This is a genomic window from Pseudomonas sp. GW822-FHT04C11, assembly GCF_058800905.1.
In genome coordinates this window covers 1-110,910 of sequence record NZ_JBXAMS010000015.1, presented here as the reverse complement: position 1 = coordinate 110,910, position 110,910 = coordinate 1, and the positions used below count along the sequence as shown (strand labels likewise).

Genomic DNA, 110,910 nt, shown 5'->3' with positions numbered 1-110,910 from the left:
GTGGTCGACAGCTTTGCGCCGGGGAGTGGGGCGGCGTTCAGCTTGCTGCCGCCTGACAACGCAACCGGAAACTTTGTCCGTGTCGTGCAGCGGGTTCCGGTCAAGATCCGGCTGGCCGACAATCCGCTGCCGGGGCGCATCGTGCCAGGTCTGTCCGCGCGGGTGGAGGTGACGCAAGGGGGCGGCTCATGAACACCTTTGCCAGCGCAACGCCGAGCGGCGCCAAGGCTACGACTGGCGTCCTGCTCATCGTGGGCGTCGTGCTGGCCACACTGACGGAAGCGATCGCCGGCACCGTTCTATCAATCGGGCGCGGCGATATCATCGGCGACACCTATGCAACACCTGATGAAATCGCCTGGCTGGATGTCGGCTACACCACGCTCAAGCTGATCGGGTTCATCATGGCCGCATGGCTGATGCAGCGTTTTTCTGCGCGTAACCTGATCATCGGCTCAACCCTGGCCATGGGCCTGGCGTGCTGCATGGCCGCCATCATCGCTCGACTGGACCTGCTGATCGCGCTTCGGATCATTCAAGGCTTCGCCGGTGGCACCCTGCTGGTGGCGGGCCAGGCGATGATTTTTCGTGCCTGGCCGCGAGCCTTTCAGCCGATACTTCAAGCCCTGTTTGCCATGGGCTCGGTGGTTGCGCCCGCGACTATTGCCCCGGCCCTTCAAGGGTGGTTGATCGACAGTCAGTCCTGGACCTGGATTTTCTTCAGCGTGGTACCGCTGGCCCTGGCGGCGACGGGTCTTTTGCTCATTGCAGACGGCCCATCGCCTGCCCAAGTCCGGCAGCGCCCCTTCGACTGGCTCGGCTTCTCCCTGATCTCGGCCACCTTGTTCTGTTTCACCTACGTGCTCAGCCAAGGCAGTCGATGGGACTGGTTCGAGGAACCTCGGATCCTGATGCTGACAATGATCGGCACCGCCGCGCTGCTGGCATTTTTCGGCCAACAAGCGTTGGCCAAAGGCCTGGGGGTATTCGATTTCACGGTGTTCAAATCGAGTGATTTTACCTTTGCCTTTATCGTCAGCTTTGTCGCTGGCGCCGCCTTGTTCGGCAGCGCATTTCTGATTCCGGCATTCGCCCTGTCGGTGCTGGCGTTCACCCCGACCGACGCCGGCTTGCTCCTGCTGCCCAGTGGCGGTTTGTTTGTCGGCTCGCTGCTCATCGCTGCCTTTTTTATCAAAGTGCGCCGCGTTCCACCGGTTGCGACAGTGCCCTTCGGCATCCTGCTGATCATGGGGGCGATGTGGATGCTGTCCGGCTCCACCAGCGACAGCGGCGCCGGTGACATGATGGCGGCTATCCTGTTGCGGGGCCTGGGCCTTGGCTTCCTGTTTCTGTCAATTACGCTGATCGCCTTCAGCGACCTCAACAGCCGCAACCTCGCTTTCGGCATCGGGCTGTTCAATACCGGGCGTCAATTGGGTGGCTTAATGGGCGTCGCCGGGATCCAGACCCTGATTGACCATCACATCGTCATCAATGTCGCGGCTCTCGGCGCCAACGTCACCCCGGGGGGAAACGCGCTCATCGAACGACTGACGGCCACCACGGCGATGTTGGCAGGAAAGGGGATGGATCAAGTGGCCGCTGGCAGGGCAGCGACGAGCCTCTTGGGCAAGGTCGTGTCAGGTCAGGCCACGGTGATTGCCTTCGACACCGCGTTCTACGCCGTGGCCCTGCTGTTTGTCGTCGCCGCGCCCATACTGATCGGCATCAAGATCGGCCTGGTGCGATACGCGAAAGCGCGAGCTGTCGCGTGAGACAGCCCACACCAACCGAGCCCCTGAAACGTCAGCAACAGATACTGTCTGCCAATCTCCTGGCCTGCTGAGTCGCGGCCTCACGCGCGCTGCGATCAACGTCTTCGCCCAGGATGGTTTTCTCCACAATCACTGAATGCACATCCGTCACGCCGACAAACTTCAGCCAGGCTTCAACATAGGGCTTCTGAAAGTCGAAGCGCGTTGCCGGCGTGCTCGACCGCGCCGAAAAATCCAGGCCACGGGCGTACATCACCACGGCGGTTTTGTTGAGCAACATGCCTTCCAGGCCGCGCTCCGCGTCAACGCTGAACAGGATGTCTTTCTGCGACACCAGGTCGATGAAGTGCTTGAGCTTGTACGGAATGCTGAAGTTCCACAGCGGTACAGACATCACCAGCACATCCGAGCGGTGCAGGTGACTTGCCAGCTCTTTCAGGGTATTCCAGGCGTCTTGTTGCGCCGGGGTCAAAGGCGTGCCATTGAGCCCGGCGTATTTGGCCTCCATGGCCAGATCATCGAATTCCGGTAACGCCATGTTCCAAAGGTCGAGCGTGATGATTTCGGTGTCTGGGGCGTGTTCTTGGTAACGCGCAATGAAGCTGCGGGCGACTTCAAGGGAGGCCGAGCGCTGCTTGCGCGGAGAACATTCAATGTGCAGAAGAGTCGTCATGGTTCGCCTCGAGTGGTGGGGGGTAGGGCAGTGGGCGCATTGCAACATAGTTGGATTTGAAATATAAATCGTAAATACCAACACAATTGATCACGAATAAAACTATGTTCGATACACTGCTGCTCAAGACATTTGTCACTGTCGTCGATGAACAAGGCTTCAGCCGTGCCGCCCAGAAGCTGCACCTCACTCAGTCTGCGGTCAGTGGCCACATGCGGCGATTGGAAGAGCAGATTGGTAAACCGCTGTTGACGCGCACCACCCGCTCCCAGCAATTGACTCCCGATGGCGAACGCCTGGTCTCTTATGCGCGCACGATCCTTGTGCTGAACCGTGATGCCTGGGCAGAACTGACGCGCACGCCGTTTCACGGACGGCTGCGGATCGGGGTGTCTGAGGATTTTGTCGAATCGCGGTTATTGCGCACTTTTCAGGATTTCGCGGCGCAGTACCCGGGCCTGGAAATCGACGTGCAGGTGGGCATTCCTGGCACGTTGCTGAACCTGATGAAGCAAGGCCATCTGGAACTGGTCATCGGTTCTCTATGCGAAACCAGCGAAGCGGGGCTACTGCTGTGGCAAGAACCGCTGGTGTGGGCCTGGTCGGCGCAACCCGTCGCTCGGTTACCGACGCCATTGCCGTTGGCCCTGTTCCCCGAGCCGTGCCCTTATCGAGAGACAGCGCTGACACGGCTGGCCCAGGCGGGGATCGCCCAACGCACGGCGATGTTATGCAGCAGCGCCGCCGGGTTGCGGACGGCGGCGCTTGCAGGCTTCGCGGTCGCGCCCATGCCTCTCAGCCAGTTGGGGCAAGGACTGGTGGCTCTTGGGGCCGAACAAGGGTTACCGGATTTACCGGATGTGCAATTTCGGTTGTTCACCTCTCCTGAAGCGGATCAGGCGATTGTGGCGGCGGTTACTCAGCTCATTGTGGCGTATTGCTCTACGCGCAGGGCTTGAGCGTCTTTATGAAGGGGCGTTTTCGACTCAAAGCGGTCACCTCCGCGTTCCAGTATTACTATGCCGATGCTCAGACTGTTTATAGGTAGGTTGATCTATGGCCAGAAGCGTTAGGCTTCAAAAAAAACTTCATACACGGCATCTGATGGAGACAGCTGAAGAGGTGGTACTTGATGATTGCCTTGTTGGAAAACTATGGGCGCTCAACCAAGGTGACAGATTACAGTTGAATTCAGCCTCCTTCGGTTCTGGAGCTGTTCAAAAGTACCGCTTGGAATACGTGATAACGAGAGGCCCTGTTTCTGGACACTGGCTGTACAAAAAATTTGACCCAGAAGAACTTGTATTATTTTTTACGGCAAAAGACTTTGACGGCATTTGCCATGGCTGGACTCTGTTTGACGAGTGACAACCTCAGTTTTGGCTCTCTGAGAGGCAGCTTTGGGTTTGCTGCCCATCGCCATGGGTAGCAATCGGCCAAAAGCGGTCTGTCGACGTCCTGCATGTCATTGGCGAAGACCGGCAGCAGTGCCTCGTTGAAGTAAACATTGGCCATCGACAAGCTGCACAGTAAGGCAATGCCCGCCAGAATCAGCGGCGTGAAGTGTGTGTTGAGTGACATCAGGCATGGCTCCAAAGCGACTTTCAGGTATCCGATGAGAGACGGGCGACATCGGGCGCGGATTCGGCGCCGACCTCGTTTTGACGTCCCAGGAATAGAAAGACCACGGCGGCAGTGAACAGCGTGAACATCGCCAGCAGTTGCAACAAGGTGTTGAATCCTGCGGTATAGGCCGAGCGCAGCATCGTCAACGGGATTTGGCTGGCGTCGGTGCTCGCGTGCTGGATATCACCCATCACCAGGCGTTGCGCGATAGTTGAATAGTCAACAGCGGACAGTTTGACCGAGTCACTGATGCTCAGATGGTGTGCGACCAGGGCTGTCAGCACCGCAACAGTGATTGCCAGGGCGACACCTTCGCTGGCCACCCGCGTCGTGTTGAAAATACCAGCGGCCATCCCCGCCCGTTCCTTGGGGATCACGCTGATCGACAAACCATCCATCAAACCCCAGGGCAGGCCTGTACCGATACCGGTCAGCAGCATGGCCGCGATGATCTGCGCGTGCGTGCCGGCCGGGATCGTACTCAGCCAGTAGAGCCCGGCCGCTGCGATCACGAAGCCGATTGCGCAGAGTACGCCCGCCGACAACCAGCGAGTTAGCGACGCGGCAATGATCGGGACAATCAGCATCGGGGCAGAGAGTGCCAACATCATCAGCCCCGCTTCAAAGGCGCTGGCCCCGTCCACGCCGATAAACCGAAACGGCAGCAATACGATCAAGACGATGTAGCAATAGCAGGTGCCGATCGGCAGGATCTGTACACCGACAAAGCGCGGAAACAGAAATAGCCCCAGATCCAGCATCGGATGTTTCGCCCGATTTTCAACAATGATAAACAGCAGCAAAAAGACCACCGACGCGCCAAGCAGCGCATGGATGACCGGCGAGCCCCAGCCTTGCTCAGGTGCCAGGATCACCGCCGTGGTAAACATGATCAGCAGGCCGGAAAACGTCAGCACGCCGGGCGTATCCAGACGCTGTGCTTGCGGGTCGCGGCTTTCGCGCATTTTCGGCAGGGCAAATATCAAGGAAAGGATGGCGAGCAGGGCCGTGAAAAGGAAAATTGCACGCCAGCCCAAGTACTCGATCAGCAACCCCGATAACAACGGACCGAAGGCCAGGCCAACCCCGAAAGTGGTGCCCAGAAGGCTGAAAGCACGAGTTCTGGCATGCCCATCAAACTCCTGCGCCAGTGCCGCCGAACCGCTGGCCAGGGCTGCCGCCGCGGCAATGCCTTGCACGCCACGCAACAGGTCCAGCCAGAAAATATCGGGGACCGCCGCCAACAGGATCGACACCAGTGCAAACAACGCCATGCCGCACATGAATAGTCGCTTGCGCCCGTAGAGGTCAGCGAGGGTGCCGGCGGCCATCAGCAGGCTGCCGAAGCTAAGCATGAAAGCATTGGTGATCCAGGCCAGTTCCGTGGGATGGGCATCAAAGGTTTGACCAATGAACGGCGTGGCCACTGCCCCGCCGGTAAAGCTCATGGGCAATACCAAGGCGGCGAGGCAAATTGCAGCCAATATGGAGTGCCGGCCATGGGCCGGCAGCGGTTCGGTAGCTGAGTTCATTAGGTGATTCCCTGCATATCTATGAAGTATCAGTGCTGTCCAGGCCGAGGCGCGCGATCGTTCGTACACTCTAGTTAGGATACAATCGAAGATAAACGGGCTTTTATTCCGCTTATAGTGAACCAAAAGGATGTAATCGAGTTGTGGACAGTCTTAGTGGGGTGATCTCATTCGTAAAAACCGCCGAGGCGCTCAGTTTCATCAGCGCCGCCAGGGTGTTGGGGATTTCTGCCTCGGCCGTGGGCAAAAACGTCGCCAAACTTGAGGCTTCGCTGAATGTGCGGTTATTGCACCGCAGCACCCGCAAAGTCAGCCTGACAGCGGAGGGACAGTTGTTCTATGAACGCTGCCGAAAGATCCTCGACGATCTTCAAGATGCCCGGGCGATGCTTTCCCATGCCACACAGGAACCCCGTGGAAAGTTACGCGTCAGCTTGCCCACCATCGGTTATCGCTTTCTTTTTCCCCATTTGGCGCGGTTCCGCAAAACCTATCCGGAGATTGAGCTGGAACTGGACTTCAACGACCAGTTGGTGGATGTGATCGATGAAGGCTTTGACGTAGTGATTCGCAGCGGCGGCCAGGCCGACTCCAAGCTGATGGCCCGAAAGTTGGGGCCTTTTAAGTTTGTCCTGTGCGCATCACCTGACTATCTGCAGCGTAAGGGACGGCCTGTCACTATCAGTGACCTCGAGCATCACGAGTGCTTGCGTTATCGATTTGTCACGACGGGTAAAATAATGGACTGGAGTATGTCTTCGGCCCCCCAGTTCACGCAGTTGCGCCTGCCAACCGCTCTGACATTGAACAATATGGAAGCCATGCTGATGGCCGTGGTGGATGGGCACGGTATCGCATTTGTCCCGGACTTCCTGGCGCGCGAAGCTATCGCCCAAGGGCGCCTGGAAACGCTGCTCGACGGTCACAGCGAAGATCAAGGGCAGTTCTGGGCATTGTGGCCGTCCAGTCGCCATCTTTCACCGAAAATCCGCGTATTCGTGGACTTTGCCGCCGAGCATCTGTTTGCCATCCCTCCCGTCGACAGCCCAGCTGCAACTCGCTCATGAAGCACAGTCGCCACCGCGCCGTCCTTACAGGTTGTTGCCTCTGTGCCGATAATCGCTGACCGTCCGCTGGAACGAAAAGGTAACGAACAGGGGACGGATTTATTTATGGATGTTGTCCCGTCCTGAATAAGGTTTACAGCTGTTTCAGGACTAGACATTTCGAATATATTTTTTTGGAGAAGACATGTTCAGTCACATTCAGATTGGCGCTCGTGACCTCGCTACCATGATCACTTTCTACGATGCGGTTCTCACGACCTTGGGGTTGGTGCGTATGCCTGATGAAGATGACGATGGCCCTGCTGGAGCAGGCTGGCGGCTCCCAGGAAGAAAATGGCCACAATTTTTCGTTCAGTTGCCCTTTAACGGATTACCGGCTACGTGGGGGAACGGCACACAAGTCAGCTTTGCAGCCCACTCACAAAAACAGGTGCAAGCTGCCTGGGAAGCCGCGATGGCGATGGGCGGCAAGGACGAAGGAGCGCCGGGCTTACGGCCACAGTATTCGGAAGACTACTTTGGCGCGTATTGCCGCGATCCCGAGGGTAACAAACTGTGCTTTGTCCATGCAGACGATATGGTGTGATACACCAACGCCCTAAGCGCTGGATCAACAAGACGTATTGCCCGGAAGGGGCGAACGTTTCGCCCGCGCAGCGGAGGCAGGAAGAGTTTCCCCGGCCGTGATTACCAGCATCATTGCGTTGGTCCTGCTGGTTTGGGCAACCTATGCTTCGGCGGGCCCCTTCGTGTGGGTCGGCACTGAACCGAAAATGGGCGTCCCCTTTTTGCTATTTGGCGAGCATTCTCGCCTAAATGGGTGTCCGGTTTCATTAGACCACTACAATTCGCCTCCTTAATGCGTCGACATCACTGCCGGCCTGACCGGAAGCTCGGAGTATTGTGGGTGCTGTTTCACGAAGGTTCGAACCGACTGTTCCTGCCTGTCCGCCACACACACGGCAATGCTGGGGTGGTCGACCGTACAGGTTGCTAGTGCAAGAATGCCGCAGTTCTTGACGCCATAGATGGCTGCTGGGTGCGCAGCGAGTGGGCAGCCGTACGTCATCTCGCCCAAGTAATTGAGTTGGCCATTCGTCACGGTAAAGCGCAGGGGTTTTGAGTAGGGCCCCATGAGGCCGCGACGCGAGCCAAGGTCACTCACCTCATAGGTGCCTGCGGGCAGCCATGCCGAGTAATAATCCTTAGGGGCCCAGCCGTAGGTTTTGCCGGTATTCACGTCGCGAAAGCTGATCCAGGTGCCATAGGGGCCGCCCTCGATCAGTGCACCCAGGACGAGGCCTGCGTTTTCTGCGGAATAGACTTTTGAGTCCAGGGCCATTTCGGGCGGCAATGCCGAGCAGGCACCCACTAAGGCTGTGACTCCAATCACAAACAGCTGACTTATCTTGTGCATTCAATCCTCGGTCCATCGAAACAAAATGTGGCTTTCCTATTATGATGCAGTACTTCTCAACTCAAGCGTTAAGGATGACACCCCTCTATGAGTAGTTTTTTTACGGGCCGTGTATTGGGTGCCGTGGCTTTCGCATTGATCTTGAGCGGCTGCAGTGTATCGGGCAGTTACCCGGACGCAACCGAGCTAGACGCCGCCAAGCTACGTTTTATCAGCGACATGAGTAGTGCCACTTTGAGCGTGCTCGATGAGCAGCACTGCGGTGGGCAAACCACGGGCATCCTCAATAACTTGTTCCTCGCCAATACTCGCAGGCGAGTGGACATGTCGATGCCACCGGTCTCTGATAAAACGCCTTATCTGGAAATCCGGCTGTCCCCGAATAAAGAGCTGCTGCTGCATTTGAATACCCAAGGGACAGGCTCGGTGTGTGGCATGGCCTTCACCTTCACGCCGCAAAGTGGCGCTGAATACGAGTTGACGTTCAATCGCGCCGGCAGTCAGTGCATGACAATGCTTAAACGTCTGCACCAGGTGCAGGGCCAAGTGGCGCGCTCACCAGTCCCGCTGGTGAATAAAGGAATACCAAGCTGCATGGGCGCTAACGCCCTGTTCCCTGTGCCCGCAAAAGGCCTGCCGGCCACCCCGGAACGTGACGGATTGATTGAGCAGATTGTCTCGCAGAGTATCATCACGGAGATGAAACCCGGGGCCACTTCTCTAAGCGAGAGCGCCCAGGTCGAGGCCGTCGATCTGGTGGTCAACAAGCGCAAACAGCAGATGAACCTTGATCTGCCGGATGCCTATTGGGTCCAATATCGACAGAACGTCGCGACTTACCTGGTTCAAACGCAAGGGATAAAGGCCAACGCGTTTGATCAGTACAAAGTTGAGTACCGCACGCGCCTCTCCCGATTGGATACACCCTCCATCAAGGCGCTGGTGCCTGATACCCAAGCAACTGACGTCACCCAGGCGCTGGCCACTAACGGTGCCATGTTGCAGTACTACCACCGGCTCAATGAACAGCTGCAAAAGGAGGTGATGGCGAATAACTGGGCGCGCATGGCCGAATTGGACAAGCGTTATGGAGTGTGCGAACGATACGCACAGTGCTGGCAGAATTGATGATTGAAAGTGGAATGGAATATCTATGGCGAACGCATGTAAATCCGTCACGCCCTTGTCTTGATCCACCTGGCCGCCGTGTTGCTGTTTTGGCAATACGCGACGCCAGTTGAACACGCGTATGAGCGTGGACGGTGACGTAGTTGACCAGTGAGTAGTGATTCAAGGACGCCACGGATGCACATACCCCCCCGCCCTTCAGAGCAGCAGGTAGGTTCTTGCGAAGCTCCTCGCGGGTATCAGACTTGGCTGAATTGATATCGTTCTTCCCCTTCACACGCTCGATCACCCCCCTCAGTTTGAGAGGAGGATCAGTTCGGCAGTCGGTGTCGGTTTGGGTGTCATCCATTTTTTTTGGGGGGGGGGGGGGGGATGGTTCAGATGTGGGATGGGTTTGCCTGGTCCTTGGCAAACTGCGATTCAAGAATGCACGAAAAGGGGGTTGGGCAGTGAAGATTCGTCGATCTCTTGAAAAAAGGATGAAAGCTATAGAGACCTCAGGTCGAGGGCGCTTTCATGAGGGTGCTGAAGAGGGGGAGGTATTACTTTCTACTAATCTAGAAGATGGCAGGCTAGATGTATATGTGGATGGTTTTTCCTTTGGGAAAAATGAAATCGTGGATAAAATATTGTTTGCTGACATTTCTAGCATTAACAGCCACCTGAAGGTAGAGTTGTTTTTGAACGCTGGGCGCTCAGGGGATTTGGATTTTTATGTTCCTTTAGATATAGAATATGGCTCATCTCATTTGTCGCTTTCTCTACCGTTCTTGACTTACTCTAATGTTATGAATATTTTGGTTGGGCTTAGAGAGGACTGGATGAAACAATCCTCTTCTAATGGATAGTTGCTGCAAAAAGGTCGTGTGATCGGGGCTGTAGATGATATTCCGGCAGTATCACCACTTGCTCGGGATGGTTTGCGCGAAGACTTAGCGGCACGAACTGGTATTCCTCAAGATCTAGACATTAAAAGGGGAAGGATTTATTTATTGATAAACGATTTAGTCGTTGAAAATAAATCTGTCCGCTTTTTGGTCCGTTTTTTTTGTGTTTTTTTAGATGGTGGAGAGCTTGATGCGTAATGCTGAATCCAAAGCATTGAAGTCGTTATACGATTTGGCCAGTCCGGGCAAACGCCTGGCCGGATATTTTATTGATCTGTCTATTGTGTTTGTTCTGATGTTTTTGAAAGGATTGATTGGTTATAAACTCATGGCGAGTAGCTCCTACAGCGTCGCGCTTTTTTACAGCGTGATCAATAATATTCTGCTGGTTCTCGCGATCAGCTATTTTCTGTTTTGTGATGCTCTACCGAACGGCCAGAGTGTGGGTAAACGGTTGTTGAAGATGTCCGTAGTAGGATTTCCTGTGAATACGAAGTGCACGATTTTTCAGTCGCTTTTACGAAACGTTCCGAAAGTGATGTTTAGTATTTTAGACGCAGTCTTTGTGTTTTTCGGGTTTAGGCGACGTCTCGGCGATATGCTTGCCATGACCATGGTGGTCAATGTCAAATAAATTGATTTCGGTATGGCTATGATGAGAGAAGGGGGCGGATTTATTTATGGATAACCGAGTTTTGTCTGTCCAGTCCTGAAATAGGTTTACACCTGTTTTCACTTCAACGTCCGGTTGCAGCTCTTCCTGTTTCTGCCACTCTGGCGAAGTCACCCCGGATGATGACTGCTGAAGTGGCAAACGTTGCGCAGCCTCTGCGGTCGACTTATCGATAGATGGCGTAGTCATTTGATCGTAACAACGACCTTGCCCTTGGCTCGTCCCTGCTCGACGTACTTCAATGCCTCTGCCGTAGATTCAAAGGGGAAGGAGCGGTCAACTACAGGTTTGATGATTCCGGCCTCAATGAGCGCGGTGATTTGTTGCAGCTGGGTGCCATTTGAGCGCATGAACACGAACGCGTAGCTGACGTCCTGCTTGCGTGCCTTGCGCCGAATACCGAGGCTCAGCAGGCGCATGACTTGCTGCAATGGCCAGGACAACCCTTGCTCCTGCGCGAACTGCGCAGTGGGTGGCCCTGAGATGGAAATGAGCTGGCCACCGGGCTTGAGGACCTTGAGTGACTTCTCCAGTACGTCTGCGCCGAGGCTGTTCAACACCACGTCGTAGTCGTGCAAGACACTGTCGAAATTCTGCTGTGTGTAGTCGATCACCAGGTCGGCCCCCAGCGCCTTCACCCATTCGACATTCGCGGTGCTGGTGGTGGTCGCGACAAAGGCGCCGAGGTGTTTGGCAAGTTGGATGGCGAGGGTACCGACACCACCGGAGCCAGCGTGGATCAGCACTTTCTGGCCACTTTTCAGTTGGGCGGTTTCGACCAGCACCTGCCAGGCGGTCAGCGCGACCAAGGGGATGGACGCGGCTTGTGCCATGTTGGTATTGGCAGGTTTCAGGGCGATCGCGTTTTCGTTCACGGCGATCAATTGAGCGAACGTCCCGATCCGCGCTTCGGGCGGGCGAGCGTAGACTTCATCTCCCGGTTTGAAGCGTTTCACGTGCGAGCCAACCTCAACCACGATGCCCGCCAGGTCATTGCCCAGTACCAGCGGAAATGAATAGGGCAAGATCAGTTTGAATTCGCCTTTGCGGATCTTCGAATCCAACTGGTTGACGCTGCTGGCGTGTACCTCAATCAAGACGTCGCGGGCGCCCACCGCGGGGGCGGGCACTTCGCCAATGCGCCCGGTGTTCTTGCCATAGCGATCAATTAAAAATGCCTTCATCGTTGTGCGGCTCTTGTCGGTTGGAATGAGGGTGGGCGGAGCGTTTGCGGCGTTGCTGCGCCGTGTTATCAGGCATCAAGGAACGCCAGTACCTTGGTCACAAAGTCAACGTAGTGCTGGAAAATGCCGCCGTGCCCGGCATCTTCATAAATGACCAGCTGTGCGTTGGGAATGCAGTTGGCAAGCGCAATCGAGTTAACGCTGGGCACCATGATGTCGTTGTCGCCGTTGACGATCAGCGTCGGCATCCACAAGCGCCCGAGGTTTTGGGGCGCCTGTTTGCCCCACGCGGTGATGGCTTTCAACTGCCGTAGGAAAGCGCTGGGCGTCGGGCCTTTGTCACGATTTTTTTTGCGCTCTTTCAAGCGCTGCAAATACTGCGATGCGGCTCGATTGCCATTGGGCGTCGAAGTAAAGAACAGGTAGACCTTGGGATCTCGCAAGGTCAGCAAGCCCTTGATCATCAATGGCCACGTCACCGAACCGACCTTGTCGATACCGGTGCCGCCGGCCGGCCCGGTTCCGCTGAGAATCAATCGGCGTACCAATTCGGGTGCCTTCAGGGCGATGTCCTGAGCGACGAAGCCTCCGAGTGAAAAACCGAGCACGTCGACGGTCTCGAAACCCAGCGCACGTATCAGCTGGATGGCATCGTCAGCCATTTCGCCGACCGTCAGTGGCGCGGTTCCACCAGAGCCGCCGATGCCGCGATAGTCGGTGGCAATGACGCGCCGTGTTTGTGCCAGGCCATCGATTATCGCGGGGTCGAAGTTGTCCAGCACCGCGCCCCAATGGTTAAACAGTACGAGTGGCACACCGGTTGTGGGGCCGGTGTCGCGATAGGCGAAGGGAATGCCGTTGACCGTAATCGACTGGTTCGCCGCGTCGACGAACGACGTCTGCGAGCCAGCGGGGGTATTTGTCTTCGTTGGATTCATTTCTACTCCGAACAGCGGGCCGGATTCGATGCAGCGTCTGGCACGCCTGCATCGAATCCGGCGCGAATGCTCGCTACCAAAAGATCACTGTTGAGTGTGGTAGCGCTGGGCAACCGCAGACTGGCGGATTTGCCCCAGCAGACCCTGACGTGCGATTTGCAGGTCATCCCAGCGTTCAGCTTCTTGCAGCGGCGGGATCGTCACCGGTTCGCGACGATCGAAACCGACCAGTGCTGCATCCACCAGATCGTCCACTTCCATGATTTCGTTCAAGGTGTTGATGTCGACGCCGGAGCGATCCCAGATTTCCGTGCGGGTGGCCGCCGGCAGCACGGCCTGCACGTACACGCCCTGAGGTGAAAGTTCCAAACTCAGGCCTTGGGAAAGGAACAGCACAAACGCCTTGGTCGCACCGTAGACCGACATGCCGAACTCCGGCGCAAGACCCACCACCGAACCGATGTTGATGATCGTGCCGTCGCCTGCTTTGGCCAGGCGTGGGGCGATGGCGCTGGCCAGGCGCACCAGCGCCGTGGTGTTGAGGGCGACCAGTTGCGCAACGCTGTCGGTGCTTTGGTCGATGAAGTTGCCGGACAGAGCGGCGCCGGCGTTATTGACGAGGATGCCGATACGGGCGTCGTCGCGCAGGCGGGACTCAACGGTTGTCAGATCGCTGAGTTGGGTCAGATCCGCCGGAATTACATCGACGGCGACGCCGTGTTCGCTGCGCAATCGGGCTGCAAGTGCGTCCAGGCGTGCCTGGTCGCGGGCGACTATTACCAGGTCGTGACCGCGTTGAGCGAAGCGTTCGGCGTAGACGGCGCCAATGCCGGTGGAGGCGCCAGTGATGAGAACAGTAGGGCGAGTGCTCATGGGATCATCTCTCTTTCAGGGTGTGTGAAAACAGAAAACGCGGTCATTGATTGCTCAGCTTGCGGTGGAGCTCGATTCAGCCAACGTCGGGTAGTCGATGTAACCTGCCGAGCCGCCGCCATAGAGGGTGGCGGGATTGAAAGCGGACAACGGCGCGCCACGCTTGAGGCGCTCCACCAGATCCGGGTTGCCAATGAACGGGCGACCGAACGCGATCAGATCGGCCTGGTCTTCGGCGAGCCGCGAAGTCGCCAGGTCCAGGTCATAGCCGTTGTTGGCGATGTAGGTGTTTTTGAAGCGCTGGCGCAGGGCGCCGAAATCGAATGGCGCCACGTCACGCGGGCCACCGGTCGCGCCTTCGACCACGTGCAGATAAACGACGCCGAGGGCGTCGAGTTGATCAACGACGTAATCGAATTGCGCCTGCGGATCGCTGCTGGAAACGCCATTGGCCGGCGACACCGGCGACAAGCGCACACCGGTGCGATCCACGCCGATTTCATTGACGACGGCTGCCGTCACGTCGAGCAACAGACGCGCACGATTTTCAATCGAACCGCCGTAAGCATCGGTGCGCACGTTGGCGCTGTCCTTGAGGAATTGATCCAGCAAATAGCCGTTTGCGCCGTGAATCTCCACGCCATCGAACCCGGCGGCGATAGCGTTTGCTGCGGCCCGGCGGAAATCGGCGACGATCCCCGGTAGTTCGCTGATGTTCAGTGCGCGCGGCTCGGAGACGTCTTCAAAGCGGTTGTTGACGAATACTTTTGTCGCGGCTCGCAACGCAGAAGGGGCTACGGGTGCGGCGCCGTTTTCTTGCAGATCAACGTGCGATACGCGGCCGACATGCCACAGTTGCAGGAAGATTTTTCCGCCCTTGGCGTGGACGGCATCGGTCACTTTGCGCCAGCCATCAATCTGCGCCTGCGTATAGATCCCGGGGGTGTCCTGATAGCCCTGACCCTGTTGGGAAATCTGCGTGGCTTCGCTGATCAGCAAGCCTGCGCTTGCGCGTTGGCTGTAATAGGTGGCCGCGAACTCGCTTGGCACAAAGCCTTCGCCTGCGCGGTTGCGTGTCAGTGGCGCGAGGACGACACGGTTCGACAGCGTGAGGGCGCCAAGCGTGTAAGGGGTAAACAGATTCTGGTCGGTCATTTGGTATTTCTTCCGTGCCCGTTGATGAAGATCGTTGTGCGTGCAATTAGGATGATGATCGAAATCTAAACTGTCAACGATTTTGATTATGACCAACATCTATGTATCATTGGGCGCATGATTTCCCAGTGGACATGAGGTATTGCACGTGAGAGTGACCAAGGCCCAGGCGCAGGCCAATCGGGAGCACATCGTTGAAACGGCCTCTGAGCTGTTCCGTGAGCGCGGCTTCGACGGCGTCGGTGTATCGGATCTCATGGCGGCTGCCGGTTTCACCCACGGAGGTTTCTACAAGCATTTCGGTTCGAAGGCCGACCTGATGGCCGAAGCCTCTGCCTGCAGTCTTTCCAAATCGCTGGTGGGCGCGGAAGCGCTCGATGTTCCGGGCTTCATCGACGTCTATGTGACGAGGGAGCATCGGGACGGACGTGGCAGCGGTTGCACCATGGCCGCGTTGTGTGGCGACGCGGCGCGTCAATCGGACGATGTGAAAGCGACGTTTGCCGAAGGGATCGAGCACATCCTGCAAACACTGGGGGACAAATATCCGACCAGGCCGGATGCCGCTCCGGGTGAGGACAGAAAGAAAATGATCGACCTGCTGTCTCGTGCTGTCGGTGCGATTATTTTGTCGCGTGCCTGCCCGGATGATTCCGCGCTGGCGGATGAGATCCTTGAGGTGTGCCGCGCTGAAATGTTTGCTTCGTTACCGGTCAATGAAGCGGAAGCGGGGTAGAGGGGCGGCTCATTCAAAGCATGATTTTCGGTAGAACTTCGATTTTGATGCGCGGACCTGAAAGTCAACTTTTGGGTGTGGATTCAACCGTCTATGCTTTGGCGGGCCCCTTTGTGTGGGGCGGCACTGGACGAAGCAATCGGTTCATCGTGATCAGTTCAGCACTTGGAGTACCGATGACGGTGCGAGTGAGATAAGTCCGCCTGGGGGGAGGGGAGACTCACCCCGCGTCAGCATTCCGCAACAAAGCCGTATATGTCTGGACATATTTTGCGGGTGCCAGACCGACCATCCGGGTGAAGTCCCTGATGAAGTGTGCCTGATCAAAATAACCCAGCTTGAGCGCGAGATCCGTCCCCGGCCTGGCTTCGCCGCTCTGCAGCAGGGTCAGTGCTTCATGTAGCCGGTATCGGGCAATCACCCACTTCGGACTTACGCCAACGTAATGGGCAAAGAGGCGTTGTAACTGCCGCTCGCTAACTCTGGACAACTCACTGAGTTGTGCCACTGTTGTCAGTCTGTTGTCTGACGCGATTTGGGCGATGAGGTCATTGAGCAGTTCTACACGCTCATCGGGTTGCGGCAAGCAGGGACTCAGCAACGCTTCTGATTGCTCGCACAGGCTCGCCATCCCCGGACATTCGATTTGCTCGGCCAACCTGTCGACCGCCGCCCCAAAAACTTCAGAGGCCAGGATCGATCGGTTGGCCAACCGACTGACAGGTCCGCCCAGAAATGGCTGGAATGCAGCGGGACGAAACTTGATTCCAAACGCCCAACTGTTGCCGGACAGCGTCTTGCTGAAGCGGGAGCGACGGGGTCCCCACACATGGACCTGACCCCTTTCCACAACGAGATGCACATTGGGGTGAGGCAGGGTTTCCTGTTGCTGTGCAGGCTGATCGCTGAGATTCCAGCTGACATACCAATAATGCTCAACCCAGGGTGTCAACTGGACTGAGGGGGCCTCGCGAACGTGAGTGAACTGCGGGCTCGTCAATCGCTGATTAAGGACGCCTCGTGCGGGCTGCAGGATAACAATAGAGGCTGGTCGTGTTTTTCCAATCATCTTCGGTCGCCATCTGCTCCAATACAAATCAGGGATAGGTCCGACTGTGTGGACCGCTCAAATAAGCCGCTGATCTCGGCATAGGCGGACTGTAAACAGTCGAGGGATTAGCGTCGACAACAACTGCGTCAGGTATAGACCTTACGGCATTACCTGGATTTTTAATGGAGATGACAGCATGCAAGCCAAGGGAACATTCGACGTCCAACTCCCCGTCCATCCTGTTGCGACCGGTACCGAGGCCGCTCAACTGAGCAGAAAGGCCATACACAAGACGTTTCAGGGAGACTTGGTGGCCAATAGTCTGGGAGAGATGCTTGCCTCCCTCTCGACGGTCCCGGGATCTGCCGGCTATGTGGCGATGGAGCGGGTTGAGGGTAATCTGGCGGGAAGGGCAGGCAGCTTTGTGTTGATGCATTTTGGAACGATGGACAGAGGCCAGCGAACACTGACCATTCAGGTCGTGCCCGACTCGGGTACCGGCGAATTGGAGGGACTCAGCGGCACGATGGAAATAGATATCCGTGATGGGCAGCATTTCTATCTGTTCAACTATCAACTCATGCCACGCGCTGAACAGTGATGAAGCTCAAACGCATCATCCTGATATCGGCCATCACCGTATTGACGTTACCAGCCGCCGTGCTGGCTTTCGTGAAACCGCTCCGAGTCGTTGCCCCCATGCTCGTTCCGGAAGTAACTTGCCCACTTGCGAATATCTGCACAGACAGCGTGGCGCAATTGGACGACGCGCAACAACTGTACGCTGCGGGATATGCAACGGCAGTGGCATGCCGGCCTGGGTGCACGAGACATCTGGGATGCAGCGCGCAGTGTGAATTGAAAAACTGGAGAGACTGTGAATGGACGTTATTCAGATGCTGCGAGTGGATTGGCTCGATACACAAATGGACAAGTGCGATGTTATGGCCGAATGGCTTTATCGGGAATTCAGTTATGAATTTGCGCAGCAATCTCTTTCAAGTTGGCAACAAGAGTTCTCCGATGGACAGCGTGATGGCCGTTGGAAGTGCCTGATCGCAACGGAACGAGACCAGTTGCTGGGCGGCGCTACACTTGCCAGTAACGACCTTTCTGACCGGCCGGATCTGGGCCCGTGGCTTGCGTGTGTGTTCATCACACCTGACGCTCGAAGGAGAGGGCTCGCAGCGCAGTTAATCGCAGGCATCTGTGACCATGCAAGAGACACTGGATTCACGACCTTGTACTTGCACACCCACAACCAGAGCAATTATTACACCACGCTTGGCTGGGAAGTGTTGGAGCGCTTTGAGGCTTGGGGGAAAGAGCAATACCTTATGTCACGGAGTTTATAGTCAACGCCGACTTCACATTTCCGCTGCGTGTTTTTTATAAGCAGCAAAACTCTGATAGGACGCCTGCGTTTTCACACAGCCTGGCCCACAGCAGTCATCGAAAAGAGACCGATAGGGATACGCTAAAGTTATGCAGGTCGTCGATCAATGGTGATCGACTGTGCGCGCTGCGTCCGTCCCTGGAGGACCCAATGCCGCCTATCACCACGTGCCTGGTGGCGCTGTTTGTTCTTTGCCTGACTCTTGCAGTGCCAGCCCAGGCCAAACCCTGCCCAGCTGGCGAGAAGCAAGTGTGCCTGGACGGCTGCATCTGCCTGCCGGATCTGGGGCCGATGCCTGATGGCATCGACCAGATCGCGGCACCTGCCCTGGCGTTGTGGCTGACCCAAGCGCGCGCTGAAGCAGCCAACGGCGGCGTCCAGCCCATTCCGCCGCACATCCGGGAGCAGTTGCTGCGCTGGTACGACTCCAGTGTCCTCGATGCCGCGCGCTACACAGTTAGCGACAACGGCCAATTCAGTTCCGCCACTGCCATGCTGCAAAACCCCGATGTCGGTGCCGTGACGCTGATCGATATCATCCTCTTCCGGGACGTTCAAACCGCAGAGCAGGACATCGCACTCTGGGCTCACGAACTCAAGCACGTGCAGCAGTATCAGGAATGGGGGGTAGAAGGATTTGCCCAGCGCTATACACAAGACTTCAATGCTGTGGAGGCGCCGGCTTATGCCATACAGGCTGAAGTCAGACGGTCGGTGCGGGAAGGGACTCACTGAAGATTATCCGCAAGCTGGAGCCTATGCAGCGGGAACTTCAGGGTACTCGCCAGGTCAGTTGGGAGCTGTTTTACGGCAGTGCCGTCCGAGATCAGTCGAGTCCACCCCCTGATGCCAACCAAGAATTTTCTGCCGGGTCTTATCCTGGTGTTCTGCGCCGTCGCGTCGCTTGGTTCGGTGGCTGCCGAGCGGAGAGCGCCCTCGCAAAGTAACAGCGCATCAACCACCCTGATCGAAACGGCCTCGCGGCAGTACGGCGATGGCCAGTTGGACCAGGCCGCTGCCACGCTGGAGCGTGCCCTGCATATCCAGCCGAACAATCCCGCGACTCTGCATTACCTCGGTGTATTGCGTCTTCAGCAGGGGCAGTACCAGCAGGCTGAAACGTTGGCGGTGCGCTCGAACATGCGGGTGGGTGGCAACGTCGCGTTACGCAACCGCAACTTCCAATTGATCCAGGCGGCGCAGCAGGCCCAGGCTTCGAATACCCCACCCAACGCCAAAGCGGACCAGGTCGCCGTACAGCAGGGGCTGGAAGAGGAGACCCAACGGCGCCGCGAAGCAGAAATGGCCGTTGCTGAACAATCCACTCGGGATGCTGGGCGCGACGCTGGTAACTTCGCTTACGCAAAGGCAGATGGGGTATCGGATTCACCGACGGCTGGCAGACCTCGGCCCGAAGGACAAATGCAAATGACTTCCGTCGAGCCAGAGCCAGAGTACGAGTATGACGAGGTCGAGATTCCCCGCGGCCATTGGCCGCCTCCAGGTAAATGCCGAATCTGGTTTCCTGATCGCCCGCCAGGGCATCAACCCGCACCCGGCAGCTGCAAGAAGCTGCGACATCGGGTGCCGTTAGGGGCTTACCTGGTGCGCGGTTGAGTTTCTGAGTGCCAGTCGCCGTAATTCGCTGACATCGGCGAACCACTCATGGGATTGAAGTGTGTCGAATGCGTCATGTGTCCCATATCCCCAGGCAACCGCGCCAAAGGCGATACCGGCAGTCGCTGCGGCTTCACCATCCGTAGGTTGGTCGCCGATGTAGATCACGTCCTCTCGCGCCACGCCGAATTTGCGCATGACACGACGCAAGCGAGACGCCTTGCCGAAAATCGAGGCACCGCACTCGAAGGCCTGGATATGTCGACAGCTGGAGCCCAGAATTTGCGTGACATTTTCTCGGGAATTAGAAGACACCACGGCCAGAATCAGTCCCTTTTCGTCAAGATGGGTCAGGGCATTGGCGATGTTTTCAAAGAGCAGGATCGAGCTTCGATGTTTCTTCATCAAGCCCATGAAGGTTCGCGCTACCAGAGGCAACTTCCAGCGGGGCATTCCGATATGCGTCATGATCTCCCGAGCTCCCTGCTTGCGCAGAGAGTCCAACTCTTGCGAGTGAATCCGACGGAATGCGTGCTTGTCAGCGACCTGGTTGAACACCGTAACAAAGAACGGAAATGAATCAGCGAGCGTGCCATCAAAGTCGAAAATGACAAGTCGGTATGACATGTAAAAGCTCCTCCCTGGAGTGTGCTAGCCGAATACAGACGGCTGCTTGTGCAGGGCGATCAAGTCGCCCGATTAACTGGGAGGGCGCATTATCCCTGCTCCGGAATCGGTACGGAAGGAGGGCGAGGTTAACGTTTGTAGAGGGGCTGCTTCTGGATCTGAGTGTGTAAAAACGCTGGCACGTTGAAGCTCATTTCTGCGCCTGCTCCAGTAAGCCTTCGGATCAGGAAGTGCGTCGCATCCCTCTATTGTTTGAGGAGGCCGTCAGCTATTTATGCAGTGGCATGCTAGAACTTTTCCCTATTTACCGGTCTATGTGGATACGCACATAAAGCTCGGTAAGCGCGACCCGAAGGTTTCCCGCAGCCAAATGGCGACATGTCCAATTGTCAATCAGAGGTTGTCTTCGCCCATGAAATCTTATGTCCCACGGATGGTGCTTCTCAGCCTGTTCGCGTTTGCGGCAGTGGGCTCGGCATCAGCATCACAGATGAAGACCTCAAACCCTGTTTTCGCAACTGAAGTCGCAGCCGTTCAGGCTCCGGTCCAGGCTGCCGGAAACCCTTGGCCGAGCTTGGCCAGTATGGCCGGCAAGCAGCCAGGGCCGTTGCTTGCCCATGACGACCGATACTGGCGTGACGGCCGTTGGCACGATCGTAGAGAAGACTGGCGCCGAGACGAATGGCGTAGAAACGAGTGGCGCAGAGAACAAGAGCGCCGGGAAGCCGAACGCCGTCGTGATTGGGAGCGCCATCATGAGCACCGCTACGATGACGATCACCGCTACTATCGTCGCTAATACGTAGCCACGGGATAAGTCCGCCGAAAGCACTGCCTGCTGATTTGTAAATCCAGGTGGTGCTTAAGCGATACAGATCAGCTCTCGGAAGAAGTGATTGAGTCGAGAGTGGATTCAGCCGCCAGCTTCAATCGGTCGGCTTTGCAAATGTATTTAGACTTGCTTTTCGGTGCCAATTTGGCACTGGCCTTTTTGGCGTTAGCCTTTAATAACTGATTTATTTTTTTACGACGATTCATCTTTTCTACTCGGTTTGTACGTTTTCGAATGATATCAGCTTAAATATTGGGCCAGAGCCTTGTGGTATGCACTTGAGCACTTTTGGCCGTTATCTGCCCGATTCGCTCGACTATCGGTCCAGCAAAGGTGCCAGCAGGGCACACATGCCACGCCAGTGCGAACCCTCCCAGTAAATTCGTTGGCAGGCGTCGCAGCGCAGGAAGTGCGAATAGAGGGCACCAACGCGTGGCGGCACCAGTGGCCGGGCCAGTTCCGGGCTGATCTCGTGCAGCGGCAGGTTGCAATGCAGGCACAGGCTGAAGGGCCGCGCGCTACGCGCCAGGTCGAGGCGCTCGTACACTTCGCGCAGTTGCAGCGACGGTTTCAGGGCATGCACGTAACAGCCGTGGCTGATGATCCGCCGCTTGAGCAGTTCGCGGTCGCGGGTTAGCACGATGCGCCCTTGCTGCGCCGCGATCTCGGCGATCTCGCTATCTTCGAAGCGATTGTCGTAGAGCGTGTCGAAGCCGCTCATGCGCAGCAGGTTGGCCAGCCCGCCAAGGTGCGCATCAGCGACGAAGCGCAGCACCCGTAAAGGTTGCGCACGAACCTTTAGCAGCGGGCTGATGTCCAGCGTTTCGAACTTGGGATACACCGCCAACCGGTCACCGTCGAAGATTACCCGCTCGAGGCCCACCGACTCGCCGTTGAGCAGCACCAGCTCGACCTCGGTGTGCGGTATGCCGAGCGCCTCGATCATGTGCTTGACCGTCGCCCCGCGCGCGCACTCGCAGGTAAAGGACTGCCTCCGCCGTTCGGCCGGCAGGAAATCGTTGAGCTCCTCGTAGAAGCGGAAGGTTGCACGGGTCATGCTCAACAGTATGGCAGGGCTGCGGGATGGGCGAGTCCAGATCCGGAGATCTACTCCGGCAGGTCCCATCCACCCACCGTTCGTCCGCCAGGTTCGGTAACCCTTATTGACAGAAAAATGCATCAGGAGAATACTCGGCCAATATTCATATATATGACTAGATAACAAGGTGAATAAAGTCGATGAATTCCCTGTCCAGTGATGTCCGCCTACCGCTTTATCAACGCCTGCGTGATCAGTTGGCCGAACAGATTGCCAACAATCGCTGGCGTCCGGGGGAGGCCATTCCCACTGAAGCTGCGCTTTCAGCGGAGTACAAACTGTCCACTGGCACCGTGCGCAAGGCGGTCGACGCGCTGGTCAGTGAGGGCATCCTGGAGCGTCAGCAAGGTCGAGGTACCTTCGTTCGTCGGCCTCAGTTTCAATCTTCGCTTTTCCGCTTCTTCCGCTTCCAGACTGCTGCGGGTGAACGCCAGGTCCCGGAGAGTCGCATCCTGTCTATCGAACCGGTGGCTGCACCCTCGGCAGTGGCCCAGGCGTTAGGGCTGCCAATCGATGCGCCGGTCATTCGCATTGTCCGCGTTCGTCTTCTGGATGTTCAGCCGGTACTTGCCGAAGAAATCTGGCTGCCTCGCAGCCGGTTTCAGCCGCTACTGGAGATCGACCTGAATCGAAAAGGGCCATTGCTTTACCCGATTTACGAAGAGCTCTGCGGTCAGGTCGTCGCCTCTGCCGAAGAAGCACTCACCGCCGAGTCGGTAAATGACGTGCATGCGCGGTTATTGAAAATACCGGTCAACAGTCCCGTGGTGGTGATCGAGCGTCTGGCGCGTGACTACGCCGGTACGCCTCTGGAGTGGCGGCGCTCCCGTGGGCATGCCGAGCATTTCCGTTACAGCGTGGATATTCGCTAGCGCATTGCCCGGATAGCAGATCGCTCACCGGCGAATCGATCGCTGGCGGATTCATCGTTTTGTTTGCCATGACTGGCCTCGTAGCGGCGCGGTTCGCTCTCGGCTGCCTCATGTTCCACCTATAAGGATAAGAAATCATGTTCAGCTGGTATCGCCAAGTCACTCCTCGGGAGCGCAAAACGTTTTGGGCCTGCTTCGGTGGATGGTCGCTGGACGCACTGGAAGTACAAATGTTCGGCTTGGCGATTCCGGCGTTAATTGCCGTCTTCGCGCTGACCAAGGGCGATGCCGGGCTCATCAGCGGCGTTACGCTAGTCACTTCGGCCATTGGCGGGTGGGTAGGGGGGACGTTGTCCGACCGTTACGGCCGGGTGCGTACGTTGCAGTGGATGATTTTGTGGTTCTCCTTCTTCACCTTTCTGTCCGCCTTCGTCACCGGGTTCCAGCAGTTGCTGATGGTCAAGGCGCTGCAAGGCTTCGGCATTGGCGGTGAGTGGGCGGCCGGCGCAGTACTGATGGCCGAAACCATCAACCCGAAATACCGCGGCAAAGTGATGGGCACCGTACAAAGTGCCTGGGCCGTAGGTTGGGGTGTGGCGGTCGGGGTTTTTGCGTTGATTTATTCGTTCGTACCGCAAGACATGGCCTGGCGTGTGATGTTCATCGTTGGCTTGTTGCCGGCGCTCCTGATCATCTGGGTTCGGCGCAATGTCGAGGAGCCCGACAGCTTCCAGCGTCTGCAAAAAGAACACGTTATCCCACAAAGTTTTTTCAAATCCCTGGCCGGTATTTTCCGCCCTGAACTGATCCGCGTGACACTGTTCGGCGGGCTGTTGGGCCTGGGCGCACACGGCGGGTACCACGCGGTGATGACGTGGCTGCCGACCTTCCTCAAGACCGAACGCAACCTGTCGGTGCTGAACTCTGGCGGCTACCTTGCCGTGATCATCCTTGCCTTCTGGTGTGGCTGCGTCGTCAGCGGATTCTTGATCGACCGTATTGGCCGCCGCAAAAACATCGTGCTGTTCGCCCTGTGCTGCGTGGTTACCGTGCAGTGCTACGTGTTCCTGCCCCTGACCAATACCCAAATGCTCTTCCTCGGTTTTCCGCTCGGCTTCTTCGCAGCGGGTATTCCGGCCAGCCTCGGTGCACTGTTCAACGAGCTGTACCCGGCGGACGTGCGCGGCGCTGGCGTGGGTTTTTGCTACAACTTCGGCCGAGTGCTCTCGGCGGTATTCCCGTTTCTGGTCGGCCACATGAGCGATTCCATGTCACTGGGCTCGGCCATTGGCATCGACGCCGGGATCGCTTACGGCGTGGCCGTTATCGCGGCCCTTTGCCTGCCGGAAACCCGTGGTCGCAGTCTCGACGCTGCAATCCCGTCCGTCTCGGTGAACGGCCGCGAAAGCGCCCGAGCGTGATGATCATTACTTGCGATAGATGAAACCCATGCCTGATACCTGTTCAACATCGATCACTGGCATCGATTCCCATGCTCATGTCTTTAGCCGGGGGCTGAAGCTGGCCGCTACACGGCGCTACGCCCCTGACTACGATGCCACGCTTGCGGAGTATCTGAATCACCTGGGTGCCCATGGCTTGAGTCACGGCGTATTGGTGCAGCCGAGCTTTCTGGGCACCGACAATAGCTACCTGCTGGCGGCGCTGAGGCAAGTGCCGGAGCGGTTGCGAGGAGTGGTCGTGCTGGAGCCGGGCGTTAGTCGTGCCCTGTTGAATGACATGGCCCGCATCGGCGTGGTCGGCGTTCGCTTGAACCTGATGGACAAGGCGTTACCTGATTTTCGCAGTCGCGCCTGGAGAGCATTTTTCAGCCACATCGCTGACCTTGACTGGCATGTCGAATTGCATCGGGAGGTAAAGGATCTGCCGGCACTGATCCAGCAATTGACGCCGATCGGTTTGAAGCTGGTGATTGATCACTTCGGACGGCCGGATGCCCGTTTGGGAATTGATCAGCCAGGGTTTTCCGAGTTGCTCGAATTGGGATCGAGAGGGTCGATCTGGATGAAGGTATCGGGAATTTATCGTTTGGGAGGTACGCCGCAACAAAACCTCAATTTCGCCCGATCGGCATTACCGCTGTTGGAGCAAAGTTTCGGCCTCCACCAACTGGTATGGGGCAGTGACTGGCCACACACGCAGCATGAGAAAAGCATCGGTTTCGGCACAGTGATCGATCAGCGGCAAGCCCTGGAGTGTTCGATGCAGCTGAGTCATTCGTTGCTCGTGCACGCACCTCAACGGTTATTCGGTTTTGCACAACGCGAAGGCTGAAGCTCACCCAAGAGCAGCCTATTACAATTACAAGAGAGCGGTTTCCATGAACAAGCCATCCACTACTGAAATTGAAAAATCGACCATGCGCAAGTTGGGGATTCGCCTGATCCCCTTTCTCGTACTGTGTTATTTCATCGCCTATGTTGACCGGGTCAATATCGGCTTCGCTGCACTAACCATGAACCAGGACATCGGCCTGACGGCCAGTGCCTTCGGATTCGGCGCCACGCTGTTTTTCGTCGCTTATGTCCTGTGCGAAATGCCCAGCAACATGGCCATGGAGCGTTTCGGTGCCCGCCGGTGGATCGCGCGCATCATGATCACCTGGGGCATCGTCGGTTTCTGTTCGGCATTTGCGGTCGGGCCGATATCCTATTCGATTTCCCGATTCCTCTTGGGGGCAGCCGAAGCCGGCTTCTTTCCCGGCGTCATTCTTTACCTCACGCAATGCATCCCCAAAGCGTACATGGCTCGAATCGTTGCGCTATTCATGGTGGCGATACCACTCTCCAACTTTCTCGGTTCACCGGTGTCGGCACTGCTGTTGCAATTGGACGGTCTGGCCGGATTCAAGGGATGGCAGTGGTTACTGATGCTTGAAGCCATTCCCGCCATCACCCTGGGATTGCTCGCGCTGAAAGTGTTGCCCAATCGCCCAAGCGAAGCGAAATGGTTGACTCAGCAGGAACAGGATTGGCTAGGCGAGCAACTGACTAACGATAAGGCCGCACGCGAAAGTGGTATTCCTCAGCACGCTCACAGCATCAGCGGCACCCTCAAGGCCGTGTTTACCAACAAATATGTATGGGTGCTTTCGATTATCTACATGGGCAGTTCGGCAACCAGCAACACGCTGTCGTTGTGGATGCCGCAGATCCTGAAATCCTTCCATCTGACCAACATGCAAACAGGTCTGATGAACATGATTCCGTTCGGCATGGCCGCAGCGTTCATGATTTACTGGGGACTGCGTGCAGACAAGAGCGGGGAGCGGATCAAGAGCACTGCTATTCCGCTGGCTATTACTGCGGTGAGCTTCGCTGCCACGCTGTTCACGGACTCCCTGACCATTACGCTGGTACTGCTGACGCTCGTATTGATGGGTAACTATGCGATCAAGGGGCCGTTCTGGGCACTTTGCTCCGAATCCCTGCCGCCGGCGACTTTGGCCACCGGGATTGCAGCGATCAATACTTTTGCTCACTTGGGTACGGGCGCCATGAGTTCGGTAATCGGTGTACTGCGTGATCAGACCGGGAGCTTTCCAATTGCACTGATGCCACTCTGCATAGTGACCGCTATCGGCTCGCTATTGGTGTTTCTGATTGGCAAACAGAACGCTCGTGCGAAGCAAGTCGCTACGGTCGGCAGCTGACCCATTGCTTCTGAGGAGGCTCGAAGTGGGCGAGCCTCCTCGTTGTGTATGTTCCAGTTTAAGGCCAGTAACATAACGGCCACCCCTTTTCCGGTACCAACGCTTGAACCGGCAGAATACCGATGAATCGTTCTTCAAGGAGATATCCATGACAACAGGGCAGTGTCTTTGCGGGGCTGTACGCTTTTCCCTCGGGGTTGAACCACGATTTTTTTATCGATGCCATTGCAGCCTGTGCCGCAAGCAAACCGGGGTCGGCCATAATCTCGCCACAGTGGTCAAAGCTCGCGACTTTCGATGGGAAGAAGGGCTAGGTGCGGTCACCAGTTGGCGCAAATCCAGCGGGTACAGAAATGACTTTTGCTCACGATGTGGCTCGACCGTGCCTAATGCTCTTCGCGAGACGCCTTACTTCTGGATTCCGCTTGGACTTCTCGATGGCGAACTGAGCATGGAGTGTATTGGAGATTTCTGCACCGATGACGCTATGCCATGGGATGAACAACGCTCGGGAAAAAGTCATTGCTCAACCCCGGACTCACTTGGGTTTCTTCTGCAGGAGCTCCAGGTCGACAATGATTGATTCAGGAGCCTGGTCGGCATAGGGACGAAGGTAGCCTGGCCCAAACTCGGTTCACCACCGTTCGCTATTGGTTGTGGATTCAATCTGTTGCATTGACCGGTTGAATCCACAACCCGTACCGGCCTGTTTGGGGGGAATTATGACGTAGCATGGCTACATGATAATCAGCTTCCGATTTTATCGGGAATGGCAGTCGGGCCACTGAAAGGAATAATGTTTGGCTACCACATCACCTGCTCACACTCTGCGTGCACTCTCCGATCTTGATTACTATGACAACAGGTCGGTTCCGCTCGCTGTTGAAATCACTACTCTTGACGCCTGGAACATCATGACGGCCGAACCGGGACTGCTCATGCGGCTAGCTTTCCGAACGAGGGACGCAATTTCCTCGTTGTTCGGCGTGAAGCGGATCGGCGGGTTCTCCGACGCCAGGCGAGAGATGGTACACGCTGGCGAACAGCTGGATTTCTTTCTGGTGGAGCATAGTGCCCCCGACATGCTGGTTCTGACCGAACGTGACCGGCATCTGGATGTCATGATTTGCCTTTCGATAACAGATCGTGTGTTCACGATCACCTCATCTGTCGTAACGCATAACGTCTTTGGGCGCATCTACATGTTGCCGGTAGGTCTAGCCCATAAGCTGATCGTCAATAGTGATCTCAGGCGACTGAAACGAAAGCTTGAAGAGAAGTAGATTTTGGTTGTTTCAGCTTTGTCCCAGCGACCGCTCCTGGCCATTTACCGTTACTCGGGATCGGCAACCCGTCCGGATGGCTGCGCTGTTTCGTCGACCCGATCAGCTGTGAAAATACCTGGTCTAGCGCCAGGCTTTTCTACTGTGTGCAGTGCTCGGATGGAATGAGTGCGACCAGATCCGTATCACCTATGTCGACACCCGCTTGTGAAAGCAAGGTCGTCACTTGTCCGCGGTGATGCGTCTGATGGTTGAAGAAATGCATGACCAAACCATAAAAGTTCCTGTCAGCGGGTATTCCCTTCATGCTTGTGTAATGGAGGGTGTGATCCAGATCCGGCTCTGCAATGGAGCGAGACCACTCGACAATGTTCTGGTCGAGCCACACTCGATGTGCCGAAAGTTCTCGGATATTCGAGAACAGCAACTGGTCGAGGCTTTTGAGCGCCGGAAGCTGCTGAATCGGTTCCAGCGCCAAGTAGTTAGCTGGGTGCTTGGCGAATCGCTTTAGCCAGACCGTGTCGCCGGCCACCAGGTGGTTCAACGTCCCGAGAATTGAACCAAAGAATGCTTTCCTGTCCACGGAGAGTTCTTCATCTGGCAGGCTACTGGCGGCCTCATAAATCTTTGCGTTCATCCACTGGTTATAGGTCGCCATCAGGCAGATATGACCGGTTCGGTTCATCATGCTCATCCTTTCAATGAATACTTGATAAGCGATCCGCGCTCATCTTGAATCCCGGTCCAGTGCTGGGCTTTGTTGTTTTGGGGGCAGCAGGGGGAGGGGCGCTCTTGTTTGATGCTTGTATGTGGCTCGGCGAATGTCTTCATTTGGCTGTGGATTCAACCGGTTGAATTCACACCCCAAAGCCGCCTATTACATTCATTGACCAATGAAGAGTGGTGGTTACTTGATCTGAAAGATTCCAGCAATTGCATTCAAGGCTTTCCTGCCGTCAGATTCATAAAGACCATGTAGCAACCTCTGCTCGCTGAGACGATGCAGACGGAAGTGGTTGTAGAAAGCCTGACCCAATCTCTGGTTCTCGAATGCACCGCTGTCCCAAAGCGCTAAGAACTCATCATAGGCCGCTCTCTCAATTTCCGGTCTTATTCTACTTTTCAATGCGGGCCTCAATTGATGGTGAGCGCTGGCAGGATTCTACAAAGCCGGAACTGACGTTGACAGACCTGAGGGCCTACATCGCGAGCATCTCGGGTTAATGGAGTGACGTGATTACCATAAGATGGGGTATGCCGTTACACTGCGGCCCCCGAAATTTAAGCAAGGAAGCTTTGGATGCGTTCGCTCGTCAACGGTGTGCTCCTCTCCATGGTCTTGGTAGCCCCGGTCGTGGCCGCACCACTGTCATTTGCGGTAAATGACCCCAGTGGCAAGTACCTGGTGGAAGTGCTGTTCCCGGAGCCACCGGAAGACCCGCATCAACTGGCGCGAGCGCTCATCACTTTGCGCGACAAAAACACGCTCGAAACCCTGCAGCAATTGCAGACCCAGGCCGGTAACGTGCCTGCAAACCACAATGACAAAGCCGACGCGTGGTTGCTCGGGCCCTACGGTTTGTTGTACTTCGCCGATTTCGACTTCGATGGTCGTCAGGATCTGGCAATTCGCAACGGCACGGATCCCAAGGTGGATGGCCAGGCGCATTTCGATGTCTATTTGCAAGACCCGCTGCAAACCCGATGGGTCCTCAACGGTGCATTGACGGACCTGGCGAAGGAGAGCAACGGGATGTTTTCGGTCAGCCCAACTGGCGGCATTCTGTATTCGCAAACTGACCGCGGCTGCTGCTGGATGCGCACTAGCCAATGGAAAATGCGCGACGGCGAGTTGGTCCGGCTTCACTCGTACACCCAGGAAGAAGTCCCTCCGACCGAGTTTGGCGAAAATTCCAGCATGCCCCGCGGCTATATGCTGCGCACCACCGGCGACTGGAAAGATGGTCAGTGGCACGAACAACCCAGCCTGGAAGGACCGGTCATCGAAGATTCTCAGAGTCTCGTCGGAACCCTCAACGGCAAAATCCCGGTAGAGATCTGGTACCAGGATCAGGGGGCGGTCCTCATTGGTGAGGTGCGGTACACCAAGGGTGGCAGCGGTGAGCCGATCAAACTGGTGGGTTCTCGGGAAGCCTACGGCGACGATAGTTTTGTCTACCTTCACGAATATGCTGACGATGGTCGTCGGACGGGTATCTGGCGGATAACGCGGCAAACCATCGAACCCCACAACTACACCGGCACATGGGTCAGCGGCGCCAAGGGTGACGACCGCGAACTGGCGATCCTGCTACACGATGAATACCGTGAACCGGACTACGACAAACTCAACGAAGTCGACCGTGACCAGCGCAGCGGCCATTACCAGATGCGCCGGGACTTTCTGGGGCGCGACGGAGATCTGGACTTGAAGATCCTGCCTGACCGCGATGCCGAGGGGAGAGAAGTGGCGGAGTTCACCGTGACATTGAAGGACGCTGTGACCTTGAAAGACATCGTGACCGAGCATCACATCGTGCCCATGGAAACCGAAAACCTGATCATTGTGCGTGAGCCGCAAGCGTCCAAGATAAATGGCCCGTATCACATACAGCTGGTGAAAAACTTCGCGGTCATCAACTACAACGCTGAGCCGGATTCTCAGAAGATGCTGACGGGGATGTACCGGAAGCAGCCTTGAGTAAAACCTGTCTAGTCCTGAAACAGCTGTAGACCTTATTCAGGACGGGACACACTCTTGAACCCCAGGCACTGGGCTAACGCTAAAGGCGCGAATCGACTGCCGGGATGGCGAAAGTCCGCCTCTACTCAAGGCAGATTTCAGGCGTTGCGGGCAAGCTATCGAGAAATGCGGCAATCTGCCGGTTACCGCGCAAGTGCACCGTAGGAATATTCGGTCCTATGGACAGGCGCACCTTCTCGATACCTGAGCGGTAACCGCGATCGAAATTCCACACGAAATTCAGGAAGGTCAGGAACGCTCGGTCGAGCTTCTCTTTACAGCCTGTTGGCAGGTCAGGGCGAGGGCGGTTCATGACGCTGCGCAGGATCACTCGGGCGAAACAGGTAAGCCGCGAAGTATCGAGCCAGATGATCAGGTCGGTACGGGGCAGGCGAAGGTCAAAGGTTCGCCGCGCGTAGTTGCCTTCACAAACCCAGGCATCCGCTGCGATTGCTTCGCGGACCCGTGCGCGGAATTGTTCGGCGTCGGGTTCGACCCAGCCAGGCTCCCAGAACAGCGTGTCCAGATGGACCACGGGCAGGTTCAGGCGCTTGCCGAGGGCGCGGGCTAGGGTAGATTTGCCGCTACCGGCATTGCCCAGAATGACAATCCGTTGCATGGGGACTTCCTGTCGCGAAAAAGCCGGCGATTGTGCAGGTTTTGAACGTCCAGTTAAAGGCTGGTGGGAGGGGGCGACCGTACCGCGGGAACGGGTGTTGTGTTGCATCGACCGGTTGAATCCACAGCCGATTTCTGCCTATCTTCGACTTCAGCTCTGAGCGTTCAGAAACAGTGAGAACAGCTCGGACTGAGATTTAATGCCGAGTTTGCTGTACATGTGCTTGCGGTGGACCTTCACAGTCTCGGCGGAAATCCCCAACTTGCGCGCGATCTCCTTGTTTGAGCAGCCGCTGAGCATTAGCCGGCCGACTTCCAGTTCGCGGGCGGAGAGCGGGGTATCCAACTGCTGGTCAGTGGAGTCCAGCCAGCTCTGCCAGTTTGGCGTCGCCGACGCGTTCTGTTCCAGCACCTCCCGCTCGAATGCCATGCGCTGACGCATCAGGGCGGCAACCCAGGACTGGATGAGTGTGAGCAGGGCTATCTGCTCTGGACTGAAGCGGCCCTCACTTCCCAGCGACAGACTGAGGGTGCGTTCCGCGTCGAGTTGGACGTTGATATGCACTTCGTCGGCAACGACATTGAGGCGGAAGTAGCGTTGGTAGTAGTCGGTTTGTTCGAAGCACTCCGGCGCCACATCGGCTAGCCACAACAAGCCGTTCTGCGGTGTCTCTCGGTTGGCCAGGTAAAAGGGGTCGAGTAGATACAGGCCTTTGAGGTAATCCTGAAAGAGCGGGTCCGGCCCGCCATCCTTGCCAGGGCTTTCTGCGAGCACCCGCGGCCGGCCATTGCTGAAAATCAGCACGACCCAACTGTCCACCGGTATGTATCTATCCAGCAGACGCACCAAGGCCAGCCAGAAATCAGGACGGTCGAGTGCCTCAATCAGCCTGCCAATTGCCTGGTGCCAGGCCATATCCTGCAATGTAATGCTCACGTTTCTACCCATACGGGGTTACCCCATCGATGTGATTACTTTCCGTTTTATGGCTCTCCATACTCCATCCAGCCCTGGCGAGTGCTGTTCAGTTTGGCGATTGCGAGCCCACATACACGTGAAAGGATCACCGATGAAGATTGAACTCGTACAACTTACCGGTCGCGATGGCGATACCGCTTATAACCTAGAGCGTACCTTGCAGGCTATCGCTACCTGCACAGCGGATACCGATCTGCTGATATTTCCAGAGACCCAGTTGATGGGATTCGCCAGCGCGCAACAGCTCGCCGAAGTTGCCGAGCCCCTGAACGGGCCAAGTGTGCAGGCCGTGCAGCGCGCTGCACGCGAACGGAACGTCTCGGTGGTGGTTGGCATGGCTGAGAACGACTCCGGCACCTTCTACAACACCTCCCTGCTGGTAACCCCACAAGGGATCGCCTTGAGCTATCGCAAGACTCACCTTTGGCCGTCGGAACGCGGCCTGTTCCAGCCGGGAGACCGCTATGCCACTGCGATCTGGAAGGGAGTCCGTGTCGGCATCCTGATTTGCTACGACATTGAGTTGCCGGAAAGCGCTCGAGCCCTCGGCCAACTCGGCGTCGAGCTTATCCTGGTCACTAACGGCAACATGGATCCCTACGGCCCTGTCCACCGCACCGCGATCATGGCTCGCGCTCAGGAAAACCAGGCATTCACGGTGATGGTGAATCGAGTCGGCGACGGCGATGAAGGCCTCGTTTTTGCCGGTGGAAGTGCAGCGATCGATCCCTTCGGGCGCACGCTCTTCGAAGCGGGGCGGGCAGAGTGCCGTCAGGTTGTCGAGCTGGACCTCGATCTGCTGCGCTCCGCCCGCCGAGACTATGACTACCTCAATGACCGCCGCCTGTTCCTGACTGGCGAACAGATTGAACACGCTGATGGTCGCCGTGAACTACTGATCCCCTGTGCCCTGCGCGAGGGGGCGTCTCGCACGAAAACAGTTCTTCAACCTTGATGCTGATTTCAGCCCTGCCATAACAATAATTCACACACTAGCAGGAGCGGCGCGCGCGTCCACGGACTCGCCGTTAACGCTCTGGAGCACCCCGATGAAATCGACTCGTTATATGCAATTCGCGTTGGCCTCGCTTCTCAGTGTCGGCCTGGTCGGCGCCAGGGCCGACCAGCCCGCCACCCCCACCGTGCACATCTACAACTGGTATGACTACATCGCCCCGGACACGGTGAAAAACTTCCAGAAAGAAGCAGGCGTCAGCGCTGTGTACGATGTGTTCGACAACAGCGACGTCATGCAAAGCAAGCTGATGGCCGGCCGAAGTGGCTATGACGTGGTGGTCGCCACGGGTGACCTACTACCGAACCTGATCAAAGCAGGTGTGCTCAAGAAACTGGATCGCAGCAAGTTGCCGAACTGGTCTCACCTCGACCCGGACATCCTCGCCAAGGTGCAGAGCAACGATCCCGGAAACAGCTATGCGGCCCCTTATCTGTGGGGTACGACTGGCATCGGCTATGACGCGGACAAGGTTAAATCGATACTCGGCCCAGATGCGCCAGTTAATTCTTGGGACCTGATTTTCAAGGAAGAAAATCTGGCCAAACTGAGTCAATGCGGTGTGGCCATGCTGGACGCCCCTAGCGAGATCATTCCCATCGCGTTGCACTACCTTGGACTGCCCTACAACAGCCAGAACCCGGAGGATTACAAAAAAGCCCAGGATCTGCTGCTGAAACTGCGTCCCCATATCGTCTACTTCGATTCTTCCAAGTTCATCTCTGATCTGGCCAATGGCAACATCTGCGTCGTGCTGGGCTGGGCTGGTGGTGTCGCCGATGCGCAAAAGGCTTCCGAGCTGGCTGGCAACCATCGCAACCTCGTCTACAGCATTCCACGCGAAGGTGCCCCGGTGTGGGTGGAGAGCCTGGTGCAGCTCAACGATGCGCCGAACCCGGAGCAAGGGTTAGCCTTCATCAACTACATGCTGCGCCCCGAAGTCATCGCTGAGTCATCCAACTACCTGAGCTATCCAAACGCCAACAAAGATGCCACCGCGCTTGTCGAGAAGAAAGTCCGCGACAACCCCGGGGTGTATCCGTCCAAGCAAGTCCTTGACACGCTATTTCCGCTAGAACCACTCCCGCTGAAGATAGAGCGCGTGCGCACCCGCGCGTGGAACACGGTCAAGACCGGCGCTTGATTGGCAGACTCGGCTCTGCTGATGACTAGCCAAGCCCCTTCATGCAACAAATGAAACAAGAGAGAGACCATGAAAGAGACGATGAAGCCACGTGCCCGCGACCTGAACATTCAGTTCGGCCAACTGCAACCCGGCCCCCTCAATGCCATCACCGATGTGCCCGGCGTACGGGTCGGCCACAGTAATGTGCGAGGACGCACCGCCAATGGCCGCGACATCCTGACCGGTGTCACCCTGATCGAGCCTCGTGCCGGTTCCACCAGCCAGCAACCGTGCTTTGCCGGCGTCCATGTGTTGAACGGCAACGGCGACGCCACCGGTCTGGAATGGATTCGCGAGGCAGGTCTTTTGACCAGTCCCATCGCCTTCACCAACACCCACAGCCTGGGCGTGGTGCGCGATGCGCTGGTTGTGCTGGACCGTGAACAACAGCCTGATGACGGGCGCCTCTACTGGAACATGCCGGTGGTGCTGGAGACTTTCGACGGCCTGCTCAACGACATCAACGGCTTCCATGTGAAGATTGAACATGTGGCCGAGGCCCTGCGTTCGGCCAAGAGCGGGCCGGTAACGGAAGGCTCCGTCGGGGGCGGTAGCGGCATGATCTGTCATGAATTCAAGGGCGGCATCGGCACCGCATCACGGCGTCTGAGCAGTGCTCAGGGCGGCTGGACCGTTGGGGCCATCGTCCAGGCCAACCACGGCATCCGTAACGAATTGCGCGTCGACGGTTACCCGGTCGGACGCTACATGGAACAGGTCGACTCGCCGTTCCTCAAGGCGTCGCTGCCGCACCCGGGCATGGGCTCGATAGTCGTTTGCCTGGCCACCGACGCGCCGTTGCTGCCGCACCAATGCACGCGTCTGGCGCAACGTGCCAGCCTCGGCCTCGCCCGCACCGGCGGCGGCAATGAAGACCACAGCGGTGACATCTTCATCGCCTTCGCCACCGGTAATCAGCATGTGCCGCCGGCCGCTTACGAGAGTAAGCGTGCGCCGACTACCGACAACCTGAGCATGGTCAACAACGACCACATCAGCGAGTTGTTCCTGGCCGCCACCGAAGCGGTGGAAGAAGCCATCATCAATGCCTTGCTGGCCGCCGACACCGCTGAAGGCAACGGCCATGCCGTGCCGGGCCTGGATTCCGAGACGCTGCTCAAAGCCTTGCATCGGGCCGGCTGGCGGGGAGCGGCGAATGACTAACTGATCTCGCGGTATTGAGGTGGTGTGATTGTTTCGCGTTCATGCCACCTCGAGCACATTGATTGCATCGTCAGGTTCCAGGGAAGACGTCGTGACCCAGGGCTCACACGACGTTTAAGTGAGAGCTGTCGGGCAGACCCGCGCCATAAATCGTACGTTGCCGCACAGGCAACCGCCGATGAATCGTTCCTTGCAGTGTCTCGTCTGAAATCAAGCGGCCGGAGTGTCGACCGGGTAACCCGCGAGTGCCGCTTCGATTGCCGCGATGTCTATCTTGGTCATTGTCATCATGGCGTCGAAAGCGCGCTTGGCCGCCGCTCGATCGGGGTTGGATATCGCGGCGCTCAGGACACGGGGCGTGATCTGCCACGACAGGCCCCATTTGTCCTTGCACCAGCCACATACGCTTTCCTGGCCGCCGTTTGCGACAATCGCGTTCCACAAACGGTCAGTTTCGGCCTGGTCGTCGGTCGCCACCTGGAATGAAAAAGCCTCGTTGTGCTTGATCCCCGGCCCCCCGTTCAACCCGAGGCAAGGGATGCCCATCACCGTGAACTCGACCGTTATCACATCGCCTTGCTTGCCCGCCGGATAGTCGCCAGGCGCGTGATGGACGGCGACGACCGCGCTGTCCGGGAATGTCTGGGCGTAGAACTCTGCAGCCTCCTGCGCAGTGCCGTCGTACCAGAGGCAAATCGTGTTTTTGCTGACCATTTTGCTTCTCCAGAATCAGGTCTGATACGTTCACTCCAGCCGCGTAGTCAGCTGCGCTGAACGTTGGCAAATCAACAGGCAAACCCCAAGTATTGTTCAAAGCGCTGATTTTTCAAAAATCGGCCAAAGGAGATCTTGATGGCCACGGCACATGTTTTCGTTGCCACCAGTTTGGATGGTTTCATCGCCCGACCTGATGGCGACATCGACTGGCTGTTGCAGCGCGATGATCCGACTGAGGATCATGGCTACTCAGCCTTCATCGCCGATAAGGATGTGATTGTGATGGGGCGGGGAAGCTATGAGAAGGCGCTGACCTTCGACACGTGGTTCTACGACCGGCCCGTCGTGGTGCTGTCTGAACAGCTGGCCGATTCGGCGGTGCCCGAGGCACTGACGGGCAAGTTGCGTTTCTCCAACCTCAAACCCAGGGACTTGATGGAAGAAATGGCGAGGCAAGGCGTGCGTCGGGTCTATGTCGATGGCGGGCAGTTGGTGCAATCATTCCTGCGCGAAGGGTTAATCGCCGATATGGTGATCACCACTGTTCCTGTGCTGATCGGGGCGGGAAGGCCATTATTCGGGGGCCTTGAGCAGGACATTGATTTGAAACTGGTATCCAGCCGCTGCTTTCCTTCGGGGTTGGTGCAGTCCACTTATCGGTTGAACCCATGACCCGTCCGTGTGGATGTCCGATCCAAGGCTAGGGGGCGCGTGAAAAAAGGGAGACCCATTAGGTGGTATCAAATCAAGGCTAATGGGTGTCCCTATTTATTTCTTGATTCGTTACAGGTAATTCACGATGAACGTCACTTCGGTATTCGCGGTGCCGGATTCCAGTTTGCTGTCGGCCAGACGGTAGTAAGCGGCGGACAGCGGGATGGTGAAGTCGGTGCCTGTGGTGTTGAAAGCGCTGAAGGGGTACGCGGTATCCAGGGCGATGGGCGTCCCTGCCTCATTCATCAGTTGCAGGCCAATGCCTTTGGCCGTCGAGCCAGCGTTCAGTGCCACGATGCCCTTTTGCGCGTCGATGACCTGGGTGGTGGCCTTAAGTGAATAGGTCACCTTCTGGATGCCGTGCTGGCATTGGTTCAAGGCGAGGTTGAATTTGATCGTCCGAGAGGTATCGCCGCTCTTGGTGAACTCCGCCAGGCGATAGTCGTCGCCCATTTGAACCGACACTGCCGGGGTCTGACAGGAGACCGTATTCAGGGTGATGGGGTTGATCAGATTAAATTTGTTATAAATTGCTGCACCGGCTTGGAATTGGCCAAGATAACCGGCGGGAACACTGTTTTCCGATGCCAATTCACTTGACTTGATGATTTCAAGTCGGAAGGTTGTAGCGTCAAAAGAATAAATCGCAGGACGCCCAGTAAGTCTAAACAGCTTTGGTAAGTATCCATTTTTTGTGTTGGATGGTTTTGTTGTAGAAGCTATTCGAAATGAAAGCCCTGTTTTACCCAGCGGAAAGGTAGTGTCGCTGGTCGCGCTGCCTAGTGCCGGGTTCAAGGCAAAGCCATAGAGTTCGCCTGCATAGCATTCAGCCGCTGTAAACGGCGCGTTAAAACTGTCCTGGTAAATGACAGCGCCAATGGGGGCATCCATAGGGACTGTCAGGCTTTCCGTCAGATTGCTTCCGAAGTTTACGGTGAGTGTTTTTCTGTTGTTGGTGAGTTGGCACGTCTCAGCCATTGCTCCCGACGAAAATACAATCGCCATCGCGGCGGCGATGCTCAGCAGCGGGCGCAGTTGGCTCTGCGTTCTTGAAGTTTTCATATTGATGTCGATACAGGATGGCGAAGTGGCGGCCACTCTGGGGGTTGCTAAAGGCCGCGAACATAAGGCACTCCTTAAAACGTCGGTGACCTCTTGACAGACAATGCGCCGATTCGAGCTGTTTGGAGGGAGAGGCCGTCGGTTCAGTCCTAGGAAACGACTACAGATATCGGGCGCTCAAGCGAATTCTCCGACAACTTTTCAAGGTTGCCGGGTGGGAAGGTGAATGGATAACCTCCGGGTGTCGCTGCCAATTCAGCGACCGGGCCTGGAAACCTGAGGAGCAATAGGGCACAACAGCCCCCCTCATGACATACTGCAGCGCTTTTTTACGCCAGCAGTTCTACGTTATGGCGGCTGTGTGCGGGAGACCTTCGGGTCTGCCGGGTTTGCCTTTTGCCTCGGTTTTCCAGCCCGCGCACAGCTGCCACCCTTTCGCCTGGAAACGAAAGTGGTAGCTCCAATCTGCAAAGAGGAGCTTCACCATGCACAAGGTCACTCCAAACCCACCAGAAACCCCAAGCACTTCCCCTTACGCCACCACCGACTCAAAAAAACTCCACGACGCCGCCGAGCGGGCGCTGGATCATTACCTCAAGCCGCCGTTCGACAAGGGCAACCTGCCCGACAAGCGTCCCTCCAACATCTTCGCAGTCATCCCCGATCTGGATAACGAAACCCTGCTGGCCCACGCCTCGGAAACCCTGGCGTCGCTGAATGTACTGGCCAGCGATCTGGCGTTCGAGCTGGAAGGCACGCGTCGGCATGTGGCGTTGGCGATTCAGCAGATGATTTCGTTGGGGGAGTTGTTGGTGAATCGGGCGCTGGATAATTACGATCAGCCAGAGGCGCCGTAGTACCGCGTTGTAGCGAGGCGGCTTGCCTCGTCGGCCGGTCTGCGTTGGCTCGCGACCGGTCGGTGGGTTCAGTGCCGGCGCGGTTGCCGGCGTTGCGCCGTGGTGCTTATTTCACGGCGTAAAACTTGCGGACATACCGGGTGCTTTGCCAGGCGCACGGTGCGCCTTGCGGTACGAACACGGTGTCGCCGGTGTTGACTGTCAGGCTCGTACCATCGGCTGCTCGCAGGGTGACGCTGCCTTCGATCAGGTGCATCAGCTCGTTGAGTTTATGCGGCCGGCCATGGCGTTCGTAGGGTGTCGAATCCCAGACGCCGACGCGCAGGTCGGTGCTGCTGTCTTCGAAGGCATTGCGTGAGCGGCACTGCGGGGTGGGCCCGATCAGTATTTGCGGTTCCGGTGCGGCCGAAGGGGAGAGCATCGCTAAGCGGTCCAGCGCTGTCAGCCCTGGTGTCGGTTCAGTGTTGGGGCTGATGACGGCGCAGAATGCCCAGCACGTCTCGGCTTGCGCCTCGATTCGCAGCGTGGTCCCACGACCGATGACCGCGCTGGCACCGATCGCCAGCTCCAGTGTCTGGCCTTGGGATTTCAACACAACGTGGCCGGCGTGGACCACGATCACTTCGGTGTGCGGGAAATCATTGATATCGAGTGATTCGCTTGTGTTCACGGTCCCGGCGCAGATGCCATCGAGCCCGGTGTAGGCGACTTGACGGTGTTCCTTGAAGGGGTCGGCAGCGCTCAAGGACGTTGCATTGAAAGACGTGGCGACACGGCTGCCGTCGGCGCGAGCCAACAGCAGAACGGTAGGTTGAGACATGCGGGTGACGCTCCATGCAAATGGGGGGTGGAGGATGTTGGAGAGCGGCGGCTGCTTTGCGCGCGGTTGTCAGCCAATGGCCTGGGTGACGAGCGCAAACTGTCGGACGCCGTTGACCGCTTGCGGCGGCGTGCCCCGTGCCATTTGCGCCACGGTATCGACCTGCTTGAGGCCGACCGTTGCGAGCCAATCGCTCAAGCCACTGTCCGCCGGAATGTCGATGCGCACGAAGGCCTCCGGTACGTGGGCCAGCAACACGGCGATCAGGTGTTTGGCCTGTTCGATGTTCTCGGCGACCACCGGGCCAAGGCCGCGACCACGGCCATAAGGACGCAGCAGGGCGAAGGCGCGCACTTGGCCATCGCGCTCGATGACAGCTGAATGCTCCACCACATCGAACAGCTCGTTGAGCACCGTCTGCCGGTCCAGCCCGGTGCCGGCATTGGCCAGTTCCAGCACGCGGGCCTTATCGGCCTCACGCAGCGGGCGACAGCTTTCACCGTTGGCCAGCGGCACAGGTGCAACGGCTTGCGCCGGGCCCTGGTGTTGCTGAATCCGCCCGAACTCGACAAAGCCCTGACTCGCGTAAAGCGGCGCACCGGCCAGGGTCGCGTTGAGTATCGGGGTACGCGACTGGCACGCATCAAGTGCCTGCTCCATCAGCTTGCGGCCGATGCCCTTGCCTTGATAGTCGTCGCTGACGATCACCAGGCCGATGGTGGCGAAATCGCCTTGGGGGCAGGTGAACGCCGTGCCGATCAGACGCTCGCCATCGAGTGCCACAACGCCGTCGCTGAGGCGCAACACCATGGCCCAATCATCCAGGCGATGGGGCCACTTCAATTGCACGGACAAGGCATGGGCCGAGGGCAGGTCGGCGGTCGTCATCGGGCGATAGACATAAGCAGAAGGGTGCGGGGCGGACATGGCGAGTCTCCGTTGGACAGTGTGCGCAATCAACCGGCTGTGCGGCGCGATGGTGCCTGTATCCCATCTGCGCGAAGGCCTGACAAGAGGGGCTGGAACATTCGGCAGATTCCGCACGCCCGGGGCCACAAGACCACACTTACTACTTAATTGCCCGGCAAGGTCGGCAGCAAATGCTTGGGCTTTTTTTCTACGATGGAAGCCTGAGTTCACGACTCGCCGTCCCTTTTCTGGAGAGCTCCATGGATAGCTTCGATCCTCGCCTTATCGCTGTGCGCAGCGCTCATTTCATTGCCGGTAAATACCGCGATGCTCAACCGGGACTTGAGGTGGTGCGGCCGTCGGATGGCCAGGTCTATGCCCAGTTGCCGGTCGCCGATGCCGATCTGGTGGATGAAGCGGTCAACGATGCCTGGCAGGCGTTCAATCGCAGCGACTGGGCCAGCCGCCCACCCCGGGAGCGGGCGCGGGTCATGCGCCGTTGGGCCGATCTGATCGAAGCGGACGCCGCTGTCCTGGCGCCGTTGGAAGCGGTGGGCTCGACCCGTCCCCATAAAGATGTGATCGCCTGGGATATTCCCTACGTCGCCGAGGGCATTCGTTTCTTTGCCGAGCTGGCTGACAAGCATGGCGGTCATGTGGCTGCCACCCAGACCGATCGACTGGGCATGCAGATCGCCGAACCCTACGGCGTGATTGCCGCCATCGCACCGTGGAATTTCCCGTTGAGCATGGCTTCGTGGAAAGTCGCGCCGGCGCTGGCCGCAGGTAATGCCGTGGTGCTCAAGCCTTCAGAGCTGACGCCGTTTTCCAGTCTGCGCTTTGCCGAACTGGCGTTGCAGGCGGGCATGCCGGCGGGGATCTTCAACGTGATTCAGGGCGATGGCCGCGTCACGGGCGATGCCTTGTGCCGTCATCCACGGGTGGGCAAGGTGACCTTTACCGGTTCCACCGCGACCGGCTCGAGCATCATGTCCACCTGCGCGCTGGTCGGTCCGAAACCGGTCACCCTGGAACTTGGCGGCAAGAGCCCGCAACTGGTCTTCGCCGATGTGCCGGATATCGCCAAAACTGCTCGCACGGTGGCCATGGCCATTACCGGTAATGCCGGGCAGGTGTGCGTGTCCGGGTCTCGGCTGTTGATCCAGCGTTCGATCATGGAGCCGTTTATCGCGCATTTGCAGGCGTATTTCGAGGAGCTGCGCCCCGGCCCGACCTGGTCGTCCGAGAGCACGCTGTCGCCGATCATTTCCCGGCTGCAGGCTAGCCGCATCGATGGCATCGTCCAGCGCTCGCGTCAGGCCGGTGCCGAAGTGCTGACCGGTGGCGGGCTGTTCGAGGGGCTCGGTGGCGCCTATTACCAGCCGACTTTGCTGACCGGCCTGGACCACCAGAACCCGGCGATCTGCGAAGAAATCTTCGGCCCGGTGCTGACGGTGCAGGCGTTCGATGATGAAGAGCAGGCGCTGAGCCTGGCGGCGCATGCGACTTACGGTCTGGCGGCGGGTGTGCACACGGCCGACATCAACCGTGCCTTGCGTCTGGTTCGGCACCTGGAAGCGGGGACGGTGTGGGTCAATCGTTACGGACGCAGTAACGACTACATCCTGCCGACCGGTGGCTACAAACGCTCCGGCATTGGCAAGGACCTGGGGCGTGAAGCGTTCGAAGCCAATTTGCGCTTCAAGAGTGTGTTGATCGATATCGTCCAATAACACGCCGATCATAAAGCCCGACGCAACCTGTAACACCGTAGCAGCTGCCGAGCCTGCGAGGCTGCGTTCGGCTGCGGAGCAGTCGCAAAATCAGAACTCGCGGTACATCAGGCAGATCTCGCACACCGGGTTTACGACTGCTTCGCAGCCGAACGCAGCCTCGCAGGCTCGGCAGCTGCTACGAGGTGTACGAGGTGCACGAAGGGTACGAGGGGTAGAAGTAAGCTTTAAACCGCATCCAAACGGGCGCTTCCTCAGGGAAGCGCCCGTTTTCGTTCTGCTTGGCGCAGGTTCTGCGGTCAATCGGTGTGCGCTTGAGCCTTGCGGCGTTATAAAGGCCCATAAGAGCGCATGAATACGGGGTTTGCCCAAGGCTGGAGCGGCCCGCAAAGTCTGCTGAGGGGGGGCGCTAAAACGGTGGTTTGTATCGAGCAGAGGTCGCTTTTAACGCCATCTGCTGATTTCACGGTGGTGTAATGACGGTGTGCTGCAGCGATGCATCACGGCTCCCGGAACGGAGCGAATGCTTGTCACGCCATGACCTCAACGAACTTCAGGACCGCACTCAATGAGCTTTCTTCGCCCCAAATTCATTACGTTCGACTGCTACGGTACGCTGACCAATTTCCACATGGGTACGATGACTCGCGAGCTGTTCGCCGATCGCGTGGTGCCCGAGCAGATGGAGCAGTTCGTCAAGGACTTCTCGGCCTATCGCCTGGACCAGGTCATGGGTGACTGGAGGCCGTATGACGAAATCCTCAAGACCGCGCTGGCGCGGACCTGCAAGCGTTGGGGTATTGAATACCGTGACGAAGGCCAACTGTATTACGACGCCGTGCCGACCTGGGGCCCGCACCCGGACGTACCGGCCGGCCTGTCGAAAATCGCCGACAAAATCCCGCTGGTGATTTTCTCCAACGCCAGCAACAGCCAGATCATGTCCAACGTCGACAAGCTCGGCGCACCGTTTCACAAGGTTTTTACCGCCGAGCAGGCACAAGCCTACAAACCGCGCCTGGCCGCGTTCGAGTTCATGCTCGACAACCTCAATTGCGGCCCGGAAGACATCTTGCATGTGTCGTCGAGCTTCCGTTACGACCTGATGCCGGCCCACGACATGAAGATCAAGAACAAGGCCTTCGTCGCCCGTGGTCACGAAGTCCCGGCCAACGCTTTCTACGAGTACCGGCAGATCACCGACATCGGCGGGCTGGCCGCGCTGGTCGGTCTCTGAGTCGTCACGGCAACGGCATTCTCACGGCAGTCTTTTTGGTAGAGGCGGATTAGACATGGGCAGTGAATCCTACTGGCTCGACACTGCACCGGCGTTCACCGGTGCTCAGACCGGCGCGTTGCCCGGGCAGGTCGACGTGGCCATCGTCGGGGGTGGTTTCACCGGCCTGGCGGCGGCTCGGGCGCTGGCCTTGAAGGGCGCCAGTGTGGTGGTGCTGGAAGCCGGCAGGGTGATCGGCGAAGCCTCGGGTCGCAACGGCGGTCAGTGTAATACCGGCGTGGCCCAGGATTACGCCGGCCTGAGCGCCAGCCTCGGCGCGGACAAGGCGCGGGCCTATTACAAGGCTTACGAGAGTGCCGTGCACAGCGTGGTTTCGCTGGTGGAGCAGGAGCAGATCGCCTGCGACCTCAAGCGTAACGGCAAGCTCAAGCTGGCCGCCAAGCCGATGCACTACGAGGGCCTGGCGCGGACTTGCGAGTTGATTCGCCGAGAGGTCGATGCCGATGTCGAGTTACTGACTGCCGAACAGATCCGCGCTGAAGTCGACTCGGCCCAGTTCCACGGAGGATTGCTGCAGCGCAACGGTGTGCAGATGCATGTCGGGCGCTTCGGCGTCGGTCTGGCCGAAGCGGCGGCACGGCACGGTGCGTTGATCTATCAAGACACGCCGGTGACGGACTGGAAAGCCCAGGCTGGTGGCTATCAGGTCAATACCGCCAAGGGTTCGCTGCACGCCGGGCAAGTGCTGCTGGCGACCGGCGCCTGTCAGCACGGCGGGTTGGGCTGGTATCGGCGGCGGATCGTGCCGGTGGGCAGTTTCGTGATCGCCACCGAGGTCCTTCCCCAGAGCCTGATCGACCAGTTGTTGCCCGGTCGGCGAGCCTATGTCACCAGCCGGATGATCGGTAACTACTTTCGCCTGACCCCGGACAACCGCCTGCTGTTTGGCGGCCGTGCGCGGTTTGCCATGTCCGACAGCGTCTCCGACGCCAAGAGCGGCAAGGTGCTGCGGGCGGCGATGGTGCAGATGTTTCCGGCGTTGGCCAACGTCAAGATCGATTACTGCTGGGGCGGGCTGGTGGACATGACCTCCGACCGGTTGCCCCGTGCCGGCCAGCACGGCGGGGTTTATCACTCCATGGGCTACAGCGGCCATGGGGTGCAGATGTCGGTGCACATGGGCCAGGTCATGGCCGACGTGATGGCCGGCAAGGTCGAGGCCAATCCCTGGCGCGAACTCGACTGGCCGGCGATTCCCGGGCATTTCGGCAAACCGTGGTTCCTGCCGCTGGTGGGCGCTTATTACCGGTTCCAGGACTATTTGCATTGAGTTGATGTTGTGGCTTTACCGTCGTTTGCGTTTCCAGGACGTTCCGGTCAACCGGAACACTCGAGCCTTCTCTTTATCGACAGGTACAACAGATATGACTGATAACAAGATCGACTCCAAACTCATCTCCGGCCAGGAAAGCCTGAGAGTCTTCGAAGGCCTCAATCGCGGCATGTCGCGCCGCAACGCGTTGCAATTGCTCGGTGTCGCCGGGGTGGCTGCAGCGGGCGCCGGCAGCCTGTTCGGCGCCGCCGGCAAACTGTTCGCCGACGAAGCCGCAAGCCCCGGCAAAGGCAAGCCGGGCGGACGGATTCGCGTCGCCGGCATGTCCAGCTCCACCGCCGATACTCTGGACCCGGCCAAGGGTGCGCTGTCCACCGACTACGTGCGCCACTATATGTTCTACAACGGCTTGACCCGTTTCGACAGCCATCTGGTGCCGCAACTGGAGCTGGCCGAGCGCATCGACAACACCGATGCCACGCTGTGGACCATTACCTTGCGCAAGGACGTGACCTTCCACAACGGCAAAACCCTGAGCGCCGCCGACGTGGTGTTCTCGCTGTCGCGACACAAGGACCCGCTGACCGGTTCCAAGGTCATGCCGCTGATGGAGCAGTTCGCCGAGATCAAGGCCACTGGCCCCAATGAAGTACAGATCCGCCTGAGCGCGCCGAACGCCGAACTGCCGTCGATCCTGGCCGTGTCGCACCTGCTGATCGTTCCCGAAGGCACCACCGACTTCAATCAGGGCATCGGTACCGGGCCGTTCAAGGTCAAGGAATTCAAACCGGGCGTGCGTTCGATTGCTGCGCGCAATACCGGCTACTGGAAACCGGGCCTGCCTTACCTGGACGAGATCGAGTTCATCGCCATTGCCGACGAGCCATCGCGGGTCAACGCGCTGCTGTCGGGCGACGTGCACATGATCAACGAGGTCAACCCGCGCTCCACCACGCGAATCAAGGCCAGCGCCGGCCACCGCGTCGTCGATGCGCCCTCGGGCAACTACACTGACTTGATCATCCGTCAGGATCAGATGCCCGGCAAAAGCGCGGAATTCACCCAGGCCATGAAGTACCTGATGGACCGCGAGCAGATCAAATCCGCAGTGTTCCGTGGTTTTGCAGTGGTCGGTAACGACCATCCGATTGCCCCCGGCTCGCGCTACTACAACGCTGACCTGCCGCAGACCGTCTACGACCCGGAGAAAGCCAAGTTCCTGCTGAAGAAGGCCGGCATGGACAGCATCAACATGCCGCTGGTGGCATCACCTGCGGCGACCGGTTCGGTGGACATCGCCGTGCTGCTGCAGCAATCGGCGAAACAGGCCGGGCTCAAGCTCGACGTCAACCGCCTGCCCAGCGACGGCTACTGGTCCAACCACTGGATGAAGCACCCGTTGAGCTTCGGCAACATCAACCCGCGGCCGAACGCCGACGTGATGTTTTCGCAGTTCTTCCAGTCGAGCGCACCGTGGAACGAATCGGGCTGGAAGAACGACCAGTTCGACCAGTTGCTGATGCTCGCCCGCGCGGAAACCGACGACGCCAAGCGCAGCAAGATGTACGCGGACATGCAGACCCTGGCGCATGACCACTGCGGTATCGGCATCCCGGTGTTCATCAGCAACATCGACGGCGTCGACCAGCGCGTCAAAGGCTATGGCAGCAACCCGTTGGGCGGCTTCATGGGCTACATGTTCGCCGAGCAGGTCTGGCTGGACGCTTGATGCGCCGATGAGGTTTGTGCCGTAGCAACATTGCAGGAGAACAGGGCGATGAATAGCAACACACTGTGGTTGATCGGCCGGCGCATGGGCGCCGCGATCGTGACCTTGTTGATCGTGTCCATGGTGGTTTTCGCCATCACGGCGGTACTGCCGGGGGACGCGGCACAACAGGCCCTCGGGCAGTTCGCCACGCCGGAACAGGTGGCGGCACTGCGGCTGAAACTGGGGCTCGATCAGCCCGGTGTGTTGCGTTACCTGCACTGGTTGATGAGCCTGCTCAGCGGCGACATGGGCCTGTCGGTCTCCAACGCTATGCCGGTCAGCGACTTGATGGCCGGTCGGGTGCCCAACACGCTGATGCTGGCGGCCGCCACGGCGCTGGTGTCAGTGCCGGTGGCGTTGATTCTGGGCATCGGTTCGGCCATGGGCCGGGGCGGGCGCATCGACAGCTTTCTCAGCTTTGTCACCCTGGCGATGGTCGCCGTACCGGAGTTTTTGGTAGCGACGCTGGCGGTGCTGATTTTTGCGGTGAACCTGGGCTGGTTGTCGGCGCTGTCCTATGCCAGCGACATCACTTCACCGCTGCAATTTCTACGCACGTACGCCTTGCCGGTGATGACGCTCTGCTGCGTGATCGTTGCGCAAATGGCGCGCATGACCCGAGCGGCGGTGATCGATCAACTCGATAGCCCGTATGTGGAAATGGCCCGGCTCAAAGGCGTGAGCCCGGTGCGGATCGTCCTGCGCCATGCCTTGCCCAATGCCATCGGGCCGATTGCCAATGCCATCGCCTTGAGTCTGTCCTACCTGCTGGGCGGGGTGGTGATCGTCGAGACGATCTTCAACTATCCCGGCATCGCCAGCCTGATGGTCGATGCGGTGACCAACCGTGACATGGCGCTGGTCCAGGCCTGCACCATGCTGTTTTGCACGGCGTACCTGGGGTTGGTGCTGATTGCCGACCTGTGCGCGATTCTTTCCAATCCAAGGCTGAGAAACCAATGAACAAGCTCATTGTGAAATCGATGCCTGTGACCCCCGACCTGTCGGTTGGCAAGGTGTCAAACGGGCCATCCTGGCTGGGTCTGGTCGGGGCAGCGATGTGTTTTATCTGGTTGCTGGTGGCGGTCTTCGGCCCGTGGCTGGCGCCGCACCCGGTCGGTGAAGTGGTCTCCGACAATGTCTTCGATAGCCTGAGTGCAGCGTACCCCTTTGGCACCGATTACCTGGGCCGCGACATGCTCAGCCGAATCCTCGTCGGCGCCCGTTTCACGGTCGGCCTGGCGCTGGTTGCCGCCGTGCTGGCCAGCGGTCTGGGCACCAGCTGCGCACTGTTGTCGGTGGTTTCGCCGAAATGGCTGGATGAAATCATCAGCCGCTTGATGGACGCGTTCATTTCGATCCCGAGCAAGATGCTGGCGCTGATCATGGTCTCGGCCTTCGGCTCTTCGGTGACGTTGCTGATCTGCACCGCAGTGCTGAGTTTCACCCCCGGCGCGTTCCGCATTGCCCGCAGCATGGCGGTGAACATCGAAGCGCTGGAGTACGTACAAGTGGCCCGAACCCGTGGTGAACGCCGGCTGTATATCGCCTGTGTGGAAATCCTGCCCAACATGCTCAACCCGGTGCTGACTGACCTTGGGCTGCGTTTCGGTTTCATTGTGCTGTTGCTCAGCGGCATGAGCTTCCTCGGCCTGGGCGTGCAACCGCCAGATGCCGACCTCGGGTCGCTGGTGCGCGAAAACATTGGCGGCCTCAATCAGGGCGCGCCGGCCATCGTGATTCCGGCGCTGGCGATTGGCACCCTGACCATTGGCGTGAATCTGTTTATCGACAGGCTGTCGTCCCGGCGTAGTCGACGTACGGGGGGGCATTGAAATGAGTGAATTGATTCGGGTCCAGGACCTGCGCGTGGTCGCCTGTGGCGAACGCGGCGAAGTAGAAATCGTCAAGGGTGTGAGCTTCTCCCTGGAAAAAGGCGAAGTGCTGGCGCTGATCGGTGAGTCGGGCTCCGGCAAGACCACCATCGCCCTGGCGCTGCTCGGTTACGCCCGGCGCGGTTGCCGGTTGGCCGGCGGCGTGGTGCAAGTCGGTGAACACGACATGCTGGCGTTGAGCGAACGTGAACTGCAAGGCCTGCGCGGGAACCGTGTGTCGTATATCGCGCAAAGCGCTGCGGCGGCGTTCAACCCGGCGAAAAAACTCATCGACCAAGTGGTGGAGGGCGCGCTGATTCACGGCCTGGGCAACCGGACCGTGCTCGAAGCCAAAGCCATCGAGCTGTTCCGCGACCTGGCCCTGCCGGACCCTGAACACATCGGCCAACGCTATCCGCACCAAGTGTCCGGCGGACAGCTGCAGCGGGTGATGGCGGCGATGGCGCTGATCAGCGATCCGTTGCTGGTGGTGCTCGACGAGCCGACCACCGCGCTCGATGTGACCACTCAAATCGACGTGCTGCGCGCTTTCAAGCGGGTGGTACGTGAGCGTGGGGCGACGGCGGTCTACGTGTCCCACGACCTGGCCGTGGTGGCGCAAATGGCCGATCAGATTGTGGTGCTCAATGGCGGCCAGATCTTCGAACAGAGCGCCACCGCGCCCTTGCTCAAAGGCCCGGCCCATGAATACACCCGTAGCCTGCTGGCGGCGGCGCGCCCGGATACAACGATCCGCCCGCCCTGTGGTGTGGCCGAAGATCAGCCACTGCTGACCATCAAAGGTTTGACCGCCGGCTATGGCAACAAAAACACCCAAGGCATGCCGTCGATCCGCGTGCTGGAAGACATCGACCTGACGGTGCGCAGGGGCCAGGCCATCGGCGTGATCGGTGAATCGGGTTCCGGCAAGTCGACCCTGGCGCGGGTGGTGGCCGGGTTGCTGACGCCGGCGTTGGGTGGCCTGACCTTTGATGGTCAGCCACTGGGCGGCAGCCTGTCCGAGCGTACCGACGAACAGTTCCGGCGCATTCAAATGGTCTTCCAGAACGCCGACACCGCGCTCAACCCGATGCACAGCATCAGCACCATTCTTAGCCGGCCGCTGAAAATGTATTTCGGCCTCAAGGGCGCCGCCTTGCGCGAGCGTATCGGCGAACTGCTGGACCTGGTGCGCTTGCCGCGGAGCCTGGCCGAGCGTCGGCCGAATGAACTCTCCGGCGGGCAAAAGCAACGGGTCAACCTGGCCCGGGCTCTGGCGGCCAAGCCGGACCTGATCCTGTGCGACGAAGTGACCTCGGCGCTGGATACGGTGGTCGGCGCGGCGATTCTTGAACTGCTGCGCGACCTGCGTCAGGAGTTGGGGGTGTCCTATCTGTTCATCAGCCACGACATCTCCACCGTGCGCGCGCTGTGCGACGACATCGTGGTGATGTACAGCGGCTACAAGGTTCAGGAGGGCAGTCGGCAGTCGTTTGCCCAGGCGCCTTTCCATCCGTACACCGACCTGTTGATTCATTCGGTGCCGGAGTTGCGTCAGGGCTGGCTGGAGAACTGCGGCACCACCTGCGGCACGCTGCCGCCGATCGGTGCCAAAGCCAACGTGCCGGAGCTGTGCACGTTCCTCAATCGCTGCCCGGTACGGGTCGACGGTTTGTGCAATCGCACCGCGCCAAACCGCCGGACGCTTGTCGGCGGCAGTGAAATCCTTTGTCACCACGACAGTGCCGAGCTGCTGAAAACCCAGCAGGATTTGAACAGCATGATTCAGGGAGCCTATGCATGAAGGGGCGTTTTGTGAGGCTGGCCGAGCAGGGCCGGCCGACCGTCAAATTGACGGTGGACGGCACACCCATCGAGGCGTTGCAGGGCGACACGCTGATGGTCGCGTTGCTGACCCAGGGTTCGGCGCTGCGTCAGTCGGAGTTCGACTCGGGCCGGCGGGCCGGTTTTTGCCTGATGGGCGCCTGTCAGGATTGCTGGGTCTGGACCCGCAGCGGCGAACGGCTGCGTGCCTGTTCCAACGAAGTCCGTGAAGGGCTGGATATCATCACCACACAACCGGAGGCGATATGGCCACTGCACGGCTGAGCACTCATCGAGTGGTGATCGTCGGCGCCGGGCCGGCCGGCATTCGCTGCGCCGAAACCTTGCTGGCGGCGGGCTGCAAACCGATCCTGATCGATGAAAATCGTCGGGATGGCGGGCAGATCTACCGTCGCCAACCAGAAGGATTTACCCGCGATTACGCGACGCTGTACGGTACCGAAGCGGCCAAGGCCAAAGACTTGCACCAAAGCTTCGACCGCTTGCGCGGGTTGATCGACTACCGCCCGGACACGCTGGTGTGGAACCTTACACCGGGGCAACTGTGCTGCGTCAGCCAGGGCAAACACTCGACGGTTGATTACGACGCGCTGATCCTCTGCACCGGCGCCACCGACCGCTTGATGCCGATCGAAGGCTGGCAACTGGCGGGCACCTACAGCCTCGGTGGCGCGCAGATCGCGCTCAAGTCCCAGGCGGTGTCGATTGGTCATCGCGTGGTGTTCATGGGCAGCGGGCCGTTGCTGTATCTGGTCGCCAGTCAATACCTCAAGGCCGGTGCCAACGTGGCGGCGGTGCTCGACACTTCGCCGTTGAGCAAGCGCATCGGCGCCTTGCCGAAGCTGCTGGCGCGCCCCGGAGTGCTGTTCACCGGGATGAAACTGTTGGCGCAGCTGTACCGGGCGAAGATCCCGGTGCACCTGGGGATTTCTCCGTTGCAAGTGCTGGGCGATGCCCAGCGCGGTGTCAGTGGTGTGCGGGTGCGGACCGCCGAAGGCAAGACGTTGACCGTTGAGTGCGATGCCGTGGCGCTGGGTTATCACCTGCGCCCGGAAACCCAATTGGCGGATCTGGCCGGTTGCCGTTTGCGCTTCGATGAGGCGTCCAGTCAATGGTGGCTGGCCACCGATGAAGAAGGCCGGACCTCGGTGAATGGTGTGTATGCCGCCGGCGATGGCTCGAAAATTCGTGGCGCGGATGCCGCCGAGCACGCCGGGCGCCTGGTGGCCATGGCGCTGCTGGAGGATCTGCACCAGCCGGTGGACGCCGGGTTGCGCGACGAACAACGCCGCGCCCTGGCGCTGATGGACCAGTTTCGTCTCGGCCTGGCCCAGGCGTTTCCCTGGCCTGCCGAACAAGCCAAGGCCTTGCCCGACTCGGCCATTGTCTGCCGCTGCGAAATGATCAGCGCCGGCGAATTGCGTCGCACCGTCAGCGAAAAGGGCGCCTGTGAAGTCAATCGGGCCAAGGCGTTCAGCCGGGTCGGCATGGGCCGCTGCCAGGGCCGTTATTGCTCCCAGGCGGGGGCCGAGGTGATTGCCGCTGCGGCCGGCGTCAATGTGCAACTGGTCGGTCGCCAGCGTGGTCAGGCGCCGGTCAAACCGCTTTCGATGCTCACCGAGGAGGTGTCGCCATGACGCTACAGAAGGCCGATGTGGTGATTGTCGGGGGCGGCCTGATGGGCTCGGCGGCGGCGTTTTTCCTGCGCCAGCGCGGGCAGTCGGTGATCTTGCTGGAGCGCGACCAGATCGGTCAGTACGCCAGCGGCGTGAACTTCGGCAACGTCCGGCGCCAGGGGCGATTCCTCGGGCAACTGGAATTGGCCAACCGTTCCTGGGCGTTGTGGAAACGCTTGCCGGAGTTGATCGACGACGACCTCGAATTCATCGCCAGTGGGCACATGCGCGTGTGCTACCGCGAAGACGAAATCGCCGAACTGGAGGCCTACGCCGCCGCTCCCGAGGCGGCGCAACTGGACCTGAAAATCTATCGCGGCGCCGAACTGCACCAGCGTTTTCCGTTTCTTGGACCGGATGTGAAGGGCGGTTCCTACGCGCCCCACGACGGCCATGCCAACCCGCGTCTGGCGGCCCCGGCGTTTGCCCGCGCCGCACGGCGTCTCGGTGCGCGGATCGAAGAGCAGACCGAAGTCGCCGAAGTGCAAAAGGTTGGCGGTGAGTTCACCGTCACCACCACCGATGGTCGCCAGTTCAGCGCCGAACAGTTGCTGATTACCGCCGGTGCCTGGGGCCAGAAGCTGTCGGCGCAGTTCGGCGAACCGGTGCCGCTGGACACTCACGGCCCGCAAATGGCCGTGACCGAGCCGGTGCCGTACGCCTTGCCAACGGTGATCGGCGTGTACACGAAAATTCCCGAGGAAGTGATTTACTTCCGGCAGATCCCGCGCGGCAACATCGTCATCGGCGGTGGCTACCGCAGCAAGCCGGACATGCTGAACCGTCGGGCCCAGGTCGAGCCGCGCAGCATCCTCAACCAGATCCAGCAGATGCGGCGCCTGCTGCCGGGTGTCGGCAACCTGAACATCATCCGCGTCTGGAGCGGCATCGAAGGTTACATGCCCGATTCCCTGCCGGTGATGGGCCGCAGCGGTACGGTCGACGGGTTGTTCTACGCGTTCGGCTTCTGCGGTCACGGCTTTCAGCTTGGCCCGGGCGTCGGCGACGTGATGGCCGAACTGATCAGCACCGGCAGCACCAACACTTCGATTGAGCCGTTCTCCATTCGCCGGTTCGCCCTTTCAGCCGAGCAACGGAGCAAGGCCTCATGAAACCCCGTGTACTGGATATTCTCAAACGGCTGATGGCCTTCGATACCGTGTCTTCGGAGTCGAATATGGCCTTGATCGAGTACGTGCGCGACCTGCTGCTGAGCAAGGGCATCGAGTCGCTGATCGTCAAGGATGAAACAGGCAAGAAGGCCAATCTGTTCGCCAGCACCGGCCCTAAGGAGTTGCCGGGGATTCTGCTGTCCGGGCACACCGACGTGGTCCCGGCAGCGGGCCAGGCCTGGACCGTTCCGGCGTTTCAGGCGACGGTGCAGGAGGGGCGGATTTACGGTCGCGGCAGCTGCGACATGAAGGGCTTTATCGCGTTGGCCATCGACGCCATGCTCGACGCCGCCGACCATTCGTTGAGCCGACCACTGCAACTGGCGCTGTCCCATGACGAAGAGACCGGTTGCGTCGGTGTGCGGCGTTTGCTCGACGTGTTGCACCTGGCGCCGGTGCGGCCATTCCTGTGCCTGATTGGTGAGCCGACCAACATGCAGTTTGTGCTCGGGCACAAGGGCAAGGGGTCTTATCGCACGTACTGTCGGGGGCTGGAGGCGCACTCATCGCTGGCACCGCGCTCGGTCAATGCGATTCATGTGGCCTGCGATTTCATCGCGGCACTGCGTCAAAGCCAACAGCAATTGCAAGAGCAGGGCGCTCAGGATGCGGACTACGACGTGCCTTACAGCACGGTGCATGTCGGGCAGATTGTCGGCGGTAAGGCGCTGAACATCGTGCCGAACCTCTGCACCCTCGACTTCGAAGTGCGCAACCTGCCGGCAGACGATCTGGATCAGTTCCTGGCGCAGATGCAAGAGCGTGCGGAAGTAATCGTGCGCGAGGCCAAAAAGCTCTCCAGTGTGGCGGACATCGAGATTGAAACCCTCAACGTTTATCCGGGTCTCGATACCCATCCGAGTGTCGAAGCGGTGCGCTTTCTGAAGAACTTCGCCGCACCGGATACCGGCACCGCCAAAGTCTCGTTCGGCACCGAAGGCGGTTTGTTCAAGCAGCGCCTGGATGCGCCGGTGGTGGTCTGCGGACCGGGTTCGATCGAACAGGCGCACAAGCCGGACGAGTTCATCGAGATCAGCCAGATGGAGGCCGGGGAGCGGTTTCTCGAGGGGTTGCTCGGTTCCCTGAAACAGTGATGATCATTCCCAGGCGATACGATTCCCTGTGGCGAGGGGGCTTGCCCCCGCTGGGTCGCGAAGCGGCCCTGAAACCTGTAATCCCATTTCGACAGGCACACCGCATCCACACAGGGTTGCGGGTTGGTTGTCAGCTCCTCGAACCCCTTCGGTAGAGCCTGCCGTCCCACCGCGATTTTCAGCATCCGACGCTGCCCTCAAGGCGCTTTCAGCATCCTCTTCCGAGGCACCTCCCTAGACTGGCAAGTGTCTCGGATCAGGACTCGACCATGCTCAAGAATCGTTTGAAAGACCCAAGCCTTTTGGCAGAACTCGCCTACATCGACGGGCAGTGGATCGGCGCCGACAACGCCGCGACCCTCGACGTCATCGACCCGGCCAACGGCCAGTTGCTTGCCCGCGTACCGGCGATGCAAGGCACGGAAACCCGCCGCGCCATCGACGCCGCCGAAAAAGCCTGGCCAGCCTGGCGCGCCCGCCCAGCGGCCGAACGTGCGGCGCTGCTGGAGCGCTGGTATCAGGCGATGATCGACAACCTCGATGACCTCGCGTTGATCATGACTTGCGAGCAGGGCAAACCGCTCAACGAAGCCAAAGGCGAAATTCGCTACGGCGCCGGTTTCGTCAAATGGTTTGCCGAAGAGGCCCGCCGGGTTTACGGCGAAACCATACCGGCCCCCAGCGGCGACCGCCGACTGCTGACCCTCAAGCAACCGGTGGGGGTCTGCGCCGCCATCACCCCGTGGAACTTCCCCAACGCGATGATCACCCGCAAGTGCGCGCCGGCCTTGGCGGCGGGTTGCCCGATCATCGTCAAACCCTCGGACCTGACGCCATTGTCGGCGCTGGCGCTGGCAGTGCTGGCCGAACGCGTCGGGATTCCGGCCGGGGTGTTCAACGTGCTGACCGGAATGCCCGCCGGCATCGGTGAAGAGCTGACCGGCAACCCGAGCGTACGGAAGATTTCCTTCACCGGCTCGACAGCGGTCGGCCGCTTGCTGATGCGCCAGAGCGCCGAACACATCAAGCGCTTGAGCCTGGAGCTGGGCGGCAATGCGCCATTTATTGTGTTCGACGATGCTGACCTGGAGCAGGCGGTGGCGGGCATCATGCTCAGCAAGTTTCGCAACGCCGGGCAGACCTGCGTCTGTGCCAACCGCATCCTGGTGCAGGACGGCATCTACGAGCGCTTCGCCCAGCGGCTGGTGGAGGAGGTGGGCAAGCTCAAAGTCGGCAATGGCCTCGACGCCGATGTCACCATCGGCCCGCTGATCAATCCGGCGGCAGTGAGCAAAGTCGCCCGGCATATCGACGATGCCCTGAGCCAGGGCGCGCGGTTGCTCTGCGGTGGTGTTCCCGAGGGCGATAGTCAATTTGTCCAGCCAACGGTACTCGGCGATACCCACGCCGGCATGCTGCTGGCCAACGAAGAAACCTTCGGCCCGGTGGCGCCGTTAATGCGCTTTACCGAGGAGGCCGAAGCACTCGCGCTGGCCAATGCCACGCCTTATGGACTGGGCGCCTACTATTTCACTCAGGACCTGCGCCGCTCGTGGCGTTTCGGCGAAGCGCTGGAGTTCGGCATGGTCGGCCTCAACACCGGGATCATTTCCATGGAAGTCGCGCCGTTCGGCGGCATCAAGCAGTCGGGCCTGGGCCGTGAAGGCAGCAAGTACGGCCTGGATGAATACCTTGAAGTCAAAGCCTTCCACATTGGCGGGCTGTAACTCACAGACACGGGGAGCCACGATTGATGAGCAAGACATTCAGAATCGCCGCGATTGCCGGCGATGGCATCGGCAAGGAAGTCCTGCCCGAAGGGCTGCGGGTACTGGAGCAGGCGGCGAAGAAATGGCAGCTGGAGTTGAGCATCGAGGTGCTCGACTGGGCGCACTGCGATTACTACCTGGAGCACGGGCAGATGATGCCCGACGACTGGTTCGAACAGCTCAAGGGTTTTGATGCGATTTACTTCGGCGCCGTGGGCTGGCCGGACAAGGTGCCGGACCACATTTCCCTGTGGGGTTCGCTGCTGAAATTCCGTCGGGATTTCGACCAGTACGTGAATATCCGCCCGGTGCGGTTATTCCCCGGCGTGCCGTGCCCATTGGCCGGCCGCAAGCCGGGGGATATCGATTTCGTGGTGATTCGTGAGAACACCGAAGGTGAATATTCCTCGGTCGGCGGCAAGATGTTCGAAGGCACCGAGCATGAGTTCGTGCTGCAAGAGTCGGTGTTCACCCGACGCGGCGTCGACCGGATTCTCAAGTTCGCCTTCGAGCTGGCCCAGACCCGACCGCGCAAACGCCTGACGGCGGCGACCAAGTCCAACGGGATTTCCATCAGCATGCCGTACTGGGATGAGCGCACCGCATTGATGGCCGCGCAGTACCCGGAGATCACCTGGGACAAACAGCACATCGACATTCTGTGCGCGCGTTTCGTGTTGCAACCGGACCGCTTTGATGTGGTGGTGGCGTCGAACCTGTTCGGCGACATTCTCTCCGACCTCGGGCCGGCGTGTGCTGGCACTATCGGCATTGCGCCATCGGCAAATCTCGACCCGGAGCGGCGTTTTCCATCGCTGTTCGAACCGGTGCATGGCTCGGCGCCGGATATCTACGGGCAAAACATCGCCAACCCGATTGCGATGATCTGGTCCGGGGCATTAATGCTCGATTTCCTCGGTAACGGTGATGAGCGTTATCGCGCGGCGCATGACGGGATTTTGCAGGCAATCGAGCGGGTGATTGCCGAGGGGCCGATCACGCCGGATCTGGGCGGGAAGGGCTCGACTCAGGATGTTGGAAAGGCGATTGCTGACCGACTTTGAGTTTGTTGATGTTGATCGTTCCCACGCAGAGCGTGGGAATGCCTCAATGGTGTTTTAGTCAGTAACCTTGGATGCGATCAACTTCACCCACCATTTTCTCCCCCCGCTCATACCGCCGAATATTCTCCAACAACACCCCAAACGCACTTTCCGGTTGTGTCATCGCCGCAATGTGCGGGGTCAGCAGAATCTGCGGATGGTCCCAAAACGGATGATCCACCGGCGCCGGTTCTTCCTGTAGCACATCGAGTACCGCACCGCTCAGTTGCCCGCTGTCCAGCGCCTCGAGCAAATCACTTTCCACCAGATGCCCGCCACGGCCCATGTTGATCAGCGCTGCGCCACGGGGCAGTTGCTGGAACAGTGTGCGGTCGAGGATGCCGTGGGTCTGTTCGGTCAGCGGCAGTACGCACAACAGAATGTCGCACTGGCTCAGGAACGCTGGCAGTTGCTCGTTGCCGGCATGGCAATCGACGCCCGGGACTTGATGGGCACTGCGCGCCCAGCCGGACAACGTAAAACCCAGGGGCTGCAAGGTCGCCAGAATCTGCCGGGCCTGGGTCCCGAGGCCCATGACGCCAACCCGGCGCTTGGCTGCCGGTTGCAGCAAGTGAGCCTGCCAGCACCGGGCCATTTGTTGCTGGCGATAGCGCAGCATGTCCCGGTGCAGGCTGAGCACCGCGAAACTGGCGTATTCGCACATGCCGCGAGTGATGCCAGGGTCCAGCAGGCGCACCACCGGCAAGTTTGTCGGCAAGCGGCTCAAGTCCAGTTGATCGACCCCGGCGGACAACGCAAACAATACGCGCAGATTGGGCAGCAGAACCTCGAGATCATCCGGTGCCTGCCAGGCGGCCAGGTACTGAATGTCTTTGGGATCGCCGATGTCCGGCCAGGCGCGCCATTCGATATCCGGGGCATGCTCGGCGAACAGCGCTTTCCACTGTTCGCCGCGTACCGGGTCAGCTTTATAAAGCAGGGCCATGGGCATTTCCTGAAGGGTGAAGAGGCTGTCCATCATCGCGCAACGCCAGCGCAGGATCTGTCGAAAGGGCCGGGTTAAACGCGTTGCGCCTGTTTCTATCAGGCATGCCCCGGCAGATTCGGCGGGCTGAAGGAATCTGCCGTTTGGCGGGGTGAAAACAGTCGATCCGAATTTCTCAGGGCGCAAGTTCGGCGTAGTTCGTTTCGCACAAGCCTTAACCTGAACACCATCGCAACCACCTCCCGGTTGCCGGACTCACGATGGGAAATGCCATGAACAGCAAAGTCGACGAAACCCCTCATTTGCTCCGTCAGCGCGATCAATTCGTGCCACGTGGCCTGGTTACCGCTCACCCGTTGGTGATCGATCGCGCCCAAGGTGCCGAGTTGTGGGACGTGGACGGCAAGCGCTACCTGGATTTTGTCGGCGGCATTGGCGTGCTGAACATCGGTCATAACCACCCCAAGGTGGTCGCCGCGGTGCAGGCCCAGTTGCAAAAGGTCTCCCACGCATGTTTTCAGGTGGTGGCCTATAAGCCTTATCTCGATCTGGCCCAGCGCCTGTGCGAAATGATCGGCGGCAACGAAGCCTATAAAGCGGCGTTCTTTACCTCTGGCGCCGAGGCCGTGGAAAACGCGGTGAAGATCGCCCGCGCTCACACCAATCGCTCAGCGGTGATTGCGTTTCGTGGCGGGTTTCACGGTCGCACCTTGCTCGGCACCACGCTGACCGGCATGAGCCAGCCGTACAAGCAGAACTTCGGGCCGTTCGCGCCGGAGGTGTTCCATACGCCGTATCCGAACGCCTATCGCGGCGTCAGCAGCGAGATGGCGCTCAAGGCACTGGACGAGTTGCTGGCCACCCAGGTTGCCCCTGAGCGGGTTGCGGCAATCATCATTGAACCGGTCCAGGGCGACGGTGGTTTCCTCTCGGCACCGGTGGAGTTCCTCCAGGCGTTGCGCGCCCTCACTGAAAAACACGGGATTGTGCTGATTCTCGATGAAATCCAGACCGGTTTTGGCCGTACCGGCAAGTGGTTCGGTTTCCAGCACGCCGGCATCCAGCCGGACCTGGTGACTGTCGCCAAAAGTCTTGCCGGTGGTCTACCGTTGTCCGGTGTGGTTGGCAAGGCCGGGATCATGGACGCGCCATTGCCTGGTGGCCTGGGTGGTACTTACGGCGGTAACGCGCTGTCATGCGCCGCAGCGCTGGCGGTAATTGAAGCCTACGAGCAAGAACAGCTGCTGGCGCGTGGCGATGCCCTGGGCGAGCGTTTGCGTCAGGGGTTGCTGCGCTTGCAGGCCCGTCACCGGCAAATCGGCGACGTGCGCGGCAGCGGGTTCATGCTGGCGATCGAACTGATCAAGGATGACGACGCGCGTACCCCGGATGCGGACCTGAATCAGCGGCTGATCGACGAAGCCCGAGCGGGGGGGCTGCTGGTGATCAAATGCGGCGTTTACCGCAACGTGCTGCGCTTCCTTGCGCCGCTGGTGACAACAGAAGATCAGATCGACGAAGCGCTGCAGATTCTTGAAGCAGCATTGGCACGCGTCTTGAACTGAGTTCCCGCGTGCTCCGGGCGATACTGCAAGGTATCGCCCGTGAGCATTTATGGCGCATGGAGTGACGGAGTGCATTATTGGAGGCTTGGCGTACCATGGGGCTGACTGATTATCGAGCGTTGCTCATCGATTGCGATGAAGTCCTGGTCGATCGCGATTCGGGAGTCTGGACGGCGCTGCAACCGCTGCTCGACAGCCTTGGCGGTCGTCCGGACAAGGAACAGGTATTGGCCGAGTACGGCGAGGTGGTGCGTGCGCTCTACTCGCGTTTCGGTGAGCTGGGCTTCAGTGGCTTGCTGTGTTTCGCCCATCGGCAGTTGGCCGAGCGCTGGGGGCTGCGAGCCAGTTGGGAGGAGGGCATGAGTTTTGCCCGTTCGGTGGCCAGTTGGTCGCTGTTCGAGGACGCGCCCGGCGCGATGTTGTACCTGCGCAAGTTCTATCGCTTGCTGGTGCAGGGCGATCGGGATGCCGAAGATCGAGGGCTGCTCTGTGAGCGTTTGGGGGTCATGCCCGACGACTTCATTTCACTGGCCAGCGATCCCTTGCTGGATCGGGACTGGTTACAGGCCAATGGGCTTGAGGCCCGGGAGATCCTGCAAGTGACCCGACCGTCTGCCGGTCGGCAGACGGCCAGCGATGTGTGCCTGATTTGTCGCGGGCGGGCAAAACCTGCAACGTCGTGTGCGGCGGATTACTGCATCAACAGCATGGCTGACCTGGTGGCTCAGCATCAGCTGTCTTTACGGCGCTGATTTTGCTAGAAGATTGTCCTACAAACGGCAATCAAGAGGTACGCAATGGAAGGTTTAGTGAAACTGGACCGGATCGACATCAGCATCTTGGTTGAGTTGCAAAAAGACGGGCGCATGACCAACGTCAGCCTGGCCGATGCCGTGGGGCTGTCAGCCAGCCCGTGCCTGCAACGGGTCAAGCGACTGGAGTCGGCCGGGTACATCTCGAGTTACAAGGCGCATTTGAACCTGGCCAAGATCACTGACTCGGTCACGGTGTTCACCGAGATCACCCTGAGCGATCACAAGCGCGAAGACTTCGCCAAGTTCGAGTCCAATATCCGCCTGGTGGATGAAGTGCTCGAATGCCATCTGATCAGCGGTGGCTACGATTATCTGGTGCGCTTCATGACCCGCAGCATCCAGCACTATCAGGAAGTGATCGAGAGCCTGCTGGACAAGAACATCGGCATCTCCAAGTACTTCAGTTACATCGTCATCAAGTCGCCCGTGCTCAAGGATGGCGTGCCGCTGCGCAAATTGCTGCGCCATTGAGACGTTCTCAGTAACCGCTTGTCGCCCGCTGCGTCTTTGCAAGAGGTGCACGCCGGGCGGCGCCTCAGGCATCGCGCAAAAGGTCGTGAGCGTTAAGCAGCTCGTAGGCAATCTCGGGGTGTTTTTCCAGACCGCGACGAATGGCGGCTGGAATCGACTGACGGGTTTTGCGGCACAGCCCTGGCAGGTCCAGAAGCTGAATGCCGATGCCGCGCATGCTTCGCACTTCGTGCACGCTTGGGGTGATGTGCACGCGAATGCCTAACTGCTCGTACATCCGCCGCTGCATGTGCTCGAGGTCGGCCAGGCTCTGCAGATTCTCCAGCCGGTCGAGCAGGCGCTTTTCCTCCTGGCGGGTCAGGTGCAGGATGCGCAAGTCCGCGCTGGGTATGTCCAGCAACTGTTCGCGCCTGCAATCGCAGGCGCCGGGCGGGCAGGGTTGTCGAATCTGGAGAGAGGCTGTCATGGTCTCCAATCATAGCTATCGGCAACCGCTATTGCCCAGCGGGTTCGTCGCGACCCGATGACGGTGTGGGGCGGACAAAACCACCCCGCACTGATCGCCCTCAGCCCCATGTGTTTCCGAGCGCCTCCAGACCAGCCCTTTGCAGGTCTTGTGGGCTCATGACCAGACGGAACTTGCAGGTGGCATCGAAGTTGAGAAAGAACGGTTCTGCAAAGCTGGGGATCTGCGAGGAGTCTTGTACGTCGATCAGGAAAATCCCGCCGCGCAGTCCATCCTGCTCGGTAAAGTAGGCAGCCTCCGGTTTGATGCTTTCCAGGATTCGCCCGATGACTTCGCCGACCTTCCCGGCCCTGACGAGTGCGTTGAAGGGTTCATTCGGGCACTCGACCATCATTAGCATTTTCATTATTCGATTCTCTTTTCAGATAGCTGCCTCATCTCCCTGCCTTTGCTCCTCGCGCTCACGCAACGAAGCTCGTATTCGCCCGCTCCAGCGGTGTGTGGTTAAGCATAGCGAAGCATGAGCTGACGCCCGTCCGGGGTTACGGGCGGTCGTGGCGCTGAAAGTGAATCATGTCACCCGTTTTGCACGGCTTTCAGCTTGCCTGAGCAGTTGCATAATGGTGCTGGTGGTGTTGAAACTTATACGGTTAGCATTGCGCTTTACCGACGCACCAAATGACCGGTGGGTTAACGCAACCGAGTAGGTCGAACATTGATCGAACGACGCCAATTTAGCGGAGGCATGAAGGGGAAAAACCTTCGCTATCTGAATGAGAATCCCAGTGAGTCTGCTCAAATGACCCGGGCAGGATTTCTGCTGCTCGAGCATTTCTCGCTGCCCGCGTTCACCCAGGCGCTGGATACGATTGTTACCGCGAATCTGCTACGCCCCGGGTTGTTCGCTTCCCGAACGTTCGGCTTGAATGACGGGGAGGTCATCAGTGATCTCGGCCTGGTCATTCGTCCGGATGCGCGTTTCGATTCTTCAGCCATTCAAGACCTGGACCTGTTGGTCATTTGTGGCGGCTACCGGACAGAACTGAAGGCGACGGATGAGCTGATCAGCCTGTTGCGAGCAGCGGCAGAGCGTGGCGTGAGTCTGGCGGGGTTGTGGAATGGCGCCTGGTTCCTCGGCAGCGCTGGCTTGCTGGATGGATATCGATGCGCCATTCACCCGGAACATCGCCCCGCACTCGCGGAAATTTCCAAGGCGACGCATGTCACCAGCGAAGCTTTTGTCATTGATCGAGACCGGCTCACCGCTTCCAGTCCCGCGGGGGCATTCCATATGGCGCTGGACTGGATCAAGGGGCTACACGATAAAGCGCTGGTCGAGGGTATCGAGGACATTCTGGCTTTCGAGGAGTCTCGTTATCGGCGCATCAAACCAGCTGAAAATGTCTGTGTGAGCGCGCCATTGCGTGAGGTGGTCAAGCTGATGGATGCCAACCTCGAAGAGCCGCTGGAGCTGGAACAACTGGCGGTTTATGCCGGTCGTTCCCGTCGACAGCTCGAACGCTTGTTCAAGGAGCAACTGGGCACGACGCCGCAACGGTATTACATGGAACTGCGGATCACCGAGGCGCGGCGACTGCTGCAACACACCGAGCTGTCCCAGGTCGATGTGCTGGTGGCCTGCGGTTTTGTTTCACCGAGCCATTTCAGCAAATGCTATAGCTCGTACTTTGGATACAGACCCTCCAAGGAAACGCGACTGGTCAAATGAAAACGACGCCACCGCAAGGCCGGGCCAAGCGATTGTCACGGCTGTCTTGATACGTCTCCTATACTGATTCGCGTTGCCAGGATCAACGCTGGCACCCAACGCCGTCGGGCCCGCTGTCAGGGGCTGACAGCTTCCCCATCAGTCACTGTAAGGAGATTGAACATGGCAATTCGCATTGGCGATGAAGCACCGGACTTCACTGCCGAAAGTACTGAAGGCCCGATCCACTTCCACCAGTGGATTGGCGACAAGTGGGCGATCCTGTTCTCGCATCCGAAGGACTTCACGCCTGTCTGTACTACTGAACTCGGTTATATGGCCGGACTCAAGCCTGAGTTCGACAAGCGCAACACCAAGATAGTCGGGCTCAGCGTCGACCCGGTCAGTGACCACCGGGCCTGGCTCGGTGACATTGAAGAGACCCAGGGGCATGCGGTCAATTATCCGATGATCGGCGACGAAAACCTGGTCGTGGCGAAGCTCTACGACATGATTCACCCGAATGCCAGCGGCGGCTCACGCACTGCCGCGGACAACGCGACGGTGCGCTCCGTGTTCATCGTCGGCCCGGACAAGAAAGTCAAGGCGATGCTGATCTACCCAATGAGTGCCGGACGCAATTTCGATGAAGTGTTGCGCCTGCTCGACTCGCTGCAATTAAACGCCAAGCACACGGTCGCCACCCCGGTGAACTGGCGTCCGGGTGAGGACGTGATCATTCCCACGTCGGTGTCCGACGAAGAAGCCAAGAAGAAATACCCGCAGGGCTTCAAGACGTTGAAACCCTATTTGCGCACCGTGGCGCAACCGAAGTAATTCACTCGGCGTCCCTCCCTTGCAACGATTGCCTCAGGCTCGGGCAGGGGAGGGTTGTTTAATTCGATCAAAAGCAAGTGGCTGTTTTAAAACCAATTTATGTGCTTTTGGGGCTTCCCAGACGAAACAAAAGTTGATAAATTTCCGCGCGTTCTTGCAGAGGCCCTCACGGGGCTTTCAGCAACAGCTACAGGGGCGTCGCCAAGCGGTAAGGCAGCAGGTTTTGATCCTGCCATGCGTTGGTTCAAATCCAGCCGCCCCTGCCATTTTCCCAAGTTCATCCAGGTATTCCCTCAACCACCAGGTTTTGCGCGAGTTCGGGATGAGCGTCTTTGCCGGGCGACGTTATTCAAAGCGTTGCTCAAAGGCAGACAGCTGATTCGACATGATCGGCTGAAGCGGCACCCAGACATTCCCCGTCGATGCCGACAACCGCACTTTCTCCCTTGGCTGTTCCTCCTTCTGTATGCCTGGTCGTCGTTTTCGACGCTGTCTTTACACCTCACTCCGCTATCTCGAACTCTCCGGTGAGCTTGTCATCCTTCGGATCTGACGCGCCACGAAGGCCTGCATTTACGCGAGGTCAGTGAAGATCAGGGTAGACGTTGTGGCCTGATACAAAACAGTGTGTTCGGTAATTTGCACGGTTCTTGCAGAATATTTTACAGATGCCTTGATCTGTAACCCTTCTACCCGTGGAGTCGTTGAACATGCCGTTACGCTTGAAGTTAGCCCTAAGCTACCTGCTGATCGGTTTGATCCCGGTTCTGGGCATGGCCTTTACGGTCTATCAACAAGCCAGTACGGCCTTGCGCGAGCAGACGCTGAACGCTCTCGAGGCGGTTGCCCATATCAAACAGCAGCAATTGCTGGATAACTGGCAGGAACGGCGCAACCAGATCAGCACCCTGGCCAGTAACCTGAGCAACAGTTACCAGGGACTCGACGACACCGCGCTGATCAGCACCGCCCATTACGACCGCCCGATGTTTCAACACTTCATCAGCACCTTTGGTTATCGCGAGCTGAAACTGATCATGCCCGATGGCACCATCATGCTCAGTGTGCAGAGCGACAGTGACGAAAAGCACAACCTCGGTGAAGACAGCCTGCGCGACACCTCGCTGGCGCGTCTGGTGAAGCAAAGCCGCGATAGCGGCAAACCGTTGATCAGCGACCTGCAGTACAACCCATCGAGCAAAGAGCCGACCCAGTATCTGGCCACCCCCGTCATGTCGAACGGTGAGCTACAAATGATCCTGGTTCTGGAGTTACCCATCGCCCCGCTCAATAACGTGATGCAAACCCGCCAGGGCCTGGGGGAAAAAGGCGAAACCTACCTGGTCGGCAGTGATGCCGGCTTGCGCTCGGACTCGGCACGTTTCCCTGAACGCCAGGTCAACCGCAGCCTCAATGCACAAACCGGTCTCACGGGCAGTGCCGTCAGCAATGCCCTGGCAGGCCAGCAGGGGCGTCTCGCCGAACCGGGGCTGGACGGTAACACTGCGCTGAAAGTGTTTGTCCCCATCGCCTTCGATGACAACCATTGGGCCCTGATTGCCGAAATGGATCAGACCCAGGCGTTTGCCCCGGTACGTCAGTTGATGTGGCAGGTCTTGCTGCTCGGCCTGCTGACCGTCGCCGCCGTTGCCATCGCCACCTGGCTGGTCAGCCGCAGTGTGATGCGCCCGCTGGGCGGCGAACCGAGCAATATGACCGTGCTGGCCCGTCGCTTGGCCGCAGGCGAGCTGAACCTGCCGACCGAGCACCGACAACAGGCGGGCTTGATGCTGGCCCTGCATGAAATGGCCCTGGCCTGGCGCGATGTGATTGAGCGTCTGCGCCAATCCAGCCAGGACGTTGGTCAGGCCAGCAGTGAGATTCTAAGTGCCGCCGGGCAAACCAGTGAACGCCTCGATCTGCAGCAAGAGTCGCTGGAAATGGTTGTCAGCGCCGTCGAACAAATGTCCTGCACCGTGCAGGACATCGCCCGCAACGCTGCCGACAGCGCACAAGGCAGTACTGCCGCACGGGGTGCCTTTGGCGAGATGCAGGGCACCTTGCAACAGATGATCGGCCAGCAGGGACGCCTGCTGAATGACATCGGTCGGGCGGGCAGAGTGGTCGACACCCTGACCAGCGACGCCCTGCAAATCGGCAGCGTGCTCGCGGTGATCCGGGGCATTGCCGAACAAACCAACCTGCTGGCGCTCAACGCCGCTATCGAAGCCGCGCGCGCCGGGGAACAAGGCCGTGGCTTTGCGGTGGTCGCCGATGAAGTGCGTAACCTTGCTCAACGCACCAGCAGCGCCACCGAAGAAATTGTTGCCATCACCAGCACCTTGCAAAGTTCGTCCACCGAAGCCTTGCAGGCGATGCAGGCCTCGGCCGAACAAGCGCATTCGCTGGAGCGTGAAACCCAGGTCGTGCTGACCTCGCTCAGCCAGTTGGATAACTCCCTGCAAGGCGTGCACGCCCTCGCGGTGCAGATCGCTGTCGCTGCGAACGAACAGGCCGGAACCACACAGGAGGTGAATCAGCATATGCACCGCTTGCACGACATGACCCGTGATAACCGGCGCAATGCGGCACATACCCGCAGCAGCGGCGAGCACCTGCAGCAAGTAGCCAACAACCAGCAAGCCCTGGTGCTGCGCTTCCGTCTATAGCTGTCGGCGCTGGTGCTCAGTCGTTATGCATCGCTCGGAGATTAAATCCCGCGATGCCAAAGTGTCGGGAACAGCGCGTGCTCCAGAGGAGCATCGGGTGCCAGGGTCTCTCGCAGTCCAGGGAAATCGGGTGAGGTGGCCCAGGGTCTGGGAGCATGCCGGACGTCATCGCCTATGACCCTTACTGAAAACGCGCGGCGGCGGTTTTGTCCTCCGACCCCGGCAGAGGCATGCAAGGTCAACATGTTAAAACACACCATGTCGCCCGGCGACAATGCCCATCCCAGGATGGGAAAATCGTCGCGATGGTTTTCGATGTCCGGTAGCTCGTCCAGGGTTCCCTCGGCAAACCATTTGGCCTGGCTGTCCATGAAAGACCGAGGCATCAACCAGGGGCCCTTGTGTGAACCCGCTATAAACTCGAGGGTCGATTCCCTGGGCACTGGATCGACGGGAATCCAGAAGCTCACGGTGTCCGAGCCACTGATGTTGTAGTAAGGCTGGTCCTGATGCCAAGGCGTGCGCTGGCGCGTATTGGGCTCCTTGACCAGCAAGTGGTCATGGTGCAGGCGCACGCGTTGGCTGTTCAACAGGGCGGCGGCAATAGGCGCGATGGCGGAGTTGAAAATGAACTTGCGATAGTGCTCATTCTCTTGCCAGTTACAAAAATCCTCGAAGAACCATCCCGGGTCGCTGGCGCTGCTCGCCACTTTTGCGCGAGGGCTGGGATGGGCAAGGTTCAATTCGATGCCTTGGGTCAGTTCGCTGATTTGCTGCGCAGAAAACGCATTGCGGATGCACACCGCGCCCTGAGTCTGGAAGGCGCGCACAATCTCGTCACTGACGGGGACGGCAAGATGAGGCTCAGCGCATTGAGTCATTTCGTTCATGGGGATTACCTCACTCGCCATAAATATCAAAGTTGAAATACTGCTTTGCAATTCGGTCGTATTGGCCTGATTGGCGAATGCCGGCAATGGCGGTATTCAGCTGCTCTCGCAGATCAGGCTCGTTTTTTCTGACACCGATTGCGACGCCATCGCCAATGATGCGTTTGTCGGTGATGGGGTCACCCGCGAAGGAAAATCCTTGACCTTGAGGCTTTTGCAATAACCCGATATCGGCCTGCACCGAGGCCTGGAACGCAGCCTCCAGGCGCCCGTTGATGAGGTCTGAAAACACCTGGTCCTGGGTTTGGTAGGAAAGGATCTCGACGCCTTGGCTGCCCCATTCCGACTTGGCAAAGCTTTCTTGCAGTGAGCCTTGAACAACGCCTACGGATTTCCCTTTCAATGACGCTGCCGTCGGCAGCAATCCGGCGTTTTTCCTGGCGACGAGAGAAGACGGCGCGGTGTAGATCTTATGGCTGAAATCGACCTGCTGGCGACGCGCCTCGGTGGCGCTGAATGCCGACAGGATCGCGTCGAATTTCTTCGCTTTCAACGCCGGGACCATGCCATCGAAGTTCTGCTCGACCCAGATGCATTTGACGCTTAATTCGGCACACAGGGCGTTGCCCAGATCGATATCAAAACCACTTAATGAACCGTCCGGCTGCTTTTGCTCGAACGGAGGATAGCTGGGGTCAACGCCGAACTTGATCACTTGTTGCGCCTGCGATAGCGGGGTGATGATCAGCCCGAACAGCATGACGGTGTATTGAAGTGTGCGTAGCTGCATGATGACCTCGTTTTTTATTGGTTTTCACGGTTTGCAGGTCTTTGCTCAAGCGTTAAGCGGTAAAAAAGCCTCGGTCAACTTGACCCAATAGCCAGCGCCACGGATCAGGATGTCGTCATTGAAGTCGTAGCGTGGGTCGTGAGCCATGCAGCTCTTTTCACCGTCGCCATTGCCGATGATCAGGTAACAGCCTGGGCATTGCTGCAGGAAATAGGCGAAATCCTCGCTGCCATTGAAGGGCACGATGTCTCTCATTACTTCGTCCTCACCGAGCCAGTCGATGGCCACCTGGCTGGCGAAGCGGGTCATTTCTTCGTCATTCACCAGCAACGGGTAGTCGGCACTGTAGTGAATCTCGGCTGTCGCGCCGAACGCTTCCGCCTGGGCGTGGATGAGGCGTTTTATCTGGCTCTCCAGACGGTCTCGGACCGCATTGTTCAGCGAGCGGACCGACATCAGCATGTGCGCGCTGTCCGGGATCACATTGGACGCCTTGCCGGCGTTAATCGCCCCGACGGTGATAACACTCATGTCCTGAGGTGAAACGTTGCGCGAGACGATTGTCTGCAAGGCCATGATGATGCTTGCGCAGACCACCACAGGGTCGACGCTCAAATGCGGCATTGCGCCGTGACCGCCTTTTCCGTGAATCGTGACATTGACCTGGTCGGCGGAGGCCATGAAGGGCCCGGCTCGGAACCCGAGTTTTCCGACGGGATAGCCAGGCATGTTGTGTGCAGCGAATACCGCATCGCAGGGGAATTTTTGTAGCACACCTTCCTGAATCATTCTTCGGGCGCCGGCCAGGCCTTCTTCGGCTGGCTGGAAAATCAGGTGTACGGTGCCATCGAACGGATGACCATGGGCAAGGGCGTATGCAGCGGCGAGGAGCATCACGGTATGCCCGTCATGGCCACACGCATGCATTTTGCCGGGTATCCGGCTCGCATAGGGGAGGCCGGTTTTCTCTAGAATAGGCAGTGCGTCCATGTCAGCCCTAATGCCGAGCACACGAGGGCTGGTACCTTTTTTAAGCGTGGCGATAACCGCGGTTTCGGCGTAGCCACGCGTCACTTCATATCCCCATCGGGTCAATCGCTCGGCGACCAGCTCACTGGTCTCGACCTCCTGATAACCGAGTTCAGGGTTGGCATGGAGATGGTGGCGGAGTTCGCGCATTTCGTGCTCGATCTCTTTTAATAGCGGCATGAACTGAGTCATTGGCAGCGTCTTTCCTTTGTGACCAGGAGGAGAAACAAATCTGTCGCCAGGGCCACATCCAACGCTATGGCTCACGACATCATGCGTTTCATCAAAATGCCTGGGCTTTTTCTGATACGGTCCTCTGGTGATGCCAGAAGCCCAGGTGGCGTTGGTCTGAGCTTAGAGGGCCAAAGCCAAGGCCAGTAGGCAATCGAAAGTGAACAAGGCAACCCTGGGTTAACACCGGTGGACACTATGAAGTTCTATCAACTCAACGCACTGGTGGCAGTGGCCGATGCAGGCAGCATTCGCGGTGCCGCAAAAAGGCTCGACACCTCGCCGGCCGCAGTCACCAAGGCGATACAGAAGCTGGAGGCAGACACCGCTACGCAATTGCTGATCCGCAATACCACCGGGATTGTGTTTACCGAACTCGGCAAGAAGCTGTTGATTCAGTCACGCTTGCTGGTGGCGCAGATGGTCAATGCCCGTCAAGTGTTGGCTGATTGCAACGGGGAACTGGTTGGACGTTTGTCGGTAGCCGTCACACCGTGGTTAGCGATGACGCTCATGCCCAAGGCAGTCGTGCGTTTTCGCCAACTGTTTCCAAACGTGCAACTTGAATTGCATGAAGGCCTTTCGTCCGTCGCCTGTCCGCGGGTGCGGGATGCGAGCGTCGATCTTTTTATCGGACGGCTTGATACCCGGTGTTCCAGCGCCGACCTGACCTATCTCCCGCTGTTCACCGCTGACTGCGCGGTGGTGGCCCGTCAGCAACATCCCTTGTCGAACTGTCGAGCCATAGAGGAATTGGCGTTGGCCGACTGGATTTTGGCGTCGCAGCAAGACGGGACGATTACAACGCAAGGGCATGTGCATTATGCCCATTCGCTATCGATCATCTTGAGTCTGCTGCGTGAAACCGACATGTTGAGCATCTTTCCTTGGCCACTGGTGGAGATTTGCGCTCAGCGAGAAGGTTTGTGCGCCTTGCCGTTGCGCGAACCGGTCAGCAGCGCCTCGGTGGGAGCCATCAGCCGAAGCGGACAGCCCCTGCGGCCGGCGGCCGAGCGGTTTCTGGAATGTCTGATCGAAACCATTCACTTCGAGATGGGGCATCCGGACTCGCCTTATCGGCGCATGTTGCAGACCGTCGATCTGCTGGTCTGATCACTGTTTTCGAAACCCTGGTTTCATCGTCACATCGCAATGACCGCTGGCGCGGCAGCGGAACCTGCAACGTCCATTTCGCGCAATCCACTCGGGTTGCCTGCCGTCATTAGCGTCACCGCAACCTCACTTTTGCCTGTCATTCGAGTACTGGAAAGTGCCTCGACTGTCGTAAAAACGACCTGTTGACGCTGAACGCGAACCCTCGTGACTTTTCTGTTGAACGACTGTTCAGCTTGGACTATGTTCGTTCCACCTTCTTCCCCGGCTGGTTGCGGGCTTGCGTTTCTTCTTCCCGAACGAGGCACTGGCATGCGGTTTTCACCCTTTGTTGAGCGGATCTCAGGCCAGGGCGTTGCTGCCTGGGATATTCACAATGCGGCGTTTGACGCCCAGCGCCGTGGCGAGGATGTCATCATCCTCAGCGTCGGGGACCCGGATTTCCCCACTCCAGACTTCATCACCGATGCCGCGGTTGATGCGCTGCGTGAGGGCGACACGCACTACACCGAAATCGCCGGTCGCCTGGCCTTGCGCGAAGCCATCGCCGCGCGATACAGCCAACTGTTCGACCGTGAGCTGCAAGCGTCAAACGTCATCAACGTGGCAGGGGCGCAGAACGCACTGTTCATCACCTCGCTGTGCTTGCTGGCTGCCGGCGACGAAGTGCTTGCCCTGGACCCGATGTACGTGACTTACGAGGCGACGCTCAAGGCCTCCGGCGCGACGCTGGTGCGGGTGCCTTGCGCGGCGGATTCGGGTTTCCGGCTCGATGCTGCGGTGCTGGCCAAGGCCATAACCCCGCGCACCCGGGCGATTTTCCTCTCCAATCCGAACAACCCCACCGGCGTGGTGCTCAACCGCGAAGAGCTGCAAGCCATCGCCGACCTCGCCATCACCCATGACCTGTGGGTTGTGGTGGATGAGGTCTATGAGAGCCTGGCGTTCGAACGCGAACATCTCAGTCTGGCGGCTTTGCCGGGCATGGCCGAGCGTTGCGTGGTCATCGGCAGCCTGTCGAAATCCCATGCCATGACCGGCTGGCGGATCGGCTGGATCGTCGCCGATGAAACCCTGGTGGCGCATGCCGAAACCCTGATGCTGAGCATGCTCTACGGCTTGCCGGGGTTTGTCATGGAGGCCGCGCTCAAGGCTGTGCAGGCCCATGAGGAGGTGACCCACGGCATGCGCGAAATCTATCGCCGTCGTCGTGATCTGGTGGTGAAAGGCTTGTCCGATTGCCCGGGTATTTCAGTGCTCACGCCCGATGCCGGCATGTTCGTGCTGGTGGACGTGCGGGGCACTGGCCTGAGTTCTCTGGAGTTCGCCTGGCGTTTGTTGCGCGAGGCGCGGGTATCGGTTCTCGATGCGGCGGCTTTCGGCGAACCGGCACAAGGCTTTGTGCGGCTCTCGTTCACGCTCGGTGAAGAACGACTGGCCCAGGCCTGCCAGCGTATTCGCGATTTTGTCCGGGTGTTGAAAGGCGAAGCGCCGCGACCGGCGATCACTCGTGTGACCAGCCAAGCGACCATTGAGCCGGTCGCGGCCAAGACCATGATCGAGGTTGATGGCCTGCACAAACGCTTCGGCAATATCGAAGTCCTCAAAGGCGTCTCCCTGACGGCCCGCGAAGGCGATGTGATCTCGCTGATCGGCGCCAGCGGCTCGGGTAAAAGTACCTTGTTGCGCTGCATCAACATGCTCGAAGTGCCGGACCAGGGACGCATTCTGGTGGACGGCGAAAGCATTCAGTTGAACTTCGAGCGTCCCGGCGCGCCGCTGGTGTCCGATGCCAAACAACTGGTACGGATCCGTTCGAGCCTGGGCATGGTGTTCCAGAACTTCAACCTCTGGCCCCATCGCACGGTGCTGGAAAACCTCATCGAAGCGCCGACTCAGGTCCTGCGTGAAAGCCGTGCGGAGGCCACTGAACGGGCCGAAGCCTTGCTTGAACGCGTCGGGCTTGCGGCCAAGCGCAACGAGTACCCGGCGTTTCTCTCCGGGGGACAGCAACAACGGGTGGCCATCGCCCGGGCCCTGGCCATGCGGCCCAAGGTCATGCTGTTCGATGAACCCACCTCGGCACTTGACCCGGAACTGGTCGGCGAAGTGCTGCGGGTGATCCGCTCTCTCGCCGAAGAAGGCCGGACCATGATCCTGGTGACCCATGAGATGGCCTTCGCACGCGATGTTTCTTCCAAAGTCGCCTACTTGCATCAAGGGTTGATCGAGGAAGCCGGTTCGCCGGACGAAGTGTTCGTACACCCACGCAGCGAACGTTGCCGGCAGTTCGTCAACGCTCATCAGACTCGCTAATAACATAAAAAAAACGGGGAACAATCATGGGAAATCGACGTTTGGCAAACTGGTTGACCGGCGTGGCCTGCGTAATGCTGGCCGGCATGAGCGCGGCACAGGCCCAGCCGATCAGGTTCGCGGTCGCCGCCGAACCGTATCCGCCGTACACCGAGAAGCAGGCCAATGGTGAATGGAAAGGCTTTGAAGTCGACCTGATCCACAAGCTGTGCAGCGAAATGAAAGCCGAGTGCGAGATCAAGGAAGTGGCGTGGGACGGGATCATCCCGTCGCTGCTGGCGAAGAAGATCGACGTGATTTTCTCTTCCATGTCGGTGACCGAAGAGCGCGAAAAACAGATCGCGTTCAGCAAGGCTTACTACGATTCGGCGATTGCGCTTGTCGGGCCCAAGGGCACGGTGGTGAACAAGTACCCGGATGACCTCAAGGGCAAGATCATCGCGGTGCAGAACTCGACGGTGAGCGCCAGCTACCTGAAGGCTTACTACGAGAAAATTGCCGACGTGAAGTATTACGACACCCAGGACTCGGCCAACGCCGACCTGATTGCCGGTCGCGTCGACCTGATGATGGCGGACGGCACGGCCATGGCGGCATTCGTCAAGACACCGGATGCCAAGGACCTGGCCTACCTGGGCACGGTGCCTTATGACCCGATCTTCGGCAAAGGCGTGGGCGCCGGTCTGCGCAAGGATGACACCGAGCTCAAGGCCAATCTCGACAAGGCGATCAAGACCCTGCTGGCGAGCAAGGACTATGACGACCTCTCCCAAAGCTACTTCGGGACCAGCGTGAAGCCCGCGTTCTAAGCGCAAATCCTATGTGAAACGCAGATCCCTGTGGGAGCCGGGCTTGCCCGCGATGAGGCCCTTGAGGCCGCCAAAAGCTTCGCGGGCAAGCCACGCTCCCACTAAGGATGAGGTGGTGTTTTCACGGCCACCGACCGGAGAGTTGAAATGCCAGCAATGTTCGAGTTGATCGATTTCAGCGAACAAGGATGGGGCAGTGCGCTGTTGAAGGGGCTCTGGATGACCCTGCAGATATCGGCCGGGGCCTTTGTGGTCGGGCTGTTCATTGGCCTGGTGGTGGCCTGTCTCAAGTTGAATGCGCCCAAACCGATTGCGGCACTGATGCGTGGCTACACCACATTGTTCCGGGCAGTTCCGGAGTTGTTGCTGATCCTGTTGCTGTACTACGTCGGTTCCATGCTCCTCAATTCGCTGATGGCCCGGATGGGTTACGGCGCGATGGATGTCAGCGGTCCTCTGGCGGCAATCCTGGTGCTGGGCCTGGTGCAAGGCGCCTATGCCTCGGAGATTTTTCGGGCAGCGATCCAGGCGATTCCCTTTGGTCAGATCGAGGCGGCGAGGGCGTTCGGCCAGAGTGGGTTCGGACTGTTCCGGCGCGTAACGCTGCCGATCATGGCGCCCTATGCGATGGCCGGGATGGCCAACCTGTGGATCAACCTGATCAAGGACAGTGCATTGATCAGCGTGGTCGGCACCAACGAGCTGTTGTACACCGCCAAGCAAGGGGCGGGTTCGACGCGTCACTACCTGTTGTTCTACCTCACGGCCGCGGCGATGTATTACGTGGTGACGTTGGTGTCCAACTACCTGTCGGGACGGCTTGAGCGACGTACTCGTCGCTGGATGCCTTTGGCTGAGTGAATGAAATGATTCCAGCGTGGATAGTTGAATACGCGGCGCTGTTGGGCCGAGGGCTGCAAACGAGCATCACCCTGCTGTTGTTTGCCAGTGCGTTCGGTTTTGTGCTGGCGGTGCTGGTGGCGCTGGCCCGGATCTCGAAGAATAACGTCATCGCCAAGGCCAGCCTGTTCTACACCAGCGTGTTTCGCGGGACACCGTTGCTGATCCAGATCTACATCTTCTATTACGGGCTTGGCAGTCTGTTTGCGCAGTTTCCGCTGATCCGTGGCAGTTTTCTCTGGCCTTATCTGCGTGACGGCTACTGGTACATCGTGTTCGCCCTGGTGCTGTCGGTGGGGGCCTATGTGGGCGAAGTGATTCGCGGCGGCCTGCTGGCGGTGCCAAAGGGTGAAATGGAAGCCGCCTCGGCGTTTGGCATGACCCCGCGCCAGTCCTTGCTGCGGGTGCGCTTGCCACGGGCCATGCGGTTGCTGTTGCCGACATTGGCCGGGGAGACCGTGATGTTGCTGAAGTCCACGGCGCTGGCCTCGACCATCGCGGTGATCGATCTGCTGGGCGCCGCCAACGTGGTCCGTGCCCAGACCCTGCAAGTCTATCAACCGTTGCTGCTGGTGGCCGGGGTGTATGTCTGCCTGACGTTCCTGATCGAGGCGCTGTTCGCCTTTGCCGAACGGCGCGGGACGCCGCTGCGCAGGGCGGTGTAATGAGCGCGCCACGGGTTGACCGGTCGTTGCAGGGCATCGGCCTGTGCACCTTGGGTTACGCATTTCTGGCGTTGCAGGATGCGAGCATCAAGTGGTTGGTGGCCGACTACTCGGTGGTCAGCATCCTGTTCTGGCGCAGCCTCGTGGTGGTACTCGCCTGTCTGCTGGCCGGACGCCTGCGGCTGGTTCAACGGGCCTGGCGTTCACCGAGCCGGCGCTTGCTGGTGGTGCGCGGGTTGCTGTCGCTTGTTGCCTGGCTGCTGTATTACACGGCAGCCCGGGACCTGACTCTGGCGGAGATGACCACGCTGTATTTTTCGGCGCCGATCATGGTCACGGTGCTGGCGGTCGTCATCCTCAAGGAACGTGCCAGCGGCTGGCAGTGGTTCACCCTGGTCATCGGCTTTGTCGGCGTGATGATTGCCTGTCGCCCCAGCAATATGACCGAGCCCTTGCCGATCGTGCTGACGCTGTTGGCAGCGATGTGCTGGGCTTTCACCTACATCCAGTTGCGGCAGGTGGATGACCAGACGTCAGTGCTGGAACAGATGCTGATCACCAATGGGGTGTTTGTCATTTGCATGATGCTGGCGTTGCCTTGGACCCACACTCCGTCGCCGACTTCGGCCTGGCTGGGGATGCTCGGTGCCGGGTTGGTGGGCGGTATCGGGCAGTTCTTGCTGTTCGCCAGTTTTCAGCGGGCCACGGCGATTTTGCTGGCGCCGTTCGAGTACACCGGGTTGGTCTGGGCGTTCCTGCTATCGAACCTGGTCTGGGGCACGCTGATGGATGAGTCGCTGATGATCGGCGCCGGGCTGATCGCGGTCAGCGGCACCTTGGCGATGATCGTTGGCCGTCACCCGGCACAAGACGTCGTCGGCGCCGAATGCTCCGTGACCCAACCCCTTTATCCCGCAACGACAGCCAGGGAGCTCGTTGGCGGGGTTGAAGGTTTCGGGGTTCAGGCATCCCTCGATCCAGAGTCCGTCGAGCGTCGGGGTCAACAGTCATGATGAGAGGACACACGTATGGCGCAGGACATTTCGTTCGCGGTTCGGAACAATAACGGCGACGCGGTACGGGTCGGCGTGTGGCGATTCGAGGGCAATGGCGACGGGCCGAAAGTGCACCTGCAGGCGGGGGTTCACGCCGATGAAATCGCCGGGATGCTGGTCCTGCACCTGTTGATGCAGCGGCTCCAGGTCGCCGAGGCCGAGGGCCGCCTCAAGGGCAGTGTGACCGTGGTGCCACAGGCCAATCCCCTGGGCATCGGACAGTTTCGCCAAGGGCGAATACTCGGTCGGTTTCACGACGCCACGGGCCATAATTTCAACCGTTCATTCGACCAGTCGACAGCCATGGCCCGACCTTCGACTCCTGTCCAGGCCTGGCAAAAAAGCCTGGTACAACTGGCGGCCACGGCGGACTTGATGCTCGATCTGCACACCGATGACGAGGCACTACCGTACTTCTATGTTCACCGCAGTTTCTGGCCACGTGGCCGTGAACTGGCGGCGGCGATGAAGATGGAAGTGGCAATCATCTGGGATGACGGTGGCGATGGCTCCTTCGAGGAAACCATCATTGCGCCCTGGCTGCGCGATGGCGTCACGGACCAGCACCTGGCGGCGACCCTGGAATTGCGCGGGCAGGGCGATGTCAGCGACCGGTTCGCCGAGCAGGATGCTGCGGGGCTGTACGCCTGGCTTTGCGCGTGCGGTGTGATCGATGAGCCGCTGCCGCCAGGCGATTGGCCTGTCGAGGCGATAGAGATGAGCCACATGGAGACCATTCTCGCGCCGCAGCCCGGGGTGCTGATCTTTGAAAAGGAGCTGGGCGATTTCGTCGAAGAAGGGCAGCGGTTTGCGCGGATTCTGGGGCGCCCGGGTGATCCATCTTCCGAAGTGTTGCTGTTTGCCGAGCAAGCGGGGCGGATGGTGACACGCTATCGGGACCGGCTTGTGCAACAGGGCATGGTGGTGGCGAAGTTCACCGGAGCCCGGGTGTCGCGCAACTGGAGCGGAGGATTGCTGGACCCGAATTAGCAGGGGTAAGCGCCAGCCTTCCGAATCGGTATGTGTTTGCCCCCCAGAGAAGTAGCACCTGACCTGGCAATCAATGAACCGACTCCGGGTCCGTCAAGAAATCAATCAGCGCTCTGACTTTCATCGGTAGATAGCGGGCATGGGGATACAGCAACATGAAGGGGCGGGTAGCGCCACCAAACTCCCCGAGTACCTCGACCAGTTCACCGCTTTCGATTTGCGCCTGAACGGTAAACCGGTACGCCTGCACGATCCCGGCGCCGTGTCTGGCCATCGTGATCGTTGCCAGATAATCCTCAAGGCAGGTGGTATTTCCAGAGGTGTTCACGCTCACCGACCGTTGATCGACGATGAAGGTCCACGGCACATTCCTTCCGCTGCTGGGCAGTTCAAATTGAATGCAATCGTGTGATTCCAGGTCCGACAGTGCCTGCGGAATGCCATGCTGCCGAAGGTACTCGGGAGAGGCTACGACCACCAGCTCCGCATTCTCGAGTGTGCGCGCAATCAGCGCCGAGTCATCGGGCGCTCGACCACGGATCGCCAGATCGTAACCTTCCTCAGCGAAATCGATGTTCCGGTTGCTGACGTGCACGACTACCTTGACCAGTGGATAGCGTCGACGAAACTCGGCAAGGCGCGGTAACAGTCGAAAATGCGCATAGGGTGTCGGTGCGCTGATGCGCAATTCCCCTGAGGGCGCCTGCTGCTGGCCCGTCACTTTACGTTCCGCGTCAACCAGTTGAGTCAACGCTTGCCGGCATTGCTCGTAATAGACCCGACCTGCCTCGGTCAGGCGTATCTGCCGGGTGGTGCGTACAAACAAGCGCACCGCCAGACGCTCCTCCAGGCGTGACACCGAGCGGCTCACGGCGGCGGGCGTCACGCCGGCTGCCTGTGCAGCGGCAGTGAAACTTTCAAACTCAACGGCTAAACAGAACAGCTCAATGCTGCCGAGTTGCACATCGTCAAAATGCCGGGGCATCGCATCTCTCGATTAATTACATCAGGTATCAAGTAGGCGGCGTAACACGCTATCTATCCCCTGTATGACGGAAAAGTAAAGTGACCTCGGATCAACCGGAAAACCGATCCGAACCTGCTGCCAGGCAGAGTTGGCGGTAAGCACCGACCAGTTGATCCTGCGTGAACGCGCGATTTCGTCCACTGGGATTGGGCAGGACCCAGACCGAGGCATTACCAAAGGTCTTTGACTGAAGCCCCCATGCAATTTCTCGTTGACCGGATAATGCGCTGTATGCGGCTTTCCCGAGAAACGCCACAAAACGTGGTGCATAACGTGCGATCTTTTGTTCAAAGTCCGCAGCGGCAGCGATGAACTCATGTGTAGACAGCTGATCCGCCCGCGCCGTTGGCCGTTCGACCACTGCGGTTAACCCACACTGATACTGCAAGATCGTCTGATCGTGTTCCGGGCGTACTTCCTCCGGCGTAAAACCGGCGAGATGCAGTGTGCGCCAGAAGCGATTGCCGCGACCCGCAAAATGATGCCCCTGGGCGGCGGCCGTCATGCCCGGATTGATGCCACAGAAAATCACGGCAAGCTGCTCGGCAAGAATATCTTCGAGTCTTTCACCCGCCATAAAACCTCTCAACCGCAGATCACGCTGACCGCATTGCGTGCAAGTTCCGTTAATTCTTCGCGGGATTTGCCCGCCCGAGCACGTATCGAAATGCTGTGCAGCAGGGATGACGCGAGTACGGCAAGGGCTGCAGGGTCGGCATCGCTTTTCAACTCGCCGGAATCGATTGCGGCTCGTAGACGCGTTTCGAGTTCAGCATCGAGCCTACTCAGTCGATCCGAAAGCACGTCGCGTATTTCAGCATCCTCGACGGCCTCGGTAGTCGCCGTACCAATCGCAAAGCAGCCACGCGGTTGGCCTTCGCCCGAGAAGTAGATCGACAACTGCCCCTCATAGAAACGCATCAACGCCTGCTCCAGCGTCAGCGTGTTGTCCGTCAGCGCCTCATGCATGGCCGCCGCGGCAAATTCCCAATACTGCTCAAGCGCTTTGATGTAGAGCGCGTGCTTGTCACCGAATGCCGCATAGAGGCTTGGGCGATTCATGCCGGCCGCCGTTGCGATGCTATCCAGAGACGCGCCGGAATATCCGGTGCTCCAGAAAACCCCAAGCGCCTGCTGCAGCGCTGTCTGCGGGTCATACGCGCGAGGGCGGCCACGGCCTTTGCCCTCTGCAGTTTTATTTTGTGCCATGTTGTACAAATTCCTTGAATGAAGGTGAGTCACGGCATATTCTTACATCATCGCACAAAATTAAGGAACCAGAAGTTCCTGAATTTCAGGTTTGTTGCAGCGGAGCTCGAACTGGGTGTTGCGGCGATGAAACAGGTGCGGCAGAGCGATCCTCCTGACGCACACGAGATTGATTCCTCACAGCAATTATTGACATCAGGGGCGCAGGCGATCGTTGCCCGTGTTAGCCCGATTTCCCGGTTAAAGGTGTATTCGATCATGACCAGACAGTTCGACATTCCAGCTTCGCAAACCTTCGAGCACCCAGGGCCGAACCAGGCCGACAGGCCCATCAAGAAACCGTTTAAAGAGAAGTTGCGACCACTCCTTATGGTGGGCGTTCCTGCTCTCGTCGCAGCGGTTGGGTACTCACACTATGTGACGGGCGAGCCCTACGTTTCGACCGATAACGCCTATGCCCGAGTAGCGAAGGCGTCGATCAACGCCCGCGTTTCCGGACAAGTTGTCGAAATCGCGGTCGAGGACAATCAGCCTGTTCGCAAGGGCCAGGTGCTGTTTCGGATCAACCCGGAGCCGTTCCAGATCGCGATTAACCGCGCAGAAGCACAGCTGAGCGTCGCGCGGCTTCGCATCGATGGACTCAAGGCAAGCTACCGCCAGCAGCAGGCGGAACTGCAATCGGCCAAAGAGTCGGCGGATTTCGACCAGCGGGAATTTGCCCGCAAGAAAGCCCTGGTCGCCACCGAGTTCGTCTCGCGCGCCATTTACGAACGTGCAGACACCGACCTTAAAGTTGCCCGGCAACGAATAGCGTCGATCGAACAGCAGATCGCCAGCACGGTCGTTGCCTTGAACGGCAATCCGGACATCGAAGCCGATAAACACCCGATGGTTCGCGAGGCCAAGGCTCAGCTCGACGAAGCGCAGCTTTATCTCTCGTACGCGACGGTGTATGCGCCGCAGGATGGCATCGTGGCCAAGGTCGACGATTTGCAGGTTGGCAACTACGTCAACAGCGGTGCGCCGGCCTTTGCTTTGCTGTCCGATCGCCAGATCTGGGTTGAGGCCAACTTTCGCGAAACGGAAGTGACCCATATGAGTCGGGGCCAGGAAGCAACCATCAGTGTCGATACGTACCCTGATCACGTATTCAAAGCCCACGTGACCAGTATGAGTCCGGGTGCCGGGTCGGATTTCGCGCTGCTGCCACCGGAAAATGCGACCGGCAACTGGGTCAAGGTTGTCCAGCGGGTACCGGTTCGACTCGAACTCGATGAAGTGGATCCTGCTCTGCCGCTTTTCTCGGGTACCAGTGCCACGGTCAAAGTCGACACCGGGTATCGCACGCCATGGTGGCACCCACTCAAGGCTCTGTTGACCGCAGGTACCGACCGATGAACGCCAGTCTTGCTGGAAACCCGGCGGGAGAGGGCTCGCGCACGCTCAGGTTCGCCGCATTGCTCGCGACCTATATGCAGTCGGCGAACCTGCCTCTGCCGAATGCGGCACTGAGGTTTATTCAGGGCGCCATATCGATGACCGATGACCAGGCTGGCTGGGTATTCACTTCATACCTCGCGGCGAGCGCCATAACGCTGCCGATTGCGCAGTGGCTCGCCGGACGCTACGGCCTGAAAGTTGTGTATCAAGCCGCGATAGCCTTGTTCGTCCTTGGCTTGTTGCTCGCCATGCAGGCAACGACTCCGCTGGAGTTCGTCGGTGCGCGCATCATTCAAGGCGCCGCGAGTGGCTTGCTGGCACCGCTTTCGATGGCCATTGCAATGGAGACACTGCCACCTGCGCGGCGCGCGAAATTCGCTTCGATGTTCACGGCCATTGTGCTCTTGGGCATCGTCAGCGGCCCGAGTATCGGTGGCTGGGTCTGCGAGCATTACGACTGGCGCTCGATTTTCTCCATCAGCCTTCCGCTAACGGCGTTTATTTTCGTGGTGGTGACGTTGTTGCTGGCCGAAAAAAAGGCCGAGAAAAGTCCGCCTTTCGACTTCTTCGGCGTCGGCACCTTCACGCTGGGAATGATCGGGTTGCAAATGCTGCTCGACCGCGGCGAGCGTCTGGACTGGTTCGCTTCGCCCGAGATCTGGCTGGAAGCGCTGGCAGGTGCACTGGGGCTCTACCTGTTCGTTGTTCATGTGCTGACCGCGAAGGTGCATTTCCTCAGCAAGAATTTGTTCAAAGACCGCAATTTCGTGCTGTCGACGATCATCTTTTTCGCACTGGGTTTTGTGCTGTTGCCAACGATGGCCCTGACATCGCCGATGCTGGATGAAATTCTCGGATACCCACCTGACACGACCGGCTACCTGACGATACCGCGAGGTGTCGGGCTTATCGGTGCATTTCTGCTGATGGGCCGGGTTCCTGCTCGGATCGACTCGCGACTCTTTGTTGCCGTGGGCGTGGCGCTGGTGGCGTATGCCAACTGGCTGATGCTTGGCTATTCGCCGTTGATGGACTGGTGGCCCGTGGCGGTGGCCGGTGCACTCCAGGGTATCGGCCTCGGCATCTTGATGCCGGCGATCAGTAAGGTGGCTTTCAGCACGCTCGATCCCAGGTTCCGTCCGGAAGGTACCGGTTTTTTCAATCTGGCCCGTGTCTACGGCAGCACCCTCGGTGTTGCGGTCGTGCAAGTGTTCTTCTTCAACAACACGCAAACAATGCATGTGGCGCTGGCAAGCCATCTGACGCCTTATCGCGCCGCGGCACATTCCATGACGGCGTCGACGTCCTTGCAAGCACTCGGGGGGCTTAACGAAATGATCACCGGCCAGGCGGCTTTTATCGCGGTTATCGGCCAGTTCAAGATTTTGATGCTGGCGATGCTGGTGGTGAGCCCACTGGTTGTCTTTCTTCGCAAACCCGTTCCGACCAACTAGTTTTCGTGGAGTCTGCCCAATGAAATCCAATACGTTCGTACTCAACAGACAGCAGTTCCCAACGACGGTCGGTGCGGTGTCGGCGCTTATGTTTCTGTCCGCCTGTACCGTCGGCCCTGACTATAAAGAGCCCGCGCAGAGCCTGTCGCAGCACTATGATCAACAGGCCGAGCAGCGTCTTGGCGAGGGCGGCAACAAGGTTGCTGAGCAGCACATTGAGCTTGGCAAGAAGGTCAGCGGTGACTGGTGGTCTGCCTTCCATTCGCCGAAGCTCGACAAGGTTGTACGTCGGGCAATCGACGGCAATCTTGAGCTCGTGGCGGCGGATGCGACGATCCGCCAAGCGGCATCCTCTGTTGCCGCGGCGGAGGGGGCACTGTATCCGCAGGTCGATTTTGGCGCTCAGGCCGGCCGCCAACGGACCCACAACGGCCCCGAGCCAAGCGTCTCCAATTTCTACTCGATTGGGCCACGGGTTGGCTTCGACCTTGACGCTTTTGGCGGTACCAAGCGGCTGGTCGAGCAGCAGGAAGCGTTTACGAGTCTGCAGAAACATCGCTACGAAGCGGCGTACCTGACCCTGACCGGCGATGTTGCGAGCCAGGCGTTGTTGGTTGCTTCGGCAAACGCGCAGATGGAAGCCGTCGATAAACTGCTCGCCAATGACGCGAAGAACCTCGAACTCGTGCGCATGGCGCACACCAATGGCACCACCACGCAGATCGACGTTTCGCTGGCCGAGACGCGGCTTGCTCAGGATCGCACGCTGTTGCCGCCCCTCGCTCAACAGCGTGATTCGGCCCGGCATGCTTTGTCGGTCCTGACGGGAAAAGGCCCGGGAGACTGGGTCGCCCCGGACTTCAATCTCTCCGAGTTTGCCTTGCCGTCAAGCGTGCCAGTCAGCTTGCCCTCGGAAATGGCCCACGACCGGCCGGATGTACTGCAAGCAGAAGCTGAATTGCACATGGCCAGCGCCGCCGTCGGGGTCGCGACAGCCAATCTCTATCCCCATGTAACGCTGTCCGCGTCTCTTGCCCAGGCGGCTTCAGGCAATGGCGGCGCTGCACTTTGGAGTCTTGCTGCGGGGCTGGCGGGGCCGATCTTCGATGGCGGCACGCTCAAGGCTGAACGTCAGGCAGCTGTCGACGGCTACAAGGCGACACTCGCCGGCTACCAGCAAACGGTTATTCAATCCTTTGGCCAGGTCGCAGACACGCTGCAGGCAATCAACCATGACTCGGAAGAAAACCTGGCGCAGGAGGACGCATTACGCGCCGCCGAAACCAGTTTTCGCTTGAACCAGCAAGCTTACGCGCAAGGCGAGAACAGCATTCTCCAGGTACTGGAAGCGGAACGTGCCTATGAGCAGGCGTTACTCGGTCAACTCAGAGTGAAGACGGCGCAGTACCTCGACACGGTGCGGTTGTATGTGGCGCTCGGCGGTAATTCGGTGGGTGTGTCCGAGCAACGCGTTGCCAGTCGCGAAGCGCCGAAAACTGTTTATCAATAGCGGCTGCGTTTTACCAGAGACCACTATCGCCATTGCGGCTGTGGCCCCAGACATCGGAGTAAAGACATGTCATACGAAGCGTTTCACGATGAACTTCGCGATACAAAATTCCCTCTTGTCCACGGATCGGGTGCGATGCCAGCCGTTGGATTTGGCACGCTGTTCCGGGATCTGAGCGTGACAACACAAGCCATCAAGCACGCGCTGGAAACAGGCTTTCGCCATTTCGATTGTGCAGAGCGCTATCGAAACGAAGACAAGGTCGGAGTGGCCATAAAGGAATTCCTGGAGACTGGTAAGGTCCGGCGCGAAGACTTGTTTATTACCACAAAGCTGTGGAACACCAACCATCGCCCCGAGCGGGTTCTGCCGGCTTTTGAAGCCAGCTGCCGGCGACTTCAAGTGGATTACATCGATTGCTACCTCGTCCACACGCCCTTTGCCTTTCAGCCGGGCGAAGACCAGGAACCAAGAGACGAGCAGGGGAGAATCATTTACGACTCCGGCGTGACATTAATCGAGACTTGGCGAGCACTTGAGCGTCTGGTTGATGAGGGGCGGTGCAAGTCCATCGGGTTATCCGACATTACACTGCAGGCATTACAAGAGATTGTGGCAGTGGCCCGGATAAAACCTGCCGTCGTGCAGGTTGAATCGCATCCTTATCTGCCTGAATGGGAACTGCTCGAGTTTTGTCGGCAGCATGGAATTATCGTCCTTGCGTTTGCACCACTGGGGCATGGCATGCAGCCGAATGTACTGGAAGATGCGGTGATCACAGGCGTCGCCCGGCGCTTGCAACAGACCCCGGCTCAAGTTGCATTGGCCTGGTCTGTACAACGTGGCGTGGCGTTCCTGACCACGTCTGCAACGTTGAGCCATATCCAGGAAAACTTTGCGATTTCTACCCTGCCTCACAGGGCCATGCTTGAAATCAAGGAAGATATTACGACCCGGGTACGATTCAACTCGGTGGTGGAAACCGGTGTGCCCGGATTTATTCCGGGCAAGAAGTAACGTGCGACAAGGGGGATGGTCTTCTGCAGGGCCACCCCTTTTTATCCTCCCAGAGGTGAAAGCAATGGACGTTTTCCAGACCATGCGTTTTTTCGTGGCTGTCGCTCAGAGCGGCAGCTTTACGGCGGCGGCTGAGCTGTTGGACACCACCACAACCAACGTTTCCAAAGCGGTCTCCAGTCTGGAGGCCAGGCTTCAAACACGGCTGATTAACCGCACGACCCGACGCCTGGCGTTGACTGAGGCAGGTGTGCGCTATTTGCAGCGCTGCGAGAAAATTCTTGAGGAGGTACGTGAGGCTGAAGCGGAAGCGGGTACCGCGCAGGTCATGCCCGTTGGCAGGCTCAAGATTCATGCGATGGGAGCCGTCGGTAATCATTACGTGATCAAAGCCATTGCCAGGTATAGAGAGATTTATCCCTTGGTAATGTTTGATTTGACACTGACCAATCGGCTACCTGACTTGCTGGAGGAGGGCTATGACATCTCGATTGTTTTAGCGCGGGATCTACCCGATTCAGGGTTTGTCGCTCAGCGGCTCGGCATCACTTACAGCATTCTCTGTGCCTCGCCCGCGTACCTGAAGAAACGCGGGATTCCCGATTCCACGAAATCACTTGGCGAACATGATTGTTTGAGAATTGTGAATACGGTAATGCCGGTTGAAAACTGGGTATTTGAGGGGCCCGAAGGCGTGGAGACCGTTAACGTTCCATTGTCGCCGTTTCACGTCAACACGGCTGACGCCATGACTGTTGCCATAACGAATGGGATGGGGATTGGTATTCAGCCGATTGCCTCTGCAGTCGACGGACTCAGGGCCGGCACGTTAGTGCGGGTACTGCCGGAGTATCATTTTGAAGAGTTCAACTTGTTTGCCATTTATCCATCACGAAAGTTCGTGGATGCAAAAATAAAGACATGGGTGGAATTTCTTAAAGATTACATTCCGGGCTTGCTGGCATCCGATGAAGAAATCGTTCGCTCAGCCAGAAAAGACAACAGCTTTCGAGCTCGCTAGCGCGGCAGGTATGGAGTGTCGACCCTCCATCGTCCGCACAGTGCTCAACCGTTTGAACAGCCTGTTCCCATGACTTGATACTGAAGGACGTGCTGTTGACCGTGAGAGTCTTCATAGGTCATTTGAACAGGAACCGGTCCGCACTGGTCCGCAACGTCTGTCATTGCAATGACTTTTTTAATGTCGAGCTTGGTTGCGTAAGTGTAACTTTCTACCGGTGTCTGACGGGTGGCGACTGTTGAATGGCTCTCGTCTGCAAATGCTTGTGCACCTAAACTGCCAAGCGCAAGGAAGATCGCAACTTTTGACATATTCATCATGTTCATCATATTCACCGTATCGCTCAAGGGGTTGACCTGCATCGTTTTTACCTCGTGAGTTAGTTGATGTTTATTCAATGTGCTCACCGGGTAGAAACGATGCTAGATGTTTATCCCTTTCCCAGACAGCGGCCTATTGGACAAACACTGTTGTCGGATTTCGCATGAATAGAATGCTACGGGGACAGTCAGAACCACGGCTCAGGTTCACACGAACAGGTCGTAAGACAGTTTGCTGATCAGGATCACCAACAACACCAGGAACAGACCCCGGACAAAGGGCACGCCTTTACGCACCGCCAGCCAGGTGCCGGTCAGCGCGCCGAGGATGTTGAATGCGGCCATGGGGAGGGCGATCAGGTAGAGCACGTTACCCGTGGGAATAAAGAAGATCAGCGCCGCGACGTTGGTCGCGATGTTCACCAGTTTGGCCGACGCCGAGGCATGCAGGAAGTCGAAGGCGAAGCAGCGGATAAACAGGAAGATCAGGAAGCTGCCGGTGCCGGGACCGAACAGTCCGTCGTAGAAGCCAATCGCACCGCCGATGACGATCGCCAGCAGTTTCTCCCGGGTACCGATGTGCATGGGTTTGTGCAGGGCGCCGAAGTCCTTTTTCCAGAAGGTGTAGATCGCCATCAGCACGATCAACACCAACACCGCCGGCCGGATCACCGACTGCGGGACGGACGACACGGTGGCCGCGCCGAAGAAGGACATGACGAAGGCCGCACAGGCAGCGGGAATCACCAGCCTCCAGTCGATCACCACCTTGCGCACGAAAGACCGGGCCGCGAATGCGGTGCCGCAGGCTGCCGCGACCTTGTTGGTACCCAGCAGTGCCGCGGGTTGCGCCGTGGGCAGCACGTTGAACAGCGCAGGTATCTGGATCAGTCCGCCGCCGCCGACCGCCGCATCAATCAGGCCGGCAGCAAAGGCGAACACGCAAAGGATGACAATATCGATCATGAATTCAGGCCCTGACGATGAAGGAGTGGTGAAGGTCCAGCGGTGTGGATTGAGCGGGAAGGTTAACGGAACGGCTTTTTTTGTGTTGCAATGCCACATTGTGAAAAGTGCAATGAGGTGGTGAATGGCACTGGATATGTTGGGGGAGCTTGAAGCCTTTGCGACGGTGGCTCGCAAGCGCAGTTTTGTCGCGGCGGCACGCTCGCTGGGGCGTTCCCCGAGTTCGCTGACCCGCGCCGTTCAAGCCCTGGAGGAAAGCGTCGGGGTCAAGTTGTTCAATCGCTCGTCCAATGCCGTGAGCTTGACCGAGGCGGGTGAGCGCTTGTTGCCCCACGCCTACAAAATGCTGGATCTGCAACGTGAGGCGGATGAAGACCTGGCCGGAATCAGCGGCCAGGCCTACGGCTGGGTGCGCTTTTCCGCCCCCGAGTTTCTCGGCCACGGGGTATTGCCCCGGCTGATCGCGCAATACGGTGAGCGTTATCCAGACGTGAACGTCGATGGGATTTTCACCGATGAAACCATCGACCCGGCCAAGAGCAAACTGGACTTCTCGATTCGTGGCGGGTATCCGCAATCCAGTGACCTGATCGGCTTTGCGCTCTGGAGTTATTCACGTTATCTGTACGCCAGCCCCGGGTACCTGGAGCGGCGCGGGACGCCCGACTCCATCGAAGCGCTGGAGGCGCACTCGCTGATCCTGCACACGGCGCCGCGGATTCTAAAAGACTGGAATTTTCGCAGTGAGACGCAGGCCATCAGCTTTCGGGCTGATCCCAAGTTTCGCTTCAACTCCGGTTCGGCGGTGTTCCAGGCGGCCCTGGCGGGTGTCGGGATCGCCCGTCTGGCGGACTGGATCGCAGAGCCCGAAGTGGAAGCGGGGCGCCTGCTCCGGGTCTGCCCCGAGTACATGCTCACCTCCAGCAGCGGCGAAAGTCCGCAGATGCACGCGGTGTACCCGGCCGGGAATCTGCCGCTGCGGGTGAAGTCGTTGTTGCAGATGATCCGTGGCTTTGGCGAGAGTCTGGACCGGAAACGCGCGTTACCGCTGATCAAAACTGGATTGCAGGGGGTGGGTTGACTCTGCAAGTCGTTTGGCGAGGGCTGAGTGACGGCGTTGAGCCAATCAAAAAGCTGACTGTCATCACTGACTGCATTACAACCCATTGCAGACGCTGACTAACGGTTTATTTCCCAGGCGTGCGCTGCTTTCACGCAGGCCTGGTGGAATCATCGGTTAGGCTTCAGCCGAAAAAATTGCACCGATTTCTCTATCAATTTGTTCTTCACTCGGCAAATCGATCATTAAGCCTTGACAATCAAATGTCCGGAGGCGATTCAGCAAACCAAGGGTTTTCAGATTATCCGCCCCGACGACTTTTTCATCGCTCCCAGCAAGCAAGTAGAAGAGTATTACTACCTCGTAGCGCGTGAGTTGCGATTGAGCATATCGCGCGTACTGAGGCGGATTTGTGCTCGCCGCGCATACTTCGGCGATATAGATAATGGTGCTTAAATATCCATCCAGAAATTCGCCGTGATCTTTCAGTACTCTGCGGAGCGCGGCTGTATAGTGCTGTTGACGATCCTTGAATGGAATCTTGTAGAAGTTAACACTACCTGTCGCTCGCAGCGCCTCCTTTATTGATTCCGATTCTTCGCCACGAGACCCAATGTAGTGTTTCAATTGCTCCCAGCGCCCATTGAAGTGTCCTTGTGCAGTGATATCAGCAATGAAAGCTGTGCGGTCTTCTTCGAATGTCTCGATCCAGTTCCGCCCTTTGAGCGCCTCGAACAACTTCGTATAGTGAACATTTGCTACATTTTCCGGCTCCTTGCACAGAAGCATACGGCCAATTTCGACAGCCTCGGCGGAAAGCTCCTTGTGAATCCTATCTGCAATATACTTCAGGCTCTTGTGAGCTGAGAATTCGTTACCGTTTATGGTAATTGAACTGTGCTGAATTCTGTATTGGAGAGAGTCGAATAACTTGTAAAAAATGCTGTCTTCATTCTGGCGTTTGAATTGTGTTTGAGTGAGATGCGTAGTGTATGCCAGCACGAGGAGGGCTAGACTTCCATATATACCGCTCAGATATGAACCAAGCTCTCCCCAACGCACGTGCTCATCTGTTAGACCACCGTGGAATTTCGAAAGGTAAAGGACTATCGGGGCTAGAACAACTACAGTTAGAGCAAATGCTCTTAGTCTATTTTTCATTTGTCTGAATTCAGTGGTGATGGTTGTCTAAAGCCTAACGATTAAGCTAAGGCGAGAAAAAGTGGGCGGGTTTATTTTTTCATTGTGTTGATGCTTATGGCAGATAAATAAGTCTGTCCCTTTTCACAAGTCGTTGAGAGCGCAGATGATTACTCAAAGCGTTGCTCGCGTTCATTATCATCTGCAGCTTCTCTCTCTCGCTCTAACTTAGTTCTTTGCTGGAGAAGACCTAGCTTGGTTTTAGCAAGGGATCGCACTTCCGGAGAGGGGTAGTTCAACAGCTCTGCAAACGCGATGGAACGAGTCTCAAGGATCTCGGCCAGTGAGCCCGACCAGCTGTCAGGAAATGCTCCGTGGAAAATAATCTCAACAATAGCCCGTTTGTCGTCTGCCGCCTCCATAATGAATTTAATATGTTCACTAAGATTGGTTCTATTTGGACTTTCAATCGATGCATTGGTGGACTTGCTCTCAGAATATGCGTGTACCGCACTGGCAACTTTCGCAATACGCTCTTGGATGCCACCGCACCAAGCCAAAATTTGATCGCAAGGGATTGTATTTAAAGTCAATTGTTCCCTACCTGCTCGATTTCTAAAAATCATGAACGCTAGTGCCTTTTCTTCGTCCCGTCCATTAAAAACTGTATCGAGGATCAATTCCGGATATTTCTTTATCAATGCATTAATTATTTCCTCCAACGCAAAGCTATAGAGACGGTGCGTCGCTATTCCTGCGCACAGCAACTCAACTATTTCCTTGACTTCACTTTCTGGTGTCGACGTGCTGAAGACTTCCTCGAGGACGCGGGGAACACCATGTAGCTGAGAGTGTTGAAACTCATCTCTGTGTGCCGAGACGAGGCTTCGTAGAGCAGCTCGGCCAACAGAGCGAAGGTTTTCAGTCGGAGAGTATTTGTGACGATCTTGTTCAAAAAAACGCATGGACAATATCTGAAGCACTGAAAGGTAGCCTTTTTTCAGTGCGTTGATACTGGAAAGGAGGAGGGCCAAATCTCCATCCAAAATAACCTCGTGTATCCGCCCATAACTTATTCGCTCAAAACGCCAAGCCTCAAGGTTCCCTTCTTGCGCTAGCCCCAGCAGCCTCCCTGATATCCACGGGGCGATTGGGACAGCGCAAAGGAGGCTTACTGCATAAGGTTTCAGGGCGGAAATTTCCACGGCACGCTCCAATATTTCGTGCGCCAAGTGAGGGTCTACATCGTGGATGCCTCTGATAAAGCCTTCCATAAGGTCCAGGCCGAATTGTTCTGGTCGATGCGTTTGGAAAGATGCTACAAGCAGTTCGAATAGCGAAAATCGATCTGCGCTTCCAGCCGCTAGTCCTTTGCCAAACCCCCAAAGAGATTGTGAACACGACTTCCAAAGTTTAGCGCCCAGCCGATCCAGGTATTCCAAATTAGATGATGTAAGAATCCCCAGCGTGGTGACCTTATCGCTGATTTTTTTTGCACTCTCCTCGAAATTCCCACCGCGGACTTCGGCATGCTCCCATGCATCAGTCAAGACATATGCTTCAATTTCAGAGTAAAGATCGGTAGGAGCAGTCAGTTTTTCAAGAACCTCAAGTCGAGCGAGCATCTCTGGAGCATGTTGATCACTATCGAAGTTAATGGTCTGTTTGATCGAGATCCACATCTCCGGCCATTCCCCGTTGCGTCCATGGGCCTGAATGATTTCTTCGAGTGCTTCGAAACAACCGACAAAAGACCAAAGTCCTCGGAAGTGGCTTGCCAGGAGCGACTTCGCCCAATTCGAGTCCTCTTCTCGGGCTGAGCTCAAAGCCGGTCGAAGCAATCGGATGAAACCGACGTACCACGCAACTTTCTCGCCTTGGGTCTTGGGTTGCCAGCCAGAACTTCTCTTGCGCGCCCCAAAGTGAAAGGAAGCAAATGATGACCAATGAGTTGCTTCAAAGGCGGAATGTAGAAGCTTGCTGGCAATCTCTCGGTGCCTCGGAGCTTCTGAATTGATCAGCTTTTGGATAAATGCCTGTCGCCGCTCCGGCGTGGCCTCAGTTCCGGAAAGGTACAGGGAGAAGAGTTGTCGCATTTGTCCGACAATGCTGTTGTTATTCTCCTCGGGTCTTTCTGTCTCGGCAAACTTCAGAAGTATTTCTGCTGCTTGATCAAAGGTCTCATCTTCATACGCAAGATGGCACAAAAGCCGCACGAGTCGAATGAAGCTACCATTATCGCGAGAGGCAAATCCGGGCGTTGCAGATGCATACTCGATTGCGCGTAATACTACATTTGGAAATACAGGCGCGACGTGATCCAGAACCACAAGGAGTTTTTCGCTACAGGAAGCGATGTTATGCAGTGGCGCGCCTGGCTGGATCCAGGTAGAGGCTAACTCTCGTGCGGGCTTGAAGTCATGGAGATAACCCATACGATGGGCGCATGACTGAAACAGGCGAAGATTTTCAGCTTTAAAGAGTTCTGCATTTATGTCGTCTGCAGAGATATTCTCGAGCGCCCGCTTCGCTAATCGGTTAGCTAACGCATGCGGAAGAATCGCTCGCCAGTTTCCTCGTTGTTGCACCAATTGTCGGCGAAGTAGCTCAGCTTGGCTGCGGAGTAAGACCTGCCGACTTAAACCGGCGATTGCTCCCAAGATGCCTAGCTCGTCATTAAGTTCTGAGCGAGCAACGTTGAATGAATATACGAGAGCCAATGCTTCGGCGCTTTGCAGTAGATCTGCTGAAGCCCCTTTGCGCTGTATGAATAATCTTCGGAAGAGATCTTCATCTGAGAAGTTTGACAACGTCTCGTCCGCGCTCACTCTGCTGGCGAGTGCCAGCGCAACGCGCGCATTGCCGCCTGAGAATTCAGCAATTTTATTCGAGTTGATGTGGCCAAGGTCGGGAAGTCTCTTTTCTACAAGCTTTGATACCGTTGCCTCACTAGTAGGCTCTAGGTGAACAACTTCGGTCTCTTCAGGCCTGTCATCGGAGATGTCGTATTCGATGGTGAGAAGGTGCAGTTTCGCGCCGTTTTGGGCGACTTGCTTTTGGAGGTTCCGATGCACGTCTGGTGGGCAGTTGTCTAATACCAGATAGGTTGCAAAATCGTTGGCTATTAGGTAGGCGACTAGTTCTGAGGCAGTAGGTGTAAGGTCATTCCCGAGGTCGGCGTAAATCACATCACTTGCAGGAAGCGCCTCGCTGCCAACGCTAGTTTCGAAAAGCGCTTGAGCGAACCGAGTCTTGCCGACCCCTGATAGACCCGTGATTCGCACCGTGCTACCCAGCTTTCTTAATCTGTCACGAATCAGTTGGATTCCCGCAGATGCAGATATCGGCTCTTTTGAACTAGAGTTTGCATCAGTCACACAAAGGTGATCGTCGACGAGGAACTCATCATCTTGATCCAGTGGTGTTGCGGCCCACCGGCCATAGGGCCTCCAACCGGCCAAGGGTTTGCCCAGACGGGAGCGAACCCATAGAGCAACACTAGGGTGCCGCCTCAGCCAGTTAAAAAGGCGGTCTCGGCCATAGAAGTCTAGGAGAAGATCCTCCTTGTCCTGTAAGAGGCCCGCGGCCTCTCTCATTCCACTCAGGCGCTCGGACACCATTTTTTCTGAACAGTCGTCCTTGCCGCTGACAATTATGTAAGCACCCTTCAGAGCAGCGAGAATCTTGATGACCGCCTTAGGCTTTCCTTTCTCTTCCATCTCCTTCTTGCACGCCGATCTGCCCATCGAATGCTTCTTGACTTGAAACCCCGTGTTTTCTCTGGGCACGAAATTGGGACTAGGGATTGCCTGCGCACTCTCCACTTTCACATCTAGTCCTCCATCTGCGGCCTCCTGAGCGCCTCCCCAAGTAACGCCCGAAGGTGGCATACCTTGTTGAATTAACTCTGCCTCGCACAGGCGAGCGACAAGTTCACGCAAATCGCCATCATTGAGGGCTGAGATGTCAGTAACTTCGAGTTCGAAGAAGATCATGGGGCCTACGTAGTTGCTGCCAAGTTTTGAGTATCAGAACAGGCCGGATCACCAGAGTCCAGACCGCGCTTTTCGGGGCGATGCAAAAAGGTTTCTGTCTTTAGATCTATAGAACTGTTGGTGTAGAAGAGGGCAGAATCCGGATGGCTCGTTCTGGCAGTCTGCTGTCTTTCGTCACTGGCTGTTTCTGGCCGATTGCCGCCAGTCGTGCGGGATCGTAACCGACCCAACGCGGATATCTCACGTGAGACAAAAGGCCTCTTAAACCATACCTTCCCCCTTTAGTTTTTTGCATCCCCCCGAAGTTTCTAGATGATCGCAAACCATCCATTGATGAACTATGCAAGGCAAACGGAGAGGCCGGTGCCTTCTCCGTTCGAGCCAGTAAAGGGGGTGTTTTGGCGCACCCGACGCGCCAGACTGTCATTTACTGGCATCCAGCACGATGCGATAACGAGCCTTGCCACTGCGCAGGTGATCGATGGCTTCGTTGACCCGGCTCATGGGGAAGTGCTCGACCTGCGGCAGGATTTGATGGCGTACGCAGAATTCCAGCATGGTCGCTGTGGTACTGGGCGAGCCAACCGGCGAGGCGGACAGGCTCTTTTGTTGGGGAAGCAGATTGAACACGTGCACTGGAATAGCGCCAGGCACGGCGCCAACAAAATGCAGGCGGCCCTTGCCGCGCAGGGTTCCGAGCATGGCTGGCCAGTCGAGGTCGGCGTTGGCGGTGACCAGCAGGAAATCCAAAGTACCGGCGATGGACTTCAGCGCGTTACTGTCGGTCGAGGCGACTACGTTGTGCGCGCCCAGGCGCCTGGCTTCGTCCTGCTTGCTCAATGACGAGGTAAAGGCCGTGACTTCGCAGCCCCAGGCGTTGAGGAAGCGTAGTGCCAGATGACCGAGGCCGCCGATGCCCACCACGCCGACCCGGTCGGTGGGCTTGACGTCGAATTCCACCAGCGGGTTGAACACCGTCGAGCCGGCGCAGAACAGCGGGCCTGCCATGGCCGGGTCGAGTCCGCTCGGTATTGGAAGGGCCCAGGCCCAGTGCGAACGCAGGCGGTCGGCGAAGCCTCCGTTGCTGCCGACTATGGTGGGTTGGACGGTGCCGCACAGATGGTGCGAGCCTCCGATACACGAGGAGCAATGCATGCAACTGCCCTTGTACCAACCAATGCCCACCCGTTGCCCCACATCGAGACCACGTACCTGTGCGCCGACTCGCACGATACTGCCGACCACCTCGTGGCCGGGGATAAAGGGATACTGGCTGATGCCCCATTCGTTATCGATCAGCGACTGGTCGGAGTGGCAGACGCCGCAATACTCCACGGCGACTTCTACCTCCTCTTCCCCCAATGGACCAGGGTCGTAGCTATAGCGCTCCAGTGGAGCGCCGGCCGCCGTTGCGGCCCAGCCGGTGAAGGAAGTGAGTATGTTGTTAGCGCTCATTGGATACCTCCAGATCAGGAGACAAGGGTTTGGCACCTCAGGTGCCGCGGCAGAGCCTGGGAAGTGTAGCGTATCGCTTGCCGTCGTCCGGGTTGCCGACAGATGCTCTTCAACTGTCTCGCCTGGATACATCTCCCATCGACCGGTTGAATCCACATCCGAACTCTGCCGCTCACATCCCGTCGCCAACGCCCCTCGAAGCAAACACCCAACTACACCTCTTCAAGCGCTGCAACCTGTGCCCCGCGAGCAATCAACAGCTCCCGCAACACCGAGCGATGGCAGTGGCGTTCTTCCTTGCAGTAGCAGCCGATGGCCAGCGACGTTTGATGGGACAGGGCGGCCAGCAAATCGAGCAGTTGGCTGGGGGCAGGGTGGTTCATTTCGGCCTTGAATTTACGTCGAAAGGCTTCCCAGTCTTTTTCGTCTTCCGCGGCTTTGGCTTCTGTTACCAGCTCCGCGCTGGGCGACAGGGCGGGGAGCCAGGTGTCGTAGAAGTCGCGGCTGGCGAATTCGGCTTTCGGAACGCCGCGCGGTGGGCGACGGACTGTGCCCAGGCGCAGCCCTTCATGGGGTGTACGGGGCGTGCCCAGTTGCACGATATGGATAGGCATTCATGCCTCCATTAATGGTGAGTGCGCTCAAGCCAGTCTGCGGCCGAGCGGCAGATACAGATCCCCAGAAAGTAAGCTGACATCGCCAGCCACAGCCCCATGACCCAAGGGTTGGCGGTCGGATGGTTGAGGATCAGTGACAGGCTGCACAGCAACCAGATGGACGTCACGGCAATGTTGATCGGCATGAACCGCCGCACGCGAAACGGGTGCAGGAACTTCATCCGGGTCACCGTCAACAGCGCCAGGCCAATGATGGTGAGCAGCGTCAGCCAGGGTGTCGGCGCAATGATGTAGAGGCACAGGGTGACGACGTTCCACGCAGCGGGGAAACCCTGGAAGTAATTGTCCTTGCTCTTCATGTTGACGTTGCAGAAGCAATAGAGCGACGAGACCAGGATCACCGAGGTGGTCAGCAGCGGGGTGTAGGCTGGCAAGTCGATGTAACGGTAGATGAACAGGGCCGGGATGAACACGTAGGTCAGGTAGTCGATGACCAGATCCAGTATGGAGCCGTCGAGATGCGGCAGTACCGTTTGCACATTCACCTTGCGCGCCAGCGCGCCGTCCACACCGTCGACGATCAGCGCCACGCCCAGCCACAGCAGGCAGGCCCTGGGCTGGTTATCGAACAAGGCGAGGGTCGCCAGGAAGGCGGTCACCACGCCGGTTGCGGTAAAACCGTGGGCGCCCCAGGCTTTAAGCGTGGCCATGCGTCGGGTCGTTATCAAGGGAGCGTTCTCCAGCGAATAAAACGGGCCAGTTGCTACCACCGACGGGGTCACCGGCAACCTGGCTGGGCTGCACCTATCGACCGGCCATCCGGCGATAAGGTTCACCTGCGCTCAAACGACCCGAAGTCGACACCCATTAAAAATAGACCATCTCCTGTCGCTGCAATGTTTATCGAGCAGTACTTTTTACCGGTCAGTGCTCAATCACCTGCCTGCGCCTGGATGTGCAATTACGCAAGATTGTTCAAGACAGGGCGCTGATCGACTGACACAGTTAGCGATCTTTCCTTCGTTGTAGAGCGCTATGTCTGACAATCTATTGCCGCGCAGTGCTTTCTTGCGCGGTGCCGCTGCCATCATGCCCTTGTCCCTGGCGACTGCGCCATGGGGGCTGTTGGCGGGTTCGATGGCCATTGAGGCCAACCTCACTCCACTGCAAGGCCAGGGCTTGTCGAGCATCGTCTTTGCGGGTGCTGCGCAGTTGGTCGCGATCGGGATGCTCAAGGGCGGCGCCGGGATTTTCTCTATTCTGCTGACCACCTTGCTGCTGACCTCGCAACACCTGCTGTACGGCATGAGCATGCGTCCGGTGGTTTCGCCGTTGCCGGGTCGCTGGCGGGTAGGGCTGGGCTTTTTGCTCACCGACGAGCTGTTCGCGCTGACCAGTCAATTTGACCAACGGCAGTTCAATCGCTGGTACGCCCTCGGGGTGGGCCTGACCTTTTATGTGGCATGGAACCTCTTCACCCTCGCCGGGATTGTGCTGGGCAGCAGCATTCCGGGCCTTGAACGCCTGGGACTGGATTTTTCCATCGCGGCCACGTTTATCGCGTTGATCACCCCCGTGGTGCGCAACGTTCCGACGGTCGTCTGCGTGGCGGTTTCGCTGTTCTGCTCGGTGCTCTTCAACTACTGGCACTTGGGCTCGGCGTTGGTGCTGGCCGGCTTGCTGGGGATGAGTGCCGGGTTTGTCTGCAACAAGTTTTATGGAGCGCGCACATGATGGTCTGGGCGGTTATTTTCGGAATGGGCATGCTGGTTTTTCTCAACCGCTATGTGTTCCTTGAACCACGGTTGCCCGTGCGCCTGAGCAGCAACGCGCGGCAATTTCTCGGATTTGCGGTGCCCGGCATGCTCACGGCGATCTGCGGGCCGATCGTGTTCATGCCCGACCATCAACTGAATCTGCAGTACGACAATCCGTACCTGATCAGTTCACTGGTCGCCATCGGCCTGGTGCTCTACACCCGCAGTACCCTGATCAGCATGCTGCTGAGCATGGGGTTCTTTTTTCTGTTGCGCTGGTGGCTGTGACGCGCTGCCTCATTTCTTCGAGGTTTTGCTGCTGCCGGGAATGTGCAGGTAATTCATCACGCTTTCGGTGAGTTCGGTCGCCAGCTTCACCGCTTCTTTATTACGCGCCATCACGCCGGCAACCAGGCCTTCGATCAGCGCCAGTACCGCGATGTTGGAACTGGTCAGCACCGGGTGGTCGGCTGGCGCAAACAGCACGTGCTGAGCAATGTGAGTCAACGGCGAGGCGGGCGAGTCGGTGATCGCCAATACCGTCGCGCCACGCTCATGGGCAAAGCGCGACAGCTGCAGGGTGTCGAGGGAATAGCGCGGCAGCGAGATCGCCAGCAGCACGTCCTGATCGGTAATCGCAGCCAGTCGATAGGCGGCGTTTTCGTTGCCGCCTTCCATGCTGATCGCCGTGGCGTCGGCGCAGAACGGCATCAGTGTCGAGGCCGCGAGACCAGCCATGTAGACACTGTTGCCAAACCCGAGGATGTAGATCTTGCGCGCCTCGATCAGGCAGGTGACCACGGCTTCGAAGGTGTCGGGGTGATTGTTGGTGCCGGCGGTGCCGAGGTTGCTGGTGGCGCTCTGGATTTGCTCGTGCAGCCCGAACGCACCACCGGGGCGGTGCGCCAGCTCGTTACGCAGTTTGTCCACCGGGGAGACCATCTGCTGCAAGGTCGCGACCAGCTCGGCTTTCATGCCGCTGTAACCGCCCAGGTCCAACGCCTTGGCCAGACGGTTGACCGCCGCCGGTGAGGTGGCAGTTTCCAGGGCCATCTCTTCAATGGTGAGTGTCGCGGCCTTCAGCGGATGACGCAGGATGAAGTCTGCCACCTTGCGCAGTGACGGCTGCAAGTCGGCAAGAATTTCTGCCAGTTTGCGCATGACCGGCGCGGCGTAGACCGTGGTGTTTTTCGAAGGAGTAGGCATAACCGGCTCAACATCCGCAGGAGGTTGGAAGGGACCAGGTCTGGTCCCTGACATGAGTGCGCGCCAGTGTATCCGAAGCCGACCGTTGGCGTGCAGCACCCGGAACGGTCGGCAAGCGGCTTACTTCAGGCTGCCGGCCAAGAACTGCTGGAGGCGTTCGGACTGTGGGTTGACCAGCACTTCACGCGGGTTGCCACGTTCTTCGACCTGGCCTTTGTGCAGGAACACCAGTTGGTTCGACACCTCCCTGGCAAAACCCATTTCGTGGGTCACCACCACCATGGTCCGACCTTCCAGGGCCAGGTCCTGCATGACTTTAAGCACTTCGCCAACCAGTTCCGGGTCGAGCGCCGAGGTCGGTTCATCGAACAACATCACTTCCGGCTCCATCGCCAACGCACGCGCAATCGCCACGCGCTGCTGTTCGCCACCCGACATGTGCGCCGGATAAGCGCCCATGCGATGGGCCACGCCGACTTTATTCAGGTAGTGCTCGGCTTTTTCCCGGGCGAGTTTCTTGTCCAGGCCCAGCACATGCACCGGCGCTTCCATGACGTTTTCAAGGGCGCTCATGTGCGACCAGAGGTTGAAATGCTGAAACACCATTGCCAGCCGCGAGCGCATGCGCTGCAGCTGTTTTGGCTCGGCGGCCTTGAGCCCGCCGGTCTTGTTGGCGACCAGTTTCAGCTGCTCGCCATTGAGCAGGATGTTGCCCGAGTTGGGTTGCTCCAGCAGGTTGATGCAGCGCAGGAAGGTGCTTTTACCCGAGCCACTGGAGCCGATGATGCTGATCACGTCGCCGGCTTTGGCTTCCAGGGACACGCCCTTGAGCACTTCGTGGGTGCCGTAGCGTTTGTGCAGGTCCTGAATTTCAAGTGTGTTCATGGTGTCGGTTCTCTTGAGTCAGTCGCTGAGCAAGCGACCCTGGCGAATGGGGGTAGAGCCTGCGACCTTGGCCAGCCACAAGCCCGGTTGGGCAAAGCGCAGGCGTTCGCGGGCATAAAGGATGCCGTCGGTGCTGGCCTTCACCACGCTGTGGCGATCGGTCAGCGGGTCGATCACTTCGAACAACGGGTCGCCGATCGAGACCCGGGCACCCAGCGGTTGCAGAAAACTCACCACACCGGGGTGTGGCGCATAGGCGTATTGCGCACCGGCGAAGGGCGTCGCATCGCAGCAGGTGGCCGGCGCGTCTGGCCAGTCGCCGCTGATCAGGCCCTGTTCGGCCAGGTAGCCGAGGATTTGCTCGGCACTGGCCACGCACGGCTCGCGTTCGGTGTCGGCCATGCCGCGCAGTTCGATGGTGGTCGCCACGCAGGCCAGTGGAATGTTCGCCAGCGGGAACAGCTCGGCCAGGCGTAACCAGGGGATCGCGCAGGCTTCATCGAAGGCATTGCCGCCGGCGTCCTCGGCCAGCAGAACGGCTTCGGCGTTCAGGCGTGCAGCCAGTGAACGCAGGCGCGGCCAGTTTTGCGGCAGGGCATACAGCAACATGATCGACTCGAAATCGCAGTGCAGGTCCAGCACCACATCGGCGTCGCAGGCGTGCTGTAACAGCAGGCGGCGCAGGCCGTCGAGTTCCGATTCGGCCAGCGGCATGTCGGCAATGACCTCGATCATGGCGCGCCGGATCAGCGCCACGTTGGCCTCGGCATCCTCGCCCAGTTGGCCCTTCAGGTGCACGGCCACGGCTTCGGCCAGCTCCGGGAAGTCACGGTTGAAGTTCTTGCCGCTGTTGAACTCGAAGCGCCCTTGATGGGTGGCCTGGAACATTTGCCCGATGCCGATCGGATTGGCCATCGGCACCAGTTCGATCACGCCGGTCAGGCGGCCTTGTAATTCCAGCTCGCGCAGACGGCGCTTGAGCTCGACGGCGACGCGCATGCCAGGCAGTTCGTCGGCGTGCAGGGACGCCTGGATGTAGGCCTTGCGTGAGCCGCTGCCAAATCTAAACAGCGACAGCGTGCGTTCAGTGCCGCAGGCGCTCCAGGGCAAAACGTAGTGGATGTGTTCCATGGGACTTCCTTAGTGCTTGCGTGGGGCCAGGTACGCCAGCCAGTGACGTTCGGCGAGCTTGAACAGGCGCACGAGAATGAAGGTCAGGGCCAGGTAGATCAGGCCGGCAGTGATGAACGCTTCGAACGGCAGGTAGAACCGCGAGCTGACCGTGCGCGCCGCACCGGTGATGTCGACCAGGGTGACGATCGACGCCAGGCTGGTGGTCTGCAGCATCATCAGCACTTCATTGCTGTACTGCGGCAACGCCCGGCGCAGGGCCGACGGCAGCAGAATGCGGCGGTACAGGGTCAGGCGTGACATGCCCATCGCCTTGGCGGCTTCGATCTCGCCGTTGGGGGTGGACTTCAGACTGCCGGCCAGCAGCTCTGCGCTATAGGCACTGGTGTTGATCGCAAAGGCCAGGCAGGCGCAAAAGGTCGCGCTGGACAGGTACGGCCAGAGCACGCTTTGGCGTACCGCTTCGAACTGCGCCAGGCCGTAATAGATCAAAAACAGCTGCACCAGCATCGGCGTACCACGAATGGCGTAGGTGTAGAGCCAGGCCGGGAAGTTGATCAGCGGCGAGCGGGAGACTCGCATCAACGCCAGCGGAACGGCCAGCATCAGGCCAAAAGCCAGGGAAATCAGCAGTACTTTGAGGGTCAATAACGCGCCACTGAAATACAGCGGCAGGTTTTCCCAGATCAGGTTGTAGTCGAGCATGGTCGGTTCGCTCCCACTCACAGAACGGCGGCTTTGATGCCGACCGAGTAGTGTTTTTCCAATGCGCGCAGCACCAGCAACGAGACGCTGGTCAGCACCAGGTACAGCGCCGCCACCGCGAGGAAAAACGTAAAGGGTTCGTGGGTCGCGTCGGCAGCGTTCTTGGCCTTGAACATCATGTCCTGCAGGCCGATCACCGATATCAACGCCGTGGATTTGGTCAGCACCAGCCAGTTGTTGGTGAAGCCGGGGATCGCGAAGCGAATCATCTGCGGCACCAGAATCCGCCAGAACACCTGGGCGCTGCTCATGCCATAGGCCGCACCGGCTTCAGCCTGACCTTGCGGGATCGCCATGAAGGCGCCGCGAAAGGTTTCCGAGAGGTAGGCACCGAAAATGAAACCCATGGTGCAGACACCCGCCACAAACGGGTTGATGTCGATGTAGTGGGTGTAACCGAGCCCGAGGGCGATGCGATTCACCAGGTCCTGGCCGCCGTAGAAAATCAGCAGAATCAGTACCAGGTCGGGGATACCGCGAATCACTGTGGTGTAGCCTTCGCCCAGCGTCGACAACCATTTGAGCGGCGAGAGGCGAAACGCCGCGCCGATCAGGCCCAGGGTAATGGCCAGTGCCATGGAGCTCAGAGCCAGATTGATCGACAGCCAGGCGCCATCGAGAATGCTCGATCCGTAGCCGTGAAGCATGATGAAGTTCCTCACCCGAAGCGCCGGCAGGCGCGCGGGACCAGCAAGAAAAGCGGCGTCGGCGCAAGACCGACGCCAGCGTTACAGGAAGGCTTATTCGCCGTAGATATCGAACGCGAAGTACTTGGCCATGACCTGCTGGTACTTGCCGTTGGCACGGATCGCGTCAATCGCCGTGTTCAGGCGTGCCGCGTTCGCGGTATCGCCTTTGCGCAGCGCAATCCCGGCGCCCCGGCCGAAGTATTTCGGGTCATTGATGTCCGGTCCTACCAAGGCAAAGCCGTTACCGGCCGGGGTCTTGATGAAGCTCTCGTTGGTGTTGACGATGTCGGCGAGGGTGGCGTCCAGTCGGCCCGAGGCCAGGTCCAGGAAGGCTTCATTTTGCGAGGAGTAACGCACCACCTCGACGCCGGCGGGCGCCAGTTGCTCGGTGGCGTAACGGTCGTAGGTGGAGGAGCGTTGCACACCGAGTTTCTTGCCTTTGAGATCGACCTTCGGGTCATTGATCGCCTGGCCGGCCTTAGCCGCGAACTTGCCGGGGGTGTGGTAGTACTTTTCGCTGAAGTCGACTGACTTCAGGCGGTCGTCGGTAATCGACATCGACGACAGCACCGCGTCGATCTTGCGCACTTTCAACGAGGGGATCATCCCGTCGAATTCCTGGATAACCCACTGGCATTTGATCTTCATTTCTTCGCACAGGGCGTTGCCGATGTCGTAGTCGAACCCGCTGATATTGCCTTCCGGGGTCTTGAAGGAGAACGGCGGGTAGGCAGCTTCGATACCGATACGCAAGCTGTCTTCGTCGGCGTGGGCCAGGGTGCTGACGGCGCAAAATGCCAGAGCAGCCAGAAGTCCGGTCTTGTTCATATTGTTGACTCCGTGGATAGGGTGTTTGGGGGTGAATGCCTTCCGGTCTGGCGAGGGGGTGCAGCGGGTTGCGTGTCCATGGAATGTATAAATGACACGTTTTATTTCATAAATCAAATGTGTGAAAATAAAAATATCAAAACGGGCCGATGCGTCAGCCCGACGGTCAAGGTTGAATTGCCGAAAGTTATAAAGTCAGATCACATTGGTATAAGTAGTTATAAGAAAAATCGCTATGCTGCCCGCGAGATTTTTAGTCGTCGCGCTGGTTTGCAGGGTATGGCAATGGACTTCGGTAATTTGGGTTTTGTAGTCGCAGGCTTGGTTGTCGGGTTCGTTGTCGGAATGACCGGTGTGGGGGGAGGCTCGTTGATGACGCCGATTCTTCTATGGTTCGGTATCAATCCGGCCACCGCCGTCGGGACGGATTTGCTGTACGCCGCGATCACCAAGTCCGGTGGTGTGCTGGTACATCAAAAACACAGGAACATTGACTGGAAAATTACCGGCTGGCTGACGCTGGGCAGCGTGCCTGCGGTCGCCCTGACCCTGGTGTTCCTGAAGTACCTCAATACCGATCCGCAAACGACCAATGCGATTATCAAACAGGCCCTGGGGATTGTGCTGTTGCTGACGGCGCTGGCGATTTTCTTCAAACGCCAGCTGCTGGCGTTTGCCCAGAAACATGCGGGCGACCATTACCATTTGAGTAACCGCAACCTGAACCTGCTGACCGTCGTTACCGGCGCGCTACTCGGCCTGATGGTCGCATTGACGTCCATCGGTGCTGGCGCCCTGGGGACTGTCGCACTGTTTATCCTGTACCCGTTCCTGCCGACCAGACGCTTGGTCGGCACAGAAATCGCCCACGCCGTACCGCTGACCCTGGTTGCAGGATTGGGGCACGCGAGCATGGGCAACATGGATTGGCACCTGTTGGGTTTCCTGCTGATGGGGTCGTTGCCGGGAATCTACGTGGGCAGTCATTTGTCCGGGCGTATTTCTGATGGTGTGCTGCGTCCTTGCCTGGCGGTCATGCTGGTGTTTATCGGCTACAAATTAGTGTTTTGATCCCCGGCATGGCGCTGCCCCTCTCAGCGCCATGCCCGAGGCATACTCCCGCGATTATTTACGCGCCTCCAGAATCAGGTTGAACGGTGTCTCTGCTGCCCGGCGGAAATGCGTGAATCCGGCCTGGGTGAATACATCCCGCAGCCGTGCTTCCCCCGCTTGAGCCCCGAGCCCCAGGCCGACTTCCTGAGACAACGAGTTAGGCGTGCAGATGAACGTCGACGCGGCGTAGAACAACCGTCCTACCGAGGTCGCGTTTTCGTCGAGATGATCATTGGCATACGGCTCCACCAACAGCACCGTCCCGTCGGGCTTGAGCGCCTGATAGGCGTGTTTGGCAGCGCCCACCGGGTCGCCCATGTCGTGGAGGCAATCGAAGTAGCAGATCAAATCGTAGTCATTGCCCGGAAAGTTCTTGGCGGTACTCTGAACGAAGCGAGCACTATCGGCCACGCCACCTTCTTCAGCACGTTGGGTGGCCGTGGTGATGGATGGCGCGTGATAGTCGAAGCCGACAAAATTGGAGGCCGGGAACGCTTTGGCCATGACCACCGTTGAAGCGCCGTGGCCGCAACCGACATCCGCGACCTTGGCCCCGGCTTTCAGTTTGTCCACCACGCCTTCAAGCGCAGGTAACCACTCGCCGACCAGGTGTGCGCGGTAGCCGGGTCTGAAGAAGCGTTCGGTGCCTTTGAACATGCAGCTGTGGTGATCGCCCCAGGCGAGGGCGCCATTGCCGCGCATGGCGGCGATCAGTTTGTCTTTGTCATGGTAAAACGAGGCAATCACTGCGGCGCCGCCCGGGACATAAACCGGTGAGTCCTCGATCGCCAGCGCCAGGGCTTGTTCTTCTGGCAGGCGGAATTTTCCGTTGACGTGCTCCATGTAGCCAGAGGCTGCGTGAGCACTGAGCCATTCGCGCAACAGTCGTGCATTGCAGCCAGTCTTGCTGGCCAGTTCTTCAGGGGTGACAGGCTGGCTGTCGGCCATCGCCCGGTACAAACCGAGTTCATCGCCCAGGATCATGTTCGCGAGCATCGCTGCGCCGCCCATGTCGGAAACCACCTTGCCCATGAAGTCATTGAGTTTGGCTTCGTCCATAACTGCTCCTCCTGAAAAAAGACCACCGGTGAAGGAGGGCGTGTGCAGAGGCAGCAACCTTTCAGGCGGCAGTCAGATGGATGATCAGGGCGACACGGCAGGCGCGTTGTGAAGCCAACCGTCTGCCACGCGAATGCCCGGACACACAACATGTCCGGGCGAGTTGGACGCGAAAAAGTCGTCCTGCATGACGTCACTGTGGGGCAGTGCCCCACAGGACGATTACGAGTAGCCATTGGCTCCAGCGTCATGGGCGGGTTTCTTCGACAAACCCGCTGCTTACGGACCCGGATTTGGCAACGTCCCCCCTATGGGGGACAAATAAAAGTGTAGTACGCGATAAAAACCTGCGCCGTGTGTTTTGGCCTTGGCGGTGTGAGCCTGGACAAACTAAATGGCCTAAACCCGTGTCGCGAAATTCGGTTGCGGATTAAGCCCACTCGCCTAAGCTTCGCAGCATGGCGATAGAAATTTCAGGCGACGGAACTGGATCTTTCGCCTTGATGCGCAATCATAAAGTGTGGAAATCAAAAGGAGATGCGCATGCTCATTCGGTCACTGACCCTTGCAACTCTGCTCGCTGTCGCCGGCCCTCTATTCGCCGCCGACAACGACACGCCCCTGGCCCAGGAACGCGGCAGGACCCGGCCGCTGATTGTCATCGCTCCCAGCAGCATCGACCCGACACTGGTCAGCCTGAAAAAGTCCCTGGCGGAACCGGCCAACAGCCAGGCCTTCAAAGAACGCAATATGGTGCTGTACACCGTGGTCAATCTCATGGGCCAACGTGACGGCAAGGACCTCGATGCACAAACTACCATGGCGCTGATTCGCGAGTTGAAACTGGGCGTCAGTGGCGAGACCAAGGTCATTCTGGTGGGCAAGGACGGCGAGAAAAAACTCGACCACCTCGGCCCGATCGAAGCCAAGGATCTGTTCGCCACCGTTGACCAGCTTCCAGCCGCCGAGAAAGAGGCAGCGCCACCTGCGCCGCCACCCGTAGAGGCTGCGCCGGTCAAGGGCGGAAAAAAGGGCAAAGGAGCAAAACCGGCAGCGCCACCGCAACCTTTGGATGATTGATCAAGCCTTTGGATGACTGATCAAACCTTTGGATGATTGATCCATTGTGGCGAGGGAGCTTGCTCCCGCTGGGTCGCGAAGCGACCCTAAAGCCAGTCACCGCGAGCATTCAGATGGAACGCGATTGCCGGATTACCACCGCTTCGCAGTCGAGCGGGAGCAAGCTCCCTCGCCACAGGTTTTGTGTTCGACGCGCTTTTCTCTTAATGGACGGGTTCCTGGAAAAACAGTGTTCGCGAGGCAAAAAAAGACCCGGCGCCACCGAAGTCGCGCCGGGTGTGTTGCCAGTCAGCGAGCGGATATCGTGGGTCCGCACGCTGACTGTTGAACCCCTGCGGGTTTAGGCCCGCTCGATCGCCAGGGCCACGCCCTGACCACCACCGATGCACAAGGTGGCGAGGCCTTTCTTGGCGTCACGTTTGATCATTTCGTGCAGTAACGACACCAGCACTCGGCAACCGGACGCACCAATCGGATGGCCCAACGCAATCGCGCCACCGTTGACGTTGACCTTGCTGGCATCCCATTCCAGCTCTTTGCCGACCGCCAGTGACTGCGCGGCGAAGGCTTCGTTGGCTTCGATCAGGTCCAGTTGATCGAGGTTCCAGCCGGCCTTGTCGAGGCAGCGGCGGGTCGCGGAAACGGGAGCAATGCCCATGATCGCCGGGTCGACGCCGGCATTGGCATAGGCGGCGATTTTTGCCAGCACCGGCAAGCCCAATTGCCTGGCTTTGTCGGCACTCATCAGCAACACCGCAGCGGCGCCGTCATTGAGCGAAGAGGCGTTGCCAGCGGTGACGCTGCCGTCTTTCTTGAAGGCCGGTTTGAGCTTGGCCAAAGACTCGGCAGTGGTCTCGGCGCGTGGTTGTTCGTCGACCGCGAAGGACAACGGATCACCTTTGCGCTGCGGGATCAGGATCGGCGTGATCTCGTCGGCAAAACGCCCGGCTGCGATAGCCGCCGTGGCTTTTTGCTGCGAAGCGGCGGCGAACGCGTCCTGCTCCTCGCGTGTCAGGTGGTACTTGTCCACCAGGTTCTCGGCGGTGATGCCCATGTGGTAGTCGTTGAACGCATCCCACAGGCCGTCGCTGATCATGCTATCGACCATTTTTGCGTGGCCCATGCGCAGGCCAGTGCGAGCGGCCGGCAACACGTATGGCGCCAGGCTCATGTTTTCCATGCCACCGGCGATGATCACCTCGGCGTCACCGCAACGAATCGCTTGCGCACCCAGGTGCAAGGCCTTGAGGCCCGAGCCGCAGACCTTGTTCAGGGTCAGCGCCGGAACGGCGTGCGGCAGGCCGGCAAGGATCGAGGCCTGACGTGCCGGGTTCTGGCCGGAGCCTGCGGTCAGCACCTGACCGAGGATCACTTCATCGACCTGATCCGCTGCCAGACCGGTTTGTGCGAGCAATTGACGAATCACCGCGGCACCGAGTTCCGGTGCCGGGATGCTGGCCAGCGAACCCTGAAAACTGCCAATGGCGGTACGGGTGGCGGCAACAATCACAACGTCTTGCATCGAATTTCTCCTCAAGGTGCGGTTCAGGCGAACTGCATTTCCGGAACATGCTCGGGAACGATCAGTTTACCAGCGGTCTTGCTGACGATTTCCTCGACGCTCACACCGGGTGCGCGCTCCTTGAGGATGAATGCGCCGTTTTCGATTTCCAGGTAGGCCAGATCGGTCAGCACGCGCTTGATGCAATTGGCACCGGTCAGCGGCAGGCTGCAATACGGCAGCAGTTTCGATTCACCGTCCTTGGAGGCGTGGGTCATGGTCACGATGATGTTGTCGGCACCGGCCACCAGGTCCATCGCGCCGCCCATGCCCTTGACCAGTTTGCCGGGGATCATCCAGGAGGCGATGTTGCCCTGTACGTCGACTTCAAATGCACCGAGCACGGTGAGGTCGATGTGGCCGCCGCGGATCATCGCGAAGGATTCGGCGGACGAGAAAATCGAGGCGCCAATGCGCGCGGTAACGGTCTGCTTGCCGGCGTTGATCATGTCGGCGTCGACTTTATCGTCGGTCGGAAAGGCGCCCATGCCGAGCAGGCCGTTTTCCGATTGCAGCATGACTTCCATGCCTTCGGGGATGTAGTTGGCGACCAGGGTCGGAATGCCGATGCCGAGGTTCACATAGTAGCCGTCTTTCATTTCGCGGGCGACGCGCTGAGCCATTTGTTCGCGGGTAAGAGCCATTTTTTTATTCTCCACTGTTCGGGCTGAGGGCGAGGATCACTTGCGCACGGTGCGTTGTTCGATACGTTTTTCGAACGTGCCGCAGATGACCCGGTCGACGTAGATGCCTGGGGTGTGGATCTGTGTGGGGTCCAGTTCGCCGGGTTCGACGATCTCTTCGACTTCGACCACGGTGATCTTGCCAGCGGTGGCTGCCAGCGGGTTGAAGTTCTGCGCGGTGTGGCGGTAGATCACGTTGCCGAAGTGGTCGGCTTTCCAGCCTTTGACGATGGCGAAGTCGCCGGTGATGGACTCTTCCATCAGGTACGGACGGCCCTTGAATTCACGGATTTCCTTGCCTTCGGCGACTGGCGTGCCGACGCCGGTGGCGGTGAAGAACGCCGGAATGCCAGCGCCGCCAGCGCGCATTTTTTCCGCCAGGGTGCCTTGCGGGGTCAGCACGACTTCAATCTCGCCGCTCAGCAGTTGCTTTTCGAACAGGGCGTTTTCGCCGACATAGGAGGCGACCACTTTGCGGATCTGGCGGTCTTCCAGCAGGACGCCGAGGCCAAAACCGTCGACGCCGCAGTTGTTGGAAACCACGGTCAGGTCACGGGTGCCTTTGCGCTTGATCTCGGCGATCAGGTTTTCCGGAATACCGCACAACCCGAAGCCGCCAGAGATCACGGTCATACCGTTTTCGAGGCCTGCCAGAGCCTCCTCATAGGAACTCACGCGCTTGTCGAAACCTGCCATATGCACCTCTTTTATTCTTTGTGGGCGGCTGGCTAGCCGTATGGGGTGGAGTGTTGCTCTATCAGATTGATTTGATAAGTTGATTTTTAAGGTTGATTGATAGATAAAACTCAGCAATCGGTAGTGATCAGCATGGTGAGGGACGGTGATGACAGTCAAGCAGATCAGGGCGTTTTTGGCAGTGGCGCAGAGTTTGAGCTTTGCGGTGGCCTGTGAGCGGCTGCACCTGTCGCAGTCGGCGTTGAGTTTGACCATCAAGGCGCTGGAAGACGGGCTCGGTGGGCGGCTGTTCAGCCGCACCACCCGCAACGTTGCGCTGACCCCGGAGGGCGAGTCCCTGCTACCACTGGCCCGGCGGTTGATTGCTGACTGGGACAACGCCGAGGATGAAATGCGCCAGCGTTTCACCCTGCAGCGAGGGCGGGTGACGCTGGCGGCGATGCCGTCGTTTGCTGGCAACCTGCTGCCACCGATCCTCAAGACCTTTCGCGCGCGCTACCCGAAGGTCAACGTCACGGTGAACGACGTGATCAACGAGCAGGTGCTGGAAATGGTCCGTGACCGTCATGTGGAGCTTGGGGTGGCGTTTGAGCCGACGCAGAGTTCTTCGTTGGAATTCACTCCGTTGTATATGGATCGTTTTGTTGCGGTAGTGCCGAGTGATTCGCCGCTGGCCGAGCGTGCCGAGATCGACTGGAAAACGCTGCTGGAGCAGCCGTTTATCACGTTGCAGCGGCCGTCGACGGTGCGGGTGATGCTTGAGGAGCACTTGCAGGCGCGGCAGATGAAGTTGCCGGTGGAGTTTGAGAGTCATCAGTTGGCGACCGTCGGGCGGATGGTTGCCAGTGGGCTGGGGGTGAGTGCGGTGCCGGCGTTGTGTGTCGAGCAGATGCGGGAGCTTGGGGCGTGTTGCATTACCTTGAGTGATCCGGTGATTGAGCGGGCCATTGGGGTGTTGACCAAACCGGGGCATGAGTTGTCGGCGGCGGCGCAGGCGTTGTTTGACATCCTCAAGGACGAAGTTCGTCTGTAGCTGCTGCAGGCTGCGATCTGTTGACCTTGGCGGCCTGACAGCCGACCCATCTCCCGTAGATGTACACCAATCAAAACTGTAGAAGCCGAGCTTGCTCGCGAAGGCGGCCTGATAGCCGGCCAATTTCTTGCGGATGTACACAGTCCACTTGTGGGAGCTGGTTTGCCTGCGAAGGCGGCCTGACAGCCGGCCTATCTCTCACAGATATACACCAATCCACTGTGGGAGCCGGGCTTGCCCGCGATGGCGGCCTGACAGCCGACCAATCTCCCGCTGGTGTACATATCCATTTCTGCGGTAACGGCGGCTTACGGTTCCGCTCTTACAGCGGGTCACTTTGGCAAACTGTAGTGGTCTAATTTCCCCGGACACCTCGATAGGTGGAGAATGCATCTATCGAGGAGTTTTTCATGACTGGCAAAC

110 protein-coding genes and 1 tRNA gene (1 of these 111 only partly in view) are annotated in these 110,910 nt (G+C 58.5%); 65 read left to right on the top strand and 46 right to left on the bottom strand.

Annotated features, from left to right (window positions below; all coding sequences use genetic code 11):
- Together AC1RJ3_RS22370 and AC1RJ3_RS22365 are read left to right on the top strand one after the other, a co-directional pair.
- Nucleotides 1-192: the 3' portion of an HlyD family secretion protein gene (locus AC1RJ3_RS22370; RefSeq protein WP_493080568.1), read on the top strand. 906 nt of this gene lie to the left of the window's left edge; 192 of the gene's 1,098 nt are visible here — the last part of the coding sequence; its start codon lies off the left edge, out of view; the stop codon is at nt 190-192.
- Entirely contained in the window at nt 189-1,775 is a 1,587-nt protein-coding gene (locus AC1RJ3_RS22365; protein ID WP_347927178.1) for a DHA2 family efflux MFS transporter permease subunit, read from the top strand. The genes AC1RJ3_RS22370 and AC1RJ3_RS22365 overlap by 4 nt, the downstream gene beginning before the upstream one ends.
- Nucleotides 1,776-1,806: 31 nt before the next feature.
- Here the strand turns inward: AC1RJ3_RS22365 and AC1RJ3_RS22360 are convergent, their stop codons facing one another.
- The gene (locus tag AC1RJ3_RS22360) at nt 1,807-2,448 is read right to left on the bottom strand and encodes an FMN-dependent NADH-azoreductase (RefSeq protein ID WP_493080566.1); all 642 of its coding nucleotides are present in this window, start codon (nt 2,446-2,448) and stop codon (nt 1,807-1,809) included.
- A gap of 104 nt (nt 2,449-2,552) precedes the next feature.
- Between AC1RJ3_RS22360 and AC1RJ3_RS22355 the strand changes: the two genes are divergently transcribed.
- Nucleotides 2,553-3,407, top strand: coding sequence for a LysR substrate-binding domain-containing protein (locus tag AC1RJ3_RS22355; protein ID WP_493080564.1), 855 nt, complete (start codon nt 2,553-2,555; stop codon nt 3,405-3,407).
- 346 nt (nt 3,408-3,753) lie between these two features.
- On the opposite strand, the gene AC1RJ3_RS22350 is transcribed toward AC1RJ3_RS22355, so the two are convergent.
- A complete protein-coding gene (locus AC1RJ3_RS22350) occupies nt 3,754-4,029 on the bottom strand; it encodes a hypothetical protein (protein WP_347927175.1) in 276 nt (91 codons plus the stop codon).
- A gap of 23 nt (nt 4,030-4,052) precedes the next feature.
- Nucleotides 4,053-5,606 (bottom strand): MFS transporter, encoded by a 1,554-nt coding sequence (locus tag AC1RJ3_RS22345; protein ID WP_347927174.1) that lies wholly within the window; start codon nt 5,604-5,606, stop codon nt 4,053-4,055.
- A gap of 143 nt (nt 5,607-5,749) precedes the next feature.
- Here AC1RJ3_RS22345 and AC1RJ3_RS22340 point away from each other — a divergent pair, with 143 nt between their 5' ends.
- Nucleotides 5,750-6,673, top strand: a complete 924-nt coding sequence (locus AC1RJ3_RS22340) for a LysR family transcriptional regulator (protein ID WP_493080562.1) — start codon at nt 5,750-5,752, stop codon at nt 6,671-6,673.
- A 184-nt stretch (nt 6,674-6,857) separates the two neighbouring features.
- Entirely contained in the window at nt 6,858-7,259 is a 402-nt protein-coding gene (locus tag AC1RJ3_RS22335) for a VOC family protein (RefSeq protein WP_347927172.1), read from the top strand.
- 270 nt (nt 7,260-7,529) lie between these two features.
- Here AC1RJ3_RS22335 and AC1RJ3_RS22330 read toward each other — a convergent pair whose 3' ends face one another.
- Nucleotides 7,530-8,090 carry a hypothetical protein gene (locus AC1RJ3_RS22330; protein ID WP_347927171.1) on the bottom strand — a complete coding sequence of 187 codons (561 nt, stop codon included), beginning with the start codon at nt 8,088-8,090 and terminating at the stop codon, nt 7,530-7,532.
- 87 nt (nt 8,091-8,177) lie between these two features.
- Here AC1RJ3_RS22330 and AC1RJ3_RS22325 point away from each other — a divergent pair, with 87 nt between their 5' ends.
- The 4 genes from AC1RJ3_RS22325 to AC1RJ3_RS22310 all read left to right on the top strand — a co-directional run bounded on the left by AC1RJ3_RS22325 (nt 8,178) and on the right by AC1RJ3_RS22310 (nt 10,739).
- Nucleotides 8,178-9,218: a hypothetical protein gene (locus tag AC1RJ3_RS22325; RefSeq protein WP_493080559.1), complete on the top strand. Its 1,041-nt coding sequence runs from the start codon at nt 8,178-8,180 to the stop codon at nt 9,216-9,218.
- Nucleotides 9,219-9,667: 449 nt separating this feature from the next.
- Nucleotides 9,668-10,066: a hypothetical protein gene (locus AC1RJ3_RS22320; protein WP_146039821.1), complete on the top strand. Its 399-nt coding sequence runs from the start codon at nt 9,668-9,670 to the stop codon at nt 10,064-10,066.
- Between the two features lie 18 nt (nt 10,067-10,084).
- A complete protein-coding gene (locus tag AC1RJ3_RS22315; RefSeq protein ID WP_493080556.1) occupies nt 10,085-10,303 on the top strand; it encodes a hypothetical protein in 219 nt (72 codons plus the stop codon).
- Nucleotides 10,296-10,739, top strand: a complete 444-nt coding sequence (locus tag AC1RJ3_RS22310; protein ID WP_347927168.1) for an RDD family protein — start codon at nt 10,296-10,298, stop codon at nt 10,737-10,739. Before AC1RJ3_RS22315 ends, AC1RJ3_RS22310 begins: the two co-directional genes overlap by 8 nt.
- Before the next feature lie 224 nt (nt 10,740-10,963).
- Here the strand turns inward: AC1RJ3_RS22310 and AC1RJ3_RS22305 are convergent, their stop codons facing one another.
- The 4 genes from AC1RJ3_RS22305 to AC1RJ3_RS22290 form a co-directional block, all read right to left on the bottom strand.
- Nucleotides 10,964-11,962 (bottom strand): NADP-dependent oxidoreductase, encoded by a 999-nt coding sequence (locus tag AC1RJ3_RS22305; RefSeq protein WP_493080554.1) that lies wholly within the window; start codon nt 11,960-11,962, stop codon nt 10,964-10,966.
- Between the two features lie 68 nt (nt 11,963-12,030).
- Complete coding sequence (locus AC1RJ3_RS22300; RefSeq protein ID WP_493080552.1) at nt 12,031-12,900, bottom strand: alpha/beta fold hydrolase; 870 nt, start codon at nt 12,898-12,900, stop codon at nt 12,031-12,033.
- Between the two features lie 84 nt (nt 12,901-12,984).
- Nucleotides 12,985-13,773 (bottom strand): SDR family NAD(P)-dependent oxidoreductase, encoded by a 789-nt coding sequence (locus AC1RJ3_RS22295; RefSeq protein ID WP_493080550.1) that lies wholly within the window; start codon nt 13,771-13,773, stop codon nt 12,985-12,987.
- 54 nt (nt 13,774-13,827) lie between these two features.
- Complete coding sequence (locus AC1RJ3_RS22290; protein WP_493080548.1) at nt 13,828-14,928, bottom strand: alkene reductase; 1,101 nt, start codon at nt 14,926-14,928, stop codon at nt 13,828-13,830.
- Between the two features lie 148 nt (nt 14,929-15,076).
- On the opposite strand from AC1RJ3_RS22290, the gene AC1RJ3_RS22285 reads away from it, so the two are divergent.
- Nucleotides 15,077-15,664, top strand: coding sequence for a TetR/AcrR family transcriptional regulator (locus AC1RJ3_RS22285; protein WP_173859952.1), 588 nt, complete (start codon nt 15,077-15,079; stop codon nt 15,662-15,664).
- A gap of 220 nt (nt 15,665-15,884) precedes the next feature.
- On the opposite strand, the gene AC1RJ3_RS22280 is transcribed toward AC1RJ3_RS22285, so the two are convergent.
- On the bottom strand, nt 15,885-16,733 hold the full coding sequence (locus AC1RJ3_RS22280) for an AraC family transcriptional regulator (RefSeq protein WP_493080546.1): 849 nt from the start codon (nt 16,731-16,733) through the stop codon (nt 15,885-15,887).
- 178 nt (nt 16,734-16,911) lie between these two features.
- Between AC1RJ3_RS22280 and AC1RJ3_RS22275 the strand changes: the two genes are divergently transcribed.
- From AC1RJ3_RS22275 to AC1RJ3_RS22260, 4 genes are all read left to right on the top strand, one after another.
- Nucleotides 16,912-17,316 carry a DUF3224 domain-containing protein gene (locus AC1RJ3_RS22275; RefSeq protein WP_493080544.1) on the top strand — a complete coding sequence of 135 codons (405 nt, stop codon included), beginning with the start codon at nt 16,912-16,914 and terminating at the stop codon, nt 17,314-17,316.
- A gap of 295 nt (nt 17,317-17,611) precedes the next feature.
- On the top strand, nt 17,612-18,070 hold the full coding sequence (locus AC1RJ3_RS22270) for a GNAT family N-acetyltransferase (RefSeq protein ID WP_493080633.1): 459 nt from the start codon (nt 17,612-17,614) through the stop codon (nt 18,068-18,070).
- 191 nt (nt 18,071-18,261) lie between these two features.
- Nucleotides 18,262-18,846 (top strand): eCIS core domain-containing protein, encoded by a 585-nt coding sequence (locus tag AC1RJ3_RS22265; RefSeq protein WP_493080542.1) that lies wholly within the window; start codon nt 18,262-18,264, stop codon nt 18,844-18,846.
- 111 nt (nt 18,847-18,957) lie between these two features.
- The gene (locus AC1RJ3_RS22260) at nt 18,958-19,728 is read left to right on the top strand and encodes a tetratricopeptide repeat protein (RefSeq protein WP_493080540.1); all 771 of its coding nucleotides are present in this window, start codon (nt 18,958-18,960) and stop codon (nt 19,726-19,728) included.
- Here the strand turns inward: AC1RJ3_RS22260 and AC1RJ3_RS22255 are convergent.
- The gene (locus AC1RJ3_RS22255) at nt 19,702-20,355 is read right to left on the bottom strand and encodes an HAD hydrolase-like protein (protein WP_493080538.1); all 654 of its coding nucleotides are present in this window, start codon (nt 20,353-20,355) and stop codon (nt 19,702-19,704) included. The genes AC1RJ3_RS22260 and AC1RJ3_RS22255 overlap by 27 nt on opposite strands.
- Before the next feature lie 412 nt (nt 20,356-20,767).
- Between AC1RJ3_RS22255 and AC1RJ3_RS22250 the strand changes: the two genes are divergently transcribed.
- Nucleotides 20,768-21,154, top strand: coding sequence for a hypothetical protein (locus AC1RJ3_RS22250; protein ID WP_081013890.1), 387 nt, complete (start codon nt 20,768-20,770; stop codon nt 21,152-21,154).
- A 77-nt stretch (nt 21,155-21,231) separates the two neighbouring features.
- Here AC1RJ3_RS22250 and AC1RJ3_RS22245 read toward each other — a convergent pair whose 3' ends face one another.
- Together AC1RJ3_RS22245 and AC1RJ3_RS22240 are read right to left on the bottom strand one after the other, a co-directional pair.
- Nucleotides 21,232-21,393, bottom strand: a complete 162-nt coding sequence (locus AC1RJ3_RS22245) for a DUF2986 domain-containing protein (protein WP_081013843.1) — start codon at nt 21,391-21,393, stop codon at nt 21,232-21,234.
- Between the two features lie 110 nt (nt 21,394-21,503).
- Entirely contained in the window at nt 21,504-22,244 is a 741-nt protein-coding gene (locus AC1RJ3_RS22240; RefSeq protein ID WP_054597963.1) for a Mut7-C RNAse domain-containing protein, read from the bottom strand.
- A 182-nt stretch (nt 22,245-22,426) separates the two neighbouring features.
- Between AC1RJ3_RS22240 and AC1RJ3_RS22235 the strand changes: the two genes are divergently transcribed.
- The 6 genes from AC1RJ3_RS22235 to AC1RJ3_RS22210 all read left to right on the top strand — a co-directional run bounded on the left by AC1RJ3_RS22235 (nt 22,427) and on the right by AC1RJ3_RS22210 (nt 28,114).
- Nucleotides 22,427-23,158 carry a GntR family transcriptional regulator gene (locus AC1RJ3_RS22235; RefSeq protein ID WP_054597962.1) on the top strand — a complete coding sequence of 244 codons (732 nt, stop codon included), beginning with the start codon at nt 22,427-22,429 and terminating at the stop codon, nt 23,156-23,158.
- Nucleotides 23,159-23,295: 137 nt separating this feature from the next.
- A complete protein-coding gene (locus AC1RJ3_RS22230; protein WP_493080534.1) occupies nt 23,296-24,579 on the top strand; it encodes an MFS transporter in 1,284 nt (427 codons plus the stop codon).
- Between the two features lie 28 nt (nt 24,580-24,607).
- Nucleotides 24,608-25,453 (top strand): amidohydrolase family protein, encoded by an 846-nt coding sequence (locus AC1RJ3_RS22225; RefSeq protein WP_493080532.1) that lies wholly within the window; start codon nt 24,608-24,610, stop codon nt 25,451-25,453.
- A gap of 46 nt (nt 25,454-25,499) precedes the next feature.
- Nucleotides 25,500-26,831 carry an MFS transporter gene (locus AC1RJ3_RS22220; protein WP_489110360.1) on the top strand — a complete coding sequence of 444 codons (1,332 nt, stop codon included), beginning with the start codon at nt 25,500-25,502 and terminating at the stop codon, nt 26,829-26,831.
- A 148-nt stretch (nt 26,832-26,979) separates the two neighbouring features.
- On the top strand, nt 26,980-27,414 hold the full coding sequence (locus tag AC1RJ3_RS22215; RefSeq protein WP_493080530.1) for a GFA family protein: 435 nt from the start codon (nt 26,980-26,982) through the stop codon (nt 27,412-27,414).
- 217 nt (nt 27,415-27,631) lie between these two features.
- Nucleotides 27,632-28,114 (top strand): DUF2867 domain-containing protein, encoded by a 483-nt coding sequence (locus AC1RJ3_RS22210; RefSeq protein ID WP_493080528.1) that lies wholly within the window; start codon nt 27,632-27,634, stop codon nt 28,112-28,114.
- A gap of 139 nt (nt 28,115-28,253) precedes the next feature.
- Here the strand turns inward: AC1RJ3_RS22210 and AC1RJ3_RS22205 are convergent, their stop codons facing one another.
- Together AC1RJ3_RS22205 and AC1RJ3_RS22200 are read right to left on the bottom strand one after the other, a co-directional pair.
- The gene (locus tag AC1RJ3_RS22205; RefSeq protein WP_493080631.1) at nt 28,254-28,799 is read right to left on the bottom strand and encodes a DinB family protein; all 546 of its coding nucleotides are present in this window, start codon (nt 28,797-28,799) and stop codon (nt 28,254-28,256) included.
- Nucleotides 28,800-29,021: 222 nt separating this feature from the next.
- Nucleotides 29,022-29,240 carry a hypothetical protein gene (locus AC1RJ3_RS22200; RefSeq protein WP_054597957.1) on the bottom strand — a complete coding sequence of 73 codons (219 nt, stop codon included), beginning with the start codon at nt 29,238-29,240 and terminating at the stop codon, nt 29,022-29,024.
- Between the two features lie 174 nt (nt 29,241-29,414).
- Between AC1RJ3_RS22200 and AC1RJ3_RS22195 the strand changes: the two genes are divergently transcribed.
- Nucleotides 29,415-30,815 (top strand): XAC2610-related protein, encoded by a 1,401-nt coding sequence (locus AC1RJ3_RS22195; RefSeq protein WP_493080526.1) that lies wholly within the window; start codon nt 29,415-29,417, stop codon nt 30,813-30,815.
- A gap of 124 nt (nt 30,816-30,939) precedes the next feature.
- On the opposite strand, the gene AC1RJ3_RS22190 is transcribed toward AC1RJ3_RS22195, so the two are convergent.
- On the bottom strand, nt 30,940-31,476 hold the full coding sequence (locus AC1RJ3_RS22190) for an AAA family ATPase (RefSeq protein WP_493080524.1): 537 nt from the start codon (nt 31,474-31,476) through the stop codon (nt 30,940-30,942).
- 150 nt (nt 31,477-31,626) lie between these two features.
- On the bottom strand, nt 31,627-32,412 hold the full coding sequence (locus AC1RJ3_RS22185) for a helix-turn-helix transcriptional regulator (RefSeq protein ID WP_493080522.1): 786 nt from the start codon (nt 32,410-32,412) through the stop codon (nt 31,627-31,629).
- Nucleotides 32,413-32,545: 133 nt separating this feature from the next.
- Between AC1RJ3_RS22185 and AC1RJ3_RS22180 the strand changes: the two genes are divergently transcribed.
- From AC1RJ3_RS22180 to AC1RJ3_RS22170, 3 genes are all read left to right on the top strand, one after another.
- Complete coding sequence (locus AC1RJ3_RS22180; protein ID WP_493080520.1) at nt 32,546-33,409, top strand: carbon-nitrogen hydrolase family protein; 864 nt, start codon at nt 32,546-32,548, stop codon at nt 33,407-33,409.
- Between the two features lie 94 nt (nt 33,410-33,503).
- Complete coding sequence (locus tag AC1RJ3_RS22175; protein WP_054597953.1) at nt 33,504-34,613, top strand: polyamine ABC transporter substrate-binding protein; 1,110 nt, start codon at nt 33,504-33,506, stop codon at nt 34,611-34,613.
- An 81-nt stretch (nt 34,614-34,694) separates the two neighbouring features.
- Nucleotides 34,695-35,819, top strand: coding sequence for a DmpA family aminopeptidase (locus AC1RJ3_RS22170; protein ID WP_054598371.1), 1,125 nt, complete (start codon nt 34,695-34,697; stop codon nt 35,817-35,819).
- Between the two features lie 210 nt (nt 35,820-36,029).
- Here the strand turns inward: AC1RJ3_RS22170 and AC1RJ3_RS22165 are convergent, their stop codons facing one another.
- Complete coding sequence (locus AC1RJ3_RS22165) at nt 36,030-36,533, bottom strand: VOC family protein (protein WP_493080517.1); 504 nt, start codon at nt 36,531-36,533, stop codon at nt 36,030-36,032.
- A 138-nt stretch (nt 36,534-36,671) separates the two neighbouring features.
- Between AC1RJ3_RS22165 and AC1RJ3_RS22160 the strand changes: the two genes are divergently transcribed.
- Nucleotides 36,672-37,208, top strand: a complete 537-nt coding sequence (locus tag AC1RJ3_RS22160) for a dihydrofolate reductase family protein (protein ID WP_493080515.1) — start codon at nt 36,672-36,674, stop codon at nt 37,206-37,208.
- Nucleotides 37,209-37,319: 111 nt separating this feature from the next.
- Here AC1RJ3_RS22160 and AC1RJ3_RS22155 read toward each other — a convergent pair whose 3' ends face one another.
- Complete coding sequence (locus tag AC1RJ3_RS22155) at nt 37,320-38,312, bottom strand: fimbrial protein (protein ID WP_493080513.1); 993 nt, start codon at nt 38,310-38,312, stop codon at nt 37,320-37,322.
- Nucleotides 38,313-38,797: 485 nt separating this feature from the next.
- On the opposite strand from AC1RJ3_RS22155, the gene AC1RJ3_RS22150 reads away from it, so the two are divergent.
- Nucleotides 38,798-39,169, top strand: coding sequence for a DUF6124 family protein (locus AC1RJ3_RS22150; RefSeq protein WP_493080511.1), 372 nt, complete (start codon nt 38,798-38,800; stop codon nt 39,167-39,169).
- A gap of 106 nt (nt 39,170-39,275) precedes the next feature.
- Here AC1RJ3_RS22150 and AC1RJ3_RS22145 read toward each other — a convergent pair whose 3' ends face one another.
- Together AC1RJ3_RS22145 and AC1RJ3_RS22140 are read right to left on the bottom strand one after the other, a co-directional pair.
- Entirely contained in the window at nt 39,276-39,989 is a 714-nt protein-coding gene (locus AC1RJ3_RS22145; protein WP_493080509.1) for a cupin domain-containing protein, read from the bottom strand.
- Nucleotides 39,990-40,058: 69 nt separating this feature from the next.
- Nucleotides 40,059-40,916, bottom strand: coding sequence for a GNAT family N-acetyltransferase (locus AC1RJ3_RS22140; protein ID WP_493080507.1), 858 nt, complete (start codon nt 40,914-40,916; stop codon nt 40,059-40,061).
- Nucleotides 40,917-41,158: 242 nt separating this feature from the next.
- Here AC1RJ3_RS22140 and AC1RJ3_RS22135 point away from each other — a divergent pair, with 242 nt between their 5' ends.
- The 13 genes from AC1RJ3_RS22135 to AC1RJ3_RS22075 all read left to right on the top strand — a co-directional run bounded on the left by AC1RJ3_RS22135 (nt 41,159) and on the right by AC1RJ3_RS22075 (nt 57,466).
- On the top strand, nt 41,159-42,631 hold the full coding sequence (locus AC1RJ3_RS22135; RefSeq protein WP_493080505.1) for an aldehyde dehydrogenase family protein: 1,473 nt from the start codon (nt 41,159-41,161) through the stop codon (nt 42,629-42,631).
- A 568-nt stretch (nt 42,632-43,199) separates the two neighbouring features.
- Entirely contained in the window at nt 43,200-43,868 is a 669-nt protein-coding gene (locus AC1RJ3_RS22130; protein WP_347927134.1) for a haloacid dehalogenase type II, read from the top strand.
- A gap of 55 nt (nt 43,869-43,923) precedes the next feature.
- Entirely contained in the window at nt 43,924-45,198 is a 1,275-nt protein-coding gene (locus AC1RJ3_RS22125) for an NAD(P)/FAD-dependent oxidoreductase (RefSeq protein ID WP_347927133.1), read from the top strand.
- Between the two features lie 94 nt (nt 45,199-45,292).
- The gene (locus AC1RJ3_RS22120; RefSeq protein ID WP_054597944.1) at nt 45,293-46,930 is read left to right on the top strand and encodes an ABC transporter substrate-binding protein; all 1,638 of its coding nucleotides are present in this window, start codon (nt 45,293-45,295) and stop codon (nt 46,928-46,930) included.
- A 48-nt stretch (nt 46,931-46,978) separates the two neighbouring features.
- Nucleotides 46,979-47,935, top strand: coding sequence for an ABC transporter permease (locus AC1RJ3_RS22115; protein ID WP_054597943.1), 957 nt, complete (start codon nt 46,979-46,981; stop codon nt 47,933-47,935).
- Nucleotides 47,932-48,807 (top strand): ABC transporter permease, encoded by an 876-nt coding sequence (locus tag AC1RJ3_RS22110; protein ID WP_054597942.1) that lies wholly within the window; start codon nt 47,932-47,934, stop codon nt 48,805-48,807. The genes AC1RJ3_RS22115 and AC1RJ3_RS22110 overlap by 4 nt, the downstream gene beginning before the upstream one ends.
- Nucleotide 48,808: 1 nt before the next feature.
- Nucleotides 48,809-50,650, top strand: coding sequence for an ABC transporter ATP-binding protein (locus tag AC1RJ3_RS22105; protein WP_054597941.1), 1,842 nt, complete (start codon nt 48,809-48,811; stop codon nt 50,648-50,650).
- Nucleotides 50,647-50,955: a (2Fe-2S)-binding protein gene (locus AC1RJ3_RS22100; protein WP_054597940.1), complete on the top strand. Its 309-nt coding sequence runs from the start codon at nt 50,647-50,649 to the stop codon at nt 50,953-50,955. Before AC1RJ3_RS22105 ends, AC1RJ3_RS22100 begins: the two co-directional genes overlap by 4 nt.
- Nucleotides 50,937-52,328 (top strand): FAD/NAD(P)-dependent oxidoreductase, encoded by a 1,392-nt coding sequence (locus tag AC1RJ3_RS22095; RefSeq protein WP_054597939.1) that lies wholly within the window; start codon nt 50,937-50,939, stop codon nt 52,326-52,328. Before AC1RJ3_RS22100 ends, AC1RJ3_RS22095 begins: the two co-directional genes overlap by 19 nt.
- Complete coding sequence (locus tag AC1RJ3_RS22090) at nt 52,325-53,479, top strand: NAD(P)/FAD-dependent oxidoreductase (protein WP_054597938.1); 1,155 nt, start codon at nt 52,325-52,327, stop codon at nt 53,477-53,479. Before AC1RJ3_RS22095 ends, AC1RJ3_RS22090 begins: the two co-directional genes overlap by 4 nt.
- Nucleotides 53,476-54,633: an acetylornithine deacetylase gene (gene argE / locus AC1RJ3_RS22085; protein WP_493080500.1), complete on the top strand. Its 1,158-nt coding sequence runs from the start codon at nt 53,476-53,478 to the stop codon at nt 54,631-54,633. Before AC1RJ3_RS22090 ends, argE begins: the two co-directional genes overlap by 4 nt.
- Nucleotides 54,634-54,902: 269 nt before the next feature.
- Entirely contained in the window at nt 54,903-56,360 is a 1,458-nt protein-coding gene (locus AC1RJ3_RS22080) for an NAD-dependent succinate-semialdehyde dehydrogenase (RefSeq protein WP_493080498.1), read from the top strand.
- A 26-nt stretch (nt 56,361-56,386) separates the two neighbouring features.
- Nucleotides 56,387-57,466, top strand: a complete 1,080-nt coding sequence (locus AC1RJ3_RS22075; protein ID WP_019689743.1) for a tartrate dehydrogenase — start codon at nt 56,387-56,389, stop codon at nt 57,464-57,466.
- A 58-nt stretch (nt 57,467-57,524) separates the two neighbouring features.
- On the opposite strand, the gene AC1RJ3_RS22070 is transcribed toward AC1RJ3_RS22075, so the two are convergent.
- A complete protein-coding gene (locus tag AC1RJ3_RS22070) occupies nt 57,525-58,451 on the bottom strand; it encodes a 2-hydroxyacid dehydrogenase (RefSeq protein WP_347927127.1) in 927 nt (308 codons plus the stop codon).
- A 272-nt stretch (nt 58,452-58,723) separates the two neighbouring features.
- On the opposite strand from AC1RJ3_RS22070, the gene gabT reads away from it, so the two are divergent.
- The 3 genes from gabT (at nt 58,724) to AC1RJ3_RS22055 (ending at nt 61,302) form a co-directional block, all read left to right on the top strand.
- Entirely contained in the window at nt 58,724-60,016 is a 1,293-nt protein-coding gene (gene gabT / locus AC1RJ3_RS22065; protein WP_347927126.1) for a 4-aminobutyrate--2-oxoglutarate transaminase, read from the top strand.
- Nucleotides 60,017-60,111: 95 nt separating this feature from the next.
- Complete coding sequence (locus tag AC1RJ3_RS22060) at nt 60,112-60,768, top strand: HAD family hydrolase (RefSeq protein ID WP_347927125.1); 657 nt, start codon at nt 60,112-60,114, stop codon at nt 60,766-60,768.
- 45 nt (nt 60,769-60,813) lie between these two features.
- On the top strand, nt 60,814-61,302 hold the full coding sequence (locus tag AC1RJ3_RS22055; protein WP_008055821.1) for an Lrp/AsnC family transcriptional regulator: 489 nt from the start codon (nt 60,814-60,816) through the stop codon (nt 61,300-61,302).
- Between the two features lie 64 nt (nt 61,303-61,366).
- On the opposite strand, the gene AC1RJ3_RS22050 is transcribed toward AC1RJ3_RS22055, so the two are convergent.
- Entirely contained in the window at nt 61,367-61,768 is a 402-nt protein-coding gene (locus AC1RJ3_RS22050; protein WP_054597931.1) for a hypothetical protein, read from the bottom strand.
- Nucleotides 61,769-61,868: 100 nt separating this feature from the next.
- On the bottom strand, nt 61,869-62,174 hold the full coding sequence (locus AC1RJ3_RS22045; protein ID WP_054597930.1) for a hypothetical protein: 306 nt from the start codon (nt 62,172-62,174) through the stop codon (nt 61,869-61,871).
- Between the two features lie 309 nt (nt 62,175-62,483).
- Here AC1RJ3_RS22045 and AC1RJ3_RS22040 point away from each other — a divergent pair, with 309 nt between their 5' ends.
- The 4 genes from AC1RJ3_RS22040 to AC1RJ3_RS22025 all read left to right on the top strand — a co-directional run bounded on the left by AC1RJ3_RS22040 (nt 62,484) and on the right by AC1RJ3_RS22025 (nt 66,982).
- Nucleotides 62,484-63,497, top strand: coding sequence for a GlxA family transcriptional regulator (locus tag AC1RJ3_RS22040; RefSeq protein ID WP_347927124.1), 1,014 nt, complete (start codon nt 62,484-62,486; stop codon nt 63,495-63,497).
- 162 nt (nt 63,498-63,659) lie between these two features.
- Nucleotides 63,660-64,313: a peroxiredoxin gene (locus AC1RJ3_RS22035; RefSeq protein ID WP_347927123.1), complete on the top strand. Its 654-nt coding sequence runs from the start codon at nt 63,660-63,662 to the stop codon at nt 64,311-64,313.
- A 191-nt stretch (nt 64,314-64,504) separates the two neighbouring features.
- Nucleotides 64,505-64,579: transfer RNA gene (locus AC1RJ3_RS22030), tRNA-Gln, on the top strand.
- 444 nt (nt 64,580-65,023) lie between these two features.
- Entirely contained in the window at nt 65,024-66,982 is a 1,959-nt protein-coding gene (locus tag AC1RJ3_RS22025; RefSeq protein WP_347927122.1) for a methyl-accepting chemotaxis protein, read from the top strand.
- Between the two features lie 41 nt (nt 66,983-67,023).
- Here AC1RJ3_RS22025 and AC1RJ3_RS22020 read toward each other — a convergent pair whose 3' ends face one another.
- Genes AC1RJ3_RS22020 through AC1RJ3_RS22010 form a run of 3 tightly spaced genes read right to left on the bottom strand, consistent with a single transcriptional unit; the run spans nt 67,024 to nt 69,883 of the window.
- Complete coding sequence (locus AC1RJ3_RS22020) at nt 67,024-67,872, bottom strand: phytanoyl-CoA dioxygenase family protein (protein WP_493080492.1); 849 nt, start codon at nt 67,870-67,872, stop codon at nt 67,024-67,026.
- A 10-nt stretch (nt 67,873-67,882) separates the two neighbouring features.
- Nucleotides 67,883-68,662: an ABC transporter substrate-binding protein gene (locus AC1RJ3_RS22015; protein WP_493080490.1), complete on the bottom strand. Its 780-nt coding sequence runs from the start codon at nt 68,660-68,662 to the stop codon at nt 67,883-67,885.
- A gap of 45 nt (nt 68,663-68,707) precedes the next feature.
- On the bottom strand, nt 68,708-69,883 hold the full coding sequence (locus AC1RJ3_RS22010) for a M20 aminoacylase family protein (RefSeq protein WP_347927121.1): 1,176 nt from the start codon (nt 69,881-69,883) through the stop codon (nt 68,708-68,710).
- Nucleotides 69,884-70,120: 237 nt separating this feature from the next.
- On the opposite strand from AC1RJ3_RS22010, the gene AC1RJ3_RS22005 reads away from it, so the two are divergent.
- The 7 genes from AC1RJ3_RS22005 to AC1RJ3_RS21975 all read left to right on the top strand — a co-directional run bounded on the left by AC1RJ3_RS22005 (nt 70,121) and on the right by AC1RJ3_RS21975 (nt 77,770).
- Nucleotides 70,121-71,035, top strand: a complete 915-nt coding sequence (locus AC1RJ3_RS22005) for a LysR family transcriptional regulator (protein WP_493080488.1) — start codon at nt 70,121-70,123, stop codon at nt 71,033-71,035.
- Between the two features lie 312 nt (nt 71,036-71,347).
- A complete protein-coding gene (locus AC1RJ3_RS22000; protein WP_493080486.1) occupies nt 71,348-73,351 on the top strand; it encodes an aminotransferase class I/II-fold pyridoxal phosphate-dependent enzyme in 2,004 nt (667 codons plus the stop codon).
- A 26-nt stretch (nt 73,352-73,377) separates the two neighbouring features.
- On the top strand, nt 73,378-74,160 hold the full coding sequence (locus AC1RJ3_RS21995; protein ID WP_493080484.1) for a transporter substrate-binding domain-containing protein: 783 nt from the start codon (nt 73,378-73,380) through the stop codon (nt 74,158-74,160).
- 147 nt (nt 74,161-74,307) lie between these two features.
- Nucleotides 74,308-75,021 carry an ABC transporter permease gene (locus AC1RJ3_RS21990; RefSeq protein ID WP_054597921.1) on the top strand — a complete coding sequence of 238 codons (714 nt, stop codon included), beginning with the start codon at nt 74,308-74,310 and terminating at the stop codon, nt 75,019-75,021.
- A gap of 5 nt (nt 75,022-75,026) precedes the next feature.
- Nucleotides 75,027-75,725, top strand: a complete 699-nt coding sequence (locus AC1RJ3_RS21985; RefSeq protein WP_054598369.1) for an ABC transporter permease — start codon at nt 75,027-75,029, stop codon at nt 75,723-75,725.
- Nucleotides 75,725-76,738, top strand: a complete 1,014-nt coding sequence (locus AC1RJ3_RS21980; RefSeq protein ID WP_493080481.1) for a DMT family transporter — start codon at nt 75,725-75,727, stop codon at nt 76,736-76,738. Before AC1RJ3_RS21985 ends, AC1RJ3_RS21980 begins: the two co-directional genes overlap by 1 nt.
- Before the next feature lie 15 nt (nt 76,739-76,753).
- Nucleotides 76,754-77,770, top strand: a complete 1,017-nt coding sequence (locus AC1RJ3_RS21975; protein ID WP_493080479.1) for a M14 family metallopeptidase — start codon at nt 76,754-76,756, stop codon at nt 77,768-77,770.
- Between the two features lie 70 nt (nt 77,771-77,840).
- Here AC1RJ3_RS21975 and AC1RJ3_RS21970 read toward each other — a convergent pair whose 3' ends face one another.
- The 3 genes from AC1RJ3_RS21970 to AC1RJ3_RS21960 all read right to left on the bottom strand — a co-directional run bounded on the left by AC1RJ3_RS21970 (nt 77,841) and on the right by AC1RJ3_RS21960 (nt 80,006).
- Nucleotides 77,841-78,755, bottom strand: a complete 915-nt coding sequence (locus AC1RJ3_RS21970; RefSeq protein ID WP_493080477.1) for a LysR family transcriptional regulator — start codon at nt 78,753-78,755, stop codon at nt 77,841-77,843.
- A gap of 91 nt (nt 78,756-78,846) precedes the next feature.
- Nucleotides 78,847-79,374, bottom strand: coding sequence for a G/U mismatch-specific DNA glycosylase (gene mug, locus AC1RJ3_RS21965; protein WP_493080475.1), 528 nt, complete (start codon nt 79,372-79,374; stop codon nt 78,847-78,849).
- Between the two features lie 8 nt (nt 79,375-79,382).
- The gene (locus tag AC1RJ3_RS21960) at nt 79,383-80,006 is read right to left on the bottom strand and encodes a TetR/AcrR family transcriptional regulator (protein WP_489110389.1); all 624 of its coding nucleotides are present in this window, start codon (nt 80,004-80,006) and stop codon (nt 79,383-79,385) included.
- A gap of 258 nt (nt 80,007-80,264) precedes the next feature.
- Between AC1RJ3_RS21960 and AC1RJ3_RS21955 the strand changes: the two genes are divergently transcribed.
- The 5 genes from AC1RJ3_RS21955 to AC1RJ3_RS21935 all read left to right on the top strand — a co-directional run bounded on the left by AC1RJ3_RS21955 (nt 80,265) and on the right by AC1RJ3_RS21935 (nt 86,448).
- Nucleotides 80,265-81,404 (top strand): HlyD family secretion protein, encoded by a 1,140-nt coding sequence (locus AC1RJ3_RS21955; RefSeq protein WP_493080629.1) that lies wholly within the window; start codon nt 80,265-80,267, stop codon nt 81,402-81,404.
- Entirely contained in the window at nt 81,401-82,900 is a 1,500-nt protein-coding gene (locus tag AC1RJ3_RS21950) for a DHA2 family efflux MFS transporter permease subunit (RefSeq protein ID WP_493080473.1), read from the top strand. Before AC1RJ3_RS21955 ends, AC1RJ3_RS21950 begins: the two co-directional genes overlap by 4 nt.
- 19 nt (nt 82,901-82,919) lie before the next feature.
- A complete protein-coding gene (locus tag AC1RJ3_RS21945) occupies nt 82,920-84,410 on the top strand; it encodes an efflux transporter outer membrane subunit (RefSeq protein ID WP_493080627.1) in 1,491 nt (496 codons plus the stop codon).
- Between the two features lie 66 nt (nt 84,411-84,476).
- Nucleotides 84,477-85,427 (top strand): aldo/keto reductase, encoded by a 951-nt coding sequence (locus AC1RJ3_RS21940; protein ID WP_493080470.1) that lies wholly within the window; start codon nt 84,477-84,479, stop codon nt 85,425-85,427.
- A gap of 64 nt (nt 85,428-85,491) precedes the next feature.
- On the top strand, nt 85,492-86,448 hold the full coding sequence (locus AC1RJ3_RS21935; protein WP_489110392.1) for a LysR family transcriptional regulator: 957 nt from the start codon (nt 85,492-85,494) through the stop codon (nt 86,446-86,448).
- 44 nt (nt 86,449-86,492) lie between these two features.
- Here the strand turns inward: AC1RJ3_RS21935 and AC1RJ3_RS21930 are convergent, their stop codons facing one another.
- The gene (locus AC1RJ3_RS21930; RefSeq protein WP_054598368.1) at nt 86,493-86,765 is read right to left on the bottom strand and encodes a DUF2790 domain-containing protein; all 273 of its coding nucleotides are present in this window, start codon (nt 86,763-86,765) and stop codon (nt 86,493-86,495) included.
- Nucleotides 86,766-86,975: 210 nt separating this feature from the next.
- A complete protein-coding gene (locus AC1RJ3_RS21925; RefSeq protein ID WP_493080468.1) occupies nt 86,976-87,734 on the bottom strand; it encodes a sulfite exporter TauE/SafE family protein in 759 nt (252 codons plus the stop codon).
- Between the two features lie 124 nt (nt 87,735-87,858).
- On the opposite strand from AC1RJ3_RS21925, the gene AC1RJ3_RS21920 reads away from it, so the two are divergent.
- The gene (locus AC1RJ3_RS21920) at nt 87,859-88,815 is read left to right on the top strand and encodes a LysR family transcriptional regulator (protein WP_493080466.1); all 957 of its coding nucleotides are present in this window, start codon (nt 87,859-87,861) and stop codon (nt 88,813-88,815) included.
- Nucleotides 88,816-88,971: 156 nt separating this feature from the next.
- Here the strand turns inward: AC1RJ3_RS21920 and AC1RJ3_RS21915 are convergent, their stop codons facing one another.
- The 5 genes from AC1RJ3_RS21915 to pcsA all read right to left on the bottom strand — a co-directional run bounded on the left by AC1RJ3_RS21915 (nt 88,972) and on the right by pcsA (nt 96,729).
- Nucleotides 88,972-89,955, bottom strand: a complete 984-nt coding sequence (locus AC1RJ3_RS21915) for a hypothetical protein (RefSeq protein WP_493080464.1) — start codon at nt 89,953-89,955, stop codon at nt 88,972-88,974.
- A gap of 149 nt (nt 89,956-90,104) precedes the next feature.
- Nucleotides 90,105-93,929 (bottom strand): hypothetical protein, encoded by a 3,825-nt coding sequence (locus AC1RJ3_RS21910; RefSeq protein WP_493080462.1) that lies wholly within the window; start codon nt 93,927-93,929, stop codon nt 90,105-90,107.
- Between the two features lie 423 nt (nt 93,930-94,352).
- On the bottom strand, nt 94,353-95,384 hold the full coding sequence (gene ahr, locus AC1RJ3_RS21905; RefSeq protein ID WP_489110395.1) for an NADPH-dependent aldehyde reductase Ahr: 1,032 nt from the start codon (nt 95,382-95,384) through the stop codon (nt 94,353-94,355).
- A gap of 212 nt (nt 95,385-95,596) precedes the next feature.
- Nucleotides 95,597-95,998 carry a DUF488 domain-containing protein gene (locus tag AC1RJ3_RS21900; protein WP_347927104.1) on the bottom strand — a complete coding sequence of 134 codons (402 nt, stop codon included), beginning with the start codon at nt 95,996-95,998 and terminating at the stop codon, nt 95,597-95,599.
- Between the two features lie 11 nt (nt 95,999-96,009).
- Nucleotides 96,010-96,729 (bottom strand): phosphatidylcholine synthase, encoded by a 720-nt coding sequence (gene pcsA / locus AC1RJ3_RS21895; RefSeq protein ID WP_347927103.1) that lies wholly within the window; start codon nt 96,727-96,729, stop codon nt 96,010-96,012.
- Between the two features lie 307 nt (nt 96,730-97,036).
- On the opposite strand from pcsA, the gene AC1RJ3_RS21890 reads away from it, so the two are divergent.
- Both AC1RJ3_RS21890 and AC1RJ3_RS21885 read left to right on the top strand, forming a co-directional pair.
- The gene (locus tag AC1RJ3_RS21890; protein ID WP_054597896.1) at nt 97,037-97,735 is read left to right on the top strand and encodes an AzlC family ABC transporter permease; all 699 of its coding nucleotides are present in this window, start codon (nt 97,037-97,039) and stop codon (nt 97,733-97,735) included.
- The gene (locus tag AC1RJ3_RS21885) at nt 97,735-98,046 is read left to right on the top strand and encodes an AzlD domain-containing protein (RefSeq protein WP_162491294.1); all 312 of its coding nucleotides are present in this window, start codon (nt 97,735-97,737) and stop codon (nt 98,044-98,046) included. The genes AC1RJ3_RS21890 and AC1RJ3_RS21885 overlap by 1 nt, the downstream gene beginning before the upstream one ends.
- 9 nt (nt 98,047-98,055) lie before the next feature.
- Here the strand turns inward: AC1RJ3_RS21885 and AC1RJ3_RS21880 are convergent, their stop codons facing one another.
- The 6 genes from AC1RJ3_RS21880 to AC1RJ3_RS21855 all read right to left on the bottom strand — a co-directional run bounded on the left by AC1RJ3_RS21880 (nt 98,056) and on the right by AC1RJ3_RS21855 (nt 103,262).
- On the bottom strand, nt 98,056-98,964 hold the full coding sequence (locus AC1RJ3_RS21880) for a MurR/RpiR family transcriptional regulator (protein ID WP_493080460.1): 909 nt from the start codon (nt 98,962-98,964) through the stop codon (nt 98,056-98,058).
- A gap of 120 nt (nt 98,965-99,084) precedes the next feature.
- Nucleotides 99,085-99,849, bottom strand: a complete 765-nt coding sequence (locus AC1RJ3_RS21875; protein WP_019689777.1) for an ABC transporter ATP-binding protein — start codon at nt 99,847-99,849, stop codon at nt 99,085-99,087.
- A gap of 18 nt (nt 99,850-99,867) precedes the next feature.
- Complete coding sequence (locus AC1RJ3_RS21870) at nt 99,868-100,980, bottom strand: succinylglutamate desuccinylase/aspartoacylase family protein (RefSeq protein ID WP_493080459.1); 1,113 nt, start codon at nt 100,978-100,980, stop codon at nt 99,868-99,870.
- Between the two features lie 9 nt (nt 100,981-100,989).
- Nucleotides 100,990-101,685, bottom strand: a complete 696-nt coding sequence (locus AC1RJ3_RS21865) for an ABC transporter permease (RefSeq protein ID WP_427546085.1) — start codon at nt 101,683-101,685, stop codon at nt 100,990-100,992.
- 17 nt (nt 101,686-101,702) lie between these two features.
- Nucleotides 101,703-102,392 carry an ABC transporter permease gene (locus AC1RJ3_RS21860; RefSeq protein ID WP_103317257.1) on the bottom strand — a complete coding sequence of 230 codons (690 nt, stop codon included), beginning with the start codon at nt 102,390-102,392 and terminating at the stop codon, nt 101,703-101,705.
- 93 nt (nt 102,393-102,485) lie between these two features.
- Entirely contained in the window at nt 102,486-103,262 is a 777-nt protein-coding gene (locus AC1RJ3_RS21855) for an ABC transporter substrate-binding protein (protein ID WP_019689781.1), read from the bottom strand.
- A 285-nt stretch (nt 103,263-103,547) separates the two neighbouring features.
- Here AC1RJ3_RS21855 and AC1RJ3_RS21850 point away from each other — a divergent pair, with 285 nt between their 5' ends.
- Nucleotides 103,548-104,333: a sulfite exporter TauE/SafE family protein gene (locus AC1RJ3_RS21850; RefSeq protein WP_427546131.1), complete on the top strand. Its 786-nt coding sequence runs from the start codon at nt 103,548-103,550 to the stop codon at nt 104,331-104,333.
- 54 nt (nt 104,334-104,387) lie between these two features.
- Here AC1RJ3_RS21850 and AC1RJ3_RS21845 read toward each other — a convergent pair whose 3' ends face one another.
- Nucleotides 104,388-105,434, bottom strand: coding sequence for a class I SAM-dependent methyltransferase (locus AC1RJ3_RS21845; RefSeq protein ID WP_493080458.1), 1,047 nt, complete (start codon nt 105,432-105,434; stop codon nt 104,388-104,390).
- Between the two features lie 543 nt (nt 105,435-105,977).
- On the opposite strand from AC1RJ3_RS21845, the gene AC1RJ3_RS21840 reads away from it, so the two are divergent.
- Nucleotides 105,978-106,514 (top strand): DUF4174 domain-containing protein, encoded by a 537-nt coding sequence (locus tag AC1RJ3_RS21840; protein WP_103317253.1) that lies wholly within the window; start codon nt 105,978-105,980, stop codon nt 106,512-106,514.
- A gap of 340 nt (nt 106,515-106,854) precedes the next feature.
- On the opposite strand, the gene AC1RJ3_RS21835 is transcribed toward AC1RJ3_RS21840, so the two are convergent.
- Genes AC1RJ3_RS21835 through AC1RJ3_RS21825 form a run of 3 tightly spaced genes read right to left on the bottom strand, consistent with a single transcriptional unit; the run spans nt 106,855 to nt 109,454 of the window.
- Nucleotides 106,855-108,036 (bottom strand): acetyl-CoA C-acetyltransferase, encoded by a 1,182-nt coding sequence (locus AC1RJ3_RS21835; protein WP_493080457.1) that lies wholly within the window; start codon nt 108,034-108,036, stop codon nt 106,855-106,857.
- Between the two features lie 23 nt (nt 108,037-108,059).
- Nucleotides 108,060-108,719: a CoA transferase subunit B gene (locus AC1RJ3_RS21830; protein WP_103317249.1), complete on the bottom strand. Its 660-nt coding sequence runs from the start codon at nt 108,717-108,719 to the stop codon at nt 108,060-108,062.
- Nucleotides 108,720-108,755: 36 nt separating this feature from the next.
- Nucleotides 108,756-109,454 (bottom strand): CoA transferase subunit A, encoded by a 699-nt coding sequence (locus AC1RJ3_RS21825; RefSeq protein WP_489110401.1) that lies wholly within the window; start codon nt 109,452-109,454, stop codon nt 108,756-108,758.
- 148 nt (nt 109,455-109,602) lie between these two features.
- Here AC1RJ3_RS21825 and AC1RJ3_RS21820 point away from each other — a divergent pair, with 148 nt between their 5' ends.
- Complete coding sequence (locus AC1RJ3_RS21820; protein ID WP_054597883.1) at nt 109,603-110,487, top strand: LysR family transcriptional regulator; 885 nt, start codon at nt 109,603-109,605, stop codon at nt 110,485-110,487.
- Nucleotides 110,488-110,910: the final 423 nt, after the last annotated feature.

Excerpts from the sequence above, each read along its gene's own strand:
- AC1RJ3_RS22225 (WP_493080532.1), top strand. The coding sequence starts at position 24,608 with ATGCCTGATACCTGTTCAACATCGATCACTGGCATCGATTCCCATGCT.
- AC1RJ3_RS22170 (WP_054598371.1), top strand. The coding sequence starts at position 34,695 with ATGAAGCCACGTGCCCGCGACCTGAACATTCAGTTCGGCCAACTGCAA.
- argE (WP_493080500.1), top strand. The coding sequence starts at position 53,476 with ATGAAACCCCGTGTACTGGATATTCTCAAACGGCTGATGGCCTTCGAT.
- AC1RJ3_RS22220 (WP_489110360.1), top strand. The coding sequence starts at position 25,500 with ATGAACAAGCCATCCACTACTGAAATTGAAAAATCGACCATGCGCAAG.
- AC1RJ3_RS21990 (WP_054597921.1), top strand. The coding sequence starts at position 74,308 with ATGCCAGCAATGTTCGAGTTGATCGATTTCAGCGAACAAGGATGGGGC.
- AC1RJ3_RS22325 (WP_493080559.1), top strand. The coding sequence starts at position 8,178 with ATGAGTAGTTTTTTTACGGGCCGTGTATTGGGTGCCGTGGCTTTCGCA.
- AC1RJ3_RS22280 (WP_493080546.1), bottom strand. The coding sequence starts at position 16,733 with ATGATTGGAAAAACACGACCAGCCTCTATTGTTATCCTGCAGCCCGCA.
- AC1RJ3_RS21980 (WP_493080481.1), top strand. The coding sequence starts at position 75,725 with ATGAGCGCGCCACGGGTTGACCGGTCGTTGCAGGGCATCGGCCTGTGC.
- AC1RJ3_RS21915 (WP_493080464.1), bottom strand. The coding sequence starts at position 89,955 with ATGAAAAATAGACTAAGAGCATTTGCTCTAACTGTAGTTGTTCTAGCC.
- AC1RJ3_RS22160 (WP_493080515.1), top strand. The coding sequence starts at position 36,672 with ATGGCCACGGCACATGTTTTCGTTGCCACCAGTTTGGATGGTTTCATC.
- AC1RJ3_RS22150 (WP_493080511.1), top strand. The coding sequence starts at position 38,798 with ATGCACAAGGTCACTCCAAACCCACCAGAAACCCCAAGCACTTCCCCT.
- AC1RJ3_RS21985 (WP_054598369.1), top strand. The coding sequence starts at position 75,027 with ATGATTCCAGCGTGGATAGTTGAATACGCGGCGCTGTTGGGCCGAGGG.
- AC1RJ3_RS22300 (WP_493080552.1), bottom strand. The coding sequence starts at position 12,900 with ATGAATCCAACGAAGACAAATACCCCCGCTGGCTCGCAGACGTCGTTC.
- AC1RJ3_RS22355 (WP_493080564.1), top strand. The coding sequence starts at position 2,553 with ATGTTCGATACACTGCTGCTCAAGACATTTGTCACTGTCGTCGATGAA.
- AC1RJ3_RS22360 (WP_493080566.1), bottom strand. The coding sequence starts at position 2,448 with ATGACGACTCTTCTGCACATTGAATGTTCTCCGCGCAAGCAGCGCTCG.
- AC1RJ3_RS22205 (WP_493080631.1), bottom strand. The coding sequence starts at position 28,799 with ATGAACCGAACCGGTCATATCTGCCTGATGGCGACCTATAACCAGTGG.
- AC1RJ3_RS22035 (WP_347927123.1), top strand. The coding sequence starts at position 63,660 with ATGGCAATTCGCATTGGCGATGAAGCACCGGACTTCACTGCCGAAAGT.
- mug (WP_493080475.1), bottom strand. The coding sequence starts at position 79,374 with ATGGCGGGTGAAAGACTCGAAGATATTCTTGCCGAGCAGCTTGCCGTG.
- AC1RJ3_RS21955 (WP_493080629.1), top strand. The coding sequence starts at position 80,265 with ATGACCAGACAGTTCGACATTCCAGCTTCGCAAACCTTCGAGCACCCA.
- AC1RJ3_RS22175 (WP_054597953.1), top strand. The coding sequence starts at position 33,504 with ATGAAATCGACTCGTTATATGCAATTCGCGTTGGCCTCGCTTCTCAGT.
- AC1RJ3_RS22020 (WP_493080492.1), bottom strand. The coding sequence starts at position 67,872 with ATGAACGAAATGACTCAATGCGCTGAGCCTCATCTTGCCGTCCCCGTC.
- AC1RJ3_RS21935 (WP_489110392.1), top strand. The coding sequence starts at position 85,492 with ATGGACGTTTTCCAGACCATGCGTTTTTTCGTGGCTGTCGCTCAGAGC.
- AC1RJ3_RS22140 (WP_493080507.1), bottom strand. The coding sequence starts at position 40,916 with ATGTCCGCCCCGCACCCTTCTGCTTATGTCTATCGCCCGATGACGACC.
- AC1RJ3_RS21960 (WP_489110389.1), bottom strand. The coding sequence starts at position 80,006 with ATGGCACAAAATAAAACTGCAGAGGGCAAAGGCCGTGGCCGCCCTCGC.
- AC1RJ3_RS21920 (WP_493080466.1), top strand. The coding sequence starts at position 87,859 with ATGGCACTGGATATGTTGGGGGAGCTTGAAGCCTTTGCGACGGTGGCT.
- AC1RJ3_RS22105 (WP_054597941.1), top strand. The coding sequence starts at position 48,809 with ATGAGTGAATTGATTCGGGTCCAGGACCTGCGCGTGGTCGCCTGTGGC.
- AC1RJ3_RS21830 (WP_103317249.1), bottom strand. The coding sequence starts at position 108,719 with ATGGCTCTTACCCGCGAACAAATGGCTCAGCGCGTCGCCCGCGAAATG.
- AC1RJ3_RS22025 (WP_347927122.1), top strand. The coding sequence starts at position 65,024 with ATGCCGTTACGCTTGAAGTTAGCCCTAAGCTACCTGCTGATCGGTTTG.
- AC1RJ3_RS21950 (WP_493080473.1), top strand. The coding sequence starts at position 81,401 with ATGAACGCCAGTCTTGCTGGAAACCCGGCGGGAGAGGGCTCGCGCACG.
- AC1RJ3_RS22110 (WP_054597942.1), top strand. The coding sequence starts at position 47,932 with ATGAACAAGCTCATTGTGAAATCGATGCCTGTGACCCCCGACCTGTCG.
- AC1RJ3_RS22155 (WP_493080513.1), bottom strand. The coding sequence starts at position 38,312 with ATGAAAACTTCAAGAACGCAGAGCCAACTGCGCCCGCTGCTGAGCATC.
- AC1RJ3_RS21850 (WP_427546131.1), top strand. The coding sequence starts at position 103,548 with ATGGACTTCGGTAATTTGGGTTTTGTAGTCGCAGGCTTGGTTGTCGGG.
- AC1RJ3_RS22230 (WP_493080534.1), top strand. The coding sequence starts at position 23,296 with ATGTTCAGCTGGTATCGCCAAGTCACTCCTCGGGAGCGCAAAACGTTT.
- AC1RJ3_RS22195 (WP_493080526.1), top strand. The coding sequence starts at position 29,415 with ATGCGTTCGCTCGTCAACGGTGTGCTCCTCTCCATGGTCTTGGTAGCC.
- AC1RJ3_RS22115 (WP_054597943.1), top strand. The coding sequence starts at position 46,979 with ATGAATAGCAACACACTGTGGTTGATCGGCCGGCGCATGGGCGCCGCG.
- AC1RJ3_RS21910 (WP_493080462.1), bottom strand. The coding sequence starts at position 93,929 with ATGATCTTCTTCGAACTCGAAGTTACTGACATCTCAGCCCTCAATGAT.
- AC1RJ3_RS22235 (WP_054597962.1), top strand. The coding sequence starts at position 22,427 with ATGAATTCCCTGTCCAGTGATGTCCGCCTACCGCTTTATCAACGCCTG.
- ahr (WP_489110395.1), bottom strand. The coding sequence starts at position 95,384 with ATGAGCGCTAACAACATACTCACTTCCTTCACCGGCTGGGCCGCAACG.
- AC1RJ3_RS22130 (WP_347927134.1), top strand. The coding sequence starts at position 43,200 with ATGAGCTTTCTTCGCCCCAAATTCATTACGTTCGACTGCTACGGTACG.
- AC1RJ3_RS21865 (WP_427546085.1), bottom strand. The coding sequence starts at position 101,685 with ATGCTCGACTACAACCTGATCTGGGAAAACCTGCCGCTGTATTTCAGT.
- AC1RJ3_RS22335 (WP_347927172.1), top strand. The coding sequence starts at position 6,858 with ATGTTCAGTCACATTCAGATTGGCGCTCGTGACCTCGCTACCATGATC.
- AC1RJ3_RS22100 (WP_054597940.1), top strand. The coding sequence starts at position 50,647 with ATGAAGGGGCGTTTTGTGAGGCTGGCCGAGCAGGGCCGGCCGACCGTC.
- AC1RJ3_RS21995 (WP_493080484.1), top strand. The coding sequence starts at position 73,378 with ATGGGAAATCGACGTTTGGCAAACTGGTTGACCGGCGTGGCCTGCGTA.
- AC1RJ3_RS21860 (WP_103317257.1), bottom strand. The coding sequence starts at position 102,392 with ATGCTTCACGGCTACGGATCGAGCATTCTCGATGGCGCCTGGCTGTCG.
- gabT (WP_347927126.1), top strand. The coding sequence starts at position 58,724 with ATGAACAGCAAAGTCGACGAAACCCCTCATTTGCTCCGTCAGCGCGAT.
- AC1RJ3_RS22180 (WP_493080520.1), top strand. The coding sequence starts at position 32,546 with ATGAAGATTGAACTCGTACAACTTACCGGTCGCGATGGCGATACCGCT.
- AC1RJ3_RS21840 (WP_103317253.1), top strand. The coding sequence starts at position 105,978 with ATGCTCATTCGGTCACTGACCCTTGCAACTCTGCTCGCTGTCGCCGGC.
- AC1RJ3_RS22165 (WP_493080517.1), bottom strand. The coding sequence starts at position 36,533 with ATGGTCAGCAAAAACACGATTTGCCTCTGGTACGACGGCACTGCGCAG.
- AC1RJ3_RS22365 (WP_347927178.1), top strand. The coding sequence starts at position 189 with ATGAACACCTTTGCCAGCGCAACGCCGAGCGGCGCCAAGGCTACGACT.
- AC1RJ3_RS21845 (WP_493080458.1), bottom strand. The coding sequence starts at position 105,434 with ATGGACGAAGCCAAACTCAATGACTTCATGGGCAAGGTGGTTTCCGAC.
- AC1RJ3_RS21930 (WP_054598368.1), bottom strand. The coding sequence starts at position 86,765 with ATGAATATGTCAAAAGTTGCGATCTTCCTTGCGCTTGGCAGTTTAGGT.
- AC1RJ3_RS21835 (WP_493080457.1), bottom strand. The coding sequence starts at position 108,036 with ATGCAAGACGTTGTGATTGTTGCCGCCACCCGTACCGCCATTGGCAGT.
- AC1RJ3_RS21975 (WP_493080479.1), top strand. The coding sequence starts at position 76,754 with ATGGCGCAGGACATTTCGTTCGCGGTTCGGAACAATAACGGCGACGCG.
- AC1RJ3_RS22095 (WP_054597939.1), top strand. The coding sequence starts at position 50,937 with ATGGCCACTGCACGGCTGAGCACTCATCGAGTGGTGATCGTCGGCGCC.
- AC1RJ3_RS21925 (WP_493080468.1), bottom strand. The coding sequence starts at position 87,734 with ATGATCGATATTGTCATCCTTTGCGTGTTCGCCTTTGCTGCCGGCCTG.
- AC1RJ3_RS22275 (WP_493080544.1), top strand. The coding sequence starts at position 16,912 with ATGCAAGCCAAGGGAACATTCGACGTCCAACTCCCCGTCCATCCTGTT.
- AC1RJ3_RS21885 (WP_162491294.1), top strand. The coding sequence starts at position 97,735 with ATGGTCTGGGCGGTTATTTTCGGAATGGGCATGCTGGTTTTTCTCAAC.
- AC1RJ3_RS22345 (WP_347927174.1), bottom strand. The coding sequence starts at position 5,606 with ATGAACTCAGCTACCGAACCGCTGCCGGCCCATGGCCGGCACTCCATA.
- AC1RJ3_RS22015 (WP_493080490.1), bottom strand. The coding sequence starts at position 68,662 with ATGCAGCTACGCACACTTCAATACACCGTCATGCTGTTCGGGCTGATC.
- AC1RJ3_RS22135 (WP_493080505.1), top strand. The coding sequence starts at position 41,159 with ATGGATAGCTTCGATCCTCGCCTTATCGCTGTGCGCAGCGCTCATTTC.
- AC1RJ3_RS22000 (WP_493080486.1), top strand. The coding sequence starts at position 71,348 with ATGCGGTTTTCACCCTTTGTTGAGCGGATCTCAGGCCAGGGCGTTGCT.
- AC1RJ3_RS21870 (WP_493080459.1), bottom strand. The coding sequence starts at position 100,980 with ATGGAACACATCCACTACGTTTTGCCCTGGAGCGCCTGCGGCACTGAA.
- AC1RJ3_RS22305 (WP_493080554.1), bottom strand. The coding sequence starts at position 11,962 with ATGAAGGCATTTTTAATTGATCGCTATGGCAAGAACACCGGGCGCATT.
- AC1RJ3_RS22190 (WP_493080524.1), bottom strand. The coding sequence starts at position 31,476 with ATGCAACGGATTGTCATTCTGGGCAATGCCGGTAGCGGCAAATCTACC.
- AC1RJ3_RS22070 (WP_347927127.1), bottom strand. The coding sequence starts at position 58,451 with ATGGCCCTGCTTTATAAAGCTGACCCGGTACGCGGCGAACAGTGGAAA.
- AC1RJ3_RS22215 (WP_493080530.1), top strand. The coding sequence starts at position 26,980 with ATGACAACAGGGCAGTGTCTTTGCGGGGCTGTACGCTTTTCCCTCGGG.
- AC1RJ3_RS21940 (WP_493080470.1), top strand. The coding sequence starts at position 84,477 with ATGTCATACGAAGCGTTTCACGATGAACTTCGCGATACAAAATTCCCT.
- AC1RJ3_RS22350 (WP_347927175.1), bottom strand. The coding sequence starts at position 4,029 with ATGTCACTCAACACACACTTCACGCCGCTGATTCTGGCGGGCATTGCC.
- AC1RJ3_RS22075 (WP_019689743.1), top strand. The coding sequence starts at position 56,387 with ATGAGCAAGACATTCAGAATCGCCGCGATTGCCGGCGATGGCATCGGC.
- AC1RJ3_RS21875 (WP_019689777.1), bottom strand. The coding sequence starts at position 99,849 with ATGAACACACTTGAAATTCAGGACCTGCACAAACGCTACGGCACCCAC.
- AC1RJ3_RS21970 (WP_493080477.1), bottom strand. The coding sequence starts at position 78,755 with ATGCCCCGGCATTTTGACGATGTGCAACTCGGCAGCATTGAGCTGTTC.
- AC1RJ3_RS21880 (WP_493080460.1), bottom strand. The coding sequence starts at position 98,964 with ATGCCTACTCCTTCGAAAAACACCACGGTCTACGCCGCGCCGGTCATG.
- AC1RJ3_RS22055 (WP_008055821.1), top strand. The coding sequence starts at position 60,814 with ATGGAAGGTTTAGTGAAACTGGACCGGATCGACATCAGCATCTTGGTT.
- AC1RJ3_RS21945 (WP_493080627.1), top strand. The coding sequence starts at position 82,920 with ATGAAATCCAATACGTTCGTACTCAACAGACAGCAGTTCCCAACGACG.
- AC1RJ3_RS22245 (WP_081013843.1), bottom strand. The coding sequence starts at position 21,393 with ATGAATCGTCGTAAAAAAATAAATCAGTTATTAAAGGCTAACGCCAAA.
- AC1RJ3_RS21900 (WP_347927104.1), bottom strand. The coding sequence starts at position 95,998 with ATGCCTATCCATATCGTGCAACTGGGCACGCCCCGTACACCCCATGAA.
- AC1RJ3_RS21855 (WP_019689781.1), bottom strand. The coding sequence starts at position 103,262 with ATGAACAAGACCGGACTTCTGGCTGCTCTGGCATTTTGCGCCGTCAGC.
- AC1RJ3_RS22330 (WP_347927171.1), bottom strand. The coding sequence starts at position 8,090 with ATGCACAAGATAAGTCAGCTGTTTGTGATTGGAGTCACAGCCTTAGTG.
- AC1RJ3_RS22240 (WP_054597963.1), bottom strand. The coding sequence starts at position 22,244 with ATGACCCGTGCAACCTTCCGCTTCTACGAGGAGCTCAACGATTTCCTG.
- AC1RJ3_RS22080 (WP_493080498.1), top strand. The coding sequence starts at position 54,903 with ATGCTCAAGAATCGTTTGAAAGACCCAAGCCTTTTGGCAGAACTCGCC.
- AC1RJ3_RS22090 (WP_054597938.1), top strand. The coding sequence starts at position 52,325 with ATGACGCTACAGAAGGCCGATGTGGTGATTGTCGGGGGCGGCCTGATG.
- AC1RJ3_RS22125 (WP_347927133.1), top strand. The coding sequence starts at position 43,924 with ATGGGCAGTGAATCCTACTGGCTCGACACTGCACCGGCGTTCACCGGT.
- AC1RJ3_RS22295 (WP_493080550.1), bottom strand. The coding sequence starts at position 13,773 with ATGAGCACTCGCCCTACTGTTCTCATCACTGGCGCCTCCACCGGCATT.
- AC1RJ3_RS22005 (WP_493080488.1), top strand. The coding sequence starts at position 70,121 with ATGAAGTTCTATCAACTCAACGCACTGGTGGCAGTGGCCGATGCAGGC.
- AC1RJ3_RS22045 (WP_054597930.1), bottom strand. The coding sequence starts at position 62,174 with ATGAAAATGCTAATGATGGTCGAGTGCCCGAATGAACCCTTCAACGCA.
- AC1RJ3_RS22290 (WP_493080548.1), bottom strand. The coding sequence starts at position 14,928 with ATGACCGACCAGAATCTGTTTACCCCTTACACGCTTGGCGCCCTCACG.
- AC1RJ3_RS22255 (WP_493080538.1), bottom strand. The coding sequence starts at position 20,355 with ATGTCATACCGACTTGTCATTTTCGACTTTGATGGCACGCTCGCTGAT.
- AC1RJ3_RS22270 (WP_493080633.1), top strand. The coding sequence starts at position 17,612 with ATGCTGCGAGTGGATTGGCTCGATACACAAATGGACAAGTGCGATGTT.
- AC1RJ3_RS21890 (WP_054597896.1), top strand. The coding sequence starts at position 97,037 with ATGTCTGACAATCTATTGCCGCGCAGTGCTTTCTTGCGCGGTGCCGCT.
- AC1RJ3_RS22145 (WP_493080509.1), bottom strand. The coding sequence starts at position 39,989 with ATGTCTCAACCTACCGTTCTGCTGTTGGCTCGCGCCGACGGCAGCCGT.
- AC1RJ3_RS22250 (WP_081013890.1), top strand. The coding sequence starts at position 20,768 with ATGAAATCTTATGTCCCACGGATGGTGCTTCTCAGCCTGTTCGCGTTT.
- AC1RJ3_RS22010 (WP_347927121.1), bottom strand. The coding sequence starts at position 69,883 with ATGACTCAGTTCATGCCGCTATTAAAAGAGATCGAGCACGAAATGCGC.
- AC1RJ3_RS22120 (WP_054597944.1), top strand. The coding sequence starts at position 45,293 with ATGACTGATAACAAGATCGACTCCAAACTCATCTCCGGCCAGGAAAGC.
- AC1RJ3_RS21825 (WP_489110401.1), bottom strand. The coding sequence starts at position 109,454 with ATGGCAGGTTTCGACAAGCGCGTGAGTTCCTATGAGGAGGCTCTGGCA.
- AC1RJ3_RS21820 (WP_054597883.1), top strand. The coding sequence starts at position 109,603 with ATGACAGTCAAGCAGATCAGGGCGTTTTTGGCAGTGGCGCAGAGTTTG.
- AC1RJ3_RS22310 (WP_347927168.1), top strand. The coding sequence starts at position 10,296 with ATGCGTAATGCTGAATCCAAAGCATTGAAGTCGTTATACGATTTGGCC.
- AC1RJ3_RS22260 (WP_493080540.1), top strand. The coding sequence starts at position 18,958 with ATGCCAACCAAGAATTTTCTGCCGGGTCTTATCCTGGTGTTCTGCGCC.
- AC1RJ3_RS22265 (WP_493080542.1), top strand. The coding sequence starts at position 18,262 with ATGCCGCCTATCACCACGTGCCTGGTGGCGCTGTTTGTTCTTTGCCTG.
- AC1RJ3_RS22060 (WP_347927125.1), top strand. The coding sequence starts at position 60,112 with ATGGGGCTGACTGATTATCGAGCGTTGCTCATCGATTGCGATGAAGTC.
- AC1RJ3_RS22050 (WP_054597931.1), bottom strand. The coding sequence starts at position 61,768 with ATGACAGCCTCTCTCCAGATTCGACAACCCTGCCCGCCCGGCGCCTGC.